The sequence below is a fragment of the Enterobacter sp. PL_is511 genome, assembly GCF_055816065.1.
Genome location: NZ_JBVPGP010000024.1, coordinates 911,995 through 1,023,473, shown reverse-complemented (window position 1 = coordinate 1,023,473; position 111,479 = coordinate 911,995). Strand labels below are relative to the sequence as shown.

The window sequence follows — 111,479 nt, the reverse complement described above, 5'->3', positions numbered from 1 at the left end:
GTTTAAGGCAGACGATCCGCATTGTTAAGCGATAATTTTTCTGCACCACATCAAAGCAAACGGGGCGCGCGCGCCCCGTTTTAATGCATCAATTGCACGATATTAGTGCACAATCAGAACTTGTAGCTCACGCCGACAGAGAAAATACCTGCCCAGGATTTGTCGACCATCGGGCTATCCTTCACTTCGTCGCTCAGACGCTCATAGCGGCCGGTACCGTACACGCTCCAGTCGCCGAGGAAGTTATAGCTCGCGGTCAGCTCCAGGTACGGATCCCAGCCGTCATCTGCGCTGTAGCTCTTCAGACCACTGCGGCGGGACTCGTTTTTAGACACGCCATAGTAGTAGTCGTTGTAGTTCTCGCTGTTGTACTGCACACCAATACCCGGCGTCAGGGTCAGACCACCGTTGGTATAGCGGTACAGCCACGCCAGATCCCAGATAAAGCCGTTGCTGTTATCCAGCGTATCGCCTGCCAGGGCCGTACGCAGGAAGCCATACTGGGTGTTATGCACGTATGAGAGGCCGGCCATCATCGAGCTTTTGCGCTTGTCGAGCTGGCGAAGCGCGTGGCTGTCGCTGTCACCCGGCTTGAAGTGCGTCGGATCATAGTAGGCCATGATGGAGAGCTTATCGGCCGTATCGTTCCAGAGATAGTAGCCGCCGCCGAGCCCGCGGAACCAGACGTTATCGCCTTCATAGGTGATAACGGGAACAGGATAAACGTCACGGTCATACTGTTTGTACGGGCTGTTAATGACGCCAACACCCGCGCCAACCGTCCACTGACTTTCCGCCTGTGCGGTGTTCACTGCGGTCGCGGCAAGGATGCCTAATGCCAGAAGTTTGAGTTTGGTCACAATCCATTCTTTCCTGTAGTCAAATAATCAGCGGATGAAGTGTAACCGCCATTCCCGTACATCCCAAAATTTTTTGCCTGCTAATCAGTCTGATTAACCCATTATTTTTAACTTATCAGATGACAGCCTGCTTTCATTTATATGACCACTGAATGAAAAACGTGCATTTGTCTTATAACGACAGTGGAAATTTTTGGATGAGTTATTGATATGTCATTGAAAGTAGATTTTCTGGGCATGCAAGTTTTGCAAATGCCATCTACGCTTTAATTTAAGAAGAGTTTTCCTGAACACCTGCGGTTCTTAGCGTCTGACCTGGCACACAGGTTGCTGCTTTGGCAGTGAGGTGCGAGAGATTCTCTTCCGGGAGCCTCCACTACTCATACGAACGGCTCTTATCCTGTGCTAAAAAACGAAAGGACGGCATGCCATGAATATATTCGATCACTATCGCCAGCGCTATGAAGCTGCCAAGGACGAAGAGTTCACACTGCAGGAGTTTCTTACCATCTGTCGGCAAGATCGCAGTGCCTATGCCAATGCGGCAGAACGGCTATTGATGGCTATTGGTGAGCCAAACATGGTTGACACTGCCCTGGAGCCTCGGCTTTCCCGTCTCTTTTCGAATCGGGTGGTCGCCCGATATCCGGCGTTTGAAGAGTTCTATGGTATGGAAGATGCCATTGAACAGATTGTCTCCTATCTGAAGCATGCCGCTCAGGGTCTGGAAGAGAAGAAACAGATCCTCTATTTACTCGGCCCCGTGGGCGGCGGTAAATCCTCGCTGGCGGAACGCCTGAAGTCGCTGATGCAGCGCGTGCCTATCTATGTGCTGAGCGCCAACGGTGAACGCAGCCCGGTGAACGACCATCCGCTGTGCCTGTTCAATCCGCAGGAAGATGCGCAGATTCTGGACAAAGAGTATGGCATCCCGCGTCGCTATCTCGGCACCATCATGTCGCCGTGGGCGGCAAAACGCCTGCACGAGTTTGGTGGCGATATCACCAAATTCCGCGTGGTGAAAGTCTGGCCGTCTATCCTTGAACAGATCGCCATCGCCAAAACGGAACCTGGCGATGAGAACAACCAGGACATATCGGCGCTGGTGGGTAAAGTCGACATCCGTAAGCTGGAAAACTTCGCGCAAAACGATCCGGATGCCTACGGTTACTCGGGCGCGCTGTGCCGCGCGAACCAGGGGATTATGGAGTTCGTCGAGATGTTTAAAGCGCCAATCAAGGTGCTGCATCCGCTGCTGACGGCGACTCAGGAAGGCAACTACAACGGGACGGAAGGTATCTCCGCCCTGCCGTTTAACGGGATTATTCTCGCCCACTCGAACGAATCTGAATGGGTGACCTTCCGTAATAACAAAAACAATGAGGCCTTCCTTGACCGCGTGTACATCGTCAAGGTCCCTTATTGCCTGCGGATCTCCGAAGAGATCAAAATTTACGAGAAACTGCTTAACCACAGTGAGCTGGTGCATGCCCCCTGCGCGCCCGGCACGCTGGAAACGCTGTCACGCTTCTCCATCCTTTCGCGTCTGAAAGAGCCGGAAAACTCCAGCATCTATTCTAAAATGCGCGTCTATGACGGTGAAAGCCTGAAAGATACCGACCCGAAAGCGAAGTCGTATCAGGAATACCGCGACTATGCCGGGGTTGATGAGGGGATGAACGGTCTGTCCACGCGCTTCGCGTTTAAGATCCTCTCCCGCGTCTTTAACTTCGACCATGCGGAAGTGGCGGCCAACCCGGTTCATCTGTTCTACGTGCTGGAACAGCAAATCGAGCGCGAGCAGTTCCCGCAGGAGCAGGCTGAACGCTACCTTGAGTTCCTCAAAGGTTACCTGATCCCGAAATACGCCGAGTTCATTGGCAAAGAGATCCAGACGGCCTACCTGGAATCCTATTCAGAGTACGGGCAGAACATTTTCGACCGTTATGTCACCTACGCTGACTTCTGGATCCAGGATCAGGAGTACCGCGACCCGGATACCGGCCAGCTGTTTGACCGTGAATCCCTGAACGCGGAGCTGGAAAAAATCGAGAAGCCTGCCGGGATCAGCAACCCGAAAGACTTCCGTAACGAGATTGTGAACTTCGTCCTGCGCGCCAGAGCGCATAACAACGGGCGCAATCCGAACTGGACCAGCTACGAGAAACTGCGCACGGTCATTGAGAAGAAAATGTTCTCCAATACCGAAGAGCTGCTGCCGGTGATCTCGTTTAACGCCAAAACCTCAACCGATGAACAGAAAAAACACGACGATTTTGTCGACCGTATGATGGAAAAAGGCTACACCCGCAAACAGGTCCGCCTGCTCTGCGAATGGTACCTGCGCGTGCGTAAATCGTCTTAAAACAAGTGCCCGGCGGCGTTTAGCGCCTGCCGGGCCTACAAAATGCAAGTTGGCAAATGCAGTACGGGGGGTATATGACCTGGTTTATTGACCGGCGTCTTAACGGCAAAAACAAGAGCACGGTGAACCGCCAGCGCTTCTTGCGTCGTTATAAAGCGCAAATTAAACAGTCTATCTCCGAGGCCATCAACAAACGCTCGGTGACCGACGTCGACAGCGGCGAGTCTGTCTCCATCCCCACCGATGACATCAGCGAACCGATGTTTCATCAGGGGCGAGGCGGCCTGCGCCATCGCGTACACCCAGGTAATGACCATTTCGTTCAGAACGACAGAATTGAGCGCCCTCAGGGCGGCGGCGGTGGTTCAGGAAGCGGTCAGGGACAAGCCAGCCAGGACGGTGAAGGCCAGGACGAATTTGTCTTCCAGATTTCGAAAGATGAATATCTCGACCTGCTGTTTGAAGACCTGGCGCTGCCGAATCTGAAAAAGAATCAGCATCGTCAGCTTAATGAATATAAAACCCATCGCGCGGGCTATACCGCCAACGGCGTGCCCGCCAACATCAGCGTCGTGCGTTCGTTGCAGAACTCGCTGGCGCGACGCACGGCCATGACGGCAGGCAAGCGTCGCGAACTGCGCGAGCTGGAGAGCAGCCTGAAGGTGGTGGAAAACACGGAACCGGCGCAACTGCTGGAAGAGGAGCGCCTGCGTAAAGAGATTGCAGAGCTGAGGGCGAAGATCGAACGGGTACCGTTTATCGACACCTTCGACCTGCGCTACAAGAACTACGAAAAACGCCCTGAGCCCTCCAGCCAGGCGGTGATGTTCTGTCTGATGGACGTGTCCGGCTCGATGGATCAGGCAACCAAGGATATGGCGAAGCGTTTTTATATTCTGCTCTATCTGTTCCTGAGCAGAACCTATAAGAACGTGGAGGTGGTCTATATCCGCCACCACACTCAGGCGAAAGAAGTGGATGAGCATGAGTTCTTCTACTCGCAGGAGACCGGCGGGACCATCGTCTCAAGCGCCCTGAAGCTGATGGATGAAGTGGTGAAAGAGCGTTACGACCCGTCGCAGTGGAATATTTATGCCGCGCAGGCGTCGGACGGCGATAACTGGGCCGACGACTCACCGCTGTGTCACGAAATCCTGGCGAAGAAAATTCTGCCGGTGGTGCGTTACTACAGCTATATCGAAATCACCCGCCGTGCACACCAGACCCTGTGGCGGGAGTATGAACATCTGCAATCGATGTTCGATAATTTTGCCATGCAGCATATCCGTGACCAGGATGATATTTATCCTGTGTTCAGGGAGCTGTTCCACAAGCAATCTTCTACCAGCAACGCATAATCAAACAGCCAGCGAAAGCGCTGGCTGTTTTCTTTCGACCCCGTTCATCCCGTGCTAATGTAGAACGCTGCATACTGGATTATCACCGGGAAATCGTATGACTGACGACGTTATTGGGGCAGGAACCCACCAGCAACTGATTACCTTACTCACCGAGCAGGGCGCGCGGTTTCGCGTCATGGAGCACGAGGCGGTCGGGAAATGTGAAGCGGTAAGTGAAATTCGCGGAACCGATCTGCGGCAAGGCGCCAAAGCCCTGGTCTGCAAGGTGAAGGGAAACGGCGTAAAAAAACACGTTCTGGCGATCCTCGCCGCCGATCTGCAGGCTGACCTGAGCCAGCTTGCCAGTCATTTTGGCGGGCTAAAGGCCTCCCTCGCCAGCCCGGCCGAGGTCGATACCCTGACCGCCTGCGTTTTCGGCGCTATCCCGCCCTTTAGCTTCCATCCTGATTTGGCGCTGGTTGCCGACCCGCTGCTGTTCGAGCGTTTTGACGAAATCGCGTTTAACGCTGGCCTGCTGGAGAAATCCGTGATTATGGATACCCAGGATTACCTGCGCATCGCCCGTCCTGAGCTGGTAACTTTCCATAAAGCGTAACTACAATGGCTGACGCCCTGTCAGCCTTTTCGTTCCAGGAACAGCACGGAGGCGACGAGAATAACGGCAATAGCGAAAAACGATGAGGAGATAATCAGCGTTTCCACAAACATGTGATCGTTCATGATGGCGACCCCTTTTGCGATATCTGCCTCCGTTTTAATCCGCGTAAATGACAAGGTTATGACAACAATAAAATCTTTTTAAAACTGTCCTGCGTCGCGTTTGCGCGTACAGTAAGCAGGTTAATTATTCTGGCAAGGATTCCCTATGTTTGACCCTACTCTGCTCATTCTTCTGGCACTCGCCGCGCTCGGCTTTGTCAGCCATAACACCACCGTCGCCATCTCGATTCTGGTGCTTATTATTGTTCGCGTGACCCCGTTAAATACCTTTTTCCCGTGGATAGAAAAACAAGGCCTCACCATCGGGATAATCATTTTAACCATCGGGGTAATGGCGCCCATCGCCAGCGGTACGCTTCCTGCATCAACCCTGCTGCACTCGTTCGTAAACTGGAAATCGCTGGTGGCGATCGCGGTGGGGATTTTTGTGTCGTGGCTGGGCGGACGCGGCGTCACGCTAATGAGCAGCCAGCCCTCGCTGGTGGCGGGTCTGCTGGTGGGCACCGTGCTGGGCGTGGCGCTCTTCCGCGGCGTGCCGGTCGGCCCGCTGATTGCGGCAGGCCTTGTCTCGCTGTTTATCGGGAAGTCGTAGTCAGGCTGGCCATATAACGCGCCGGCGTCTGGCCCAGCCCCTTCCTGAACATGGTGATAAACGCGGTGGTCGAGTCATAGCCCAGTGACTGGGCCACCTGCTGTACCGATTTCCCACTAATCAAATGCTGTAACGCCACGATCAGCTGCAGCTGGTGACGCCAGCGGCGAAAGCTTAAACCGGTCTCTTTCACCACCAGCCGCGCCAGGCTGCGTTCGCTCATGGCAAAATGGCTCGCCCACTGCGCCAGCGTCTGCCAGGCGGCGGGCTCTTCCGCCATCTTCTCGCTCATCAGTCGAATTTTAGGATGGGGCGAGACGGGCAGCTGCAGGTGCTCCTGTCGCTGGAGCGGCAGCTCGTCAAACAGCACGTCCACCAGGCGCGACGTGGTCGCAAGAGGAAGCTGCTCACGCGATTTTTCCGCCAGGGATAAAATCAGCTCCCGCACCAGAGGAGAGATTTTCAGGGTACAGCAGCGTCCGGGCAAGCTTGCCGCCCCCGGCTCAATAAATAAAAAGCAGAGCTGCGCGCCCGGCGTGGCTCTGTTGCTGTGCGGCATCTGGCCGGGGATCCAGACTGCGTACTGGGGCGGAACCATCAGCATCGCATTTTCCACTTCGCAGGTGATTGCGCCGCCAAGGGCCAGAATCAGCTGCCCCTTACGGTGATGATGCCGGGGAATATATTGTTCCTCCGCCACCACCTGAATGCGAAATGCGACGGCCGCATCGTACTGGCTATCAGGATCGTAGCCCTCCAGTCCCAGACCAATCATCAGTTTGTCCGATATTAGCGATAAACTGTCATTTTAGCCTGATTTCAACCGCTGAGAAAATCGGTATTGTGTGCCCTCGCTTGAACGTATGAGAACATAATGACTACTGCTATTCGCACCTCAGGAAAACACGGCGCGCTGTTGATTGCAGGCATCCTGATGATTGCCACTACGCTTCGCGTCACCTTTACCGGCGCAGCGCCGCTGCTCGACACTATTCGTCTTGATTATGGCTTAAGCACGGCGCAAACCGGTCTGCTGACCACCTTGCCCCTGCTGGCTTTCGCCCTCGTCTCGCCGCTCGCCGCAGGCGTTGCCCGACGTATCGGCATGGAGCGCAGCCTGTTTATCGCCCTGCTGCTGATTTGCGCCGGAATTGCGGTTCGCTCTCTGCCTTCCGCCGCGCTGCTGTTCATCGGTACGGCAGTCATTGGCTGCGGTATTGCGCTCGGGAACGTGCTGTTACCCGGATTAATTAAGCGTGACTTTCCGGGCCAGGTGGCGAAGCTCACCGGTGCTTATTCCCTGACGATGGGCGTCTCGGCGGCGTTTGGATCAGCGATGATTGTTCCCCTGGCGCAGGGGAACGCGGGCTGGCATGGCGCCCTGCTGATGCTGATGGCGTTTCCGCTGGTCGCGCTGCTGCTCTGGTTACCCCAGTGGCGTCAGAAACACGTTGCAGCGGTGACGGGCGCTGGCGCGCTGCATAATCGCGCCATCTGGCGCTCGGCGCTCGCCTGGCAGGTGACGCTCTTTTTAGGGATTAACTCGCTGATTTACTACGTCATCATCGGCTGGCTGCCGGCGATACTGCTGAGCCACGGCTACAGCGAAGCGCAGGCCGGCTCGGTGCACGGTCTGCTGCAGCTGGCCACGGCCGTGCCGGGACTCGCCGTTCCGCTGATCCTCCACCGTCTGAAAGATCAGCGGGCCATTGCAGGCGCAGTGGCGCTGCTGTGCGCGATAAGCGCGGCGGGATTATGGTTTATGCCAGGCATGGCGGTGATGTGGACGCTGGTGTTTGGCTTTGGCACAGGAGCAACGATGATCCTCGGCCTGACGTTCATCGGTCTGCGCGCCAGCTCCGCGCACCAGGCTGCGGCGCTGTCCGGCATGGCGCAGTCGATTGGCTATCTGCTCGCCGCCTGCGGCCCTCCGCTGATGGGGAAAATTCACGATAGCGCAGGAGACTGGCGGATCCCGCTTCTGGGCTGCGCCCTGGCCGCGGTGATAATGGCCCTCTGCGGCATCTTAGCCGGGCGAGACCGGGAGATCGCGCCCCGTTAAACCGTGTGGCAGACCCTCGGGTCTGCCTTTTTTAACCGCGGGCCGCGCGCAGCATCGCCTGCACCAGCACGACCGGACGTCCTTCCAGCGCACCACGCTCGTGCTGGAATAAGGTGATCACGAAGAACGGGTGCGTGACCAGCTCCGCGGCGCGAATTTCTCCCTGGTCGTCCCAGCCCGTAACATGCATATAACCGCTTTCCAGCGCCTGCGCAAACGCCGGCGACACGCCATAGTTACAGTGATATCCCTCTTCAATTTCCGGCTTGCCGTACGCTTTGGCGATCAGCGTATTTTTGCGCAGTTCAATCGCATCGGTTTTTTCCACCAGCGAGCAGGTCAGCGGCGCAATCACCATGGTGCCTTCGGTATCCGTCTCAGCGTGTGCCGCATCAGCCCAGCCCAGCACGTTTCGGGCATACTCAATCAGCGCATGCTGGAACCCGCCGCAGGTGCCCAGGAACGGGATGCTGTTTTCACGGGCATAGCGCGCGGCGATAAAAGCGGCCTCGGTGTTTTTATAGGGGCTGGCGGGTACCAGCCAGATGGCATCGTAGCCCACCAGATCTTCAGGGCTTGTCAGCTCCGTGGTGGCAAGCCAGTCGTAATCGGCGGTGAGGTCAAGCACTGCGGCGGCGTCGTCGATGGCCAGCGGGATCGCCTGATGCGCAATTACACTGGGATTGTAATCGCCAACCAGCGCAATGCGCAGCGTCGTTTTAACCGGGAGGTGTTCCATGAAAGGTTCCTTATGCCAGAGTATTATCAGATAACATAAGGAACCTCAGACTACCGATCTTTTGCAATTATCACAATACCTTAAATTGGGAGGGTGGAATCATGATTCAATGCAAACGCGTGTACGAACAGGCAGGCCCTGACGACGGCTATCGGGTACTGGTGGACAGGCTGTGGCCGCGCGGTGTTAAGAAAACGGACCTCGCGTATGACGAATGGTGTAAAGCGCTCACGCCCTCAACTGAACTACGCAAGGCCTTTCATAGCGAAACCATTGATTTCGCCGCCTTCAGTCAGGCCTATCGGGAAGAGCTGGTGCAGCATGCTGACGAGGGCGTGCGTCTGGCAACGCTGGCGCACAGGCAGACCGTCACCCTGCTCTTTGCTGCCAAAAACACGGAGCAAAATCACGCCCTGGTCTTAGCCGACTGGCTGCGCCATCTGTGATCAGCCGATCGCCAGCTCATCGTGGATTTGCGGTGCTTCATCGGGGGTGAGCGGCATCAGATGTTCGGCGCGGACAAACGCAAAACCGTGCTGATTGTCAAAGGCGTAGACATCCCCCGTCACCAGCCAGAGCGCGCGATCGGCGGTGGTCGGTAATTGCGTCATCACGCCGTTGACCGGGTTAACGAAGCGCAGGCCAGGCTGGCACAGGCCAAACAGCTCAACAGATTTACCAATATTGCGACGGCCTGACGCCGTGCGGGCACCCACGATCATCGCCATGCTGCCCGGTTTTAGCTGAAACATACTTCTCTCGCGGAAACGAACGCCAGAAACTGGCTAAGATTAATCCTAAAGAGAAGTGTATCGCAGGCGGTATCCGTCTGTCACCTGGTGGGTTGCGGATGATCGCGACGATAGAGCGTCCATTCATCGATCACTTCGCCGCCCGGTAATTTGCACTCGGTGCGAACGCCCTGCGGACTTTGAACCGGGATCTGTTCCCCGCCTTTCTCCAGGCAGTAGACGGAGGCCGGGTTCGCCATACCGATAACGTGCGGCGGTTTCGGTGCATCGGGTGGCGTGGTTTTTGCGGTGCAGGCGGCCAGGGGAAGCGCCAGCGCCAGAAGCAGAAATCTCATCTCATTGATCCTTGTGACATCATGACAGCCTAAGGGTAACGGGTCATCGCCGCGTTCTCCATGATTTCTCCATTTTAACTGCACTTTTCAGCACTATAGTGTGGCATGTTCTCGATATGACCAGAGAACATCATTCCGTAATCAAGATGTCTTTGCCCCGGTCTCAACAACGGGGCTTTTTTTCTATCCAGCTGCCCGCTCCCTGCATATATTAAATTTTCTGTATTCATGTTTTACTATGCCTGAAGCCTAAAAACTCAGCATAACATGCAGATGCAGACGTCTTCTGCCTGGGAGTCATTCTACGTCATGTCGGATCTTATCCTCGCTCGCGTTTCAGAAACCCTTGCCACCGAGCAATCCCTTGAAAGCCTCGTTCGCCAGCTGCTGGAGATGCTGGAGATTGTCACCGACATGGAGTCGACCTACCTGACGAAGGTGGATATCGAGGCGCGGCTGCAGCACATCCTCTATGCCCGCAACAGCAAACAGATGACGATCCCGGAGGGGCTGAGCGTCCCATGGGATGAGACGCTGTGCAAACGCGCGCTGGACAGTGACACGATGTTCAGCAATGACGTGCCCGAACGCTGGCCCGAGTGTGAAGCTGCAAAAGCGCTTGGCATTACCACCTACATGAGTATTCCAGTCCATCTTGCGGATGGTTCACTTTACGGAACGCTCTGCGCCACCAGCACGGCCAGAAAGCCGCTGAGCGAGCGCGGTGAACAGGTTCTGAAGCTCTTCGCCGGGCTGATTGCCCAGTCCATTCAGAAAGAGTCGCTGGTGACCCAGCTTCGCGAAGCCAATGCGGCCCTCATCGCGCACTCCTATACGGATGCCCTTACCGGTTTACCCAACCGTCGCGCCATTTTTGAAGATCTGACCACCCTCTTTTCTCTGGCCCGGCACCTGAAGCGTAACGCCATCATCGCATTTATCGATCTGGATGATTTCAAGCTGATTAACGATCGTTACGGCCACGAGGCTGGCGACCAGTTCCTGATAGAAGTGGGCAAGCGTTTGACCGAAGAGAAACAGCAGGACGATATTATCGGTCGTCTGGGGGGTGATGAATTTCTGGTCGCGTCGCTGAGCCAGCCCCACCAGGATGGGGATAACGCGCAGCTTACGTTGCTCAAAACGCGCCTCAGCGCCTGCATCGCTGGCGAATACTGGCTGGGCAGCGTTCATATTATTTATCCGGGCGCCAGCTTCGGCGTTATCGAAGTGGACCCTGCCGCAACCGATCCTGACAGCGCGTTACGCGCCGCGGATGTGGCGATGTATCAGGATAAGAAAGGAAAAAGCAAAACACGCTTTCTCACTATGGATTAACCCCGTACACTCTACGGCGTTATTGAAACCGAAACAGGTGATGGTATGAGAATAGGGATCCTTTTCCCGGTCGTTATATTTATAACGGCGGTGGTTTTTTTAGCGTGGTTTTTTGTCGGCGGCTACGCGGCTCCGGGAGCATAAATGCGGAAGACAACCGTCATTATGCTGATCGTTGCCATTGCGGCGTTTGCCGGCACGCAGCTTGGCTGGTGGTAAACCCGATACGTAAAAAGGCCGCCATCCGGCAGCCTTTTTCATCGCTTTCAGAACTTAGCTTTTGATCTTTCTGTAGATAAACAGAACAACCAGCGCACCGATCACCGCGACGGCGAAACTGCCGAAGTTAAAGCCATCGACCTTGCCAAAACCGAACAGCGTACTGATCCAGCCGCCGACTACCGCGCCGACAATACCCAGTATTACGGTGACGATAAATCCACCGCCATCTTTGCCCGGCATGATCCACTTCGCCAGAATACCCGCAATAAGCCCAAAGATAATCCAGGATAAAATTCCCATAACTTTCCTCTCTGTATGGTTTTTGTCATTAAATCAACGACACAAAAAAGAATAGCACAGGATCTGAGAAAGGAAATTTGTGATAAGCATCACTCTATGTGGTTTTTCTCCTGTCATACCCCAACAAACGCGTACCGGTTACGTCCCGCGCGTTTTGCCTGATAGAGCGCCTGGTCAGCGGCGATAATGATATTCTGCTGGCTGCCCGCGATGTCGACGGCACGTGCGGTAGAAATTCCGACGCTGACCGTTACCCGCCCAAAGGGGCTAAAGGCATGGGCGATTTGCAGCGAGAACACGTTGCGAATAATCGTCTGGGCCAGACGAAGCGCTTCCTGGATGTCCGTATCAGGTAATATCAGCGCAAACTCCTCTCCGCCGTAGCGCGCCACGATCTGATTACCACGAGTAAGACTCTCCCTGAGACTGTTTCCCAGCAGCGCCAGACAGCGGTCCCCTTCCGGATGGCCGTAGTTATCGTTGTATTTTTTGAAGAAGTCCACGTCCACAATCAGTATCGAAATCGGTGCATCATGCGCGGCACAAAGCGCGATTTCCGAGAGGATTTTTTCATCAAAAATGCGACGGTTGTAAAGCCCGGTCAGCGCATCCTCAGAGGCGATAATCTTCAGCGCCTTGTTATCTCTGGTTTTTCTGGATAAGTCGGAATACAGGAAGTATGACGCGACGATGAGTATCGCCGTGAACACGAAAATGAGCACCGCCAGTTGAATCGCCTGCTTGCGCCAGGGCGCAAGGGCCTCATCAATGCTGACGGCCACGGTGGTGACCAGCCCGTAGCGTCTGTTTTTCTCATAGGCATAAATGCGTTCGATTTTATCAAACCGCGAAATGGAACTGGCTATCCCGGTATTTTGTACCTTGAGGTATTTCCTGAAGAGCGGTGAATCGGAAACAATCGTGCCAATATAGGTATTTTTAAAAGGATAACGGACCAGCAGCACGCCTGACTCTGTTGTTAAGCCAATGACGCCCGCGTGACCAATATTAATCTGCCCGTAGAGCGCGAGAAAATTCTCGATACCCAGGGTCACCACTACGACACCGTTAAATGCCCCGGTGTGGGTTTCAAGGCGCCGACTAATGGTGATGACCCATTTACCATTGGTTCTGCTGACTACGGGCTCGCCAATAAAAATCTGCTGATTTTTATTTTCCTTGTGATAGATAAAAAATGACCTGTCCGATCCTTTGCGTGGGCCCGTAAAAGTTTCGTGTAACGCGGTAAAGATATCGCCCTGAGCATCGTAAACAACCACATTATTAATCTGGGTAAGAAGATTATCCTGATTATTTATCATCCGCTGAATATGGGTCGCCTGCTGCGGGGTCATACCATAAATTTCGATTATGTCGGAAACGGTAGTAATTAACATTTCACTCTGGCGCATGATCCCCTCGGTGTAGACATCAAGGGTATGGCTCAGGTTAGCGACGCTGGTATTAATTTGCTGGATTGACTGCTGTCTGGACGTGGCAATTTGGACGGCAAGCGACAGCGAGATGATCAACGAGACAATGATGACGGTAATGGTTGTTGTGTAAAAAGTATTTTTCACATGCACGAGCTTTTCCACCTTATCACGCCTGACATCCCTGGCTGACAACTCTTGTCACTGTAACAAAGCTCAGGATAAGAGGAAAATGAATTGCACTTAAGCATGCAACAGAAGCTCGTCGTAATTTCGTTTTACAAACTTACCGTCTCCCGGGGCTTAGATAAAATGACTTTAATAAAATCGATATAGGAGACGGGCTTACCAAAATAATAACCCTGCAACAGCGTAATCTCATTACGGTTGAGATACTCCAGCTGCGCTTTCGTTTCTACGCCTTCAGCCACAATGCGTAATGAGAGTTTTTTCGCCAGGTCAATGACGCAGTCCAGCAGGATCGTTGAGTCTTTTTCATCTGAAACCCGGTTCACAAAGCTTTTATCAATTTTAATATAATCAATGGCAAGCGCATTAAGGCATGAAAGACCTGAATAGCCGGTACCAAAATCATCCAGTGCAATGACAAAACCGGCGTTATGCAGCATGTTAAGGTTTTCCACCAGGTGAGGATTATCGATCAGCGGCTCACGCTCGGTCACCTCGAGAACCAGTTTGACTTCTTTACCCTGGAACCCCTTCCCGAAGACGCGACAGTCACCGATGAAGGATGGCGCATTGATATGTCTGGCGCTGATGTTCACCCCGATATGAAACCCGTCCGGGAGCTTAGGCAAAAGCGGCTTAAGCTGCATCACCACTTTCGCCATCAACCCTTTGGTTAGCGGAATAATCAAACCGCTACGTTCGGCAATCGGAATAAAGACATCCGGTGGAATAAAGCCTGACTTTGGATGCTTCCATCTTGCCAGGACTTCAACGCCATACAGCCCGCCGGTATCACCGTTCACGATCGGCTGGTAATACGGCACGATCTCCCCCTGCAAAATGGCCTTACGTAAGTCGTCTTCAAATGAGGTGCTTTTCCCCTTGTAACGGCGGATCAAAATGCCCACCGCCACCGATAGCACGAGAATCAGTAATATCAGGCTCCATCCCTGTTGCAGTAGCCGCGTCAGGCTAAAAAAGGCAGGCGGTTGCCAGGCCAGACTAAAGGGGAATTGTGTAGATGCCGTAAGTAACCCCGTCCACGAGGCCGCTTTCCAGCCGGTGACATCACCGTTGCGCCCAAGCATGCTATTGCCGACAACCAACCCCAGATCAACGCCGTTTGATGCGTTCGCGATGACGTCCTGCAAATGTGCATCACTGACGCTGACGGTGACACGCCCTCCCGCGATGGGCATCTGGAAGACAAGCACCGGGACGCCGTTCACCAGTCGATTGCCGGGCAGCAGCATTAATTTATGTTCAGGTAACGTCTCCGGATGCACAATCAATACGCCATTCCCGGGAAGGGAAGTACAGATGATTTTACCCTGCTGCTGGATCATGATGGCGCGCAGATGTGGTTTTAGCGCGGCTTCTGTCCCCAGCGCCAGCTGTCCGCTGCTGGTACACCCCTGCTCCGCAACGCGCTTCGCCGTGCTGGCCGCACTGACTGCTTCCGCCAGGATATTTTCTATTTTCTGGGTGCTTGCCATGGCGGTATGACTATTATTAGCCTTCGCCATCTGCCATAGCTGCCAGTTAATAATCAGAATACCGCTCAGAAAAAGAAACAAGGCACTCAGAATAGGGATCATCACGTTGCGCACGATGTTTTCCTTAATAGAAAAAACAAGCATGGATGTTCTGGAAGAAGAGCCTGTACTTACCCGGTATTGCTTATAACAATGAAAATAGCTTAGCTGAGAATTGTCTTAAAAAACTGATACTTTCGTATGAGTTCACCTGCCCGAATTTGATCACCTGACGTGATTATCAGGCTTGTGCCTTGCCCTGGCTGTGTTAAGATTTGTCAAATCAGGGAGCAGACAGGATAACTGGAAAATGAAAAAACTCGTTGCCGTTGCGATCGTTTCAACGCTCCTGGTCATCCTGTCTCTTTATGCGGTCAATGCTGTTATCGTGGGGCAGCAGAAGAGCAAACAGCGTGAGATATCCCTTACCCTATTACATTATTCGGAAGACCTGTCCCAAAGCATAGCGCTGGCCCTTAAAAGCATTACTACGCAGGGATGTGATAAAACCAGTCTTGATAGTTACAGACAAATAACGCTGAATAACTATTATTTCGACGATATTGGTTTTATCGAGAAGGGAAAAATAGTCTGTACTGCTTTTTGGGGTAAACTTGCAACGCCCGTAGCGCTTCCTGCGGAACTGCATAAAACGCCGAGAGGCTTTCTTCTGGCGCAGTTTTCCAGAAAAGATTTTTTCACGGGCAATGCGGCAATTTATAATAATATTATTATCTTCACCACTCGCTATGCTTACGATAAATTCACCCCGGTTACGGCAAGCTATTCCCTGAGTACCACCACCAAAGACTTCGGCAGAACCTTTTTTACGACCTCCCCTGAGCTAACACAGCAGAGCTGGCTGCATTCGTCGTTGTTTACCCTGACCCTGACGCAGTGCAGCGCCTTCTGGGACCTGTGCGTCATCGTGAAGCATCACGATGCAGGGCTGGCCTCGTTACCCCTGTTTATCTTTTCGTTTCTCACGGTCATACTCTTTTTTATCTGGGTCGCGATAACGTTATTTATCTTCCGTATCTATGAAGACCGTTTTTCTCTGGAACGTACGCTGATCAAGGCCGTCCTGACCAATACCATCAGCGTTAACTACCAGCCTATTATCCGCATTCACGATCAAAAAATCGTGGGTGTAGAAGTTCTGTCGCGATGGCGCGACCAAAAGCATGGGGACGTCTCTCCGGAGCTGTTTATCCCATTAATAAAAAAAATCGGTCTGTATAAAAAATATTATAATAATATTATCGAAAAATCCCTCTCAGAAATTGCCCCGCTGGCGATTAAACATCAGCTGATCGTCTCCATTAACGTTGGGCGGAAGGAAATTGAAGATGGGCAGTTCATTAACATTTTGCGTCGAGCGTGTTTAGCCAATCACTTTCCCCTTTCTCTGATGAAGGTCGAACTTTCTGAGAAAGCCGTTTCCACGGCAGATATCCTCGAGGGGTTCTGTCAGGAGCTCAAGTCGCTCGGCGTTAAAATATCAATAGATGATTTTGGCGTGCAAAATTCAAACCTCGCCCGCCTGTCGTTGCTTGAATATGATGAGATTAAAATCGATAAGTCACTGGTGGATGGCATCAGCGAACATTATAAGCAAAACATCTTTGCTATCTTCAGCGATGCCCTCGCGAAGTTGAATAAAACGCTTGTTTTCGAGGGCGTGGAAAATGAAGTTCAGTATCGCTTTATTGCGAGCAGATATCCCGATGCGCTGATTCAGGGATGGTATTTTTCAAAAGCACTCACCCGGAGCGAGCTGGCGAAACGACTCACCGGTGTTGCACCGTAACCAGAAGCCTGGCATGACCTTTTTTTAGATTTGGCGTTTCCATTTTTTACGCAAAAACATATAGTCGTCACAATCAGATGGTAGATTCCCCGGAAACACACTCTTATTTTGGTTAAAAACGTGAAATTATCCTTACTTTTTCCAGTGGTACTCTTTTTTCTGACCGTGATTTTCGTGCTGTTTATCGACAAACCTGCTTCGCATATTCTGCGGAAAAAATGCATGTGGTCCGATAGCGTGATGCTGAGCTGTATCGCAAAGCATCAGCATAACGGTTTTTAAAGCAGACTATTCATTTCCCCATTGATTAAGGAAATTCGCAATATCATCAATACGACCCGCACGGATCCCGGCCTCAGCGGCCATCTCCTGCTGAGCCTCCTCACTGATCTCCTCATTATTCGATAAACGGGTGAGCAGCAGCTGGAAATAATGTGCCAGCGCGTCGAGTTCTGACTCCGCGACTTGCTCTGCGGCTTCCGTCGCATACTCCTCGGCAATGTCATAATATTTCAGTGGGATATCGTTATTCATAACAGTCTCGTCTCTGGCCTTTAAGGGTAACGTCACGAGTATATCGGACGCGTTATCTCAACCAAAGCATTGCTTCAGATAAGTAACGCAAGCAGCGCAGCGAGTGCGGGCACGGCCTGTACATACAAAATTTTTCGACTGGCGGTGGCCGCGCCAAAAAGTCCGGCAATCAACACGCAGGCCAGGAAGAAGATAGCCACCTGAATCCCCTTTTCGCCGAGCCAGAGGCTCCAGAGCAGGCCGGCCGCCAGAAAACCGTTATACAGCCCCTGATTTGCAGCCAGCACGCGGGTGTCGCGCGCAAAGTCGGGACGCAGATTAAAGGCCTTGTGCCCTGTTTTGGTATTCCACAGGAACATTTCCAGCACAAGAATGTAGAGATGGATGAGTGCAACGACAGCGATAAGGACAGTAGCTAGCATCGTGTTGTCTCCCGCAGGCAGAGGCAAAAAAAACGGGAACCCTCAGGCCCCCGCTCTTGTTTAACCCAGAAACTGGATTACATGTTCGCGATAATCGCGTCGCCAAACTCTGAACATTTCAGCAGCTTAGCGCCTTCCATCAGACGTTCGAAATCGTAAGTTACGGTTTTCGCGTTGATCGCGCCTTCCATACCTTTAACGATCAGGTCTGCGGCTTCGAACCATTCCATGTGGCGCAGCATCATCTCTGCGGACAGGATGATAGAGCCTGGGTTCACTTTGTCCTGACCTGCGTATTTTGGCGCAGTACCGTGGGTCGCTTCGAACAGGGCGCACTCGTCACCGATGTTCGCGCCAGGGGCGATACCGATACCGCCAACCTGTGCTGCCAGAGCGTCAGAGATGTAGTCACCGTTCAGGTTCATACAGGCAATCACGTCGTATTCTGCAGGACGCAGCAGGATCTGCTGCAGGAACGCATCGGCGATCACATCTTTAATGATGATCTCTTTGCCGGTGTTCGGGTTCTTGATCTTCTGCCATGGGCCGCCGTCGATCAGCTCACCGCCGAACTCTTCTTTCGCCAACTGGTAACCCCAGTCTTTGAACGCGCCTTCGGTGAACTTCATGATGTTGCCTTTGTGAACCAGGGTCACAGAGTCACGGTCGTTGGTGATTGCATATTCGATAGCTGCACGCACCAGACGCTTGGTCCCTTCTTCGGAGCACGGCTTAATGCCGATACCGCAATGCTCAGGGAAGCGAATTTTCTTCACGCCCATCTCTTCGCGCAGGAATTTAATCACTTTTTCTGCGTCAGCAGAGTCCGCTTTCCATTCGATACCCGCGTAGATGTCTTCTGAGTTTTCGCGGAAGATAACCATATCGGTCAGTTCAGGGTGCTTAACCGGGCTAGGGGTGCCCTGATAGTAACGAACCGGACGCAGACACACGTACAGGTCCAGCTCCTGACGCAGTGCCACGTTCAGGGAACGGATACCGCCGCCAACTGGCGTCGTCAGTGGGCCTTTAATAGCAACGCGGTAGTCGCGGATCAGGTCCAGCGTTTCTGCTGGCAGCCAGACGTCCTGGCCATAAACTTGAGTAGATTTTTCACCGGTGTAAATTTCCATCCAGGAAATTTTACGCTCGCCTTTGTAGGCTTTCTCAACAGCGGCATCAACCACTTTCAGCATTGCCGGGGTAACGTCTACACCGATACCGTCACCTTCGATGAACGGGATAATCGGATTGTGAGGAACGTTAATCTTGCCGTTTTGCAGGGTGATCTTTTTACCTTCCGCCGGAACAACTACTTTGCTTTCCATTAACCTCTCCTTCGAGCGCTTCTGGTTGTTACTGATCTTATGTTAATAAATTGTAATGAGCCCTTCGATAGTACCTGATTGTCCTGCGCCATGAAAGGTCTTCGTTATTAGGCTATAATGCGGCAATTGATAACGCCTGAAAATACCATGAAGAAAACTTCTTTTACAAAACACCGGGTTGAGCGATTCAGCTCGCGACAAGCCGCCAGAAGACCGCAGGAAACCCAGCCGAAGCGGGTTATTTTGTTCAATAAACCCTACGATGTTTTGCCGCAGTTTACCGATGAGGCCGGGCGCAGCACGCTGAAGGACTATATACCTGTTCAGGGCGTCTACGCCGCGGGCCGTCTGGACCGCGACAGCGAAGGCCTGCTGGTCTTAACCAACGACGGCGCCTTGCAGGCGAAGCTCACGCAGCCCGGGAAACGCACCGGTAAAATTTACTTCGTACAGGTCGAAGGCGAGCCGGACGAAGAAACGCTGGAAAAATTACGCAGCGGCGTGACGCTGAACGACGGCCTCACCCTGCCTGCAGGTATTGAACGCGTGAATGAACCAGAGTGGCTGTGGCCGCGCAACCCGCCGATTCGCGAACGCAAATCCATTCCGACAAGCTGGCTCAAAATTACCCTTTATGAAGGCCGCAACCGCCAGGTTCGCCGCATGACCGCGCACGTCGGCTTCCCTACCCTGCGTCTGATTCGCTACGCCATGGGCAGCTACACGCTGGAAACGCTGGCAAACGGCGAATGGCGAGACGTCACCCCTTAAGGAGTCACTATGTTTAAACCTCATGTCACGGTTGCCTGCGTGGTCCACGCTAAGGGTAAATTCCTTGTTGTCGAAGAGAGCATTAACGGCAAAGCGCTCTGGAACCAGCCTGCCGGGCATCTTGAAGCCAATGAGACCCTGCTGCAGGCCGCGAAACGCGAGCTGTGGGAAGAGACCGGCATTCACGCTGAACCCCAGCACTTCATCCGTATGCACCAGTGGATCGCGCCCGATCACACTCCGTTCCTGCGCTTTTTATTTGCCATTGAGCTTAGCGAAACGTGCGCCACAGAGCCGCAGGATGACGATATCGACCGCTGTCTGTGGGTCACTGCCGACGAGATCCTGAACGCGCCAAACCTGCGCTCGCCGCTGGTTGCGGAAAGCATTCGCTGCTGGCAGTCTGCTGGCCGCTTACCGCTGGATGTCATCGGCGCATTTAACTGGCCGTTTACAGAGGGTGCCAATGGTGGGGGGGCGTGATAGAATACGCCGCCTTGAAGTTCAATGTCGTGAGTATTCCATGTCAGATAATAGCCAGAAAAAAGTGATCGTCGGCATGTCCGGCGGTGTCGATTCCTCCGTTTCCGCCTACCTGTTACAGCAACAGGGCTATAAGGTGGAGGGCCTGTTCATGAAGAACTGGGAGGAAGATGATGGCGAGGAATACTGCACTGCCGCTGCGGATCTCGCCGACGCGCAGGCCGTATGCGATAAGCTCGGCATTGAACTGCACACCGTTAACTTTGCCGCAGAATACTGGGACAACGTTTTTGAACTGTTCCTCGAAGAGTACAAAGCGGGCCGCACGCCGAACCCGGATATTCTGTGCAACAAAGAGATCAAATTTAAGGCCTTCCTCGAATTCGCTGCAGAAGATCTGGGCGCAGACTACATCGCGACCGGTCACTACGTGCGTCGTGCAGACATGAATGGCAAAAGCCAGCTGCTGCGCGGTCTGGACGGCAATAAAGATCAAAGCTATTTCCTCTATACGCTGAGCCACGAGCAAATCACCCAGAGCCTGTTCCCGGTCGGCGAGCTGGAAAAGCCGCAGGTGCGTAAAATCGCCGAAGAGCTGGACCTGATCACCGCGAAGAAAAAAGACTCTACCGGCATCTGCTTCATCGGCGAGCGCAAATTCCGCGATTTCCTGGGACGTTACCTGCCCGCACAGCCGGGTAAAATTGTCACCGTCGACGGTGAAGAGATTGGCCAGCATCAGGGGCTGATGTACCACACGCTCGGCCAGCGTAAAGGCCTGGGTATCGGCGGGACCAAAGAAGGTAGCGAAGATCCGTGGTATGTTGTCGACAAAGACGTCGAAAACAATATTCTGGTTGTTGCCCAGGGTCACGATCATCCGCGTCTGATGTCCGTTGGCCTTATCGCCCAGCAGCTGCACTGGGTCGATCGTGAGCCGCTGAAAGGCACGCTGCGCTGCACGGTGAAAACCCGCTACCGCCAGACCGATATTCCTTGCACCATTACCGCGCTTGATGACGATCGCATTGACGTGCGCTTCGACGAGCCGGTCGCCGCCGTCACCCCGGGTCAGTCTGCTGTCTTCTACAGCGGTGAGATCTGCCTGGGCGGCGGGATCATTGAACAGCGCCTGCCGCTGCCTGCTGTTTAATACGATTGCACACATAAAGGAGACCGTGTGGCGAAGAACTACTATGACATCACCCTGGCACTGGCGGGAATTTGCCAGTCAGCCCGTCTGGTGCAACAGCTGGCGCATCAGGGTCATTGCGATGCTGACGCCCTGCACGTTTCACTCAACAGCGTTATCGATCTCAACCCCGGCTCGACCCTGGGTGTGTTCGGCGGCAGTGAAACCAATCTTCGTCTCGGTCTTGAAACCCTGCTTGGCGTGCTTAACGCCAGCAGCCGTCAGGGATTAAACGCGGAGCTGACCCGCTACACGTTGAGCCTGATGGTGCTGGAGCGTAAGCTGAGTGCAGCAAAAGGCGCGCTCAACACCCTGGGCGATCGTATTGCCGGGCTACAGCGTCAGCTCGACCATTTTGATCTGCAGTCCGACACGCTGCTCAGCGCCATGGCCGGCATTTATGTTGACGTCATCAGCCCGCTGGGCCCGCGTATTCAGGTCACCGGATCCCCTGCCGTGCTGCAAAGTCCGCAGGTACAGGCAAAAGTGCGTGCGTCCCTGCTGGCTGGGATCCGCGCCGCTGTGCTGTGGCACCAGGTTGGCGGTGGCCGCCTGCAGTTAATGTTTTCTCGTAATCGCCTGACCACTCAGGCAAAACAAATTCTTGCTCATTGTTAACCTCCCGGAGTTGCGAATTATGGAATTATCCTCACTGACCGCCGTATCCCCTGTCGATGGACGCTACGGCGATAAAGTCAGCGCGCTGCGCGGGATCTTCAGCGAATATGGTTTGCTGAAGTTCCGTGTTCAGGTTGAAGTACGCTGGCTGCAAAAGCTGGCCGCCCAGGCAGCAATCAAGGAAGTTCCTGCTTTTGACGAAAAGGCAAACGATTACCTTGATAAAATCGTTGCTGAGTTTAGCGAACAAGACGCCGCGCGCATTAAAACCATTGAACGCACTACCAACCACGACGTGAAAGCGGTTGAGTACTTCCTGAAAGAGAAAGTGGAAAGCGTCCCTGCGCTGCACGCCGTGTCTGAGTTCATTCACTTCGCCTGTACCTCTGAAGACATCAACAACCTGTCTCATGCGCTGATGCTCTCCACCGCGCGCAAAGAGGTGGTGCTGCCTTACTGGCGTAAAATCATCGACGCGGTAAAAGCGCTGTCCGTGGAATACCGCGACATTCCGCTGCTCTCCCGTACCCACGGCCAGCCAGCCACCCCATCCACGATGGGTAAAGAGATGGCGAACGTCGCCTACCGTATGGAACGCCAGTACCGTCAGCTGGAGCAGGTTGAGATCCTCGGCAAAATCAACGGGGCGGTCGGTAACTATAACGCCCACATCGCCGCTTACCCGGAAGTGGACTGGCACCAGTTCAGCGAAGAGTTCGTGACCTCTCTGGGCATTCAGTGGAACCCGTACACCACCCAGATTGAGCCGCACGACTATATCGCCGAGCTGTTTGACTGCATCGCGCGCTTCAACACCATCCTGATCGACTTCGATCGTGACGTGTGGGGCTACATCGCCCTGAACCACTTCAAGCAGAAAACCATCGCCGGTGAAATCGGCTCTTCCACCATGCCGCACAAAGTAAACCCAATCGACTTCGAAAACTCCGAAGGCAACCTGGGCCTGGCGAACGCCGTGCTGCAGCATATGGCGAGCAAACTGCCGGTATCCCGCTGGCAGCGCGACCTGACCGACTCCACCGTACTGCGTAACCTGGGCGTAGGCATTGGCTACGCGCTGATCGCGTATCAGTCCACCCTGAAAGGCGTGAGCAAGCTGGAAGTGAACCGTGACCGTCTGCTGGACGAGCTGGATCACAACTGGGAAGTGCTGGCGGAGCCGATTCAGACCGTGATGCGTCGTTATGGCATCGAAAAACCGTACGAAAAACTGAAAGAGCTGACCCGCGGCAAACGCGTTGACGCCGAAGGCATGAAGCAGTTTATCGACGGTCTGGCGCTGCCGGAAGAAGAGAAAACGCGCCTGAAGGCGATGACTCCGGCGAACTACATTGGCCGCGCCATCACCATGGTCGACGAGCTGAAGTAACGCCCCTCTCCCCCTTTTCGCCCGAAAAGGGGGATGCTTTTCCCCGGTTTACTCAATGTTTATCCCCACAACAACATAATCAGCGTTAAACTGCTTACCGAAAAGCACAACCATCACTAAAACAATAACTTATCTATTAATCAATAACTTATAATACTTTCATGGCAGACATTATCGGACAATAATGGGCATTTTATCGCCCCAAATCATGCCCCCCGGCACGATTTTGCCCCCAAATTTGCCCCCAAAATTCACGCTTTTACGTAGCTCCTTCCCGTTTCTTAACACACCGCTTTACACCCTCTCTACCTGATCAGCATAACCGCCACGAATCCGTTTGTAAGACTTAACCAGCGCGCTGATTTTTCTCCCTGCCCTATACTTTCAGTCTGACATCCGACTGGAGGTTTCTATGTGTGGACGTTTTGCACAAGCCCAAACCCGTGAAGAATATCTGGCATACCTGCCCGATAAAGCCGATCGTGACATTGCGTATGATCCGGAACCTATTGGCCGGTACAACGTGGCGCCTGGTACCAAAGTGCTGCTGCTGAGCGAACGCGACGAGCAGTTACATCTTGATCCTGTATTCTGGGGTTATGCCCCGGTATGGTGGGATAAAGCGCCCCTGATTAATACGCGCGTCGAAACGGCGGCCACCAGCAGAATGTTTAAACCTCTATGGCAGCATGGCCGGGCAATCTGCTTTGCTGATGGCTGGTTCGAATGGAAAAAGGAAGGAGACAAGAATCAGCCTTACTTCATTCATCGGGTCGACGGCCAGCCCATCTTCATGGCGGCGATTGGAAGCACGCCGTTCGAACGTGGTGACGAAGCAGAGGGTTTTCTCATCGTGACGTCTGCAGCTGATAAAGGTTTAGTCGACATTCACGACCGCCGGCCACTGGTCTTGTCACCTGAAGCGGCCCGTGAATGGATGCGCCAGAACATAGGCGGAAAAGAAGCTGAAGAGATTGCATCTAACGGCACTGTGCCAGCTGAGATGTTTATCTGGCATGCAGTGGCCCGTGATGTTGGAAATGTAAAAAATCAGGGGAGAAAATTGATAGAACAAACAGATATATAATCTACAGTACTTTTGATGCGCACTTTATTTTGGTTCAATATTATCATATTTTAAGAAAGAAATATATTTGCAGCCATCGGACCACTAAGTCCATTTATCCGATAGAATTCAACACGAACACCTGGTTTTAACGTTTGGCTTTCACTATTACTTAATGCCGAAACATGTAAAAAAACATCTTTTCTACCATCAGATGGGATAATCAATCCCTTTCCGCTCTTGAAGTCAAAACTTTTGACAATTCCTGTCATTTTACGAGACAAATATTTTCCTAATGGTAATCCAGATTTGACTATACAGGATTAGTTCATAATAGCTAACCCTATTTTAACGGCCCTCTGGAAGGCTAAAATAAAATTTGCTTTATCATTCAACCCGTGCCTTAATGGTATGGCTGATTCGTTGCGATGATGAATCTAACTTTTCCAAAAGCCGTTCTCATAACCAGGTGTTATCTCTGATACCTCCTCCTCTTGAGTCCATACATATACCAGCATACGTTTCTTATCATGAGCTTGCTTGTCAGTTTGAAATGTTCAAATGGAGTTTGTATGTCATCCAAAATCATTGGTCTTGTTAAGTGGTTTAACGAAGATAAGGGGTTTGGCTTTATCTCCCCACTCGATGGAAGTAAAGATGTTCTTGTTCACACTTCTTCCCTGCTGGGAGAAACATTTAATACTCTGTTTGAAGGACAAAAAGTCAAATTCGCTATCATAGCTGGAACTAAAGGTCCAATCGCTGCCAATGTAACACTTTGCGATAGATGATTTTTAGATGGTTTACTTAAGCCAGAATGACTTTATCAGTGCAAAGTAATTGTTCGGTTACGCACATCATTACAACAGGCCAGCATATTTACTTACCATCAAGTTTGCTGACCGATGTGATGAAATGCAGGACTGCTGCATGAACAGTCTCAAAGCAGAAGCTAACTGCTTATAAAATATTAAAGTGCGTAAGAGGTTAGGCAGCCTCTAAAAGCATCACTCTTATTTTTTATTAATTTTTTTAAAAGCGCTGGGAAGATTTGAATAAAGCACAGCAGTACGGGCACACCAATTGAGCACCCTTTTGTACACGATTGTAACTATGTTCGGAATCTTTTGAGCAGTTTGGACAAGGACATTTTACTAAATAATTTCGGCGGAATTGAGTGTTTTTACGTGCAGACATAGACTTCTCCAGTTCAAATGGACCGTTACAGTACACGTTAAGGCAGTATAATGCTTGTTTTAATTTCGAAAGAGGCAAAAAAATGGACAAACAGAACCCTTTCGAACACCTGCAGGGGCTAAAAACCCTCAAAATACATGGTGATATATGAAAAAAGTAATCATTTTTTTTAATGGTAAGCCAAGTAAAGTTATCACTGTGCTTAAAGGTGTGACATCAATACGAGAAGAATATCCTAATGGAGAAGTGATAAACCTTCAGATAATGTCAGCAGGCTTTCCCTCTTTAACAGGTGACCATGAAGTGGTCTATGTGGCTTCAGATCGAGAGCTTACCTCTCAGGAAATATTAGATGCGGCGCAGAAGTATCTTTGACGCTAGGGATTCAACGCCAACATTCATGAAATCATTATTATAACTACGTTTAATTATTATAGCCTGCTTAACGCAGGATTTTTTTACCACCACACAAACATTTATAATTAAGACGTGTACATCCAACACCATGGCAATATGATTTTATTGCTGAAGCAACCATAAGGCTTCCATGAAAATCCTACATTACACAGTATTAATAATTTTTGAAGCCCCATTCTCAGACAATAATATCAACCCTCTTATCTTGGGTCTCTTGCATGACCGAAACTATTCAAGTAAGTCAAACCGAGGCGTTAAACTTCCATCCCATGCATTCATTGGTTCAGAGGGTCAGGCAGTTTTAGAGTGGGAGTCTGAAAAAGATGGAGCAGAAAAACTAAAAAAAAGACTCTACCAGATGCTGCATGGAATTACACGTTTAGAAGAATCTCCCACAGCAATTTTTCTAATGATTTGCCCAGAAGATAAAACCTTAACCTTTGTTTCAAGACTTAAAGTAAAAAAGTGAACATCGATATTTTAACCTTCACCATCTGAAAATACCGTGTTCGTGAAAACTGCGAAAGAAAATCATGAGGCACATCATTAAATTTTGTATCATTTGCTAAGCATTGCTGTTACATTCGGTTTAATGATGAATCCTCCTCAGCGGCAGGGCTAACTAACCTGATGATTTGTATTTCAAGCGGCTCATCGTGAATTTCTGAAGCAGCGAGTCACGAGTGGTTAGCTCAATGACTCACCGGGAGGCACCCGGCATCATATCCATAAGCCCCTGTATAATTGCAGGGGCTTATTACATTACAAAAGCATAGTAGTAGACATATTACTCTTAATACTCATAGCCGATAATTAGGTTCGAATGAATATACCGTTTAAAGAATCATCTAACTTTTATTAGGTCTGAATACCTCGTAGTATATCGTGGAGATAACATATCCCGTTTCATCTGCCACTGCTGCTGTATGCCCTGCCCGGCAAAATAAAGCGTTCCCTTTCCATCTTTCGAGTTCAGATAATCCAAAACTTCCATCAACCTCTCGCTACCAGCACGCGGCGCGTTCTCGTCGAACAAGTTGAGCTGCGCCACACCATAGCTAAAGAAGTCACCCAGCATAATGCCGGCTTTCTGGTAACGGTGTCCGTCTTTCCAGATTTTGTCGAGGCACTTTACCGCGGCGTTAATGATGTCGCGTGAATCCTGAGTGGGAGTAAGAAGCTTCATTGATGCACTATTACCGTAGTATGGCTCGTTAAGTGCAAAGGGAGAGGTTTTCACGAATGCAGAAATAAAACGGCAATACTGATGCTCGCCGCGAAGTTTTTCGGCGCCACGCGCCGCATAGCTGCAAATAGCCTGTCGCATCTGCTCGTAGTCCGTGACGCGTTCGCCGAATGAACGGCTGCAGACAATTTCTTGCTTTGTCGGTGCAAATTCCTCCAGATCGAGGCATGGCTCGCCGCGCAGCTCCCGGACGGTTCGCTCGAGTACAACGTTAAAGTGCTTCCTGATTATCCATGTGCTCTGCTCCGATAGGTCGAGGGCAGTTTTAATGCCCATTGCGTTAAGCTTCTTACTGATGCGCCTGCCGACGCCCCAGACATCCTCTACAGGTACCAGGGCAAGGAGTCGTCGCTGGCGATCGATATTGGACAGGTCCACTACCCCGCCCGTCTGCCTCTGCCATTTCTTTGCGGCGTGGTTGGCGAGTTTAGCGAGTGTTTTTGTCTGGGCAATGCCAACGCCAACGGTGAGGTGCGTACGCTTCAGAACCGTAGCGCGGATCTCCTTGCCGAACCCAGTCAGGTCACGGCAGTTTCGCACTCCGGTAAGATCACAAAAAGCTTCATCGATACTGTAAATTTCGACGCGAGGGCTCATTTCCTCCAGCGTCGTCATTACCCGATTCGACATGTCAGCGTAGAGCTCGTAGTTACTGCTGAAGCAAACAACGCCAGCGCGCCGGAATAAATCCTTTTGCTTGAAAAATGGCTCCCCCATGGTAATTCCTGCCGCTTTGGCCTCTGCGCTACGGGCTATCACACAGCCATCGTTGTTCGACAGAACGACCACCGGCCGCCCATTAAGATCAGGTCTGAAGACTGTCTCGCATGATGCGTAGAACGAATTTACATCACACAGCGCAAACATGATCAGCTCGCAGATTTCACGATGAAAGTGACGACGCCGAAGACGTCCAGAGTATCCTCCCCTCCAACGATGATCGGCGAATACGCGCTATTCATCGGAATGAGCTGGACAGTGGGGCGTAGCTGCAGGCGCTTAACTGTAAACTCCCCTTCTACCGCGGCGATTACGATATCTCCATGTTCAGCAGTTCGTGAACTATCCACCACCAGCAAATCTCCGTCGCTGATCCCTGCTTCGATCATTGAATCACCCGCGGCTTTAACAAAATAGGTTGAGCTGGGATGAGCGACAAGTAACTCATTGAGATCGATGCGCTGCTCGACATAGTCGGCAGCCGGACTTGGGAATCCGCATTGCACAATGTCGCTGAAAAGCGGGAGAGCGATAATTTCGCGTAACTCTGCAGGTCTGAAGAACTCCATGGTGCTTACTCCAAGTACTGTTTTTATATACAGTAGTTTCATTTTGAAGCGTTCGCAAGACAGAGGATCTATCAGTATTGTTCAAAGCTTCGCCGTTTCGTTTCTAAGTTTCTATCCCGTTTAGAGTTGTGGTTTTTGTAAATTTTTCTACTATCGATCATCGTGCTCATAATTCACTCAGCCTGTTACAGAGTTGCGATTCACATACCTGAGTGAGTCATGCGGATGGCATTTCAGGCCATTCGATATCCGGTGCTGTTGATGTGTCTACACGATTAAGCTGTACCCGATACTTTTTCCATATAAGCAATTGCTCTTTTTCTGTATCAGTGGCTATCTCCAGATCAGCAGCATCCTGTAAGGGTGCAATGGCAGCATTAGCAATCTGCATCAGAGCGGCCTTTTTACTCTCCGCCGCTGCGATTAACTCACCTGGTGAATACCCTGGCTGCTCAATTAGAACCGGGCCATCAGGAGTATGGTTGATATATTTCCCCTGCTCCTGCCCCAGAAACAGTGCGGCGTGCTCTTCCTCGCTAAGTGGCTTCAGGTCAGGGGGAATATCATTTCCGTTTAACTCATTTTCGCCCAGCCAAAAAAAACCTTTTGCGGAATAGCTGTAATAATATTGCTCATTCATCATTAATACCCCAGTGCAAACCAAGAAATACCACACGCCGTGTCCTCTCCGCTGTTCGCTTTGCTGGCGAGACGAAATTGCGTTGTACTCACTGGATAACCATAGGCATTGTCAATAGCTCCAAGCTGGCCGTCTTTGTTAGTCGCGAAAACAGCAAAGCAGGTGTCGATAAATGCCCGCGGAAATGAGTATGTTCCGTTAGCTTTATCAACGTTGCCCCATTGCATAATCAGTCCCGTTGATTCGTCTCGACTCCAGCCTGAAAATCCCATTGTGGCCGTATTCTTTTTGTTAAAACTATTATTTACCCAGTCTGTCGTTGCGCGAGCTTTAATATTTTCATCGCGGGAGGCAAACTGACTGTTCAGCCAGTTTGTTAACTCTCCGCCCCAGACAGAGCCGGTAATATCTCCGTTTGTATGTAACGAGGCTCCCCCGGCTTTAATCGTTGCCGGGCTCCTGAACTCTCCGGTAGCAACATCAAGCACCCACAGCCGGTCATTTACGTCAAAATCTGTTTTCGCATGAATCACGACTTGGGGGAAATTAGGCTCTCCCGTGGTCATTAGCCCCACAGAGAATGCAACAGGATAGCCTGACGCTAAAGAAACTACCTGTTTGACGAGAGGGAAATAATTATTGTCATTATTCGGCCTGACGATTGCGGGGCTTAAAAAAGGTGCGCCGCTGGTAAGCTGCGCTCCAAGACCTCCCGCCCCCGCCGTCCCGTTATTATCTTCAATAATCTGGAAGATTTTTGTCAGTATTCTGGCACTATGCTGAAGCTCATCTTCATTAAAATACCCGGCTAAAACACTGTTGGCCATCAGTCCAATAATGCCGTCGCCATTGGACTTAAAGCCCGAGTCGTTATCCCCGATTGCAATGGAGCTGCCACCAATTGTGTTTTTGGTGCCCACACCGAATGAAGAGGTCTGGGTTAAACCAAGAGGCCCCTCCATACTGTCGCCGGATTTTAATATATATTCATCTTTGCTCTTTGTGGCGATACTACCGAGGCCGAGATGTACTTTGGCGGCATCAGCGTCGGTTAAATCAGAAAGGTTCTTTTCTTTCTGCAATGCATTAACGATGCGGCTGTCGTCACCGGCTGCGACAGTGTTCTGCGTTGTTCCGACATCCAGTATTGCCGCACCTTTCAGTCCAATATTTTTGCGCGATTCGACAACATCCTTCACATCACCCAGATTCGCATCCTGGCGAAGGAACAACCCGTCTCCGGTTGCAATCTTCAGCTCGATATCTGCCGTTTCTGACACGGCAAGCCGAAACTGGAGTTTGACGCTGATGCCACTTACCGGTTTCTCAATCGCGGCGCAGTTTGCCACAGCATAGAGTTCACCGGCATCGGTCAGTAACCCGACCTCGCGAACCACAAATCCGCCAACGTCAGCAGGCAGCACAATTTGCGCAAAAAACTGATTCGCCTGATCCGGTGAGACCTGTAATGCAGAAATTCCGGATCGATAAACCTCATGAACCAGGGTGGTTAACGCCGGGTCAGGTATGACGGACTGACCATTGCCATCACCCACCACAAAATCTTTAATAATGACGGGCTTCCCTGTGGCAGAGGACTGCGCCTCCAGCTCCTTGCCCCTGTTTGTCAGAATACTGTAATACTTCTCAGCCATGGTTATTCTCCGGCTTTAATATCAATATCAATCCAGGCGGTAACAGCGCCGCCGGTATAATAGGTTCCCTTAGCGCCTAGGTCGGCGATCACATCGATGGTGGTCAGCAGGCTGCGCAGGTTTTTGGCTTTATCCACCTGCCGCCGTATGCGCTGATATAACGCATCATCAACTTCCTGAAGGCTGTAAACCTCAACCCGAAACGTGTAGGGTGCCTGGCGGGGTTCATCCTCCCACCATTCCACAACGGTCGTCGGGAGACTGACGGCGCTCAGCGAGCGTCGGACGGCACCGGCAGTACCGCGATGCTGATGAACATAGGCGGCATCCTTAATCACCTGGCGCTTTTCCGCCTCAGTCCAGGCGTCCTCCCAGGAATCCACCGCATATTCCCAGGCAAGCCAGGGCAGCAGATGCGCCGGACAGGTATCAGCGTTTTTCACGTTACGCACCATGTCCGTATCCAGCGCGGTGATTTGCTCAGAGCTGGCCTGCTCCAGTGCCCGCTCAGGCTGAATGGCGGAGGGCGGCAGCAGGGAGCGGAATTTATCCACCGGAACCTCCTTTGCGGGTGACGTTTATCGCACTGCACCAGGGTGCCTGCCCTGCGGCCGCTTCAAGATCTGCGATCGGGTTTGTCAGTCTTACTCTGGAGACACCGGGCTGCTGGAGTGCAGCGTAAATTGCGGAAAGGGGCACAAGGGCGTTAATTCGGTGTGCAAGCAGGGTGTAGCTGGTCAGCGTGCTGATCGCATTTTCGAGTACCGTCTGTGCATCCGGCCCGTCGGGTATATCCAGTTCTGCGGTCACTTCATAGCTGGCGATGGTGGCACTTTTGACACTGACATAATCAGTCAGCGGCCTGACTTCATCTGCACTGAGCTTATTAACCACAGTGTCAATCAGGACAGCACTGGCCTCACCATTACCGGTTCGTGACAGAACATACACGTCCACCTCACCGGGGCGGTTATGGGTTTCAGGTCCATAAGCATCTGCATCCAGCACATCGTTATCTGCTGATTTGGCATGGAAACGGTACGCGTTGCGCGCTCCTGCCGTATTCAGCTGTGCCCACGATAGCTGTATTCGCTCACGGAAAGCGTCATCATCTTCATAGACAGGATCGACAGGCGGCACGGTATCCGGATCGCCGGGATTTATCACTAGGCGGGAAACGTTAAAGCCCGCGCCAATCTGGTCGAGATCGGCTTCTCTGGCGCTGGCAAGGAAAACTGCGCGTACCGCGTCATTGACGCGCTGAAACGCCAGGGTGAGCTGGTAGGCGTTGATTTCACCCTGTTTAAACGCCGGATCAGATTCCACCAGCGCATCAAATGCCGGATCCAGTTCGCGCAGGCGCGCCAGCCAGCGGGTAAAAATATCTGCAGCATCCGGTACCACGATGGCATCCGGCACCGCCAGGGCGGACAGGTTAATTATGTCGTAACTACTTGCCATAAATCTGTATGCCTCCGGTGCTGACGGGAAGATTGTTCTCTTTGTTGATCCCCTCGATATCCACGACGCAGCCCGTTCCATCTGCCGGGAAAGAGACGATCACACGTCTTACCTGCAGTCGTGGCTCCCAGCGCGCCAAGGCTGAGGCCGTGGCCGCGATAATCCGCAACCGGGTAAGATCGTCGCGAGGGTTGTCCACCAGCGAAAACAGGTCACTGCCGTAATCACGCACCAGAATGCGGCTGCCGAGCGGCGTGGAGAGGATATCGCTGACGGACTGGCGCAAATGATCGCTGCCGGACAGGCGTTTACCGGTCCGGCTGTTTACACCGTTCATAATGTTTTTCCGTATGAGGATCGCCAGGTGGCGGAGAGTTAACCGAAATAATCCGGGCCGGTTTTATCCTTGCTGCCGGATTTTTTAGAGGATTTCGCAGGCTTGCGGATATCAACTACCAGGTTATACGTGTAGCTGAAACCGGCAGGCGTGAGGGAATAGACCAGAGATTCCACCACCCAAGTACGATCTTCCCGCTCGCCAAAGCCGGACGTGGAGACGCCGGATTCTGCCGTAAGCGGGACATGTTTCGGGCGGCACGGTCCCGTCACCGTCATTTTCTGCTCATTGCGCCGGGCCTGCGTTTTTTTCGATTTGGCCTGCTGGTCAGCAGTGGTCTTTGCGGGCTGGGTATAGGGATTCGCCATCGAGGGGCCGTCATGGTCAACCGTGGTGGTTTTGGTCTTTCCGTCCGCTTCATCGTAATAGCGCACACCAATTTTGCCTGATGACTTACCGCTGCTGCCGGTTGCTTTCCCCGTGGAGCTCCCCCGCTCGCCCTCACTGTATGACCAGTTTGAAACTTCCTCCGGAGTGATAACCAGTTCCCCGGTCTGCTCACCTGAAGCCTTAGCCGTTGCGCCCTGCCGGAGAAAAAGCCAGTATCCGCCGGAGGGTTTGCTGACGGCGTTCCAGGTACGGGCCAGCCGGGTCAGCAGGTTGGCGTCAGACTCTGCCACCTGATCAACATGGTCAATATGGATATTCGCAAGCTCTGTGGCCACTTTCGGTACCAGACCGTTTTCGGTGGCCACGGTTTTAACCAGGTCGGCCAGCCGCAGATTATCCCAGCTTCGAGTTTTCTGGCTCAGCACATCGCCGGGCTGTTTCTGCGCGTTCATGGGGGCGGCCGTGGCATAAATATCCACGCGCCGTGGCGGACCACTGCTGCCGACGCCGGACACCACGAACCAGCCCTTATCCACCAGCTGGTCGTTGAAGCCCAGAGCCACGCGTAACCGCGCGCCTTTTGTCGGTAAAGGGAGGGTTTCTGAGAGTAACGTGATTTTCAGCTCGTCCGCTTTTGCCGTGGCGCCGCCGTAATCGGTCAGTGTCATCTCTGCCAAGCTCTGCTGCAGCCCGCGGGTGATATCCTTTCCTTCCGCGCTGACGCTGAACGCCGGCGCGTATTCCGGTTTAACAATCTGTTCAGTCATATTAATCCCACAGGCTGAAGGCGGAATCCTGAACCGGCGATGCCAGATCCGGCAGGGTGATAAAGAGGCCTGACGGGTAAACCGCGCCGGCATCAGCCAGCCCCGGATTCGCTTCAAGCACCTGTGTCACGATAAAAGACAGGTTTTCCGTGCCGTAATGCAACGCGCAGACAGCATCCAGTACATCACCGTCACGGGTTTGATATATCGTCGGCATAATGTTTCAGCGTCATCGTCCAGTTTTTATTTCGGTGGCCGCCACCGGGCAGGAAACGGTTTGTCGTGTCGGAAAAGTCGATCACTACCCACCAGCCCAGCACATCCCCTTCACCGCTAACCAGCTGCTGTGGCTTGTTCTGGTCGGCCAGATCGTAGAGATCGTTAACGGCATCCACCCCCTTACGGAAGAAGGCATGCGATTCCCCTTCAAGTCGGACGGTTCGCCCTGGCTTGCCGGTGTACTGCAGCAGGTCCTGTTTGCCGATACGCTCCTGCTCGCTCCATCGCCAGCTGGCCTCACGGGTCAGCTGGTTATACGCCGTGGTATCGATGGAAAAGGCGAAATCGCCCAGCATCATCATCACCCGGGCGGCCTGTGCACCACGCGCTGCGCTGGCACCTGCCTGCCCGAAATCTTCAAAGACAGGAATGATTTCACTCACCAGATTTGCCCTCCGTCCAGCATGCTGCTATTACCCGTAAAAGCCGGGCTGCTTTTCGTCACAGCCTCCACCTCATCAGCAATGCCCCGTTCGTCCTGCCCCGGTGCGCCGTGAATTTCAAACCGGTATTCGAACCGGCGGTTGTCTGTCAGTTGCCGTGGCGCGGGTGCGGCGTCCGCTGCATCGAGTTTCTGCAACAACATATCCCAGCGACCTTCCGCATCCGTACCGGCATTCCCCCGGCCGTCGTCAGCAGTACCGGAAAGCGGGACGGTACGCGGTACGGCAGTCTGCCGGGGTGTATCCTTCTCCGTTATACCCGGTACCACCTGCAGAGATGTTTCTGGCGGTAATGGCGCCAGCAGGGTCCGGGGGTAATTATCCCATACCGTCGGGCTGGTACCGGGCATGACAGGCTGCTGTACCGGCTTCATTAACCCATCCGGCCCGAACAATCCGCCGCTGTTCTCAGGGGGCAGATACTTATCGAGGGTGGTGTTGAATGTCTCCTCGTCATCACGGAAAAAGCCCCGCGTATCCCGGTAAGATTTTTTCACATCGTCAGGCAGGTCCGGCTTTTCCTTCAGCTGCTGTTCAAACCATTCTCCCTGGCCGTTTCGCTGCGCCGTCATCCGGGCAATATCGACCGAGCCGGTCATGGCCAGAGATTTAAGGACATCCCGCTGATCGCTTCGCTCATCCGGCAGCAGCCAGGACAGTTTTTTTGCCAGCGCGTACGCCACCTTCCCGACAAAGACAATTCCCTGCCCGAACGTCAGCACGCCCGGATAGAGATCATTGCGCAGGAAACTGACAATGCGCTTGATCCCACCGCCTTTAAACCACTCCGCCAGATCATCAGTAAGGCGGCGCACATCCGGTGCCAGTTCGTTACCCAGCTGGCCGGAGATTTCCGCCACCGCAGAGGAGAAGACGGTCTGCAGGTTGGTAATGGCGCGATTGCCTTCCATTGCACCTTCAGCGCCCTCTTTCGTGACCAGGTTATACCGGCGCTGCTCGTCTATCAGATCGCGGTAACTCTTCCCAGACTGCTTCAGCAGCATCAGCAGTTTGCTGGCCTCACCGCCAAACAGGGAATCCAGCGCAAAAGAGGCTTTCGATTCATCCTGCAGGCTGAGCGCACGCTCGACGATTTTCTCAAACTGCGCCATATCGCTGAGCCCGGCAAAATCACCCGCCTTAAAGCCCAGCGTTTCAAACGCGTCCTGCAGCGATCCCTGCTTGCCGTTCTGCTTGTACTCCCCCGCCTTGTGCAGATACTCCTCGAACAGATCGCCGATGTTCTCCCCGTTCATGTCGTACTGTTTTGCGAGCGTGTCCCAGGCATCAAACGTCGGAATATCCACGCCATAGCTTTTCGCCACGCCGGCACGCCGGGCCGTCTCCGCATTGGTGGCCGCCGGGGCAATCAGGGTGCCCAGTGCGGAAGCCACCACCCCGCCGCCGCCGATCGCCAGCCCCGGCGCCACCATGCCACCCAGCTGACCGGCGATACCCAATCCGCGGCGAAACAGCCCCTTACCGGCCCCCTTGAAGGCCGCCAGCCGCTGTGCCTTCTGCATCTGCTGGTTAAGTTTCTGCTGCTCGGCTTCGGTTTTGCGAATTTCACGGGATACGTCGCTGTAACGCCGTTTAAGCTCGCCAAGACTCTGCCCGGCGAGCTTTGCCCGCTTGATTTCCGCTGCCAGCTTCGCCTGGTCTTTCGTCAGCTTTTCTGACTGCTTCCCGACGTCCTTCAGGCTCTTTTGCAGGCCGTTCGCTGAACGGCTCCATGAACTGTCGATATTGCCGCCAAAGGTAATGACGGCCTTAAGGTTCTGGCTTAATCCGGCCACGATTTACCGCCTCCACTTCGTCGGTGAGAAAATCAGAAAACAAGCTGAACGGCATATCCAGGTATTCCGTCATTGAAAAATGCAGACGCCGCCCGAGAAAGCGTATCGCCCGGATCAGGCCTTTTTCGGTCGCTCCGCGGGCGGGAGCATAAAAACATTAAACGCGTCCAGCAGCTGCGCATAATCCGCCGCCGTCAGTTGCCAGATATCCTGCTCGCTGAGGTTGCACAGCAGCGCAATCATGCGCGCTTCTTTTTCTTCTTCACTGCCGCGGTCCTTGGAAAAGGTGATGCGGTCACGCACAAGCGGCTCACGCAGCGTCACCTGGTTGAGCGCACTGCCATTTTCAAGCGTGACGGGGGAATACAGTTTAATAACGCGGGTTTCACCTGGAAAAGACATGTTTATCTCCATAAAAAAACGGCCCGCAGGCCGTTGTCAGTTTTTTTAATTAAAGGCGGACTTTGGCCGCCAGGCCGGACAGAACATCCACGCCATTAACCCGCCGCGCGAATCGCTCAGTATCAATGGCAAAGAGTTCTCGGCCATCTTTCGTCTGGCGGTAATAGCTCACGGCGATATCCACCGTGACAGCGTTTTCCGAGAGGCTGTCCTTGCCCCGTGCATCCGGGGTGACGGTATGAACAAAGCCCTCGATCTCCTCGATGGTGCCCAGCGCGGTACCATTCGCCAGATACCCCTGATACGCCGTAAAGCGCGGACGGCTGCCACTGACAAAACCGAAGGCGGTCAGCATATCCACGTCCACCCCGTAAAATTTCAGCTGGCAGGTCAGTGCCTCCATACCATCATCCACGGGAGAAGGTGCATCCTGCGCGCCGGTGCGCAGATCTGTTTTGACAATAGACAGTGCCGGCGGCGTAAATTCATGCGCGCCCTGAATACGGATCCCCTCCCGGAAGAAGGTCCAGACGCGTAACGTGTTTTTCTCGCTCATGCTGCCAGCATCTCCTCAAGCGCATAGTTGTTATTCACCCGGACGCGCAGGCTGATAAGCTCAGTCGGCGATTTCGGACCGAAGTCATAGTTGATATACAGCACGCCCGCCGCCATGCTCTCAGCGGTGTTAAGCTCCTCATCGAGCCAGGCACGACCGCCGAAGATGGCACCGAGCCCGACCAGCTGGCGCATATAGGCGTTGATGGTGCCGATAATGTCGTCGGCATTTTCACGGTCAAGCGGACGGTCAACGTATTCCAGCATCGTTTCCTGAATGCTGTCCTCGATGACGTCAGCGGTACGGCGAACCGATTCGAAGCGCCACTGTGGGTTGGTGCCACACAGACGGTTGCCCCAGTGCTTAAACCCGGCCCGGCGGATGATGGTGGAGACGTTCTGCATGTTAAGCAGGTTGGCATCACAGTTTTCATCGCCGAGAATGAACTCGTCGATCTGCTCCACGCCGAGGATATTGTTAATGTCCTGGTTGGATTTGCTCCACCACCATCCCTTTTCGAAGTCGATACGGGCGCGCAGCCCTGCCGCAAACGCTGAATACGGGCGGTAGACCAGTTGGCCGTCGGCATTGCTGACCTGAACGCGCGGGCGCAGCAGCTCAGTGCGCATGCCATAGGACTGACGCCGCTGGACCACTTCCTGCAGCGTGGCGCCGGACTCACAGTCTACATACGACACTGCCCGCAGTTTGCCAGCAACGGTTTCCAGCGCCTTGCCCACGGCATCATCTTCACTGAAGCCCGGCGCGATGATGATACGGGGCTGGTACGTTGTGACCGATTTCGCCGATGACAGCGCGCCAATACCTGCCAGCACCGCAGCCCGCTGTTTCACGGCGTCAGCGTCTTCAGCAACACGCACCACTACCGTCAGGGCATTACGCTGATCGTTAATTTCGGTCAGCGCCGGCTTCAGCGAGCCCTTCTCACCCAGGCGGGAGAGCATCGTGGTACCGACAATTGCCACCGGCGTATTCAGCGGGAACGGCTCATCTTCACCACCAGACAACTGCAGGCTGAACGGCGTGACAATACCGCTGCCGGTACCCTTCGCGGTCACTTTCACATCCGCCACCGCACCCACGGCCGTAACTACCTCTGCTGGCGTTGCCGTCATCTTGCCGGACTCATCACAGCCCAGCGTGATGGTCAGCGTTAATGCTGTCGCATCCCAGGCGGCAGAAGTGTCAATCGCCACGGGATTTTCTTCATCAGGAATACCGGCTACCGCCTCAACCAGCAGAACATTGCCCGCCCTGCCGGCAATCGTTGCAGCAAACTCCACTACGTTATCCAGAATAGGCGTCCCGACGGTACCCGCTGCCGGCGTCCCGGCAGAGGCATCGGGCGCGGTACCCACCAGACCGATAATGGCCGTCTGGATTGTCGTGACCGCGACCGTACCGGATGACAGTTCGATCGTTTCCACACCATGTAAATTCGCCATTCATTTTCTCCAGGCATAAAAAAACCTGCCGCGGCAGGTCACATTTTTTGATTGGGGGGATTTGTGGTACCACCGCCGTCACCATTTTCTTTGTGGTCATGGCGGTTATAGGTTTCGCGGATCCCGCTCATTTTCCCGGTACCGTCTGAAATCTCCTGGGTTGCACCGATATTTCCGGCCACGTTCGTGTTGGCATTAATTTGCGTAACGCCCTGCACGGTAAGGGTATCGGTAATCTCCACCGGACCGTCCAGCGTGCCTTTTCCGATAATTTTGTAGCTCCCGCCCTCCGCCAGGGTGATGGTCAGGGCATGCGCGGCACGATCATAGCGGATCTCGGTACCGTCGCCGTAGCGGGTGATATGCTCGCTGTCGCTGCCCTCCGGCACCGGCAGACTGCCGGTATTCCAGCCGGGAAACACCCGGCCATTATTCAGCTCGCCCGCCTCCGACAGTACCGTGACCGCATCCCCGACCGCATACGGATTGGAGTCAGCCCGGTTAGTCCCCGAAAAGCCCTGGCAGAGCGGCAGCCAGGTGGTGGTGATGTCGCCCAGATCCACCCGGCACTTCGGTATGCCGTCATGCTTAACGGAATGAATAACCCCGCGCCGGACAATGTTTGCCAGGCGGCGCTGTAAATCGCCCTCGATATCACTCATCGGGTTTCGCCTCGTAAATCAGCTGATAATCATCCACGTGTGCCCGACCGATATCCGGTGCCTTACCAAGCCAGACCGCGCTCAGCGGGGCATTGTTCTGCGCAAACGGATCCGCGCCAAAGGCCGCTGACTGCGTATATGAAATGCGCCAGACCAGATAATCATCCATGCGCGGATCAAATTCATCGCGTGCCGCATCGATAAACACGGCCGGCTCCAGACTCGTCAGCCCGAACAGCTGGCCATCAATCCACTGGGTGATATCCGCGGCCGCCGTGCGCAGAAAAATCTCCGGCCGGCTGACGCCCGCGCCGGCCGCATCCACCACGACATACAAATCGCAGGACAGGGTGACGTTGAGCTGCCCCTCGTTGCCCCCGCCCTGCTCCCAGCCGTTAATGGAGAAATACACCGCCGGGGTTGTCAGCCCGGTAAAGCGGGGGACATTTTTTTCCGGATAGGCATCGGCGTCGCGCACCCAGGCAATATTTTTCAGCGCGCCGGTGACAGCATCGTGATACTGCCCCAGCAGCAATGGCTCAGCCATGGTTTACCTCAGACAGAAATACGGGCTTTCACACGCCCGCGCAGATCGGTTTCAAAGTGATGCATGAAAATCTCCATCGCCTCGGCAAAGGCGTTATCTTCGATGTAGTTCAGCATCGGCTCATAAATATCAATTTCCGCTTCGCGGGTCCGCCGGGTGTCAGGATCGCGAATGACCACCGTTCTCCTGTTTTCCCGACGGGATCGTGCCACCTCCCCGTTTTCATACGTGCGCGGTGAAAGCAGACTCCCTTTTGGCGTAAAGCCCGCGTTTTCTGCCTGGCGCCGCGCCTTAATAAACCGTCCGGTGGATTTATCCCGCCGGGTATGGTGAGGCCTTACCCGCCCGTTAATCCTGCCTTTCAGGTCTTTTACCTTGATGGCGTTCAGGCCGAACCAGAGCCGAAAGTTATCCAGTTTTGACAGAGAGGCGCGATCAAGACGAAAAGAAAGCAGACGCCGGCGGACCAAATTCAGACTGCGGGGTGCCAGCCCGTCTTTAAGGTCCGCCATGGCTTTTTTACGTAATGTGGCGGCGGTGCGTTTCAGCGCGCGGGAATACGCCGCCCGAAACTGCTTATGAGTGGCACCGATGTGCTCCGCAATCCGCCAGATGGCATCCACATCAATATCGACGGGCAAATCCCGTCGCAGTCTGGATTCACGCGCCATATCAGCTCCACTTATTGATTTCCGGCTGCGGTTTACCCGGTGCGCCATAAGCCAGGGTGACGCGGGTCCGCCCTTCTTCATCAGCACCAACGTGCGTTACGCGGTAAGCGGTACCGTTAATTTCCACCTCATGGTGCTTCTCAAGCCCCGCTATATCGGCGGTCATCGCGCTGAATGCCGGGGCCCGATCCTGAATCTGTCCCCCGCCGGGCACGTCAACCGGCGCATCCGGCGTTTCAAAAATCACGGTAACAGGACGCAGCTCACTGCCGATGGAGAGGACAGCAGGCACCTCTTCGGCAAATGCCCGGGAGATCCGGGCATCCGCTTTTAACAGGCGTTGACGAAAGCGGTTCATCAGAACCCCAGGCGCACGCGGGTTTCGGTTTCACCCGGGTTGTTGGTGATCCACGCGGTGCCCGCCACCACCAGTTCATCGTCGGCAGGCTTCACCGCCGTCAGCAGCCCGGTGTCGTTAAGGTACAGTTTTGTACCACGCTGCCAGGTTTCGGCCTCGACTTTAGGCAGCACAAAAACCCCCATGGTATGCAGAACGCCCTGACCGCCGTCCGGGATATCCCCGTGCGCCACGCCCATAAACTGCCCGACCGCCACCGGATCGCCGGATTTCACGTCCTTACCCGTGCTGTTGCTCCAGTCCATGGTGGTGCCATCCTGATAATAATTTTTCGCCATTGTTCATCTCCGCAAAGTTACGGGACGACACAGGCCGCCCCCGGATATAAAAAAACCGTCAGAAGACGGTTGTTATTTTTTGGTCACTTTCACCATGCCGCGGTGATCAAGCGCGGCCACCCCGGCATCGATGCGCACCTTGAAGGCGGCACCGTCAACGGTGAAGCCCTGCTGCTGCTCCAGATACGGGGTGTCGATGCCGTCGAGATAGGCCACCTCAATGGTGTCGCGCCCCTTCGCGGCTGCCAGGTAATAATCGGTCGGGCTGCTGTCATCCAGTCGCGCCTCAGACAGTACCGTGGCGAAGTTCTGGATCGGGTTGGAAATGCCGCTGTTGGCATCCGCACCTGGCACGCTGGCCGATTTGATCAACTGATTCGCGCGTGACTCAATCGCCACCGGCGTCAGCATAAAGGCCGGGCGAATGTTCAGGCGGCGATCGCCGGATTTCTGCAGCAGCATCGCCTGACGTGCGGAATCCAGCCCTTCGATACTCAGGTCAGCTGCCACCAGGTTTCCGTGATCGGCATGGAACAGCGGCTTGCCGTCCGACATTTTCGGGTTGCTGGTCAGCACCGCCCATACCAGATCACCGATGGTGGCGCGCGCCGCGCCGCCCATCGCCATCGGAATGCGGGTCAGCATGTCCAGGTCATCGTTGATGATGGTCTGTCGGTCAAGGCTGAACAGTTCGCCATAAGTTGCCAGGGCAATAGGTTCCCCGCGATCCTTCAGCGTGACATACTTATATTCCGCCCCGGCGCGCACCTTACGCAGGGTCGGGAAGGCTTCCAGGCCGACGCGGTGCGCGGTTTTGAAATCGGTCAGCGTGCCCTTGCGGGTCCACTGGTCAAAGGTTTCGCTGGCCTCATCCCAGCCCATCAGCGCGGCTTTATGCGCCACATCCATCAGGATATTGCCGAAATCGCTGCTGCTGTGGGTGAACGCCAGTCCGACCATCGCCAGCGGCGCCGCATGACCAGAAATGCCAATTCCACGATCCACCAGGGAGGCACGCGCCAGCTCACGCAGGGTATAGCCGTTGTAGGCGTTATCTTTTTCGGCCTGCGCATAACCCGCACGGGTCATGATAGCCGCACGGATGGAGTCACCGACCAGATTACCGTTGCCGGCGTGGAGGTGAATGGCCCCCGGACCGGCGCTCGGGGTGGTACCCGCCGCCAGCGCCTGCAGCAGTTTGTCACGGGCCTTTTCGGCGTTGCAGGTGAAGTCGGCAAGACATTCCGCCTTCAGCGTCGCGAAGGCCGGGAACGCCTCAAACACGGCTGAGACGGTATTCACGCGCTCCGCGTTCGCCGTCTGCATCTGCTGCTGCAGCTGCTGGGCCAGCGCGGTGATATCGATGTTTGTCATCTGCGGCGCGGGCTGTTGTGGCGCTGGCGGGTTCAGGTTTGCCTGTACCTGCGCGGGCTGCTGTACAGGGGCAGGCTGCTGTGGCTGATTCACCGGAGCTTCGGCGCGCGGCGCAAAAAGGGATTTAATCTGTTCTGGCATGTTCTGGTAATCCTTCAGTTTATTTTCATTCACACAGGCCGCGGCCTGCAGTTCAGGTTCAAGCGTGTCGGCGAAACCTTTTTCCACCGCTTCGGCACCGTTAAGCCAGGTCTCTGCTTTTAGCATCGCTTCCAGCTCCTCCTGTCCCAGTCCGGTTTTGTTCATGTAGGCGCTGAGCATCAGGGCTTCATTCCGGTCAAGCCAGGCGGCATAGTCGCGCATGTCGTCAGAGTCACCGGCAATGCCGCCCCACGGTTTATGCACCATAATCCAGGCGTTCTCCGGCATGTGCACCGTGGCGCCGGGCAGGCAGACAATCATCGAGGCCATACTGGCCGCCACGCCATCCACCCAGATATCCATCTTTGCTTTCAGCCGCGACAGGGTGTTGTAGATGGCAAATCCCTGCATGACATCGCCACCCGGGCTGTGGATATGCAAATCCACCGCGCTGGCCTCAAACACCCCCGCCTCCTTACAGTCAGAGACGAACTGCTGGGCAGTGATGCCCCAGCCGCCGATCACGTCATAAAGGAAGATTTCGACCCGTCCGGCAGCCAGCGCGCGGATTTCATACCAGCACTGGCCGTTTGCCGCATCGACACCCGCCAGGCTGGCGCGGGGGTTAATCATCATCGTCCGGCTCACGCCGGGTATCGTCTGGTTTTGCCGTTGCATCTGGCATCGCTCCTTTGTCATTGGCGGCGTCGGAATCAAACACCAGCCCGTGTTTACGGTTAAATTCAGTTTCACGCAGTCGCTGGCGCTTAACCTCCTGAGGGTTTTTTCCCCTGGCCCTCGCCCATTCCGCTTCAGTACCCGCGCCACCACGCACAATCGCTTTCCACGCGTTGGCCTCTTTACCCGGATCAATCCAGGGCATCACCGGCCCGAGATAAAGCGCGTTATAGAGAGAATTCGGATCCACATCCGTCGGGACTTTGATGCCGCTCAGTAACGCCATCGCCAGCCATGCGCGGTAAACGGGCCGACTGTGCTGACCCACAAACCACTGCTGCAGGACGTTGTAACCTTCGAAGCTTTCCACCAGCTCCTGACGCTGGGAGCTGTAGGTGCCGTTATAGTCCCGGGCAATGCTGGAATAACTGCCGCGTGTACCCGCGGCCACGGCCCGCATCTGCCCGTTTCTGAACTCGTAGAGGTGAACGTTCGGGCGGTTTGACTCCACCATGCCAAGGTCTTCGCCGGGGCGGAGTTCGTCGTAAATCATACCCGGCGCGATATCGTAGTGACGCTGACCCCCGGGCGTTGAAAACTCACCGTCATCGCCAAGAGACTGCGCATCGCCGCGCTTGATATAGAACCCCAGCGCGGCGGCAATACGGGCGGCCACGCGCTCGCTCTCTTCATAATCCTTGATGTCCGAAAGGCGGGTGATCACACCGTGGATCAGGCTGATACCGCGCAGCTGGTGCAGGCGCTTGCGCTGCGCCAGGTGAAGCATGTTGTCAGCGGAGACGGTTTTGAGTTCGGCGCTGAACCGCGTCATGTTTGCCGGGTGGTATTTATAAACCCGGTACCCGACAGGGCGCCCCCAGTCGTTCACAATAATGCCCTGGCGAACCTGCTTACCTGAGGTGCTGTTCAGGTTGAACGGCACAAAATCCGCCTCCAGCATTTCCAGCGAGAACGGTACGGAGGTGGCGTGCTGCAGGCCGGGTACGTTTCCCCTGACCAGTTGCGTGAACACTTCACCGTCGCGCAGTGCAGACCGTAAAAGCAGACGTTCAGCCTCCGGGCGGGTAAACATGCCGGTCACCTCAGGACGCACGGACCACTCCGCCCAGAGCGCCGAGAGCTGCCCGGCGAAATCTGAATGGAGGTTTCCCTCCAGATCGAGAGGCTGAGGCTCAACATGGATGCCGTGGGCACCAATCACCCGGTCTTCCATTTTGTCGAACAGCCCGATCACCAGGTCGTGGTTTTCGTCGAGCCACCGGGCCTGCTCCCGCAGGGACTGACCCGCCGCAAATACCGAGGTATCCGCTGACTGGCTTTGCTTTTTGGCCTTATGCAGCCTTGACGGGTTTGCCGCTTCATACGCATTAAGCCGGAGTCTGTCCCTCGCGCGCGCCGCAGCCCACCCGGGGGAAATCGCTCCCAGTGTTCTTTCAAGAATGCCCATAGAACGCCTTACAGAAAGTTAGCGAGTTTGTACGAACCGCCGCGGCAGTTGACCGCCCGCCAGCGCCGCTCCCAGTAATCAAGCTCTTCGCGCAACGCTTTCGGATCGTGGTTGGTAATGGCGCGACCGTTTACGCCTGTAAAGGAGATACTCTTGCCATCCAGCGAATCCTGGTAGGCCTGACGCACCATCAGCAGCGTTCTCCAGATATCGTCTTTCGTCACAGCCAGCCTCCCTTGCCGGAAGATCCCAGCCAGTTGCCGGACAGTTCGGTACCCTTTTCAGGCTCAGCCTTAACAGGCGTCTGAACGGGCTTTGTTTTTTTCACGGTTATCTCCCGGGGGCGTTCCCCTTCATGAATATTTGGATTCAGATCCTGCGGCTCAGCCCATGCCGGCGGCTTTTCCCAGTCACGGATTTTTTCGTAGCCGCGCAGGACCGCCACGGCGTGGGCATAGCAGAACAGGTCAAAGGCTTCGTTGGCGCCCTTACCGGGTTTTCGCCATTTGCCGTCCACGCCGCGCTCTTCATAGGTCAGTTCCTCGTAGAACCACTCCCCCAGCCAGTCGGGGAAATGGATATATCCCGCACCTGGCGTTTCGCGATCGAGGTTGTTGCTGAGCTGGTCCTTGAGCAGGTCGGTCTGCAGCAGATACACCGGCACCTCACCGCGCGCGTCGGCGCGACGGTCGCTGCGTTCGGTATTGTTCGGGTGGGTTTTGGTGATGATTTTCTGGCGCTTTATGCTGTCGCCCTTAACCAGGTAAACACGTTTACCCAGGCCATCGCGCCGGCACTGGCGCCAGAATTTATAGGCGTTGTCCGTCACGCCGTCTTCACCGCCGCTGTCGACGGCCATCGCCAGCACCGGCATACGCTGCGCCGGGTCAGACTGTAGCGTGTAGGTTTTTTCCAGCACATCGGAGACCAGCAGCTGCCAGTCCTCCGGATACGCGCCGGGGTGAACAGGCTCCGCTTCGCCATGCTCATTACAGCGCAGCGACTGGCGGATGTTGTAACGGTCCACCAGCCAGCGTTCACCGTTTTCGCCATAACCGATAATCTGCACGACGAAACGCCGCTTTTTGCCGCCCTGGACGTCCACGGCCGCCAGCAGGAAACGCACCTTAGGCGGGACCAGGCGTTTACCGTAATCCTCCGCCCGCTGCATCAGCACATCGGCGCGCCGCTGTTCGCTGGCTGCGCGCGGCAGGTACGGCAGACCCCAGTCGGTATTGATCACCGCCTTGAGGGTTTCTTCACTACCAGTGGCCTCATACTCCTGCTCAGCTGTCAGCAGCTTGTACACCAGCTGCGCCCAGGTCTGATACGCGGCTGCGGGTCCTTCCATCCAGAACGACGCAATGCGCGAACGGCGTGGCTCACCGGAAATATTGCCGTCACGGTCAATACGCTGACCTTCACGCAGCCAGACACCCACTCCGTTAAGCTCGCGCTTTTTATCTGCGGAGATAACGTTGTTACAGTGCGGACAAAGCAGATGAGCCGACTCACTGGCTTTTACCGGATCCGGTTCATCGCGGTAGCCAGTCATCGCTTCCATCGCCGGCTGGAAATATTCACCGCAATGCGGGCACGGCCAGTACCAGCGACGGCGATCGCCACGGTTGTACAGAGAAAGCGCGCCTGTTGTTGGTGGCGCTTCATGAGGAGACTTGCGGCGCCATTTGCTGTCGCGAATGTCCCGGCCTGGCGAACATTCCACCAGGGTCATCCCGGCGGACATAAACGTCGTGGTACGTTTGGAGGCCAGGGTAAAACCGTCACCCTCACCATCGATGTCCTCAGGGAAGCGGTCATAATCCGTCAGCGCTACACATTTGAAATCTGACGAGGACATAATGTTGATGGAAGGCCAGCCAATCTTGAGGTAGTTCCCCGCCAGAAAAGTACGATCATGCACGTTGTTATCGTTTCGCAACGGGCTCAGGCGTTTCGCCACTTCGGGACTGACACGGAAGGTTCGGGCCAGTCGCTTTTTTGAATGCTCGCGGGCTTTCTCTTCGGTCATCTGAACGACGAGCATATCGGACGGATCGCAGACAATGTTGTATACAACCCAGCCATCCACCAGACCGATCGTTTTCCCCGTTCGTGCCGGACCAACAAACACCACCGCATCGTATTCACGCATCGCGAGGCAGTTCATCGGCTCGATCACATAGGGAGCGACAGCAGGGTCCCAGGGTACCGAGTTACCGGCTCCCATAGGTACGCGCATAAATTTTTGAACCGCCTCAGCCACAGGCATACGGCGCGGGGCTTTGAGAATGACGGAAGCGTTACGCCTGACTTCCGCTGCCGTGGCCTGTCGCATGATTTACTCCTCTTCTGGCATATCCTCCTGTTCCGGTGAGTCGGCCTGCTCAACTTTGAGGGCTATCTGGTCGCGCAGATCGTCAATAACCTGCTGCACCCTGACAACTGCAGAAGGGGTCATGGCGCAGTCTCGTTCAAGAATGTCGGGTAACGTCTCCAGCACCTGAACCATCGCTTTTGCCATGGAGGAAAATTCTCTGGTCACTTCTGACGCGGGGATAAGTTCCCCTGTTTCCTGCTGAAACTTGAGCCGTTCACGCTCCGACTGAAACCAGGCTTTACGATCCGGGGGAAGCATTTTGTCGACGTCCACCAGCTCGGACGGTGTGGTGCTTGTCAGCAGCTCTCGCAAAATATCGGTGACGGCATAAAGCTTGAGTTTCGGATTGCTGCCGGGTGCGGGTTGCACATTTGACAGCTTGCCTGCGACCGTCTGGCGGTGCAGATCGGTAATGGCTGCCAGCTGAGTGATATTCAGCCGTAAATTTTTCAGTTCGTTATCCATGATGGTGAACAAAAAATAGTCATTTCGACATCCTGCAAATGCTCAGGACTGAAATATCAAGAGGTTAAACGGATGATGATGAAACCCATAAAATGCAAAAAACTAGCCGTTTTCCGCGTGTCGTCGCCCCCTCGGTGTTCAGGATCGCCAGGAGTACCTTTTTAAATGAGAGTAATTTTCAATTACTGCAGTACGTCCGCATGGTCAGGCTACCGTTCTTCGAAGCAGCTGCACGCCGTCAGGTCCTACCGCGGCCGGTTTCGAGCCATCATCTACAACCACCACCAGCGTACCGGCTGGTAGGTGCGTCATGTGCTGTTCGAGCGTTCGTTTCAGAACGTCGGCGCGCTGGTGTGTCGTTATTGCAATGCCAATCCGCGATGAAATGGTGCAGGCAGGTGCATACTGGACACCATCAATAGTGACATGCATTATTAACCTCTGATGAATGCATTGGTTTTTATAGACTTGTTTATATATTTTCCCGAAATGGTATTCCTAAAAAAACAAAACCCCACCAAGGTGGTGAGGCTAACATAAATCATTTTTCCCTTTTGGGGGACTGAATAAATTCCTTAATGAATGGTAGCGTAATAAGCACTTGATAGTTTTCTTTACAAAAATCCACTCTACCTTCTTTACTTGCTCTTATATGGCCCACTAAATAACCTAACTGGGCATGGAACTCACTAATTTCCATAGCTATTCTTTCAAGAGTTCCAAGTTCATATACGAATAATTTTTCTTTGAATTTAACACCATCAATACCAGCGGCATGCGCTATTGAAAAATTAAGAAAATCTGACTGTGATACCCAAACAATATGTTCAGGAATACTTACAGATACCCCAAAGCATCCATGCGCCAAGTCATTTCTTTCCTTCTCCAATGCAGCTTTTCTCTTGAGGAAAGCGTTAAATAGCTCTAAATCTTTTTGACTTAATGAAATTTCAGCTACAGCAATTAAAGCATCAGATTGTGAGCGACTGTTCCTTAATGATCCAAACACTGCAGCAGATTCTGGTATAGCAGTATTCATTAATACAGAAAGTAACCTTGCGCATTGAACTTCAATATCTGCCCAAGAAGTAATTATTTTCCCTACGAGTGCAGCCGCTTTAGGCCGGTCTTCAATATAACCAACACCCATCGTTACCTTCGCATAAGGATAGCTTCTGATGAGTGGTTTTCTTGAAGATTTCGAAATTGTAGCCCTAGATGGATAAGTTGAAGCTAGGTCTTCAGTAGAAGGAATACTTTTTATTTCTGTAAGTTCATATATGTCGTCATGGCTACATCTATTACATGGAATTGATAGTTTACCATCACCTACAAAAGGATTATCTGCCTTTCCTTTACTAGGATCGTCCAAAACGTAAATATATTGGCCGCATCCATGACATAAAACAGAGAAGTAATACTCTCCAGTTTTAATTGCGTCACGCCTATAGAATCGATATATCATTAAACATCTCCTTAAGAATTAAGGAGATGTTAGGGCAATTTATTATAAGATGCAAGATTATAATATAACCTTTAAAAGAACATCAAACTGATAATAGGGGTTTTATCTTAACTCCATAATTAAAATTTCAAAACTTTTATTGTTTTTTCTCTTCTACAGTTCGTCTGCCACGCTTTGTTATGCGCCAGGATGTCTTTCTTCGTCTGGCGGTCCTGAACATCGATATCGTGAACAGATAGATAACCTAGCACCTAACACCAATCTATCTACCTAAGTTAAATCTTAATCCTTTCCGCTTACGCTTGTTGATCTCTGGGTCCATGCCAGGATATCCAAGACTCTGATGCGGAGAATGCCAACTCCAGGGAAACATCGATAAAAAGAGCATGTGAAACTGAGACTCCGGTAGCCCTCCTCGTGGGGGCTTTTTTTCGGATTGATGCGCTTCGCTTGTTAAATATTAAGTCTTTTCTAGAATTTAAAGGTGCTTTGCTATGTCAGGTAAAGCCGTCGTTCAGAAATACCCGTGTGCTCAAGGACGAGCCATCCCTAGTTTTTCCTTTCCAGCTCTATCTGCCTTATACCTGCGAAGTTATTATTGCCCTTCTCAATCACGGCCAGTAGAGGCTTAATCCATAAGACTGCCTGGCAGTACGTCATTGAGCTGGCGGCAGCGGAACGATCATCGGCTGCGTCAGGTCTGCTGGTATCGGTGTGCATGGCGCTGGCACGTAAACGGTGCGCGTATTTGAGCAGCCCACCAGCGACATCAGCAGGAACAGGCAGATCACAGGTTTTTTCACGGCGGAGAATCTCCCGGTATTCGATTACGGTTTCTTCGGTGCTGGTGTCGATCAGGGAGTTAAGCTTATTGGCATGTTCTGCAACCTGATTGAACCGATTGAAGTTGAATGCCTGGGTGGCGATCACCTGCCCCTGCAAAGAGTTGTCACTTCGCAGAACGTCGTTATCGCTCTGAAGGTTACTGGCGTCCGAGCAACTCTTAACGAGGGCGACCGAAAGGACAGCAATAACGACAACGCCGATAAGACCTGGATTAATTTTCATTGGTCCAGCCCCCAGCATGCCAGCGCACTTTCTTGATCGCGCCGCTCGACCTGCCCATAGCAGCCATTCTTCTGGCCTTTGGTTAATCGGCAATCACGGCCACCGTCTTTAATCCACCAGCGAATAGCTTCACAGGCCCCTTTCCGGTCACCAGCATTGATGCGCTTATAGAACGTGGACGGGAAGCATTTACCCGGCCCTATGTTGTACGGGCAGAAAGATGCGATACCGGCTTTCTGCGGTTCGGTAAGCGGTACCGTAATATTGCGGTTAACCCACGCCAGAGCCTTATTGCGTTCGATGGCGTTCACCTGATTGCATTTGGCCTGTGTCAATTTCATGCCCTGCACAACCGGTTTACCATCAACCGTCGTGGCGCCGCGGCAAATAGTCCAGATACCACCGCCATCTTTGTACGCCGTGAGGCTGTTACCCTCTTTTTCATTCAGAAACTGATCGAGAATGACGGATGCTGGCGCACCAGCGAGTACCAGCCCCAAGACAGCAGCACTCAATTTTGCTCTGGTTCCCATCAGTCACCTTCCTTTTGTAATGCCTCAACGACCACGCTTGCAGTTGCGGGACGTTCGTGAAGGGGTTTGTCACCAACGCCTTTCAGATAGTCATTGACCATTTTTGTTCGCTTCTCATCCTCTTTACGCCTGCGGTGTGCATCTACACGCCCGTTGATGTAGGAGGCAAGCGAGATAAGCAAACCAGCAGCGCCAAAGAACATGAACACCAGATCCTGAGTGGTAAATCCAATGGCAGAAGCCAGAGCTGCTACCCACGCGAAGAACTGCGTGAAGATGTTCCCTGAATCATTCATTTTCATGGTCTCTCACCTCGCTGTGTGCGGGTGCTGTTACTAGAAATAAAAAAGACCGCCAAACGGCGGCCTTGTAGTGTTTGATACTTTCCGGAGCTTCTTTCCCCTAAGGAGTGCAATAAATTAAACAATCCTTAAGAAAAGCCAACTGATGCAAAAAATAATTAACTTTTCAAATAGTTTTTAGATGTTACCATTTCCCTAAGTCATGGCTTTACCTCTTTGTGGATAAAAGAAAGACAAACGGGCATGAGATGGAGTCGTTATTGCGGAGAGGAGTGATGTCGTTCTCCGCACTTTTTTGTGCTCAAATGAGCGAATAAAAGACTACCTGTCGCTTCAATAGTCGGGATCGGACTTTTAGCTCCCTCTTACTGCCGCGAGTCCTCTCAGAATGAGGGGGAACAAAAAAAGGCCACCTAATGGCAGCCTTGTAAAAATTATTATCGTCACTTACATCTGAACGCTTCAGGAATAGATGGGTTTTCTCCAGAACGACAAGAAGGACACCATGATTGAACGATATGCCTACCATCGCCCATATCCCTGTACCCAAAGTCTTCAGTTTTATAAAACACATGAACTCCAGCATCTGCTGAGCATTTTGGGCAAGACTTACAATCTACACCTTTATACACAGCTTCTTGTGAATCGTTCAAAGAACATTCACAGGCAGCACAAATACCCATACAGCTCCTCCTTGCGTTAGCTGAAGAACAGCAATAGCAAAGTACTGAGGATATATCTTTGATAGAGATCGCTTTTTGGGAGTAGAAAGAGGTGTTTAAGCCGATTTCGAAGAGACTACTCTTAACAGCTTACGATAGTTTTTGCGTACGCGTTAGTATTTTGTGTAGACTCAGTAACTAGAGGGTTTTAGCCATATTTTAATATGATTAAGGTGTAATTAATGCTTGAGCAAACTGTCAGAAACATCAATTCAAGGTTTGGCTGGAGAAACACAAGGAAATTGCTCGGCTCTTCCTTAGGCATTACAGCGGCTGGTTTAGCGCCATTCATTGAACGTATGAATCATGCGGTCCAACAGGATGCTGCACTGAAATTAGTGATTGATGAATTTTGGAAGGGCCTGATCTTCAGCGGCACAAGATTGCTTACTATGTACCGTCTTGAGGATAACGATGTCGCAAAGATTCAGTCAGCTTTTACCTTGTTAAAAAAAGACGAAAGTAGCTTTCTTAAAGCCTATCCGGCTCCTCTTTCAAAAGAAGAGCTTTTGGCCGCGGATACCGACATACATTTTGCTGAGTTAAAACTCGATATCATCAATGAAAAGCAAATTGAAACTGCAGTTCTGGTTTCCAAAGCATACTACACTGAGGTTATTGAGCTTGATCAGACCCATCTTAGCGATGCAGGAATGGAGTTGCGCGCCAACGGAGGGGAGATAAAATGCAAAACTCGACAAGTAACACAGTGTTTTAACAGCGTAATGCTCCTTCCATCCGAAAAGTTACTCATACAGACGGTTGATTTGTCAGTTTTGCCTCGCTCAGAATCCCAATATCAACAGCATTTAGTACATAAATTCGTGAAGGAGCATGCCGGAATAAATTTGAACAAACCCATAGAACTTTTTGGCTCCATACAGGATTTATACGAAAAGATTGATGGTCGTGTTTCTCACGTTTCGTTCATCACAGCCGATGGCAACACAAGCTCATTAAAGCTAAAGCCTAGCCAACAGTGTTTGCGACGTGACAGTTATCACCATGGAGGTGAAGCTGCCAGTCCGATTCTCACAAAGTTTAAGCTGGGTAAGATTTGGGATCTTAAGCAAAGCGCTTCACAAATCTTGTCTGTCGAACTAACATTACCCGGCAAGCGTACAATGCTTGACAACCCAAAACAGCGGTTGTATGAAGCTATTGCCAGCAATTGCAACAATATTGACTCCATTGTTTTTATTGTTGAAAGAATTCTGGAATCGGTTAAATCTTGTGAAGCTAAAAAGGCAAAGCAAGCAGGAGTAAAATGAAAAAGATAGAGATGTGCGACATTTTTAGGCAGATCGAACAGGATTTTAAAGATCCTGCTCGTTATGTTTGTCGCACGCTTTTTCTCTTTTTAACAAGTGAGGATGCTCGCAAGGTAAAACATTTTACTTATAAAACCCTAATTAATGGTACTGGGCTTGATATAACCACACCGGAAGAATATGTGCTTATAATTAAGGCTGCCGATTATTTTTCGAGTTATAAAGCTCATCTTTTGAATATGCACTTTCAGTATATTGATGATACATTGGAAGAGCCAATGGCTGTAGATGATGACTTAATTTCACATGCTTTAGATACGGGTAAATTTTACCACCCTGAAACGGGTGAGTTGGTCGATGATTTCAACCAATATCTTTACCCCTATTTCACTCCGTCCAATTTTTTGGAATCCCTCCATGGTTGAACATGATTTCAGCCTAGCTGATATTGAATCATTAATGAAATTCGATTCAGATTTTCGTGGAATGATTCAAAGAAAACTTGCAGCCACAAAAGAAATTTTTGTTAATCAGTTATATATTGATTTAGATGATGCCATTCAGGATTTAGAAAACAACAAACATTTTTACCAAGATAAAAAATGGGGGGAAGATGAACTAACCTCCTGTATTATAACATTTTTAAAAGGTCGCCTATACGATGCTGAGCATGATACACAACATGGTGGGCACGTTGATATTTTAGTGAAACATCAACGTGGTAAATTCGAATGGATCGGTGAAGCTAAACTATGGGATGGCCCAAAATATATCCATGATGGGTGGATACAGCTTACTGAGCGATATGGTACAGGTACATACCGAGATGACCATGGAGGAATGCTGATTTATATTAAAGCAGATAAATCTTCTGTTAAATTTAACGACTGGAAAAACTATCTCTCTGCGAATGTTCATGATGTTTCTCTGGAGGCAGAGACTACTCCACTTCGTTTTAAGTCAGTATCTAAACACCCCGCAACAGATCTACCATACTATGTCAGACATATGGGGGTGTCCTTGTATCATTATACTGGTAAAAAATTAGAAAAGTAGCATTGCAAGACACCCATCAATAAATCCAAGAGCTGTCTGTAATTCTTTCCTTATTGTCCCATCTGAACATTTCCTCTTCTTCGCTATAGCACGTAGCGAGATACCAATAACAAAGTGAGCAATAATCAGTTCATATTCTTCTGGCTTATACTTCCTGAGACGTGCGACACAGCCATCAATTAAAATTCCCTCATCATCGTCACATTGCAGGCGTGACTTCTTACCGTGCGTCAGTAGACCTTTAAAACCAGCAGCTATTGGTTGCCAGTCGACTCCACTACTATCAGCTGCAGCCCAGGCTCCCCAGCGGTCCATTACCTCGTACATGTCACGCATTTTTTTCTCCAATGTTTTCGATAATTATCATTCCGGTTTCGCCCCATATTTTTGATGTCCGGGCGTCCCAAATGTGGGAATCATCCTCAAACAAGGCGTCCAACAGTGATTTCGTTAAGTTGTCCAGATCGGGCTTTTGCTGGTGGGGCTGGCCGTCCATAGCCGCGCGCTTTTTCTTGCTCCAGCTCTGCGGCATCGGCAAAACGAAGGTGATATGGGCGCCGTTCTCCGGAACCCGGATTCCATGCAGGCGGGCTTCATCGCAAAACATTCGATAGCGCATCACCGGCGGACGCTGTTTCCACTTATCAGAGCGGGTCATGCGGGGTTTTCCGACAGGAGTGATGAGGTATTTAGGCATAGAACACCCCCAGCTCTAACTGGACCTGCTCCAGCAGCTGCAACTCGGTACCGAAGTTTTTCTCCCATTGCTTACGGCCAGCATGAATCGCCATACCATAACCGCCGTTGCGATGATGCATATGGCACAGGGGAATTGATTTTCGGTGGTCAGCGCGCTGGCTTGTGCCCTGTCCGGTTCGGATGTGGTGGATTTCCGCAGGCGTTTCGCCCAGGTTCTGGTTTCTGCACACGATGCAGCCCAGTGTGGCCACACGCGAAAGATGGAGGCTATCTGCTTTCTTCATGCTGGACCACCAGCACAAGCAGAAACACCGCGCGTAATCGTGCGGTGATGGTTATTTGGGGTAATGCTCTGCGCCATTTTGATTCCTCAGGTTGGCGCAGTAATCAGTGGGTGTTCAGCCCGTTTGATTATTATAAATCAACACCTACTGCTTGAGAACCTTAAGTGCTTCTGGCAGGGAGTTCAAATTGATAATCCGATCTTCATCGTCCAGAATCTGGGCTGAAAGCCCGCTTCCTTCCCGGCGAATCAGTGTGCGTAATGTCTTGCTGGTAACCAGGTAGTCTGTTATTTCACCATCAGTAAGACATAAAACAAGCATTCCGTCTTTGGTGAGACCGGCAGCAAATTCATTCAATTTCATGGGCAATTCCCTAAAAATGGATTTCCCCTTGCGGGGGCGGTCCTTTTCTCCCTGTGAACTGATTTCATTTAGGTTTCCGCTAACCAGATTTCTAATAGGTTAGAAAGATCAATTAACCATAATTGACCTGTCTAACCGATCTGCTTTCAAAACACAGTACTCAGGTCCGGCTTTTTAAATCACAGGCCGATCATCGGTATCTGTCACTCGATTCAGAAAGTACGTCACAACTCCCATTATGGTCGCGTCATCAAGTGAATCACCCTCTATAGCCTCGCCATCCTGAGTTATTAATGCCCTCCCCTGAACTTTTGCGAAGTCCAGACTACCGCAGTACGCAATTAAGATGGTGTCACCTATCTTCGGCTCTCTGGCAATGTTTATTATCACGTATCCAGCTGATGTTTCGATGGTTCGGCAGTTGTCGTCATTACCGTAAAGGTTGGTAATAGTGAGAATCTGCTCAGCGAGGTCTAATGCTGGTGATTGAAATCCCATGATAACCCCCTTAGCACTTAACTGTATATTTATACAGTATCACTAAAAAAATGAGGGTCAAGAATTTGGGTCAAAAAAACCCGCACACGCGGGTAAGTGGTTAATAAAAAAGCACTAAACACCATTCTCTAACTTAAGAGGAACAATACAAAATCATCTCTAACTAAAACTTTGCGTTAATGAACTACAACCAGGTGTGTTCGTGAATGTAATGTAGAAACTGGTACCGAAATGTTCTGTTATTGCTACTCACATCCTTCCTTCACAGCCATCAATGTAAGCTTCAGAGATAGCCTCACTCATGGCGTTTGAGGTGCGCAAGTGACGTGCATCGGCAACTTCGTTAACAAGGAAAACACAAACGCTAGTGAGGATTTTATATAAGTCATCTATTTTTATAAACTGCTTCCCTATCAGTAGCATAGCAGAATATTTTCCTTCCAGTTACACCCAAAAATCTGCCATTGACACTTGAAAAACTGCGGCGTAGTATTCACGAACTGTATATATTTACATGTTTATATATACAGTTATTTTTTAAATTTTACCGTCAAAGAGGAATCAAATTATGCCTGGATTTAATTATGGTGGTTATGGTGATGGAACCAGTTGGAGCAAAGAAAGGGGGAGCACACCGCCTGGAGGGGGTTCAACCGGAAACTCGGGGAACCATGATAACGGAGGCAGCAACAGCACCGTTAACCAAGGGACGGCTGAGCAACGGCAGATTAATACAATAAGAAACAACCCCGCCATCCGTCAGAAGCTGGCAGATATGATCCTCGCCGCTCGCCGGATTAATCCCTATGCGAAACTCACGATCCAGAGCATTTCAAAATCCGGGGTCATGTCGATATCAGTCACTGAGTTAAATGCAGATCAAGCCGTAGCGATTGGTCTGAGCGGGCTGGTAATGGGCGTTGATGCTTCGGGCACTACACTGTCGATCGGGGATTTTCCAACTGGAGTCTATCGTGCTGACCAGAACCAGTTCTCTGGCCACCGGACTGCTCCTGCTCCGCTGGAAATTGCGACGACAGGCATCACCGATTTATTTACGTATGATCCTAAATCGGGTGCATACCGCTCCGGTTACGTTGAAAGCCTTAAAATTACAGGGCCTTATACTTACCGGTTGTATCTTGATGTGTACCCTAGCAAGCCCTTCGATATTACAGTAAATAATGGCGATCCCAATAATATCGACGTCCAGTTTAACAACTGGAAGGGGCCGAAGGATACCACCCGTAACCAAGTCAAAAAATTAATAAAAGATTTTATTAATTTTAAGCTTGACCAGGAAAGCAACTTACTGGCCCAGGCCAGCGATGTTATTGTGGCTGCAGGAAAGGATCTCAGTGAAGCTCTGGGTAATAAATACCAGAGCCTGGCAAATGAAATCGCGGCGGACATTAAAAACTTCCAGGGGAAACGCATCAGGAATATTGACGCGGCAATGGCTACCTTAAACCGGGTTCTATCCAATCCGAAAATGAAGGTCAGTGCTGGTGACAAAACTGCTCTGGAGAATGCCTGGCGTTACCTGAATGCTCAGGATATGGCTTACAAATACGGTTTCCTCGGTAAAGCTTTTTCCTCTGCTGATATCATCATGAAGATCGAGAAACTCAGACAAAAATCTCTGGTAGCAGTTGATACCGGTGACTGGAAACCGGTACTGCTTGAAGTTGAGTCCTGGGTGCTGAGTGGCTTTGCCACCGGTTTTGCCCTGAGCATACTTGCGTCGCTGTCCATGCTCCTTGCCTCGGTACCAGGCTTGCCAGTCACCGCGATCACTGTGCTGGGGATCATCGGGATTTCGCTGGCGGCATCACTGATTGATGACCAGTTTGCTGACAAGATCAATAACTGGCTGATTAGCCCGGCACATTAATGTAAAAAAAGCAGGCGTATTCCGCCTGCTTTTTTAATTCCGGAATTCGGAGTTTCTTTAACTATTACAATGAAGCTTTCCGTCCCTGACGGAATGACTTAAAGGTTGCCGCAAGGACAACTAAATAATAAGCGGTATAGGTATAGCAGACAGAGTATATTGCTATAAATAACGTCACCAGGAAGTAATCATTTTGCGACATGATCCTGTACAACTTCCCGGATTCTGTCATTTCTGCAGAGTGGAGAAGTAACATGTACATGATGGGCAGATACAGGGCTGAAAACAGCACAACTATCCTGAGCATCACACCAATGGTCTGTTCCCTGTTAATCTTGATATGTTTATAAGTAATGATAAACGCAACAACACCCCAGAACGGTGCTGTTTTACACCAGGCATTCATAACCGAACTCAGAAGTGGATTATTTGCAGAGTGCAGCACGGGTAAGCCACGGGTTACTTCAGACAGGTAAATCAGTAAGGATGAATCCGGGTTCCCAGAGTACACGACAAAAAGAATGATAAAGGGGATTATGGTGATTATCCATAATGTAATCACTATCTTTGTCATGATGCTATTGTCGGGCTTTTCACGGTTTCCAATCCTGCGCATAGTCTTATCCTTAATCAGAGGGTGCTCCTGCTTTCAGGATACATCATCCCTGCATGATAGTACGTATTTTTGAAGGTTGAGTGCTTCAATTTATATGTTCAATGGCCAAGAACATTAATCCATACCAAGAATATAGCGTGTTGGGTATCTACCAGCTGTAGATTTTCTCCCCCTGTCCGCAACTACTTTCTGGTTGCGCATTTCAGCCTCAACCACATGGAGCACATCTTTATCCACTTCAAGGCTTACCGCTGCTAACTCACGCGCAAAACTGTTCGGCTTTTTTGTTGCCCATATTTAACTCCAGGTTTCTAAGTTCCTTATTCCATGCTCTAACCATTAGGCCCATCATTGATTTAGACATCAGTGGGTTTAAGATATGCACTCATGCCACCACCTTACTATGCGAAAATCGCTTCAGGTCAAAATCGATGATCGCCCGCCCGTCACGGAATATACCGCAGCGACCGTAACGGATAAGCTCTCCACGCTGAACTGCGATCCGAATGTACTTCTCCGCCGTGGTTCGATGCAGGTCAAACATCGCGACGACGTCATTTGTTGTGATGCGCCCATGTTCTTTCACCAGTTCGATAATCCGGTTAATCATCACCGTTCGCTCTTCATGAGTTTTTGGTCGTGGCATCGTTGATTCCTCCCACAAGCTCTTTCCATTTTTCTTGAAGCAACAACCGGGCCGCTGCCTCACCATCAGGCGGGAACGAAAATCCCGCGCGGACGCCAGGGCAACCGTTCGAACAGCGGACCTCTGCCGAACCCCAGTTCATTCCCCGACTACGAACCCTCAGTGAAGGAGCCATGCCGCATTGAGGGCATTTCGGTAAATCAGTCATTCCCCAGCCCCTCCAGCAGATGCTTATGGCGGCGCAGCTCGCGAACAGCCCCCTGCAGACGCTGCAGGTTTGACAGCTTCGCTTTTGTCCGACGGATTTCACCGGCGATATAACGGGATGACGGAATAATCAGATCATCTGGGCGGGAAGTGAATGCCGGGATGGTCTCAATAATTTCTGCTGTTGTTTTTTCTGGCTGCGCAGCTTGTGCTGTAACGCCTGCGGCCTCGTCGGTTACAGGCAGAGACCATGTCACGCCCTTCCCCTTCCCATTTTTGATAACCACGCCCTGGCGCTCAAAAGACAGCATTACTGAGACCATGCCGCGGGCATTACGATTTACAGCTGCAGCCAGCGCCGCAGTGGTCATAGCGCCGCTCTTTCCAAGCAACTTGCGGATAGCCACAGCATCAACCGGTGCTGGTTCATCACCTTTCAGGCGCGGAGCCTGATGTGCTGGCACCGCTGCCTGCGGTTTGGTCGGCTGCCTGGCCTGCTCTTTCACGGTACCGAGAGACCATGCCCCATCGTAAAAATCACATAAACCCTGTTCTTTCTGCTCGCGCAGCATGTTCAGCGCTTCAACGGGCTCGATTTCCAGACGGGCAGCAACCTCGCGATATGTCGCTTTTTTCATGGCTTTCAGTGCATCAAGTACGGTTTCCATAAATATTCTCCTGATAAAATTCAGTTAGATCAGACCCTGAAGCCCGCTTTTGCCGCGGCCTCAATGTCGTTTTTGTAATATTCATCGTCAAAGGAACTGCGCATCACTCCACTGGGAGCGACAGGTGCCAGTTTCAGTACCAGGTCATCCCATTTTTCACGCAACTTCGCCGGGCTTAGCACGTTTCGGCACCAGAACGGGTCGCTCTGGACTCGCTTGAACATGTCGCAAATCTGGCGGTGTGTGCGCCCGTCGATAGTGCGCATCAGCCGGATCTCGTTTGCCCATGCGTTCCAGTTTGGTTCTCTGGGGCGAGCAACTTCACCATCGGTTTCGGCTGCCTGTTCATACAGAGTTCGGATCCTGGAAAATATCCAGCTTGCGCATTGATGATCTTCTGGTGTGCCCCATTTTTTCGTGGCCGGTATTTTTTTGGCTGAATCTTCGCCGTCTGGAGATTCGCCAGAATTTCCAGACGAAGAGATCTGTTTTAATGATGGATCTGTAGTTACTGACGGATCGTGTCCAGATTCTGAACCCTGAGAACCCTGTTTATTCGCGTTTTCTGAACGTTCGGGATTTGAACGTTCAGAACCTGAATGTTCAGAATCTGAATCATCAGGGTTGGCTAACCCCTTGTTTAATGGGTGTCCAGATTTTGAACGTTCAGAATCTGAACTCTGAAAATATGCTGCCGCCGTGCGTAATTTTTCAGCATTCAGCGTGTATAAATTAGTGCCGCTGCGCTGGCCGTTTCGACGTTCGGTACGGGTTAACCATCCGTCTGCCTCAAGCTGGGTTATCGCAGTTATCACGGTGCTGCGCCCGGCCCCAAGCTGGCGGGCAATGGTGGCAACAGACGGCCAGCACACCCCCTCATCCGAGCTAAAATCGGCCAGGCGAGCCATAACCAGCAGTTTTATGCCCTTGACACCCTGTGCGGCACAACCGTCCCACACCCAGGAAGATAATTTCACGCTCACGACTTCACCTCAGTGAACTTAATTTCAAACTCTCGGCGCCCTGTTTCACTGACGCCGGTGTGCCCCTCCCGGCGATATGACACGCGGAGCTGGGATGCACGTAAAACAGTCACCATGCGCCCGCGTTCGTCGCGGTACCGCTTCCCTGGAATGATTTCACCGCGGCGATCCACTGGCTCCTGAGCGGGTCGGTTATTCATCGCATTTTTCATGCGCTCTGCCAGTGCGCTCGCTAATTCCTGAGAAGTACGCATAGTTGCCTCCAGAATGTTATGCAGCCCGATGGCTGTTCATGATTTGAACCTTTACGCCCACCAGCTGCGCCAGCGCGTCTATCGCTTCCAGAGTCTCGCGGCGGATTACCGGTTGCGGTTTCCCAGTGAATACCGCGTTGGTGGCTTCGATACACTCTTTGTTAACCCTGGCAGCCCGGTAGAGCATGCAGTCTTTCTGCTCCAGTTCGTTATCAATGGCGGTGCGGATGGCATAGCTCAGGGCTTCGGCCTGTTTCAGGTAGTTAGGCGTATCGTTGCGGAATGCACGCTGGATAATCTGCTTGTTGTTGTGCAGTCGGCGCGCGTACTCGTCTGAGTCCGTCACGTTATCCAGTGGCTGAAGCAGATCGCCAAAGTGATGCGGGGTTATCAGCTGTGTAACCGTCTTCCAGCCCTTTTCCTGAGCCCAGGACTCCAGCTCACATGCTAGTTTTTTGATTTCCATCAGTCAGACTCCTTTGAATCTTTTGGGTTATCTTTGTGCTCATACAAAACTGAGTCGTACTTCAATGCACCACCCGTTATCTTTTCCAGTCGCGCGGCTCGTCGTTCAGGGACCAACTCCCCCCATTCACTGACAGAGGATCGAGCAATGTTGAGAGCTCTCGCCACATTGGCTTTTTTCCCAAAGTGTTTTATTACATCTTCGGTTTTCATTGGGTTCTCCTTGGTAAGTTTTCCTAACTTTATATGTTAAGGAAACAAGAGTCAATGCGCGTTAGGATTTCCGAACTATGAAAACGATCGGTCAGCGTATAAAAGAGCGACGCTCTGCCTTGAAATATACCCAGCGCAGCCTAGGTAAACAGGCTGGGGTTGCCCATGTCACAATCTCTCAGTGGGAACGTGATGAAACCTCACCGAGAGGCGATAACCTATTCAAACTAGCTGCAGCACTGAACGTAGAGCCGGGCTGGATTATTAAGGGTGATGAGGGGTATGAACCACCACCAGCCGAATCCTACAGATTGTTATCCCCACAGCAGCATCAGCTTCTAGAGCTCTTCGACAAGCTTCCTAATGCAGAGAAAGAACAACACATCATCAATTTGCGGGATAAGGTCAAGGACTATGATGAAACGTTCAATGACCTCATAAAAACCAAAAGCAAAGAAGAAATCCTGCAGATCCTCAAAAACCTCGACATCAAATAATTTTCACACTCATAGGCCGCTCCAACAGCGGCCTTTTTGCGTTTTCCGCACCCCTCCTGTTAGGTTTTGCTAAATTTATACTTGACGATTTGTTAGGTCTAAATAACAATCAGCGTTATCAAAACTTAACAGCAGTAATCAGTAAACGTTCCGCCTACCCGGCGATAAGGGTGATTAGCCAAGCAAAGCAGCAAACAGGGGTTCGAGATGGAAAAAGCATACGAAGAGTATTTCAACAGTCTGGCGGAGGGTGAAGAAGCACTGAGCTATTCCGAGTTCGTACAGGCAGTTTCTTGAATGTGGCGTAAGCCAAAGGCTTGAAGGCGGTTTTCTCAGGTTGCGCGCTAAAGCATAGCGGGGAGAACCTGGGGCGGAGAGCAAACCCCGCGATGCAGGACTTGAAATAACTGCACAGACCAATAAGCCGCATAGCAGCGTAACTGCCCTTTACATCTGCTCTGGCGAGGTGGCGCCGCTGAACCAGGGCAGATGAATCGTCCACAACATGTAAGCGCATTCCTCTTTTCACTGATGGGGATCGGTTTGTTAACTGGCGGAATGCGCTTCCAGTTGTGGGCAATCGAAATTGTAGATGGCTGTTAATAACCTTATAGGGGATTCATTATGACAGACTTTAATCGTCAACCATCGCGGCAACAGGCAGTCCGACTTAACTGGTTTGAAATAAAACTTCGAAAACTTTGTTATTTGCTTGCTCAAAAAGGCAACCCTGAACTCTGAAGGTTAATAGCGTCGATAAAACGCAATAACCTGACTGTCATTTAATTATACACGATTAAAAACCATGCCTTAAACGGCAGGGATTCTCTCAACCTAAAACAAGGTGTCTGAAATGAAATTAGAAGTAACAACCATTGAAATGGGTCTGGCAATAGTAAACAAAGAAATTGCGACATTTAATATTAACGGGATTATTTCAGGCGTGGTTCATTTGCCATCCTCTGGCCCTGTTACCGTTGTGCTTGATGGTGGCTATGTGTTGGGCGAGTTTCATTGTCCAGTATGCGCTGTTAAGCACATTAGCTTGCTGTCTGTGAAGTTCGCCGAAGCACAGAACGCCTGCGGTATGTCCTATTACGATCACAAACGCCAACTACTTAACTGATATGGATGACATCATTTGTCATTGCGCTGTTTGCTGCCGCGAATATAAAAAATCGGAAATGCACGAAAGGAAAACAGACATATATCCATTTAAGCGCACGATTTACTTATGTGAGCAATGCAATGAAAAAAGAGAGAGGCGTGACGCGTTAAAAACTGTAAAACGCGTTATTCGTAAACCATACCGCTAAACATCACCCCCCAAAAGATTTAAGAGGTAATTATGTCTATTGAATTAAAAACTTTCGGCGGTGCTTATTTCCCGAAGGATAAAGCATTAAAAAAACATTCGGATTTAAAACCGCTTGCCACAGCTGTTAATGCGGCCACAAAAACCATTGCTGAAGCCGTTATTTTCGGCAAGCTGGCAGCAGAACATCCAGAACACATTGATGATTTCTTCAAAGTAAAGATCTGGGAACACCGCGAAGGTTTACCGTGCCCTGAGCTTGATGTGTTCTCACCTGATTTTTTCGACACAGTGGCTATCTGGAATGTGAATGCAGGCGAACCAGCTGCGGCACCACAGCCTGAATCTGAAGAAAGGACGGAGTGGGAGAACAATAAGGTACAGGAAGAAATTAAAATCGTTGCGCAGCTCGACCAGGCATCCCGGGCAGCTTGTCTGGCATTGTTCGGCCCGGTCCCTGGAATCACTTCAGCGCAGTACGGCCAGATCGTCGATCTGAAGAATGATGATGAACCCAGCTTTGCCCGCGAGCTGGCCGAAGCACTATCCAAAGAAACACGATCGCTGGCCCTGGCACCGGAACGGCAGGAGCAATTACTCGCCTGGGTACGTGAGAACACAAAAGAATCTGCACAGTGGCCGGACATTAAAAAGCAGATCACTAAATGGATCGATACGCCGATTGATAAGCGACCTCAGCCTGCTAGCACTAACACCGAAGAAAACCGCACGGACACTGACTCCACTCTGGGCGGAGGAAACAAGACAGACCGTAGCCCGGTTCTGGCACACAACCTGTCTACGCTGAAGATCGAGGTTGCTGTTGCGATTCTGGGCATGTACGACGAGATCGATATTTACGGGATCCCGAATAGATTATTTATTCCGGCGAAAGCCATGGCCGAAGCAGAACAGGACCCCCGCTTTACTGCATGGTGGAAAAAACTGCGCGGCACCCCCGGTATTCTGGATTATTCCCGGGCAGCCATCATCGCCTTGATTAAATCGGCTCCGGAAGAACTCTGGATAGATCCTGTCGCGCTGCGCGAGTACATCAATCGCGAGTTGGTTGAATTTGACCACGCGCACCCAGATCAGAAAACGGTTGATGCGGCTTGCCGCCCAAAATCCCGCGCCACCTCTGAGGTAAACGAAAATGATAAAGCCAAACCGCCTGTACTTGGCGAAACTCAGCCACCAGCAGTTTGCCCTGCCAAAGCTGCGCAGCTCGACAAAGAACTCAATGAGGCATTCGCTCAGAGCTCAGCGCCAGTGCAGGAGCCCACGGACCAGCCGAAAGTTGAGAACCTGGGCGGAGGCGTCTTTTCTGTCGATGCACTGATAAATACCGCCCCCTCAAATGAAGTCGAAAAACAGGAAGTGCCACCAGCGCTAAGTGTTCGCGAGATTGAAATCGCCCATGCATTACACGAGCTGATGTCCGGGCGCACAAACATCGGTGACCAGGATGATATCGAAAATCTCATCACCACCACAGGTAAAGACATCAAGCATATTTTCCCGTTGCTGATTGCAGATATCACCACGACTGAACTCTGTCTGTCGCCTGATTTCAGTGATGAAGAAGTACAGGACGTTGCTACTACGATTCTTGAGCAGTGGTCTGACGATATCAGCGTTCGTCAGAAAATAGCGCTTGATGCGATCGTGGAATACCGCCGCCCGGCACCACCAAAATCTGTCGTGCTCGATCCGCCGGCAGTTACTGCAAAGCCGGATGCCGAGCCCGAACCGGTGGCTGAAACAAACGCGCCGCTTTCATTGATTACCTACCAGCAACAGCTGACCATTGCAGCGTTGCAGGGGTTATGTTCCAACCCGGCATATTGCAATCAGTATGAGGAATTACCGGCTATGGCCGCCGGGCTTGCCCGCAGCGTGATCAACCATCAGGAAGGTCTCAGTGCGTCTGATTAACCGTAGCAAGGGAGACAGCATCGGCGGGCCAGCATGCGCCGCCGCGCTCAAATGCCATTTTGAGAAATATGGCGAGCATGGTCGCAGCGACAAACAGACGTTTTACACCATCAGGATCCAGGGGAGAAAAATTACGGTTGAGGTTGTAAACCGCCCACGTAGTTACGTGGCCACGGCAATGACCCGGGCCCGACATCTGCAATGTCTCCCAGGGCTTGGCCGGTGATTTTTGGCAATCAATATACTATCTGCCGCTACGGTATCGTGGCGGTGTCATGGAGTTAAGCATGGCGCAAATCATTTTTGATGAAGAGTGGATGGTGGCGGGAAGGCTGACTGAGAAAACGGGGCTGGATGACAGGCAAATAAAAGCTTATCGCCTCGGAAGCTGGATTGAAGGGGTTCATTTTAAGCGAGTACCCGCGGTACCCGGTGGAGAAAGCAAACGCGCTTTGGTCTGGTACAACTTTCCGCTGATTAATAGATTTATTCAGGAAGCATGATGAACTTTCCAACCGGCGTTGAACTTCATAACGGAAAAATCAGAATCACGTTTACCTATCGCGGCATTCGCTGCCGCGAAGTTCTCCGTGGCTGGGTGGTTAACAGCAGCAACATCAAGAAGGCGGGAAACCTTCGCGCCGTCATCGTGAGTGAGATCCAGTTCGGCCAGTTCGACTACGCGGCGCGGTTCCCTGAATCAAAGGCTCTTAAAAAATTCTCATCAATAAAGCGGATCACGACATTTAAAGAGCTGAGCGATTTTTTCATTGATACAAAGGCACTGGAGGTCTCGGGGGCTACGCTGCATTCACTCACATCTGCCGTTAACACACTGAAACGTGTTGTGGGAGAAAATACTCCCCTGGCTGATATTCAGCACGCCGATATTCTGAATTACCGCAAAGAGCTGCTGACCGGCAGCGTATTAAACCCTTCAATGCCTAACCTGGTTAAAAAGGGACGCGCGCCCTCAACAGTCAATAAACAGATGGCGGTTTTATCAGAAATGCTGAAGCTTGCGAATCGAAGTCAGTTTATATTACACGCTCCTTATGAGGGCGTATCCCGGCTCAAGCTATCTAAGGCAGACCCCGATCCGCTTCTACTTCATGAGTACCAGGCACTGATTGCCGCCCTTCCCCGTAAACTGGCTTTGATCATCATTGTAGCCGTCCACACGGGAATGAGGCCCGGCGAGATCTGTGCCCTGGCGTGGGAGGATATCGATCTGAGAAAAGGTGAAATTCACGTATCAAGAAGCCTGACGAACAAGCGGGTGTTTGTGCCCCCTAAAACAGATGCTGGTATACGAACGATCACCCTGCTTAAGCCTGCACATGATGCGCTGCTGGAGCAGTTCGAAATCACAGGCAATAACCCAAGGCAGCAGATCATTTTCCATCACCGGGAAATCGGCAAAACAGAGCCACAAAATCTGCGGTTTGTGTTTTCCCCTGAAAAGAAATCTTCAGTGAATGAGAGCTTTTTTTCCAAAAACTCGATTTCGTATGGATGGAAACGGGGCACTAAACTTTCGGGAATACGTGAGAGAAATCCTTATCAGTCCCGACACACATACGCCTGCTGGACGCTTATGGCCGGTGCTAACCCTTCCTTTATCGCCAGCCAGATGGGCCATGAGGATGCGCGCATGGTGTATGAGGTTTATTCGAAGTGGATCGGCGATATGAACCAGGACCAGGTCAACATGCTGAACAACCAGATGCCGACAGCTTTGCCCCCAGGACGCCCCCAAGGTATTGGGAGTATTAAAAAAGTCATTTAATTTCATGACGCTGGTTTCAAACTCCATAATCAGCGTTAAACTATTCATACCAATTATTTAGGGAGAAGAGATGATGCGCGTACTGGTTGTTGAGGATAACGCATTGCTACGTCATCACCTGAAGGTTCAGCTTCAGGAGATGGGACATCAGGTGGACGATGCTGAAGATGCAAAAGAAGCCGATTATTATCTCAATGAACACCTGCCGGATATCGCCATTGTCGATTTAGGGTTGCCTGACGAAGACGGTCTGTCGTTAATTCGCCGCTGGCGCAGCCACGATGTCTCCCTGCCGGTTCTGGTTCTGACCGCCCGTGAAGGCTGGCAGGATAAGGTTGAAGTGCTCAGCGCGGGTGCGGATGATTACGTCACCAAGCCGTTCCATATTGAAGAGGTGGCGGCCCGCATGCAGGCGCTGTTACGTCGCAACAGCGGGCTGGCGTCTCAGGTTATTTCCATCCCGCCTTTCCAGGTCGATCTCTCCCGCCGGGAATTATCCATCAATGATGAAGTGATCAAGCTCACCGCCTTCGAATACACCATTATGGAAACGCTGATCCGTAACAATGGCAAAGTGGTGAGCAAAGATTCCTTAATGCTCCAGCTCTATCCTGATGCTGAGCTGCGCGAGAGCCATACTATTGACGTGTTGATGGGACGTTTACGTAAGAAAATTCAGGCGCAATATCCGCAGGATGTGATTACTACCGTCCGTGGCCAGGGCTACCTGTTCGAATTACGCTAAATGAGACGGATCTTGCGCCATATTTTGCCCCTCTCGCTGCGGGTGCGCTTTTTACTGGCAACGGCAGCCGTCGTGCTGGTGCTGTCGCTCTCCTACGGCATGGTGGCCCTGGTGGGCTACAGCGTCAGCTTTGATAAAACCACCTTTCGCCTGCTGCGTGGCGAAAGCAACCTGTTTTATACCCTGGCGAAGTGGGAAAACAATAAAATCATCGTCGAAATGCCGGAAAACCTCAATCAGCAGAGTCCCACGCTGGCCCTGATTTATAACGAAAAGGGGAAGCTACTGTGGGCGCAGCGGGACATCCCGTGGCTGGTCAAAAGCATTCGTCCGGACTGGCTCAAAACCAACGGTTTTCATGAAATTGAAGCCGATCTCAACATCACCAGCTCGCTGATCCGTGAAGATCGCTCCCTGCAGCAAAAGCTGAACGAGATCCGCGCCGACAACGCCGAAACGGAGATGACGCACTCCGTCGCGATTAACCTCTACCCGGCGACGCTGAACATGCCGCAGCTGACCATCGTGGTGATCGACACCATCCCGGTCGAGCTGAAGCGCTCTTATATGGTCTGGAGCTGGTTCATCTACGTTCTGGCTGCGAATCTCCTCCTGGTGATCCCGCTGCTGTGGGTAGCGGCGTGGTGGAGCTTGCGCCCCATTGAATCACTGGCGAAAGAGGTTCGCGAGCTGGAAGAACATCATCGCGAGAAGCTGAACCCGGAAACCACGCGTGAGCTCACCAGCCTGGTGCGTAACCTCAACCGCCTGCTGAAAAGTGAACGCGAACGCTACGATAAATACCGTACCACCCTTACCGACCTGACCCACAGCCTGAAAACCCCGCTGGCCGTGATGCAAAGTACCCTGCGTTCAATGCGCAGTTCGAAGCTGAGCGTTGATGATGCCGAGCCGGTGATGCTGGAACAAATCAGCCGTATTTCCCAGCAAATTGGCTATTATCTGCATCGCGCCAGCATGCGTTCCGGCAGCGCGCTGCTGAGCCGCGAGCTGCATCCGGTAGCGCCGCTTCTGGATAACCTCACGTCCGCCCTCAACAAGGTGTATCAGCGTAAAGGGGTGAACATCAGCCTCGATATCTCGCCAGAGATAAGCTTTGTGGGTGAAAAAAATGACTTCATGGAAGTCATGGGTAACCTGCTGGATAACGCCTGCAAATACTGTCTGGAGTTCGTGGAAGTGTCTGCACGTCAGACGGAAACCGAGCTGCATATCATCGTTGAGGATGATGGCCCGGGGATCCCGCGCAATAAACGTGACGTGGTGTTCGATCGCGGTCAGCGCGCCGATACGCTACGTCCAGGCCAGGGCGTAGGATTAGCCGTCGCGCGCGAGATTGTCGATCAGTACGACGGAAAAATCGAAACCAGCGAAAGCCTGCTGGGCGGCGCCAGAATGGAGGTCATTTTTGGTCGCCAGCAGCCCACATCGAACGATAGTTAACCCGTTATGTGAAAAATGCGAGGATCTCGCAGCCGGGGGGCTGAGCTTCCGTTATAATCCGAGTCAGTAAGAGCCTGCGGAATAAAAAAATTATGGATTATCACTTAACACTTAACTGGCCCGAGTTTATTGAACGTTACTGGCAGAAACGCCCGGTGGTTCTGAAGCGCGGGTTCAGCAACTTTGTCGACCCCATCTCGCCTGACGAACTGGCCGGCCTGGCCATGGAAAACGAAGTCGACAGCCGTCTGGTCAGCCACCAGGACGGGAAATGGCAGGTTAGCCACGGTCCTTTCGAAAGCTACGATCACCTCGGTGAAAACAACTGGTCTCTGCTGGTGCAGGCGGTCAACCACTGGCACGAACCGACGGCAGCCTTAATGCGCCCCTTCCGCGCCCTGCCCGACTGGCGCATGGACGATCTGATGATCTCCTTCTCCGTTCCTGGCGGTGGCGTCGGTCCGCATCTGGACCAGTACGACGTGTTTATTATTCAGGGTACGGGCCGCCGCCGCTGGCGCGTGGGCGAAAAAGTGCCAATGAAGCAGCACTGCCCGCATCCGGACCTGCTTCAGGTTGACCCGTTTGAAGGGATTATCGACGAAGAGCTGGAGCCGGGTGACATTCTCTACATTCCGCCGGGATTCCCTCACGAGGGCTACTCGCTGGAAAACTCACTCAACTACTCCGTAGGATTCCGCGCGCCAAGCGGCCGCGAGATGATCAGCGGATTTGCCGACTACGTTCTGCAACGCGAGCTGGGCAGCTATCGTTACAGCGACCCTGATGTGCCTGCGCGCGAGCATCCGGCCGATATCCTGCCCGCAGAGCTGGATAAGCTGCGCGGCATGATGCTGGATCTGATTAACGAGCCGGAGCACTTCAAACAGTGGTTTGGCGAGTTTATCAGCCAGTCGCGTCACGAGCTGGACGTTGCGCCACCGGAGCCGCCGTATCAGGCTGACGAGATTTATGATGCGCTCCAGCAGGGCGATAAGCTGGTACGTCTGGGCGGATTACGCGTGCTGCGCATTGGTGAGGACGTGTTCGTCAACGGCGAGAAGCTGGACTCACCGCACCGTCCGGCGCTGGAAGCCATTGCCAGCCATCTGGTGCTGACTGCCGACACCTTTGGTGATGCGCTGGAAGACCCATCCTTCCTCGCGATGCTTGCCGCGCTGGTCAACAGCGGGTACTGGTTCTTTGAGGACTGAGTCGCTGTAATGCCCGGTGGCGCTTCGCCACCGGGCTTTTTCTTACCGCTTCGCGGTCAACTCCGCGATCCGCACAATCACCTTCACCGCCTTTTCCATCCCTTCGAGCGTCACAAACTCATGCTTGCCGTGGTAGTTATAGCCACCGGTAAACAGGTTCGGGCACGGCAGCCCCATAAACGACAGCTGAGAACCGTCGGTGCCGCCGCGAATCGGCTTCAGCTGCGGTTCAATATCGCAGTCGCGCATCGCCTGCTGGGCGATATCGAGAATATGCGGATGCGCCATCACCTTCTCGCGCATGTTGTAATAGCTGTCTTCGATGATGAGTTCAATGTAGCAATCAGGGTGTAATCCTTTACCCACCTTCTTGGCGATCTCCATCATCTTACGCTTGCGCGCCTCAAAGGCTTTGCGTTCGAAATCGCGAATGATGTAGTGCATCTGCGCGCTGTCCACGGTGCCTTTGATGCTGGTCAGGTGATAGAAACCTTCATACCCTTCGGTCTGTTCAGGGCTCTCTTCCGCCGGGACTTCCGCATGAATTCTGGATGCCAGCGACAGCGCGTTCACCATGACGCCTTTCGCCGAACGGGGGTGAACGTTATTGCCGACAATTTTGATCGTGACGGACGCGGCATTGAAGTTTTCATACTCCAGTTCACCGACGCCGCCGCCGTCAACGGTATAGGCCCACTGCGCGTTAAAGGCCTCCACGTCGAAGTGCTTCGCCCCCTTGCCGACCTCTTCGTCCGGCGTAAAGGCCACGCGGATATCCCCGTGCGGAATGTTTTTATCCTTCAGCACCGCCAGCGCGGTCATGATTTCGGCAATGCCCGCTTTATCATCCGCCCCCAGCAGCGTTTTGCCGTCGGTGGTGATCAGCGTCTGGCCCAGCAGCTGGTGCAGCACCGGGAACATGACGGGCGAGAGCACTTCGTCGCCAATGCCCAGCGCAATGTCGCCGCCGCGGTAGTTTTCCACAATCTGCGGGTTCACATGTTTACCGCTAAAATCCGGAGAGGTGTCGACATGAGAGATAAAGCCAATCGCCGGAATGTCACCCGGGACATTCGCCGGCAGCGTTCCCATCACAGTGCCTTTCTCGCTTAACGTGACGTTGACCAGCCCCATGGCGTCAAGCTGCTCTTTGAGCAGATTTAATAACTTCCACTGGCCTTCGGTGCTCGGCACCTGGCGAACACCCGGCTTAGATTGGGTATCCAGCGAAACGTACTGTAAAAAACGCTCAAGTAATTTATCCATGCAGTCACCCTCACTTTTTGTGACAACATTATCAATAAGCATCAAAACGCAAATATTGCGTCAGGTCACTTTTATCCCGCAAACGAGAATATTTTCCGTTTATATCGTTATGCGTTAGTAAATGTAGCTTATGAATCAGTGACAAGGATTGGCGATTGCAGAGGATTGCCGTAGAATGTCCGCCCTCATTACGAGTCACCAAGGTGGTTACACACAAACCCCGCTTCAGTCTGCTGCCTGAGGCGTCTATATGGGACAGCGCAAAAATTGAATACACAAACCCGTTCACCGCTGGTGAAACTGGAACGAATTCGTAAAAGTTTTGATGGCAAAGACGTCATTTCCGACCTCACTCTCACCATCAATGACGGTGAGTTTCTGACGCTGCTTGGCCCCTCCGGCTGCGGCAAAACAACCGTACTGCGCCTTATCGCCGGGCTGGAAAGCGTCGATAACGGCCATATCCATCTTGAGAACCAGGACATCACCCGGGTTCCCGCCGAAGACCGCCACGTCAACACTGTCTTTCAGAGCTATGCCCTCTTCCCGCACATGACCGTGTTTGAAAACGTGGCGTTTGGCCTGCGGATGCAAAAAACCCCGGCGAATGATATCGAACCGCGCGTTACCGACGCCCTGCGCATGGTGCAGCTTGAGACGTTTGCTCAGCGTAAACCCCATCAGCTTTCCGGCGGCCAGCAGCAGCGCGTGGCCATCGCCCGCGCCGTGGTCAACAAGCCGCGTCTGCTCCTGCTGGATGAATCCCTCTCGGCGCTGGATTACAAGCTGCGCAAGCAGATGCAGAATGAGCTCAAAGCCCTGCAGCGCAAGCTCGGCATTACCTTTGTCTTCGTCACCCACGATCAGGAAGAGGCCCTGACCATGTCCGACCGCATCGTGGTGATGCGCGACGGCAAAATCGAGCAGGACGGCACGCCGCGTGAAATCTACGAAGAGCCGAAGAATCTGTTTGTCGCCAGCTTTATTGGCGAGATCAATATCTTCGACGCCACGGTGATTGAGCGTCTGGACGACCAGCGCGTGCGCGCCAGCGTCGAAGGACGCGAGTGCAATATCACGGTAAATTTCCCCGTCGAAAAGGGACAAAAGCTCAACGTTCTGCTGCGCCCGGAAGATCTGCGCGTCGATGAAATTCACGGCAATACCGAGGCCGAAGGGTTAATCGGCTATATACGCGAGCGCAACTACAAAGGGATGACGCTGGAGTCTGTCGTCGAGCTGGAGAACGGCAAAATGGTGATGGTTAGCGAGTTCTTTAACGAGGACGACCCTGACTTCGACCACTCTCTCGACCAGAAAATGGTTATCAACTGGGTAGAAAGCTGGGAGGTTGTGCTGGCTGATGAAGAACACAAGTAAATTCCAGAATGTGGTGATTGCCACGATCGTCGGTTGGCTTGTGTTGTTTGTCTTTTTACCCAACCTGATGATCATTGCCACCAGCTTCCTGACCCGCGACGACGCAAGCTTCGTTTCGCTGGTCTTTACGCTGGACAACTACGCGCGCCTGCTCGATCCGCTCTATTTTGACGTGCTGCTGCACTCGCTCAATATGGCGCTGATTGCCACTATTGCCTGCCTGGTACTGGGATATCCCTTCGCGTGGTTCCTCGCGGGCCTGCCGCAAAAGGTGCGCCCCCTGCTGCTGTTTTTACTGATTGTTCCCTTCTGGACGAACTCGCTCATCCGTATTTATGGTCTGAAGATTTTCCTCAGCACAAAGGGTTACCTGAATGAGTTTCTGCTGTGGCTGGGGGTGATTGATACGCCGATACGCATCATGTTTACCCCGAGCGCGGTGATTGTCGGCCTGGTCTATATCCTGCTGCCGTTTATGGTGATGCCGCTCTACTCCAGCATTGAGAAGCTGGATAAACCGCTGCTGGAAGCGGCAAAAGATCTGGGTGCCAGTAAGCTGCAGACCTTTATCCGTATCATTATTCCGCTGACGATGCCCGGTATTATTGCGGGCTGTTTGCTGGTGATGCTCCCGGCTATGGGCTTGTTCTACGTTTCTGACCTGATGGGCGGGGCGAAAAATCTGCTGATCGGTAACGTGATCAAGAGCCAGTTCCTGAACATTCGCGACTGGCCGTTCGGGTCCGCCACCAGCATCACGCTGACGGTGGTGATGGGTCTGATGCTGCTGGTCTACTGGCGCGCCTCACGGCTGCTGAATAAAAAGGTGGAACTCGAATGATCGGTCGACTGCTTCGCGGCGGTTTTATGACCGCCATTTACGCTTACCTGTATATCCCGATCATTATTTTGATCGTGAACTCGTTTAACAGCTCGCGCTTTGGGATTAACTGGCAGGGCTTTACCACCGACTGGTACAGCCTGCTGATGAACAATGACAGCCTGCTGCAGGCCGCTCAGCACTCTCTGACGATGGCGATCTTCTCCGCCACCTTCGCCACGCTGATTGGCTCGCTCACCGCCGTAGCGCTCTATCGCTATCGCTTTCGCGGTAAGCCGTTCGTCAGCGGCATGCTGTTTGTGGTGATGATGTCACCGGACATCGTGATGGCCATTTCGCTGCTGGTGCTGTTTATGCTGCTGGGCGTTCAGCTTGGCTTCTGGTCGCTGCTGTTTTCCCATATCACCTTCTGCCTGCCGTTTGTGGTGGTGACCGTCTTCGCGCGCCTGAAAGGGTTCGACGTACGCATGCTGGAGGCGGCGAAAGATCTTGGCGCCAGCGAGATGACCATCCTGCGCAAAATCATCCTGCCGCTGGCGATGCCCGCCGTGGCGGCCGGATGGCTGCTTAGCTTCACCCTGTCGATGGATGACGTGGTCGTGTCCTCCTTCGTGACCGGGCCGAGCTATGAAATTCTGCCGTTGAAGATCTATTCGATGGTGAAAGTCGGCGTCTCACCGGAGGTGAACGCGCTGGCGACCATTCTGCTGGTGTTTTCGCTGGTTCTGGTGATCGCCAGCCAGGTTATTGCTCGTGATAAAACAAAATCTCAGGGGACAATGAAATGAAAAAAATGCTCGCCGCTGCGGCGCTGGTGCTTGGCATGGGTGCCGCGCACGCTGATGACAGCAAAACGCTCTACTTCTACAACTGGACCGAGTATGTGCCGCCGGGCCTGCTGGAGCAGTTCACCAAAGAGACGGGCATCAAGGTGATCTACTCGACCTACGAGTCGAATGAAACCATGTATGCCAAGCTCAAAACCTACAAAGACGGCGCGTACGATCTGGTGGTTCCTTCCACCTACTTTGTCGACAAAATGCGCAAAGAGGGCATGATCCAGAAGATCGATAAAACAAAGCTAACTCATTTTTCAAACCTCGATCCGGAGATGCTCAACAAGCCGTTCGACCCGAATAACGACTACTCCATTCCGTATATCTGGGGGGCAACCGCGATTGGCGTTAACAGCGAGGCCGTCGATCCGAAAACGGTGACGAGCTGGGCCGACCTGTGGAAACCGGAGTACAAAGGCAGCCTGTTGTTAACCGACGACGCGCGTGAAGTGTTCCAGGTGGCGCTGCGCAAGCTGGGCTACTCGGGCAACACGACGGATCCAAAAGAGATTGAAGCGGCGTATACCGAGCTGAAAAAGCTGATGCCTAACGTGGCGGCGTTCAACTCTGATAACCCGGCTAACCCGTATATGGAAGGCGAAGTGAATCTGGGGATGGTGTGGAACGGCTCCGCGTATGTGGCCCGCCAGGCCGGTACGCCGCTTGAGGTGGTCTGGCCGAAAGAGGGCGGGATCTTCTGGATGGATAGTCTGTCGATTCCGGCCAACGCGAAAAACGTTGAAGGGGCGCTGAAGCTGATTAACTTCCTGCTGCGCCCGGACGTAGCGAAACAGGTTGCCGAGACGATTGGCTACCCGACGCCAAACCTCGCGGCACGCAAGCTGCTGAAGCCGGAAGTGGCTAACGATAAATCGCTCTACCCGGATGCTGAAACCATCAGCAAAGGTGAATGGCAGAACGATGTCGGTGACGCCAGCCGCCTCTACGAAGAGTATTATCAGAAATTAAAAGCGGGCCGATAAACGGTATCGCGTTCTTCCTCGCGCCGTCTGTACGACGTGAGGAAGGATTAACTGACCGCATTCTCTCCTGCCCAGATCGTCGCCTTTCTCATCGCCTCCACCACCTCCTCATCCGACAGACCCAGCGCCTGACGAACCCGGGTCGCCTCGTCCCACTGCTGCTGTTCATAGTAACGGCAAAGGCTCACCATATCGGCTAGCCGTCCCTCCTGGTCGCACAGCGCATTGCTCACGCTCTGCGGCACCGCAATTTGCTTCATTAACTCTGCCATCGGCAGCTCAAGGAGGGTATCGAGCAGAGAAAACAGGCCGCACATGAACGCATTTTCAGCCAGCGCCGGTTCTTTCATCGTCTCAGCTATCAGTTCACAGAACTTACCGCGCATCATACTCAACGGGTAAAGCTCGCTGACGGTATCATTGCCCGCACTGGCGAGGACCACGACGGCAACAAACCGCCTCAGCTGGTTTTCCCCGAGGTATCTGAGCACCTCGCTCAGGGTTAACTTGCTGAAATTACAGGCGCCCACATGCTTAAACGCCGTATGCTTCATGTAGCGCATGATTTTATAAGAGAGCGTGAGATCGGTTTTTATCAACGACTCGACGATCCGAAAATCAGGCTTATTGCGTCCGACCTCCATTTGCAGCCTAAAAATCGCCAGCTGATTTTGCGACAGCCGTTTATATTTAATGACCTCCGGACGGCAGAAAAAATAACCCTGAAACAGCGAGAATCCCTCCTCCTTGTATTGGTTGAATTCCTCTTTAGTCTCAATTTTTTCAGCAAGATATTTAATATGTCCGGTCAGGTGTTTACGCGCTTTCAGATACGCTTTAATTTGCGCTAAGGTGTAATTTCTGACGTCGAATTTCAGGATTGAAATATAGGGTAAAAATGCATCCCATTCTGGTGCAAGGGTAAAATCATCAAGCGCAAACTGATAGCCATGCGCATTCATCTCCCTGACGGCCTGCAGCAGCTCGGCCCCTGGCACAGCATCTTCAAGGATCTCAATGACCACGCTCTCTTTATCCAGCGCTTCACCACTGCGGTCAATGACCATTCGCGACGGGAAATTAATAAACGACGTATGCGCCCCGGCGATGCGCTGGGACGGCACGCATAAAAACTGATCGGATATCATTCTGGACGTGGCATATTCCGCCGACACATCCGGAAAACGATTTGTCATCCCGTCTCTGAAGAGCAGCTCATAGGCCACCGTCTTCATCTCAGGGTTAAAAATGGGTTGTCGCGCGATAAATCCGTACATATCCCATCCTCCTCTACCACTTTATATTTATTAGCATCCTCTTTCTACACCACGATAACGAGCATTATCGAGCGCTATTTTGATTGAATGCACAAAATAAAAGCATCCACACTAATTAACGGGATTTACTATTCTGGAATTTAAATTAAATATACCCGGCCCTCTACAGAAAGAAGGAAATATATCCGATAAGGAATATGTGCCTGCCCGACACGCACAACATTACGGGAGATGAGAATGAAAGACGCCATGGTCCGAAGATCTAAAATAAGAGTCAAGACGTTGATGCTATTGTCCATTTTCCTCACCGTGACGGTGGGCTTTACGGCAACGATCGGGTTTATGATGTGGCAGTGGATGGCGCAGCAGGAGGTGCTGGCCAAAAAACATATCCGCCAGATTGCCGAGGTGCAAGCTTTACAGGTCAGCAAACAGCTGGATTCTGCCCTGACTGCCGCCCGGGACATGGGCAACAGCGCGCTGGCGCTGCGCGAGGCGGGGGTATTCGATCGCCAGAGCCTGAACCAGCTACTCATCCACTATCTGTCGGCTCACCCGTCGTTTCTCTCCATGTCGATGGCCTTTGAGCCCAACGCGTTTGACGATAAAGATGCCGCCTTTGCCGGTCAGAGCGGTGAAGATCCTGCCGGGCGCTACGCCCGCTACGTCGACCGCGATGCCACCGGCAAACCGGCGTTGCACCTGCTGACGGACATCGAAACGCCCGGCAGCGGTGATTATTATCTGCTGCCGAAACAGCGGCATAAAGATGTGATCATCGAACCCTATATTTACCCCTACAACGGCGTGGACGTGATGCTCACCTCGATTGCCGCACCCATCATGCGTGACGGCCAGTTTCTGGGCTCGGTCACCTCTGACTTCTCGCTCGCCACGCTGCAGTCCACGATAGGCGCAATTAAACCGTGGAACGGTACAGGCTACGGCCTCCTCCTGTCTGCGGGCAATAACGTGGTGTCCAGCCCGGACAAACGGGCTGCAGGCAAGCCTTACGCGGGTCAGATTGCCGGTCATGACGTCACCCGGGTAAACGATCCGCTGCTGAAGGAAGAGGTGTTTATCACCTGGCAGGACATCGCCGTCGGCAACAGCCAGACGCCGTGGAAACTGGCTATTATCACCCCGGTCAGCGAAGTGATGGCCGAAGCGCGCGCATTTTTACTGAAAGCCATCGTCCTGATGGTGTTAAGCATCGTTGCGGTCAGCCTGGTGATGGCCCAGATCTTTACCCGCAAGGTTGACCGTCCGGTGGGGGGAGAACCTTCCGAGGCCGCCGGTATTGCCCTTGCCGTCGCCCGGGGGGAGCTGAACAACACCATCCCGGTGCGTTCCGGGGATACCCACAGCATTTTTTATGCCCTGCACACCATGCAGACGCAGCTCAAGCGCATCGTCGGCAACATCAGCGAAGCCAGCCATTCGGTGCACGGCGGGACCAGCGAAATTTCGGCGGGCAACCTTGATCTCGCCTCGCGAACCGAAGAACAGGCGGCGGCGATTGTTGAAACAGCTGCCAGCATGGAAGAGATTTCGGTTACGGTGAAGAATAACGCCGACAACGCCCACAAGGCCACCACGCTGACCGATCGCGCCGCGAGCCTCGCCGGGCATGGCGAAACGCTGGTGAACGACGTAGTCGTGGTGATTGGGGAGATTGACGAGAGCGCGCGTAAGATCGGTGAGATTAACAGCATCGTCGATGGCATCGCCTTCCAGACCAATATCCTGGCGCTAAATGCGGCCGTTGAAGCGGCGCGTGCAGGCGAACAGGGACGCGGTTTCGCGGTAGTCGCAGGTGAAGTGCGCAACCTTGCCCAGCGAAGCGCTAACGCGGCCAAAGAAATTTCCCAGCTGATTGCCGAGTCCTCAGGCCGCGTCAGCAAAGGCGTTGAGCTGGTCAATGAGACCGGCGTAATGATGAAACAGGTGATTGAGGCGGTGTCGCACGTGCATCTGGTCATCAACGACATTGTTCAGGCGCTGGACGAGCAGAACCGCGGGATTAGCCAGGTCAGCACTGCCGTTAACCAGATGGACAGCACCACCCAGCAGAACGCCTCTCTGGTTCAGCAGATCTCAGCGGCGGCGCTCTCGCTGGACGAGCAGGCTAAATCGCTGGAGAAGACGCTGGCGTTCTTTCATTCTTAAATAAAAAGGCACCCGTCCAGCGGGTGCCTTTTCACGCGATTCGCGTTACAGACCTTTCAGCAGCTTGTCGACAAATTCCGGAACAACCGTGCTGGCCAGACCGTAGTGTTTCTCTTCAAACTCGCTGCCCACCTGGCTTGGCTCAAGGTTGAGTTCAACCGTATGCGCACCGTGCAGTCGCGCTTCGTGGACAAACCCCGCCGCCGGATAAACGTGGCCGGATGTGCCGATGGCGATAAACACGTCGGCCATCGCCAGCGCGCTGTAGATCTCATCCATTCCCAGCGGCATTTCGCCGAACCAGACCACGTGCGGTCGCAGGCGCGACGGGAACTGGCAGCAGTGGCACTTATCCTCCGGCAGCACGTCTTCTTTCCAGTCAAGCACCTGACCGCTCCAGGCGCAGCGAACCTTGAGCAGCTCACCGTGCATATGGATGATGTTCTTGTTGCCGGCCCGCTCGTGCAGGTTGTCGATATTCTGCGTTACCAGCAGAAAACGATCGCCCAGCGCCTCTTCCAGCTTCGCCAGCGCCAGATGCGCCGCATTAGGCGCAACGTCAGGCTGCTGAAGCTGACGACGGCGGGCGTTGTAAAACGCCTGCACGAGATCCGGGTCGCGGGCAAAACCTTCCGGCGTGGCGACATCCTCCACGCGGTGCTCTTCCCACAGCCCGTCCGCCGCGCGGAAGGTTCGAATTCCTGACTCGGCGGAGATCCCCGCCCCGGTCAGCACCACCACTCTGGGTTTATCCATCGCTTCTGGCATTATTCTGTCTCTGAAAAAGATCCGCTGGCGCAAGCGCTCACGTAAGCGGCGTTTGTTTTTGCGAAAACGGCTGAGTCGACCCTGGCGACGCGACAGCATAGAAACCTCGTAAACTAATCGGTGAGATGAAGGAATGCGGCTCCGCGCATCCCTCCTGCGTCCCCGTGTCGCGCGCGTTCAATACGCGGCACGCGGGCAACCGGCAATAAATGTCTGGGCAAACGCCCGGACAACCGTTCCGTAATCGCGGTAAAGTTTGAGAGCCCTCCCCCGATCACCAGCAGATCCGGGTCGACGATGGTGAGAATATTTCCCAGACACACCGCCAGCAGATCCAGATAGCGCTCGACGTGCTCACGCGCCTGCGCATCCCCTTGCTCCCACAGGGTAATGATTTGAGGGGCCTCAAGTTTCTGATGATAGAAGTGTTCGTAAAGCCATGCAAACCCGCGGCCGGAAAGGTAGTTCTCAATACAGCCGTGCTGGCCACAGCCGCAGCGGGTCAGCGGGAAATCACGCCCCACCACCTCAAGAGCATCCACCGGCAGGCGGATATGGCCAAACTCGCCGGTAATGTAGCTGCGGCCGGTAATGGGCTTACCGTTGACGACGATTCCCCCGCCGACGCCGGTACCGAGGATCAGCCCCATCACCAGCGGGTAGCGACGGAATTCATCATCCCAGGCTTCAGAGAGCGCGAAGCAGTTGGCATCGTTATCTAAACGCACGTCGCGTTCAAGGAGGGCAGAGAGATCGGCGCGCAGCGGTTTACCGCTGGCGGCAGGCACGTTGGCCGCGTAAAGCGTACCGTCGTCGGTTTCGGGCATGCCCGGAATACCGATGCCGACGCTGCCTTTCACGCCGAAACGTTCATCCGCCTGCGCCACCAGCGCGGCAATGGCGGTTAAAAATTCGTCGTAGCTGTCGCGCGGCGTGGGAACGCGGGTTTCCCACTGCAGTTTGAGGTCTTTATCAAACGCGCCGAGCGCAATCTTGGTGCCGCCAATATCAAATCCATAATACATAACGCATTCCTCTTTCGATCTGGCGACCCGAAAGCCGCTAGATCATGACGTAATTACTGGCCACTTAATACCCTCGCCGGATCAATTCGGCTTGCGCGACGCGCCGGATACCAGCTTGCCAGCAGACTCAGTAAAAGTGCCGTAAGCAGCACATAAAAAACATCCAGCCAGTGCAGCTCAGACGGCAGGAAGTCAATAAAATAGATATCACCCGACAGGAACTGGTGACCAATAAGCTTTTCAATGCCGTTGATAATCGGCGTCAGCTGCAGGGAAACCACCACGCCAATCACCACGCCGCACAGGCTGCCGAACAGACCCGCCAGCAAACCGTACCAGACGAAGATGGCGCGAATAAGACCGTCTTTCGCCCCCAGCGTACGCAGCACGGCGATGTCGCCGCTCTTGTCCTTGACCGCCATCACCAGCGTCGAGACGATATTAAAGCACGCCACACCAATCACCAGCACCATCGCCAGATACATAATGGCGCGGATCATCTGGATGTCACGGTACATATACCCGTAAGTGCCGATCCAGCTTTTGATGTAGACATAGTTATTGGTCACGCTGCCCGCATCGCGTACCAGCTTGTTGGCGTTAAAGACGTCGTTCACCTTAATGGCAATGCCCGTCACGCTGTCGCCCATGTCGAGATACTGGCGCGCATCTTCCATCGGCACCATCGCAAAGCTGTGGTCAAGCTGGCCGCTCAGCTGAAGAATACCGGTAACGTGCAGGCGCACGCGCTTAGGCTGCTGCAGTTTATGATCGGCGCTGGCGTTGGGGATCATGATTGACACCCAGTCGCCCTGCTTCACCTTCAGGGCATCGGCCACGCCTTTACCCATGATGATCTGCTGCTCGCCCGCCCTGAAGTTGGCCCACGCGCCATTCTGCACATAGTTTGGCAGCGCGCTGAGGCGCGCTTCCTGGACGGGGTTGACCCCTTTAACCTGAATGGCGCGCAGGTTTACCCCACTCTCCACCAGCCCGGTAAAGTTAATATAGGGCGCGGCCGCGGCGATGCCCGGCACTTTTTCAACTTTGGCGAGCGCATCGCTCCAGTTCGTCCATGGCTGGTTAACCGGCTCGATCTCCCCGTGCGGCACGACCGCCAGAATGCGGTTATTCAGCTCGCGCTCGAAACCGTTCATCGCGCTTAAGCCGACAATCAGCACCGCCACGCCCAGCGCAATACCGATGGTCGAGATGACGGAGATCAGCGACACCATGCCGCCGCGACGGCGGCCGCGGCTAAAACGTAAACCGATGAGTAACGATAACGGTGACGCCATTACTCTGCTCCCATCAGGGTCAGTTCCGCGTTCAGATGGCCGTCGCGCATCTCAAGCTGACGCCCCATGCGTTTTGCCAGCTGCAGATCGTGGGTCACCACCAGAAACGCGGTGCCCTGCGAGGCGTTCAGCTCGCCCAGAAGCTGGAAAATACTGTCCGCATTGCGGGCATCCAGGTTACCGGTAGGCTCATCCGCCAGCACCAGACGCGGGTTGTTGACCAGCGCACGGGCAATCGCCACGCGCTGGCGCTCGCCGCCGGAAAGCTCAGAGGGACGATGGTTGCCGCGATGGCCCAGCCCTACCGCTTTCAGCATGTCGCTGGCGCGCGCGTTAATTTCTGCCGGTTTCTTTTTGCCAATCAGCAGCGGCATCGCCACGTTTTCCAGCGCCGTGAAATCCGGCAGCAGGTGGTGGAACTGGTAGATAAAGCCCAGCTCGCGGTTGCGCAGCTCGGCCTTCGCCGCTGAGGACATTTTGCTCATCGGCTGGCCGGAGAAAATCACGTCGCCGTTGGTTGGCGTATCCAGCCCGCCCAGCAGATGCAGCAGCGTACTTTTGCCCGAGCCGGAGCTGCCGACAATCGCCATCATCTCGCCTTCACCCACGCTAAAGCTCACATTGTGCAGCACGTCGGTTTGCACAGTGCCTTCCTGATAGCGTTTGGACAGGTTGTCGCATTGCAACAGGATCTTATTCATAACGTAAAGCCTCAGCGGGTTGAGTGGCGGCGGCGCGCCAGGAAGGATAAAGCGTAGAAAGCAGCGCAATGGCCATCGCGGCCAGCGCAATACCGACCACCTGCAGCGGCTCGATAGCCACCGGCAGCGCCGCGCCGTCAAGCAGCGCGCCGATAATCGGCATTAAGTTGTTGAGCTGGCTGGCAAGCAATGCCCCCAGCACGGCGCCGAGCAGCGCACCGATGATACCGGCGCTGGCCCCCTGCACCATAAACACCGCCATGATCTGGCGCGGCGTGAGCCCCTGGGTTTGCAGGATGGCGACTTCGCCCTGCTTCTCCATCACCATCAGGCCCAGCGAGGTAATGATGTTAAATGCGGCCACGGCCACGATCAGGCTCAGCAGCAGCCCCATCATGTTTTTTTCCATCCGCACGGCCTGGAACAATTCGCCTTTGCGCTCGCGCCAGTCCTGCCATTTGGTACCGTCCGGCAGTTTTTGCTGGCTGAGGGTATCGACCTTCAGCGGTGCGTCGAGCCACAGGCGCCAGCCGGTGATATTCCCCGCCGGGTAGCGCATCAGGCGTGACGCGTCCTGAATGTTCACCAGCATCTGGTAGCCATCGACTTCGCTGTTAGCGGCAAAGGTACCAATCACGTTGAACAGGCGCTGGCTTGGCAGGCGCCCCATCGGCGTAAACTGGCTGGCAGAAGGTACCATCACCCGCAGCTGGTCACCACGGTTGACGCCAAGCTGGCCGGCAAGCTGTTCACCCAGAATCACGTTGTATTTTCCGGCTTCCAGATCGGTCTGCTTCACGTTAACCAGATACGGCGTCAGCGGATCGTTTTGCGCCGGGTCGATACCCAGCATCACGCCGACCGCCACGCTGCGGGCGCTTTGCAGCACCACGTCACCGGTGGTCAACGGCGCAACGCGCGTGACGCCCTGTAACTTCGCCGCGCTTTCCGGCAGTTGCTGTGGGTTAACCGAACCGTTAGTCGATGAGAGAACGGCCTGCGGCATCAGCCCCAGGATGTTGTTTTGCAGCTCGCGCTCAAAGCCATTCATGACGGAAAGCACCGTCACCAGTGCCATCACGCCAAGCGTAATGCCAATAGTCGAAAGCCAGGAGACAAAGCGACCGAAGCGGTCCGCGGCGCGCCCACGCATGTAGCGTAAGCCTATGAAGAGTGCGACAGGTTGATACATGAAATCCGTCTGTTTGCTGATAGCAGACCCACGAGTATATAAGCGAATCCGTTAAGCGTAAATGACTGAAACAGTAAGCTTTGGTAATCATTTTTCCGAAAAATTCAGATAAATCAGGGTGCTATTGTCTGAATACTCACCTCGCAACCTCCACCTTTTCCGAAAAACCTCCTGATACAGACTGTTACCCATTACATCCTGGTGTCGTTTTACAACAATTGCTCGTTCGTTAATGGTAATAAGGTAGTGGCGAACAATGAAGCAAAAAGCATTATGGATTAACCAGATAAAAGGGCTTTGTATCTGCCTGGTGGTTATCTATCATTCGGTTATCACGTTTTATCCCCATCTGATAGGGCTGCAACACCCGCTCTCCGGCCTTCTCGCCAAATGCTGGGTCTATTTTAACCTCTATCTCGCACCGTTTCGTATGCCGGTCTTCTTCTTTATCTCCGGCTACCTGATCCGTCGTTATATCGACGAGGTGGACTGGCGAACCAGTCTCGACAAACGGATCTGGAGCATTGTCTGGGTGCTGGCGCTGTGGGGCGTCCTGCAATGGCAGGCGTTGACCCACCTGAACGCCTGGCTGGCGCCCGAGCGTGAGCTTGCCACCTCGTCGAACGCGGCCTACGCCGACTCGCTCTCAGGATTTGTGCAAGGCATGCTCACCGCCAGCACCAGCCTGTGGTATCTGTATGCTCTGGTAGTCTACTTCACGCTGTGTAAACTGCTGAGCCGCTGGAAGCTGCCGGTACTGGGGCTGCTGGCGCTGGCAAGCATCGCGATCAACTTCCTGCCGCTGCCGTGGTGGGGAATGAACAGCGTGGTACGCAACATGATCTACTACAGCCTCGGGGCGTGGTATGGCGCAGCGCTGATGGCGTGGATGAAAAGCGTCAACCTGCGCCGCATCTGGCTGGCAACCGGCGCTTTCGCCGCCGTCTCCGTGGTGCTGTGGTTTGCTAACGTTCCGCTGCTGCTCTCATTGCTGTCGATTGTGTTGATCATGAAGCTGTTCTATAGCCTTGAGCAGCACTATGCCGTTCACCCGAACAATCTGCTGAACGTGATTGGCTCAAACACCATTGCGATTTATACCACCCACCGCATCCTGATTGAGGCCTTTAGCCTGTTCCTGATCGGCGAGATGAATGCCGCTTACTGGCCGGTCTGGGCCGAGCTATCCCTAATTCTTGTCTATCCGTTTGCCAGCCTGCTGATCTGTACCCTGGCCGGACTCGGGGTGCGTAAGATCTCCACCGCGCTGTTTGGCGACGTTTTCTTCTCTCCTCCCTCTACGCTGACCCTGTCACCTTCAACGCGTTAATACCCTCTCCGCCCCCGTTTCGGGGGCGTTTAGCCCTGCCGTGCGGTTACGATTTGCTTATGTAAAACGATCGAGGATAATAAAGACATTGCGTATCAGTGATATGCCCCAATACTGTTGGTATATCCATAAGAGACTCTGACATAGCCATGCCTGAACACTATCGTTATTCCTTACCTGTCAAAGCGGGCGACCAGCGCCAGCTGGGTGAACTCACGGGCGCGGCGTGCGCCACGCTGGTGGCGGAAATCGCCGAGCGTCATCCAGGCCCGGTGATTCTGGTTGCCCCGGATATGCAAAACGCCCTGCGCCTGCACGACGAAATTCGCCAGTTCACCGATAATCTGGTGTTCAGCCTGGCCGACTGGGAAACGCTGCCGTATGACAGCTTCTCTCCGCATCAGGAGATTATCTCCTCGCGCCTGTCGACGCTCTATCAACTCCCGACCATGCAGCGCGGCGTGCTGATTGTGCCGGTGAACACCCTGATGCAGCGCGTCTGTCCGCACAGCTATCTTCACGGTCACGCGCTGGTGATGAAAAAAGGCCAGCGACTGTCCCGTGATGCCCTGCGCGCGCAGCTTGACGGGGCCGGCTATCGCCACGTCGACCAGGTGATGGAGCACGGGGAATACGCGACCCGCGGCGCGCTGCTCGACCTTTACCCGATGGGCAGCGATCAGCCGTATCGTCTGGACTTTTTCGATGATGAAATCGACAGCCTGCGCGTCTTCGACGCCGACACTCAGCGCACACTGGAAGAAGTGGAGTCCATCAATTTACTGCCCGCGCATGAGTTCCCCACGGACAAAACCGCTATCGAACTGTTTCGCAGCCAGTGGCGCGATAAGTTCGAGGTGAAGCGCGACGCGGAACATATTTATCAGCAGGTCAGTAAAGGCACGCTGCCTGCCGGGATCGAATACTGGCAGCCGCTGTTCTTCAACGAGCCGCTCCCTGCCCTGTTCAGCTACTTCCCGGCGAATACGCTGATTGTTAATACCGGTGATATCGACGCCAGCGCCAGCCGCTTTGAAAGCGAAACCCGCGCGCGCTTCGAAAACCGGGGCGTTGACCCGATGCGCCCGCTACTGCCGCCGGAAACGCTGTGGCTGCGTACCGACGAGCTCAACGCCGAGCTGAAGCGCTGGCCGCGCATGCAGCTGAAAACCGATTCGCTTGCCGACAAGGCCGCCAACACCAACCTCGCCTTCCGAACGCTGCCGGACCTGGCCGTTCAGGCGCAGCAGAAATCCCCGCTGGATAATCTACGCAAGTTTCTGGAGTCCTTTACCGGCCCGGTGGTGTTCTCCGTTGAGAGTGAAGGCCGCCGCGAAGCGTTAGGTGAGCTGCTGGGACGCATTAAGGTGGCGCCGAAGCGCATCCTGCGCCTGAGCGAAGCGACCGGAAACGGTCGTTACCTGATGATTGGCGCCGCCGAGCACGGTTTTATCGACACGCTCAACAACCTGGCGCTGATTTGCGAAAGCGACCTGCTGGGCGAGCGCGTCGCACGCCGCCGTCAGGACAGCCGTCGGACCATCAACCCGGACACGCTGATCCGTAACCTGGCCGAGCTGCACCCGGGCCAGCCGATCGTTCACCTGGAGCATGGCGTTGGACGCTATCAGGGGATGACCACGCTGGAAGCGGGCGGCATCAAAGGTGAATACCTGATGCTCACCTACGCCAACGACGCCAAACTGTATGTTCCGGTGTCGTCCCTGCATCTGATCAGCCGCTACGCCGGCGGTGCCGAAGAGAACGCGCCGCTGCACAAGCTGGGCGGCGATGCCTGGGCGCGCGCGCGCCAGAAGGCCGCGGAAAAAGTGCGCGACGTGGCCGCCGAACTGCTGGATATTTACGCCCAGCGCGCGGCCAAAGAGGGCTTCGCCTTTAAGCATGATAAAGAACAGTACCAGCTGTTCTGTGACAGCTTCCCGTTTGAAACCACGCCGGATCAGGCTCAGGCTATTAACGCCGTGCTGAGCGACATGTGCCAGCCGCTGGCAATGGACCGCTTAGTCTGCGGCGACGTTGGCTTCGGCAAAACCGAAGTGGCGATGCGGGCCGCCTTCCTTGCGGTGGAAAACAACAAGCAGGTGGCGGTACTGGTGCCGACCACCCTGCTCGCTCAGCAGCACTTCGACAACTTCCGCGACCGCTTCGCCAACTGGCCGGTTCGCATCGAGATGCTGTCGCGTTTTCGCAGCACCAAAGAACAGACCCAAATTCTGGAACAGGCCAGCGAAGGCAAGATCGATATTCTGATCGGCACCCACAAGCTGCTGCAAAGCGACGTGAAGTGGAAAGATCTGGGGCTGCTGATCGTCGACGAAGAGCACCGCTTCGGGGTGCGTCATAAAGAACGCATCAAAGCGATGCGCGCCGACGTCGACATCCTGACCCTGACCGCAACGCCAATCCCGCGAACCCTGAACATGGCGATGAGCGGCATGCGCGATCTGTCGATTATCGCCACGCCGCCGGCGCGCCGTCTGGCGGTAAAAACCTTCGTCCGCGAGTACGATAATCTGGTGGTGCGTGAGGCCATTCTGCGTGAAGTGCTTCGTGGGGGGCAGGTCTATTACCTCTACAACGACGTGGAAAATATCCAGAAAGCGGCGGACAGGCTGGCGGAACTGGTACCGGAAGCGCGTATCGCTATCGGTCACGGGCAGATGCGCGAGCGCGAGCTGGAACGGGTGATGAACGACTTCCACCACCAGCGCTTTAACGTGCTGGTGTGCACCACCATCATCGAAACCGGGATCGACATTCCGACGGCAAACACCATCATCATTGAACGCGCGGATCATTTTGGTCTGGCGCAGCTTCACCAGCTGCGCGGTCGCGTCGGACGTTCACACCATCAGGCCTACGCCTGGCTGCTGACGCCGCATCCGAAAGCGATGACCACCGACGCGCAAAAGCGTCTGGAAGCCATCGCCTCGCTGGAAGACCTCGGCGCAGGCTTTGCGCTGGCCACGCACGATCTCGAGATCCGCGGTGCCGGCGAACTGCTGGGTGAAGATCAAAGCGGCTCGATGGAAACCATCGGCTTCTCGCTCTATATGGAGCTGCTGGAGAACGCGGTTGATGCCCTGAAGGCCGGACGCGAGCCGTCGCTGGAAGACCTTACCAGCCAGCAGAACGAGGTCGAGCTGCGTATGCCTTCCCTGCTGCCTGATGATTTCATTCCGGACGTGAATACCCGTCTCTCATTCTACAAACGCATCGCCAGCGCGAAGAAGGAGAACGAGCTGGAAGAGATCAAGGTTGAGCTGATCGACCGCTTTGGTCTGCTGCCCGATGCGGCGAGAAATCTGCTGGATATCGCGAGACTGCGCCAGCAGGCGCAGAAGCTGGGGATTCGCAAGCTCGAAGGCAATGAAAAAGGCGGCGTGATCGAATTCGCCGAGAAGAACCACGTCAACCCGATGTGGCTCATCGGTCTGCTGCAAAAACAGCCGCAGCATTTCCGTCTGGATGGCCCAACCCGTCTGAAATTTACCCAAGAGCTGACGGAGCGCAAAACCCGTATGGACTGGGTGCGTAACTTTATGCGTCAGCTGGAAGAGAACGCGATCGCATAACCTCCTTTCCCCTCTTAACTGAGGAATTTCATGTAGTTTATTAACCGGAAGCGATGAAAGTTGCTTCCGGAAAATGAATAGCTTACAGCGACACCCTGGTCCGGCTGTAAATCGCTGAGGCGTTTGCCTTCCGGCCGGGGCGAGGCGCATGGATGCGCCGAGAGGGCGGGCTTTACAGGGATGTTACCTCCGCCCGTCCCCGAAAAGCCGGAAGGAATAAGCGGAAGGTACCGCGTAGCGGCGATTTACCGCCGGGAGCCCGGGTCGCCAGGGTGGTGGCGACTGAGCCACCCTGGCACGTTCACAGGTCATGTCGTTACAGAGTACTAAGGAACATAAAGTGAACGGAATGACCACCAGAGTCGTATGTTCCCCCTCACCCCAGCCCTCTCCCTCAAGGGAGAGGGGGTCGTCCGTGCAGGCATTATTTTATGGGGATCCCTTCCCCTGTTAGCCCAGCGCTAAGGGGGGACAATTTACAAACTCTTTGCACTTCACCCGATCTTCCCGACATACCCATTCGCCATAATTATGTTTAACGCCTTATAAAACAATAACCTTATCATTTGCATGGATTATGGTGATGATGACCTCTTCGCGTTTTACTCGCTGGATGACCCTGTTTGCGCTGGCAGCCACCGTCGCGGTTGCGCTTCCTGCTCGCGCAAACACCTGGCCCCTTCCCCCTCCCGGCAGCAAGGTGGTGGGTGAAAACCGCTTTCATGTGGTTGAAAATAATGGTGGTTCGCTGGAAGCGATTGCCAAAAAATATAACGTCGGTTTTCTGGCCCTGCTGCAGGCGAATCCCGGCGTCGACCCTTACGTCCCACGCGCGGGCAGCGTGTTGACTATCCCGCTACAGACGATCCTGCCGGACGCTCCGCGCGAGGGGATGGTGATAAACCTGGCCGAGCTGCGTCTGTACTATTACCCGCCGGGTAAAAACGAAGTGACGGTCTACCCGATTGGTATTGGTCAGCTGGGCGGTGACACGCTGACGCCGACGATGGTCACCACCGTCTCGGATAAACGCGCGAATCCAACCTGGACCCCGACGGCCAATATTCGTGCCCGCTATAAAGCTCAGGGCATTGATCTTCCAGCCGTGGTGCCGGCAGGCCCGGATAACCCAATGGGACACCACGCGATCCGCCTGGCAGCCTACGGTGGTGTTTACCTGCTGCACGGCACGAATGCGGACTTTGGCATCGGCATGCGCGTCAGCTCCGGCTGTATTCGACTGCGCGATGACGATATCAAAACGCTGTTTAACGTCGTTACGCCGGGTACCAAAGTGAATATTATCAATACGCCGATTAAGGTTTCTGAGGAACCGGGCGGCGTGCGGCTGGTCGAAATTCACCAGCCGCTATCGAAAAACATTGGCGACGATCCGCAGACGCTGCCCATTAACCTGAACGCCGCGATGGTAAGCTTCAAAACGAATGCGAATACCAGCAGCGTGGTGATGGAGCGCGCGATGGAGGCTCGGTCAGGCATGCCGACCGATGTCACCCGGCATCATGATGTCGCCCAGCAGTCGATGTAATTCAGAAAGAAAAACGCCCTGCACATGTGCAGTAATGCCGTTCACTTAAGGCTCGCGTGACTTAAAGCTGAACGGATATTCAGGAGGCACATAAAGCACTGAACGATCGTATCGTCGGTGCTTTCTTTTTTCTGGCAGGATAAAGGCTTTAACATTTTTCCTAATTCCTTTCAAATGCTTAGGGATGTTTCCCGTCGCACCTTTGCCACAGCCCCGTACCTGGGACACCAGGATATCCCGGGTTCACAGTAGGTGGCAACGAGCTGCTGCTTAAACTCAGGAGAATAATCAGGGCAGCCTTTACGCCTGCCGCGAATCACATTTTTCTGCATATCTGACATTTTGATTCCCACCACTTATTTGGTGCACACCACGTTGTCGGATGCATCAGATTATGACCAGAAGCGAGATCCCAAACAGGCAGAAGCCGCACTAACGCTGATTCAAAAAATATCAAAGAACTGAAAGTTATTCACTCTACTATTTCAGACATGTAAAGACAGCGGGCATAAAGCCCGCTACATCTATCAATGATATATAGCATAAGACATGGTTAAGACTGTACTCCCCAGATACATAGCCAATATCATTAAAAATGTCTTAAAGTCTGTAAAAAATTTCAGCGGCACACTAACAAAGTAATTCCGTCGAGAAGGGTTACGTATCGACATATATAACTGGTAGATTTCCGGAGAATCTTTCAATGACTGTAATTTATTGTGCGTACACCAGTGCTTTTTGTTTCTGTAATCAAAAGACAAATCAATATACACTGCCATTAACGCAAGCATCACACCTAAAGCCAAGCCATCATAATAAAATACAGCTTTGTGAGGTAAAATCAGAGCAATTAGTTCATTCATCATTACATTCCCATATGCTCACGAGCTTTATCACCATAAAACCAGGTAAAAAATGCCCCCACCACCAAAAACATAACTATACATAGAACAGCCATTATAATTAAAAACCAGCCGGATATAGATTTACCACCATCACCAAAACTGCCAATGGTTATCATAATTCCAAAAAAGAACATCAACCCGGCGATCCCACAAACTTCCCACGGTGTCGTGTATCTTTTCTCCTGGGGATAATCAGGTTGGCGAGTTAACCGGGACGACAAAGCCGTCATTGAAAACCTGTTCTTTTCGGAAGCAGCCACCAGCTGATCGCCCTGCGCATACGTTACCGCATCGGCCGCCAGAGCCAGCATCAGCCAAGGATACCCGGCAGAATGCTCACCGAGCGACATTTCAAGCTCCAGCCGGTCCGGCACAGCTTTTTTCTCATCCAGCATTTCCAGCAGCGGGTACTTTTCTGTACGTGAAAGCCCGGTATACCAGATCTGTTTGGGTTTACTGACCGCTTCCGCACGCAGATAAACAGGTACTGTTCTTTCAACGTCCGTGACACCCGTCATCGGCTGATAAAGGTAAACCGGTTTTTCTCCTTCCGTTTTAACGTAGTAATTCGTGAGGAAAAGCGCGGTGACATTTTCCATCTGCTTCGACTCTTCTTCGTCAGAATGCAGATCGACACAGATAAGCAGGCGTTCAACGACGTATCCGTTCGTCTGCTTTATCCACTCCGTGATTTTCGTATAGTCCGGGCATTCAGACAGAAATGTTATTTTCTTGGTAGCGATCGCTAAACGTTCAAGCACGCGCCTGAGCTCATCGCTACAGGATTCGTCCCCGTCTCGTACCCACACCAGCGCTTCAATCTGCCGGTACTGAGAAAGTTTTCCGACCATCGGCTCCAGGACGCGGATAATAGCCTGCCCGGCTCTCGTGAAATCGAAGGATTCTTCCAGTTCGATTTTCAACGGCATTTTAGCGGCCAGCGGAAACTCCCCCTCAAGTTTCAGCATACTCAGCGCCAGTTCCTTCGTTGCCTTTGGAGGCGTCAGTACAGACCAGCCAGCAAGGGTAATATTTCCCCTGGCGTAGCTGACAACCTTGTATTCCTGCTGGGCCGCAATCAGCAATCGCGTTTCCATGTAGTGCCTGAGCCCGTGATACACGGTAGAGAACACTTGTACGAACCCCGTCAGAAAAACAACCGGAATAACCACAGACTGGGCAAGAAAATCGAGATCGACATGCTTATTACCCGGCCATGTGACAGCCCGGACGCTCAGGCAGATAACCACGACGACCACATATAAGAGACATATCCACAGATAGGGGAAACGCTCTTCAAATTCATCCTGTTTGGAGAATAACCACCAGTTCATTAAACACCCCCCGCAGTGGGAAGCGTGGTGCGAATGGTACAGCCGCACGCCGCTTTACAACCATCCACGACCACACCCCGGCCGTTCATCGTCCAGGTTGGGTGACAATCGTTAATAGGGAACGTTCCTTTATGCTCAGGGCACGTCACCAGATCGTCTTTCAGGGCTACAGGCTTTCCCATAAAGTCTGCGCCGGACGCTTTAATCACTTTTCCGCCGCTCACCAGCGGGTCATTCAGTCGAATTACGCCATTCATCAGTTTCCCTTCCTTCCTGCGTCCATATCGCAGCGCATGTGATCCCAGCCGGTGTATCCCTTCACTTCCGGAACCTTATCGGGTTGATTCTGCCAATTGGTTTTAAGTTGCTCAGTAGAGCCTTCTAAACCTTGTTTGGTCATATACACCATTCCCCAAGGCCAGCCAGGTGAACGAGGTTCCACTTTCCCGCTTACCTTTTGCCCAGTTCCGTCGTCAACGGTATATTCAATCCCACGACCACCAGCGGCAAGGCGCGGGTCGTCAAACGGTTTGGACGACATATACAGTCGATGTTTGGTCTGCAAAAAACCCTGATCGTTGACGACAGTGAAAGAAAGAACGTCCTCATAAGGCGCGTAATCATCGCCGTTAGGTTCATTTTCCCCTGGTGCAAATTGTGCAAGTTTCCATGTTCGACCATAATCCTTCGAAACCCTAAATCCATCAGCCCCCCAAATAGGGATAGACATATATTTTTCTGAAGGATGAATAAATTTACGGGTGAAGATCCTATAAAACTGTAAATAAACTTGAGAATGGATAGCCCTTTGCGTATCGGTGTACCAAAGCTCTCCTTCGCAGTCCCAGCCTTTCAGTTCCAGATAGCGGTGATCATCAAAACGATAAACTACTTGCGTAGGCGGTTCTGAAGCCTTACACGCTGCCGCAAATAAAACGGAAATAGTAATAACTCCTACACATAGTCCTTTCATGTCTTATCCTTTAGCCAACTGGCTGTCGCTTTTAGGTTTCGGCATTTCCCATTGCAGCAGCTTTATTTCCTGGAAATATCCAGGCCTGACAGTTCCCGTCTCAATATCCATCAGGTTACGCGAGCGAGGCCGAACACCGGCATAATCATTTTCCACACCAAAATCGCCCTTCGGCAGCACATCCTCCGGTTTATTCATAAAATCCTTTGTTGGTGCTATTGGTAACTGGCCTGATTGGTAATATTTTTTTGCGGCCGGGAAGCCATTCTGCGGATCACGCCAGTCAGCACGATGTAACAAGCTTTCCCAGAATTTACCGGCTTTGTAGTCAAACGACTTACACTGACCAATTGCAAGGTCGAATGCCATCGCGTGCGATGGCGCGAACTCACTCATGACAATTGACGAATGCTGGCTGTAGCTTACCGGGTCAGTTTTTTTCCATTCTTTTTCAAGTTCTTCACGGGTTTTCAGCCAGGTAATGGACAACACAGGATATTCTTTAGAACCAGTAACTTCCCCGTGAATAACGGTATGCCCCCGGTCATGGCTTTCTACATTCAGTTCATCTGGTGTTAAAACATGCCCAGGCTTCCAGCTAATACGCTGATAACTGTTAAGCATATACATCGCAGAATCCGTGCGCTTGATGGCACTGGCTTTAGCCGAATAGGATATGTAGGCATCCGGGCTATCCGGATCGATATAATACGTATACGGCTTGTCACTCGTTTTAGGGTCATTATCCGGATGGTTATCCTGACCCTGTAGTTTGAAAATAAAGGGTTCCGGCAATTCTTCACCGTTCACCACTACGTCATGGGTGCGGTAACTGGCATTCGGGAGAAATGAATATTTTGCATCCCTCTCTTTTCGTTGTGGCAACTCAAAGGGTTTAGTGTCAGGTGCTTTTCCTACTTCGCCGTGCTGATAAAAAACTCGCTGGAACAGGTTAGGAATGCCATCTGCAATTTTCTGAGGGATCCCACGCCAGCCAAATCCCTGTACATTTTCCAGCGATACAACGCCATCATTTGGACAGAAGTAGTTATACACTTTACCGTTATTGTTACGTCCATAGCGATCATCAGCCCGCAACGGATTATCAGAGGGTTTGCGCAGCGTACAGGAGGCTTCAAGGGCCAGTAATTCAGCCTCGCCTAATATCCCTCCCCCTTTCCACTGCGTATGCATCAGGCTACAGAAATTTTTGAATGTCTTCTGCCTGGCAGAATCAGTCTGTTGGTATCCTGGCTGAATATTTTCAGCCATGCGGGACTCCAGTGAATAAGGGGAATGATTCAGAATAACGCAGTTAACTGGATCATACCCCGCCTGCTTTACCAGCATATTTGCCAGCATGGTGATAATGGTGCCCTGGCTGTGAGCCACCACATTAATCACATCTTTCGTTGTAGTAGGTTCACTTCGAATCTGAATAATCAAATCTGCAAGACGCTGGGCAGCAAAAAACTGGTAAATACGGTGCGGGTTTTCATAAATGGGATGAGTGTAATCCCCGTCGTTCATATGCAGTGATGCAAATCCCGCCGCTGCCACGCCAATACCTCCAGCTCCAGGCCCCAGCATATCGGGAATGTTGGTGGTCGCATTCGCGAACGTTCCGCCACCTTTTGCAAAATTTGAATCAAGACCATTCTTGAGATTGTCATTCTGGTACTTAAATGAACCCTTACCGTCATTACCCAGCGCGGCCTTGTTTGTCTCATTATCTTCCTGATAGGCGTCATACGGCAGATGGGCACCGGAAGACAGTATTCCGACTTCATCCTTATACCGCTTCTGGTCTGCAACGTAATCAGCATGAGTGACCGGCTTGTACCCCCAGTAAAACGGGATAACAGGCGAACGGCCAGGATGCGCAATTCTGTACTCCCCCCACTCATGCGCGTAAAAATCCTGACGATTAAGACGCTTACTGAGGCCCGCAAGAATGCCTTTCTCCTGATTCTGGTATGCCTCACCCACGTCGTTTACGCCATGGACCAGAATCACAATTCCCGGCATCGGACGCGGCACGCCAACGCGACGGGTCTGGGCCACCTCACCCAAATCTTTGTGTACAGGAATATCCCCTTCTGATATGACCCTTGGAGCATACGGGCTTTGTCTGGCTTCCGTCATTCCATTAACTCCATTTTGTAGGTGTCCAGGTCATCAGCATCGAGTAACGATGAATGACCGTTGCTGTCCGTTATGCCTTCCACCACTTTTCCGGCCGAGCTGGTCAGCCGGAATTTTTTGTTTGCGAGAATTTGCTCCGGATCGTCTCCGGCATGCAGCTGGTAGCGGAGTTTAAATGCGCCCTGATTAAACGGCGGGACCGTGACCTGTGCGCTTTCCGGGCCGTCATACTTCAGACTGGGTCCTTTCAGTTCGATTCCCGTCGGCGAGAAGATGGTGACCAGTCCGTTCGGACTGACGCGTATCCCGCCTCCCCCACAGATCAGCTGTATGCCCTGTCTGGCGCTGCCGTTCAGCTGCCCGTCGGTACTCGCCATCGTGAAATCATTCTGCGAGAGCATATGCATGGCACCGCGCTGGGCCTGCGTCGTGATATCCCCGGCCCCAGCAATCATCTGAATGCCAAGCTTGCGGGCAAACAGAGAAAGTTTTTCCCCCACGGCCAGCGAGAATTTTTTCACCACGTTTACGCTGGTATCCTGGCCCGCCGTAACAATCACATCTTCCCCGGCAGACAGTTGCAGACTGTCCGGCGTGACGTGCGCCTGACCTTTGTCGGCATAGGTCAGCAGGCCCGCGCCGATAAGGTTAGTTAGTGTCTGGCGCAGTTGACTTTGCTGATCGGTTTCCACATTACTGGCCCCGGCTGTCAGTGCGCTTTGTTGCAGCGTCATTGCCAGCGACAACGCTTTATCCAGCTGCGCAATGGCGGCTGTCATATCCAGTTGCTTACCCGCAGCACGCGGTTGCGCCTCCGTGGTGATCATCACCCCTTTCGCAGCACGGAGCGCCATGTGATTGTCAGTGCGCGCTTCCACACCTTCGCCGCGCTGCTTTCCCTCTGCGTCAACGAGGTGGCCAGCGCTGACCTGACTCTTGCCGTATTCCGTGGAAATCTTGATGTGTTCCTGACCGCGGCGGTCCTCCAGGCGGATTTTGTTCGAAGCAGCAGTGCGGATCACGTTGCGGGTGTCGTTGCGATTTGTAACCAGATCAGGGTGCTTGCCGTCATGCATGACATGCGCAATAAAGGGCCGGTCCGGATCGCCGCCTTCAAAGGCTACAGCCACTTCTGTACCGTCCAGCAGCGGGAAATGAAAACCAAACACATCCCCGCCGTACGGTCTGCCCAGACGCATCAGCGCACTTTCAAAACCGTCACGTTTCTCGTCGAGGTCAAAATCAAACTTCACGCGGTATCGGCCCCGGGCATCGACTCCGGCATAAGTGTGATCCCGATTGATGGCCGCCACGCGACCGGGTACCGTACCGGCAATCACCGGTCGCGGCAGATATTCCGGACGATAGCTGTAGCCGTTCAGATAAGGGATCCCCTTCAGGATGGCGCGGTAGTGCTGTGCGCGACTGCCGGATAGCGTCATTGTGGTGACAAGAAAACCGTGTTTAAACCCTTCAGGAATATCCCCTGTTGGGTGGAACATCACACCCGGCAACAGTGCCGGGTCACTGGTTGTCCCTCCCAGCACACTCTGTTTGTTCAGCAGGCGCTCATAGCGCAGGCGTGCGCAGAACGTGGCTGTTTCCGCCTCTTCACCGTAAAAATCGCCGTCCTCCAGATAATGATCGGCATAGTGATACTGTTTTCCGCTGGTTATCCCGTCGGGAATATCATTATCGAAAATGGTTTTATCCGCCTGTGGCGAAAATGGATTGCGGTAGTTATACGTACGCACCAGTACGCTTTCGGGAATGAGTTCGTATTGTTCTTCAAGCTCGGTAATGTATTCTTTATGGCTGGTCATGCCGGAATGGCGAACGTACGGCAGCTTCTTATCGCTGAAGACATAGCGGCGGCCACCGTCACCAAAGACAACCACCGTATCGCCCTATACCTTGTCATGGTTTTCAAAGCGGAACCAGATCCCCACCTCGGCCAGCAGACGGCGGATAAACTGGAGATCGGTTTCCTTCCACTGAATAATCATTTCACGGCTGGGGTAGCTGTGGCTCAACTGATCAAAATCGATGTTGTAACCCTGAAAATGCCTGCTCTCCTTCATCAGCCTCGTGACGAGCTCCGGCACTGTCACATTCATGTATACGGCCGAACGGTAATTCCGGTCCAGCAGCGCCAGATCATGCTCCAGCACACACTCGTAAAGGGCTTCATCGGCAGATGACTTCAGACGGGCAAACGACGTGATCACCCCGTTAATCTGGCGCACCGGCAGCCAGGGCTCCTGATTGTGCCAGCCAGCTTTCGGATTCGGGGCACGAAGAATAAATTCCGCCCTCTGATTGAGGACATCGTTGACGGCAATGTTTGATGCCGGGCTGGTAAAGCGGATGGTGTAGCGATAGGGCTTACTGAGTTCTTCTTCCCCGGTAAAAGAGTGAACATCCGGTAAAACAGATTTGCCTCGTGGAATATACAGTAAATAACGGTTTAACGTATCCTGTTGCTGAACAATGCCTGACGGTCCTTTCATCGCAAAATATCCATAATAAAGAATGACTGTTTATTAAAAAACAATACCCTCACAGACCATTGAATAAAATGTCATTCCGTAACACATCACAGAATGTTACAAAATACATATCATTCAGCTTAAAGATAAATAAAACAAAAATATTCACACCATAAATAAAAGCCTAGGAATGATACCCGGCCCGTATATAACAATTCAGTCGATAAAACCAATATGAACGACGTGTTTTTCCTGTGAACGCATCATCAGACATTCAGAAACCGCCGCAGAAAGGTTACTCAGCCCTTTTTTCTGATATAAATCGTTCTTCCTTGGCGAACAGCAATAAATATTAAACCGGTTCGCCGCCTGATAAGAATTTACAGCAGTTTCCGTAAGCGGGGTTTTATCTGCCACCAGTATATGAGGATAAACTCCGTTCCGGTATCCCGGGTTCGCAGGAGGCGGCAAAGAGCCGCTGCTTAAACTCAGGAGAATAATCAGGACAGCCTTTTCGCCTGCCGCGAGTCACATTTTTCCTCATATCTGACACTTTGATACCCACCACTTATTTGGAGGACACTACGTTGTCGGAAGCATCAGATTATGACCTGACGGCTCTCGCCGGACGCATCCAGAGAACGGGAAAAAGTATTCAGTTCGAATGGGAAAACATCCGCAACGAAGTCCATATCGTGTCAGACGTAAAAAAATCCGGGTTCAGTGGGGCTGAACCCGGATTGTCTCTTACTGGCAGGATCGTTCAACTGTTCTTAAACGATCGGCATTACTTCACATGTGCAGGGCGTTTTTTATTGCAGTGGCATAAATGAGGGTTTATGCCCGGCTTATTTGTAGATGACAGCCGTGCCGTGCAGGGTGTTAGGACCGGTCACAGAGGTGATGCGGTAAGATTTTGCACCCATCTCTTGCGCTTTTTGCGCCAGCTGATCTTCCAGGGACCCCAGGTTAGTACCGGCAGACGCAGAGATCGTCCCGACTTTATGCTGATCGACCGGAGTGGACTGTACCTGTACAGCAGCAAAGCTTGCGAAAGAGAGTGAACTCAGGACAGCAGCAGCGATGAGGGTTTTTACGTTTTTCATGATGTTTACCTTTAGCAGATGAATTTGGAGGTCGTTATCTATTTAGTTAACGATCGATAGGTAAATCATAAATGTGATCCAGCTCACGCGTCAACATAATTTTATAACGACCATTAACTTAATTTTAAAGTCGTTATTTTTCATATAGATATGATTAATATATTTTTAAGCATTCAGCACTGGTGGTGGGTTGCGTTTATTTTTATAATGGTTATTCACCAAACCAACAGAGGACCAACGGCACATGACAACCGACGTCACGAGTTGTGCGAAGAAAAGCCGTGGCCGACCAAAAGTGTTTGACAGGGATGCAGCGCTTGATAAGGCCATGACTCTCTTCTGGCAACATGGGTATGAAGCAACCTCGCTTTCCGATCTAGTAGAAGCTACCGGAGCCAAAGCGCCGACGCTGTATGCCGAATTTACCAATAAAGAGGGGCTGTTCAGGGCGGTGCTGGACAGATACATTTCGCGCTTTGCGGCGAAACATGAAGCCCAGCTATTTTGTGAAGAGAAAAGCGTCGAACAGGCGCTTCGCGACTATTTCACCGCCGTCGCGACCTGCTTCACCAGTAAAGAGACGCCTGCAGGCTGCTTTATGATTAACACCTCTGCCACCCTCGCGGCGTCCTCGAAAGAGATTGCCAATACGGTGAAATCGCGGCATGCCATGCAGGAGGAGACGCTCAGCGCCTTTCTGGCTCAGCGCCAGCAGCGCGGTGAAATCCCTGCGCAATGCAACCCTCAGCTGCTGGCGCAATACCTGAGCTGTATTTTGCAGGGGATGTCGATCAGCGCCCGTGAAGGGGCTACGCTGGAAAAACTGCAGAATATTAGCGAAACCACGCTGCGACTGTGGCCTGAGCTACTGAAAATCTGAAGCAAAAAAAAGCTCCTCAGCCTGAGCGCATGAGGAGCTAAATTCAGAGAACATCTTTTTTACACTTTGTTATTCAGAACCAGCTGACCATTTCCATCCAGTGGAATTTGCGTGCCAGGGTCTTTGTCCATGCGGATTTTGCCCTGCTGATCGCCAATTTTGTACGTCACGTCATAGCCCAGCATTTTTTCCGACTTGTCATAGACGGTTTTGCAGCGTTGCTGAGTCGTGGTGTAGGTATCGTTATCCTGCATCGCGCCCTGTACCTGGTTACCGGCATAGCCGCCACCCAGCGCGCCGACCACGGTCGCCACATCTTTACCCCGGCCGCCGCCGAACTGGTGACCAATCACGCCACCCGCTACCGCGCCCAGAACAGAACCGGCAATGCGGTTTTCATCCTGCACCGGACGACGGTGCGTCACGGAGACGTTACGGCACTCCTGACGAGGCGTTTTTACCGTTTCTTTAATCGGTGTAGCAGAAACCACCTGCGCATACTGCGGGCCGCGATCTAATACGTTGAGACTGGCAACGGCAGCCACACCTAACGCAGCCGCGACGCCAATCCCTATACCCGCCAACATTGATTTATTCACGGGACTTCCTCCTTTGTTGCTATTGGTAACAATTTTGCAATGGAGGCACGGCTTCGCCAATAAGATAAAGGATCAAAAAAGGGGCGTTGAGAGGAGATATATTGTATTTAGGAGAACTCTTAAGCACTCAAACTGTGATCTACAGCATGAAATGCTAAAAACTCCCTCCGGAGGACCCGGAGGGAGTGAAAGATTAGTGCAGCTTCAGACGCGGACGGATCACGCGGTTGATTCTGCCCACCAGCATCATCAGCCCGGTTTTGAAGTAGCCGTGCAGCGCAATCTGGTGCATGCGGTACAGGGAGATATACACGAAGCGGGCAATGCGCCCTTCTACCATCATTGAGCCGCGCATCAGGTTGCCCATCAGGCTGCCGACGGTAGAGAAGTTTGACAGAGACACCAGAGAACCATGGTCTTTGTAGACATAGGCCTTCATTGGCTTGCCTTTGTACTGCGCCAGAATGTTGTGCAGCACCAGGCTTGCCATCTGGTGAGCGGCCTGCGCGCGCGGCGGCACGAATCCACCTTCAGGACGCGCGCAGGAGGCACAGTCACCGATAGCAAAGATTTCAGGGTCACGCGTGGTTTGCAGCGTTGGCTCGGTGACCAGCTGGTTAATGCGGTTCGTTTCCAGACCGCCGATCTCTTTCATAAAGTCAGGCGCTTTGATACCTGCCGCCCAGACCATCAGATCCGCTTTGATATACTCGCCGTCTTTGGTGTGCAGGCCGCCTTCGTCGGCGCTGGTCACCATGGTCTGCGTCAGCACCCGCACGCCCAGTTTGGTGAGCTCATTGTGCGCCGCACCGGAAATACGCGGAGGCAGCGCAGGCAGAATGCGTTCACCCGCTTCGACCAGCGTGACGTTCAGCGCTTCGTTAGTTAACCCTTTGTAACCGTAGCTGTGCAGCTGTTTCACTGCATTGTGCAGCTCCGCAGACAGCTCAACGCCCGTCGCACCACCGCCGACAATGGCGATATTCACCTTACCGTTCGCACCCATATTGCTGGTGTACTTCAGGAACAGGTTCAGCATTTCCTGATGGAAACGACGCGCCTGGTGCGGGTTATCGAGGAAGATACAGTGCTCTTTCACGCCCGGCGTGTTGAAGTCGTTGGAGGTACTGCCCAGCGCCATGACCAGCGTGTCGTACGGCAGCTTGCGCTCAGGAACCAGCAGCTCCCCTTTTTCATCGCGCAACTCTGCCAGGGTGATGGTTTTGCTTTCACGGTTGATGTCCACCACCGAGCCCAGCTGGAACTGGAAATGGTGGTTGCGCGCGTGCGCCAGGTAGCTGAGCGCGTCCACGCCCTCGTCCAGAGAACCGGTCGCCACTTCGTGCAGCAGCGGTTTCCACAGGTGGCTGTGGTTACGATCCACCAGCGTAATTTTGGCTTTTTTACCGCGACCCAGCTTCTTGCCCAGCTGTGTAGCCAGCTCCAGCCCGCCAGCACCACCGCCTACAATCACTATCTTTTTCAATGGCGTAGTCAACGTGACCCCCTCAAATTATTAACCAATTGTTAATTAAAAGTTATAAAAATAACCCTTAATTAACAACAGGTTACAGCACTGAAACCATTCAGGTGCATTGAGAATACCACGTCAGGCGCATTGGTCATACCAAAATTGATATGCATCAAGTTTTGATGGCTTAAAAGTAGACAATTCTGGTCAAAAAGAAAGCCCGGTACGCTTTCGCGGCCGGGCTTTGATGCCTGCGGATAAGGGATTAACCCAGCGTTTTAAACGCTTTGATACGCTGCAGATGCGGGGAGATGTTCTTGAACTTGTGGGTCTGTTCTTCGTCCCAGACGATCTCATAGTAATGATGCAGCAGTTCTGCTGCCCGATGGCTGTTGAGCGCTTCATCATTACGTGAAAGGATCACCAGGCAGCGGTCGCGGTTTTTCTCACGAAAATTGCTGACGCACTTGGTCGCAATATCGACATACTCTTCCGGGCGGTCAATTTTGCCTTCCATGTTCTCGTTCGGGAACAGGTTAGGATTGAACACCACCTGGCGAATGTCGCACAGGAAGCCAATCCGCTCCGCCCAGTAGCCACCCAGCCCCACGCCGCAAATCAGCGGGCGATCGTCGACGTTGAGCTGCAACATCTTGTCCACCTCTTTGAGCAGATGCTGCATATCATGCTTCGGATGGCGCGTGCTGTAGCTGATCAACCGTACATCCGGATCGATAAACTGCAGCTGCAGCACCTTCTCATGATTACCAGGACTGTTTGAGTCAAAACCGTGTAAATAGATGATCATCGTCTTCTCACCACGCTACGCCTTCCGGGAGGGTTTACAGGCTGGCTTTATGTGCCTGCCAGCGCTCATTCAGGTCTTCAAGCCGGGCGTTGACCGTCTTCCAGCGCGCCGAATCCATCAGCTCCTGACGGCTAAATGAACCTTTATGATACAATTGTGTAACACGCTCTGCATTGATCGGCGACAGGTTATCCAGCACGCTCACGGCACCTTTACGATTATTGCAGACCAGGATCATATCGCAACCTGCATCCAGCGACGCCTGACCGCGTTCAGCGTAGCTGCCCATAATCGCCGCCCCTTCCATCGATAAGTCGTCAGAGAAGATCACGCCATTGAACCCCAGCTCCTGACGCAGAACGGTTTTCAGCCAGTGCGGAGAGCCGCTGGCAGGGCGCGGGTCAACTTCGCTGTAAATCACGTGCGCAGGCATAATGGCATCAAGCTTGTTGTCGGTGATCAGCGACCTGAACACCGACATATCTTTGGCGCGAATTTCCGCTTCCGGGCGCGGATCGCGCGGGGTCTCTTTGTGTGAGTCCGCCGTCACCGCGCCGTGGCCCGGGAAGTGTTTCCCGGTGGTTTTCATTCCGGCATCGTGCATACCGTCGATAAACCGGGTCGCCATGGCCAGCGCAATACGCGGATCTTCATGGTATGAACGCTCGCCAATGGCGGCGCTGATATGCCCCACGTCCAGAACCGGGGCAAAACTGATGTCGATATCCATGGCGATCATTTCGCTGGCCATCAGCCAGCCGGCCTCCTGCGCCAGTTTTCCACCCTCTTCCGTGCCGAGCAGCGCGGCGAATGACTGGGCTGCCGGGAGACGGGTAAAACCGTCGCGAAAACGCTGCACGCGCCCGCCTTCCTGATCGACGGCGACCACCAGATGATTGCGCGACGCGGCGCGGATCTGACGCACCAGCTCACGCAGCTGCGCCGGATCGTGATAGTTGCGGGTAAACAGGATCAGACCACCCACCAGCGGATGCGCCAGAATTTCACGCTCCTCCGCATCCAGTTCAAACCCTTCTACATCCAACATGACTGGACCCACATCCACCTCTCTTATCCTTTCGTTTGTAACTGACGCCAGGCATCGTCTGCCAGCGCAATAAAGTGTTTGTCTCTGGACTGCTGATAGCGCATTTCAAACCAGCCAGCCATTAACATGACGACCCAGGGCCGCCAGCGTTTAACCTGACGCCTCAGCGCGTCGGCGTTGATATGTGCCGCCTCGGCGTAGTCCCTAATCAGCGTCTGCCGTGCGGCGTCACTCTCCGTCCAGACTGCCGCCAGCTCCAGCGCTACATCGCCATCTCCGGCATATTCCCAGTCGATAAGCCTGATGCCCGCTGGCGTATGCACAATATTTCCGGCATGAACATCCATGTGCAGCGGCGAGAGCCGAATCGGCTGCGGCTCGCCCGTTTTACGCAACCGCTTGAGATGCGCCAGCCACACTGGGGTGCGTCTGTCAGGCGCGGCCTGCTGCCAGTAGCGTTCCAGCAGCGGGTATAACGTGATTCGCCATCCCAGACGTGGCTGCCGGTGCAGATGATACAGCATCGCCGCGAGCGCCGGCGTGTCCGGCAGCGCGCTTTTCACGTCACCGTCCAGATAGTCGACGGCCATCCAGCTCTCTCTGAAAAAACGGGGGGCAGGCACGAGATCTGACGGAAGACGCCTCAGGGTGCGAAACTGACGACGGAAATGGGAGGCAGGCGCATAGGGGTCGTGATGTTGCCGCAAGACCAGACGTCGTTCGCCCTGCGCTATAATGCAACTCGCGCCGCCAAGCCCGGAGTGGGCCTGCGGCGCGATAAGGCGGTGCTGAGGAAAATAGCGCGTCAGAATCTCTTCACGCGTGCTGTCATTGTTGCGTAACCGCACCTTTACCTGACCAGATAATTTCGCCTGTCTGAACCAGCATCAGCTGCATCTGCAGGGCTGGGGTATTCACATTACCGGTGGCGTTAGAGTAAAGCACATACTGTGCGCCAACGTTACGGGCAATGCCGATCGCCTTGCTGCGTGTGCCGAGACTATCCTGCGGCGACAGGCCCAGCTGCTGTTTAGCTACCGCGAGCTGCTGAGCCGAGACCAGCGTAAACTTGCCGTTGTTAGCCAGAGCATTGCGCAGGGTTTCTGTCGCTTCGCCCGCGTTCAGTGAACCGTTGGTACGGTTGTTGACGCTGTCGACCAGCAATACGCTGCCCGCCGTCACGCCCTGCGCCTGCAGCATTTTACCGACCATCGGCTGCATTGCCCCGTTCCAGTCGTAGTGGCGCACGCGCGGTGCAGGCTGCGACGTCTGGTCCGGATGCTCAATCGGGCCAGGCTGCGCCGGTATAGACGGTACGGACGGCACGGTTGGCTGCGGCTGCGTTGGCTGCGTCGGCTGTTCTGTGCCCGGTTTCGCCTCTTCCACAGGCGCAGGCTGTTCAGTTCGGGTCACACACCCTGCCAGGAACAGCGCGAAAGCTGTCACGAGCGCATAGCGGCTCAAGTTTTTAATCAAGGTTCACTCCTCAGAGATAAAGATAAAGTCTCACCTTATGCGCACCCAGATAGTTGGCGCTGCCATAGAGCGTTACCGACGACCTGGCCGGAATGGTGACGCTGCGCGGCGCCTCCAGCGGATGCATTTCGAGACCTCTTACGTCATACCAGAAAAAACGGTAGTGGACCGTCACGGGTTCGTGTCTTTCATTAAAGAGCGTAGAGGAGGCAGATGAGTTGATTTCACTGATGGTCAGCGCGGGCTGTTGCGCCGTGATGCCCGCGGCAAGCACGGAGGATTCCATGACCAGCGTCTGTTCATCGTTCACGGGGATCGCCGGGCGCGTGCTGCACCCCACAATCATCATCGTCACTACCAGCGCTGCAATACGCCCCTTACGCATGTCAAAGACCTTTATGTGCCAGCATCGGCCCCAGAGGACGTCCACCCAGCAGATGCATGTGAATATGATACACTTCCTGGCCACCATGACGGTTGCAGTTCATGATCAGACGGTAACCGTCTTCTGCAATCCCTTCCTGTTCAGCGATTTTCGCGGCCACCGTCAGCATACGACCTAACGCCACTTCATGCTCGGTTTTTACGTCGTTTACAGTCGGAATCAGAATATTGGGAATGATAAGGATGTGCGTCGGGGCCTGAGGGGAAATGTCCCGGAAAGCCGTCACCAGTTCATCCTGATAGACGATATCCGACGGAATTTCGCGGCGGATAATTTTACTGAAAATCGTTTCTTCAGCCATGACCTTTTCCTTTTTTGTTTAATCTGGCGCAATGCGTCCGCTGTAAACACACTCCCGGGATCGGTGTGTGACACAATTCAAGAGTATGAGCGAGTTTCTCCTGTCCTTTCAACCTCCTCCCTCGATTTCTTTCCTGAATGTTCATCAGCTGAGTGAAGAGTGACCGCTTGCGCGTCTCAGTGGCGTTTTTTACGACACAAATAAAAAAGGCAGCCATTCGGCTGCCTTAGTCTCCCCAGGTCACAACTTAGTTGCTGCGGATGTACTCATCCATTTCGGTTTTCAGGTTATCGGATTTGGTACCGAAGATTGCCTGTACACCAGAACCTGCAACAACTACGCCCGCTGCGCCCAGTTTTTTCAGACCCGGCTGGTCTACTTTCGCGACGTCGGCAACGCTCACACGCAGACGAGTGATGCACGCGTCCAGGTTAGTGATGTTCTCTTTACCACCGAACGCGGCAACCAGTGCAGGAGCCATTTCGCTGGTCGCGCCAGCTTTGCTGTCTTCTGTCGCATCTTCACGGCCTGGGGTTTTCAGGTCCAGTGCTTTAATCAGCACGCGGAAGATGGTGTAGTACACAACCGCATAGCACGCACCGACGATTGGGAACAGCCACAGTTTGCTGCTGTTACCGGACAGAACGATGAAGTCGATCAGGCCGTGAGAGAAGGACGTACCGTCACGCATACCCAGCAGAATACAGATTGGGAACGCCAGGCCGGCCAGAATCGCGTGGATAACGTACAGGATCGGCGCAACGAACATGAAGGAGAACTCGATCGGCTCGGTGATACCGGTCAGGAACGAGGTCAGCGCTGCGGAGATCATGATACCGCCCACTTTTGCACGGTTCTCTGGCTTCGCAGAGTGCCAGATAGCAATCGCCGCTGCAGGCAGACCGTACATTTTGAACAGGAAGCCACCAGACAGTTTACCTGCAGTTGGGTCACCCGCCATGTAACGTGGGATATCGCCGTGGAATACCTGGCCTGCTGCGTTGGTGAATTCACCAATCTGCATCTGGAATGGAACGTTCCAGATGTGGTGCAGACCGAATGGCACCAGGCAACGCTCGATGAAGCCGTAGATACCAAACGCCACAACCGGGTTCTGGTAAGCAGCCCACTGAGAGAAGGTCTGGATAGCGGAGCCGATTGGTGGCCAGATGAAGGACAGGATCACGCCAGTGAAAATCGCTGCCAGACCAGAGATGATCGGAACGAAACGCTTGCCCGCGAAGAAGCCCAGATACTCAGGCAGCTTGATGCGATAGAAGCGGTTGAACATATACGCTGCAATCGCACCGGAGATGATACCGCCCAGAACACCGGTGTCCGCCAGGTGTTTCGCGGCAATCTCTTCTGCCGGTAAATGCAGAACCAGCGGCGCAACCACAGCCATGGTTTTCACCATGATGCCGTAGGCAACCACTGCAGCCAGCGCAGAAACGCCGTCGTTATTGGTGAAGCCCAGAGCCACACCGATCGCGAAGATCAGCGGCATGTTAGCAAAGACAGAACCGCCTGCTTCGGCCATCACGTGGGACACTACGGCTGGCAGCCAGCTGAAGTTAGCAGAACCGACACCCAGCAGGATACCTGCAATAGGCAGTACGGATACTGGCAGCATCAGCGATTTACCGACCTTTTGCAGGTTAGCAAATGCATTCTTAAACATAATTGAGAGTGCTCCTGAGTATTTGTGCTTTTTTTACGCTTTCACGCATTGGCCCGGGGGGAGTACCGTGCCGTGGACAGGACATCTAAGCGCCCTTTATTTATTACACAGAGTAAAATAATTCCCTCTGAGTTTGTTTGACGGCTATCACGTTTCAGCTTAAGGCGGTCGAAAAACTTTCAGTTATTTACAAAAAGCATGTCCGGATGTGTCTAAAAACACCCTCACCGCCCCAAATGAGGCGGTGAACTTTACTCGCTTTACTTATTAATTACGAGCCTAAAAAAAACAGGTGTATCAGACAGATTGCAGGCGGGCGGGGTCGATATGGAACAACGTGGAGAAGTTTTCCGTCGTCACGCGGGCCAGCTCATCAATGCTGACGCCCTTCAGTACGGCCATGTACTCAGCCACATCTCTCGTCATAGCGGGCTGGTTCTCTTTACCGCGATGCGGTACCGGTGCGAGATACGGAGAATCGGTCTCCACCAGAATACGATCGAGCGGAACATAACGTGCAGCATCACGCAACTGCTCAGCGTTACGGAACGTCACGATCCCCGAAAACGAGATATAAAACCCCAAATCAAGCAGCTTACCCGCCGTTTCTCTGTCTTCTGTGAAACAGTGTAGTACGCCACCGCAATCCGTCACGTTTTCTTCCCGGAGGATCGCCAGGGTATCCGCACGCGCGTCGCGGGTGTGGACGATAACCGGCTTGTTCAGCTCCCGGCCAATGCGAATATGGTTGCGGAAGGACTCCTGCTGACGCGGTTTGGTTTCCGGCGTGTAAAAATAGTCCAGCCCGGTTTCCCCCATCGCCACCACGCCCTCTTCTGCTGCCAGTTGGCGCAGATCCTCAACGTCGTACGCCTCGTCCTGATTCAGCGGATGCACGCCGCAGGAGAACATCACGTTATCGCGAACGCCCACCAGCTCACGCATGGAGCGGTAGCCCGGCAGCGTGGTTGCCACCGCAAGACAGAATTTCACATCGCGGGCAGCGGCTTTTGCCAGCACGTCATCCACGTTTTTATGCAGGGATTGATAATCCAGGCCATCAAGATGGCAGTGTGAGTCGACTAAAAACATAATGTCTCTCTCAGAGATGGGAAACAGGCGGTGTGACGCCGGGTTGCAGGTAATGTTCGATACGCAGTAACTGGTCGGTCAGTAAAAGCTCGCGATTAAGACCCGTCACGGTTAAAAGCTGTTCTCGGCTCTGGCAAATTTCATGAAGCATCGCATGAAGAATCGTCCCTGAGAGGCGGTTCGCCAGCGTATTCACCAGTGGCCACGCGTCCGGGTTGGTCAGCAGCGTTGCCCCTTGCTGAATTTTGAGTGCATCCAGCAGCAACGAGGCCAGCCAGTGCAGACGCTCAACGACCCGATCGCTGTTAAGCGCAGGCAATACGCTTAGCCAGTCGTGATTATTCAGTGCTGTTTCAACAGCCCGGCAGAGCGTTTCTCGCTCTGACCAGACGTCAGGCTGCAGTAATGCCAGCGCCGCCGCGGGCGCGCCGCTGCTCAGGCGCAAGGCGGTCAGCGCGCTCTCAGGTGACGTTGTCACCTCTCGTTCAAGCCAGCTCAGCGCCCACGATTCCTGGGGCACCGCAAGGTGATAAAGACGACAGCGGCTGCGCAGCGTCGCCAGTAATCGTCCCGGGTCACGACACGAGAGGAAAAACCACGTTTTAACCGGCGGCTCTTCCAGGGTTTTCAGCAGGGCGTTAGCCGCCGCCTCGGTAAGCTGTGTGGCGTCTTTGAGCCAGACCACTTTAGCGCCGCCCAGTCGCGCGTGCTCGTACAATTTTTCGCTGACTTCCCGCACAGCATCAATACCGAGCGCGCTTTTGCCCTTCTCAGGCTCGAGGGTGTAGTAGTCAGGATGCGTGCCCGCCTGCATCAGCTGACAGCCACGGCATTTACCACAGCTCTTGTGCCCTTCCGGCTGCTGACACATCAGAAAACGGGTGATGGCATAAATCAACGCATCATCACCCATCCCTGGCAATGCCTGAATCAGTAACGCATGATGCCCCCGACCCGCCTGATAGCTGCCGATCAGCTGTTCAAAGTGTGGGCGCAACCATGGATACCATTTCATGCCTGCTGCTCCTGCACCCACTGCGTAATGGTATGCTGAATGTCACGCGTGACGTCGTCCAGGGACTGCGTCGCATCGATGGTACAAATTGAGCTGTCCTGTGCGGCAAGTTCAAGATAGCGCGCACGGGTGCGGTTAAAGAAATCAAACGACTCTTGTTCAATGCGGTCCAGCTCGCCGCGAGCGCGGGCACGCTTGAGGCCCACTTCCGGGGTCACATCCAGATAGAGCGTCAGGTCGGGGCGAAAATCCCCCAGTACGGCATTACGCAGCGTGGCCAGCATGGTCTGGTCGATACCACGTCCTCCGCCCTGATACGCCTGAGTCGACAGATCGTGACGGTCACCGATCACCCACTTGCCGTCGGCCAAGGCAGGTTTGATAACCGTCTCAACCAGCTGAACGCGCGCCGCGTAGAACATCAGCACTTCGGCTTTGTCAGTGATAACTTCGTCACCGACGGATTTAATATCCAGCACCAGGCTGCGCAG

Annotated in this window: 122 protein-coding genes and 2 pseudogenes (2 of these 124 only partly in view); 42 read left to right on the top strand and 82 right to left on the bottom strand. The window is 53.1% G+C overall.

Going from position 1 to position 111,479, the window contains the following annotated elements; genetic code table 11:
* A protein-coding gene (locus tag AC0TN7_RS20410) for a D-hexose-6-phosphate mutarotase (protein ID WP_473702375.1) crosses the window boundary here: on the top strand, window positions 1–35 show its 3' portion. It extends 850 nt beyond the left edge of the window; the window shows 35 of its 885 coding nt (coding positions 851–885); the start codon falls outside the window, past its left edge; its stop codon occupies window positions 33–35.
* Between the two features lie 78 nt (window positions 36–113).
* On the opposite strand, the gene AC0TN7_RS20405 is transcribed toward AC0TN7_RS20410, so the two are convergent.
* Window positions 114–860, bottom strand: a complete 747-nt coding sequence (locus tag AC0TN7_RS20405) for a MipA/OmpV family protein (RefSeq protein ID WP_024908575.1) — start codon at window positions 858–860, stop codon at window positions 114–116.
* Window positions 861–1,290: 430 nt separating this feature from the next.
* On the opposite strand from AC0TN7_RS20405, the gene yeaG reads away from it, so the two are divergent.
* The 3 genes from yeaG (at window position 1,291) to AC0TN7_RS20390 (ending at window position 5,181) form a co-directional block, all read left to right on the top strand.
* On the top strand, window positions 1,291–3,225 hold the full coding sequence (gene yeaG / locus AC0TN7_RS20400) for a protein kinase YeaG (RefSeq protein ID WP_008500713.1): 1,935 nt from the start codon (window positions 1,291–1,293) through the stop codon (window positions 3,223–3,225).
* Between the two features lie 74 nt (window positions 3,226–3,299).
* Window positions 3,300–4,583 (top strand): YeaH/YhbH family protein, encoded by a 1,284-nt coding sequence (locus AC0TN7_RS20395; RefSeq protein WP_024908577.1) that lies wholly within the window; start codon window positions 3,300–3,302, stop codon window positions 4,581–4,583.
* 97 nt (window positions 4,584–4,680) lie between these two features.
* Window positions 4,681–5,181 (top strand): YbaK/prolyl-tRNA synthetase associated domain-containing protein, encoded by a 501-nt coding sequence (locus AC0TN7_RS20390; RefSeq protein WP_047651996.1) that lies wholly within the window; start codon window positions 4,681–4,683, stop codon window positions 5,179–5,181.
* Between the two features lie 20 nt (window positions 5,182–5,201).
* Here the strand turns inward: AC0TN7_RS20390 and yoaI are convergent, their stop codons facing one another.
* Window positions 5,202–5,306 (bottom strand): small membrane protein YoaI, encoded by a 105-nt coding sequence (gene yoaI / locus AC0TN7_RS20385; protein ID WP_010430055.1) that lies wholly within the window; start codon window positions 5,304–5,306, stop codon window positions 5,202–5,204.
* 145 nt (window positions 5,307–5,451) lie between these two features.
* Here yoaI and AC0TN7_RS20380 point away from each other — a divergent pair, with 145 nt between their 5' ends.
* On the top strand, window positions 5,452–5,898 hold the full coding sequence (locus AC0TN7_RS20380) for a DUF441 domain-containing protein (protein ID WP_024908579.1): 447 nt from the start codon (window positions 5,452–5,454) through the stop codon (window positions 5,896–5,898).
* On the opposite strand, the gene AC0TN7_RS20375 is transcribed toward AC0TN7_RS20380, so the two are convergent.
* Window positions 5,882–6,673: an AraC family transcriptional regulator gene (locus AC0TN7_RS20375; RefSeq protein WP_473702374.1), complete on the bottom strand. Its 792-nt coding sequence runs from the start codon at window positions 6,671–6,673 to the stop codon at window positions 5,882–5,884. The two genes, AC0TN7_RS20380 and AC0TN7_RS20375, sit on opposite strands and share 17 nt — an antisense overlap.
* 99 nt (window positions 6,674–6,772) lie before the next feature.
* Here AC0TN7_RS20375 and AC0TN7_RS20370 point away from each other — a divergent pair, with 99 nt between their 5' ends.
* Window positions 6,773–7,960, top strand: coding sequence for a CynX/NimT family MFS transporter (locus AC0TN7_RS20370; RefSeq protein WP_024908581.1), 1,188 nt, complete (start codon window positions 6,773–6,775; stop codon window positions 7,958–7,960).
* Between the two features lie 31 nt (window positions 7,961–7,991).
* On the opposite strand, the gene AC0TN7_RS20365 is transcribed toward AC0TN7_RS20370, so the two are convergent.
* The gene (locus tag AC0TN7_RS20365; protein WP_248164094.1) at window positions 7,992–8,699 is read right to left on the bottom strand and encodes a CTP synthase C-terminal region-related (seleno)protein; all 708 of its coding nucleotides are present in this window, start codon (window positions 8,697–8,699) and stop codon (window positions 7,992–7,994) included.
* A gap of 101 nt (window positions 8,700–8,800) precedes the next feature.
* On the opposite strand from AC0TN7_RS20365, the gene AC0TN7_RS20360 reads away from it, so the two are divergent.
* Complete coding sequence (locus AC0TN7_RS20360) at window positions 8,801–9,145, top strand: DUF488 domain-containing protein (RefSeq protein ID WP_248164093.1); 345 nt, start codon at window positions 8,801–8,803, stop codon at window positions 9,143–9,145.
* On the opposite strand, the gene AC0TN7_RS20355 is transcribed toward AC0TN7_RS20360, so the two are convergent.
* Window positions 9,146–9,451, bottom strand: coding sequence for a nuclear transport factor 2 family protein (locus tag AC0TN7_RS20355; protein ID WP_024908584.1), 306 nt, complete (start codon window positions 9,449–9,451; stop codon window positions 9,146–9,148).
* 80 nt (window positions 9,452–9,531) lie between these two features.
* Complete coding sequence (locus AC0TN7_RS20350) at window positions 9,532–9,786, bottom strand: putative hemolysin (RefSeq protein ID WP_024908585.1); 255 nt, start codon at window positions 9,784–9,786, stop codon at window positions 9,532–9,534.
* Between the two features lie 309 nt (window positions 9,787–10,095).
* Here AC0TN7_RS20350 and AC0TN7_RS20345 point away from each other — a divergent pair, with 309 nt between their 5' ends.
* Together AC0TN7_RS20345 and AC0TN7_RS20340 are read left to right on the top strand one after the other, a co-directional pair.
* Window positions 10,096–11,124: a sensor domain-containing diguanylate cyclase gene (locus AC0TN7_RS20345; protein WP_048990801.1), complete on the top strand. Its 1,029-nt coding sequence runs from the start codon at window positions 10,096–10,098 to the stop codon at window positions 11,122–11,124.
* A gap of 45 nt (window positions 11,125–11,169) precedes the next feature.
* A complete protein-coding gene (locus tag AC0TN7_RS20340) occupies window positions 11,170–11,268 on the top strand; it encodes a YoaK family small membrane protein (protein ID WP_014883431.1) in 99 nt (32 codons plus the stop codon).
* Window positions 11,269–11,397: 129 nt separating this feature from the next.
* Here the strand turns inward: AC0TN7_RS20340 and AC0TN7_RS20335 are convergent, their stop codons facing one another.
* From AC0TN7_RS20335 to AC0TN7_RS20325, 3 genes are all read right to left on the bottom strand, one after another.
* Window positions 11,398–11,646 carry a GlsB/YeaQ/YmgE family stress response membrane protein gene (locus tag AC0TN7_RS20335; RefSeq protein ID WP_008500746.1) on the bottom strand — a complete coding sequence of 83 codons (249 nt, stop codon included), beginning with the start codon at window positions 11,644–11,646 and terminating at the stop codon, window positions 11,398–11,400.
* A gap of 113 nt (window positions 11,647–11,759) precedes the next feature.
* Complete coding sequence (locus AC0TN7_RS20330; protein WP_370883857.1) at window positions 11,760–13,244, bottom strand: sensor domain-containing diguanylate cyclase; 1,485 nt, start codon at window positions 13,242–13,244, stop codon at window positions 11,760–11,762.
* Window positions 13,245–13,357: 113 nt separating this feature from the next.
* The gene (locus tag AC0TN7_RS20325) at window positions 13,358–14,878 is read right to left on the bottom strand and encodes an EAL domain-containing protein (protein ID WP_417927228.1); all 1,521 of its coding nucleotides are present in this window, start codon (window positions 14,876–14,878) and stop codon (window positions 13,358–13,360) included.
* A 235-nt stretch (window positions 14,879–15,113) separates the two neighbouring features.
* On the opposite strand from AC0TN7_RS20325, the gene AC0TN7_RS20320 reads away from it, so the two are divergent.
* A complete protein-coding gene (locus tag AC0TN7_RS20320; RefSeq protein WP_024908589.1) occupies window positions 15,114–16,613 on the top strand; it encodes an EAL domain-containing protein in 1,500 nt (499 codons plus the stop codon).
* A 288-nt stretch (window positions 16,614–16,901) separates the two neighbouring features.
* On the opposite strand, the gene AC0TN7_RS20315 is transcribed toward AC0TN7_RS20320, so the two are convergent.
* The 3 genes from AC0TN7_RS20315 to icd all read right to left on the bottom strand — a co-directional run bounded on the left by AC0TN7_RS20315 (window position 16,902) and on the right by icd (window position 18,897).
* Window positions 16,902–17,147: a DUF2543 family protein gene (locus tag AC0TN7_RS20315; RefSeq protein WP_024908590.1), complete on the bottom strand. Its 246-nt coding sequence runs from the start codon at window positions 17,145–17,147 to the stop codon at window positions 16,902–16,904.
* 74 nt (window positions 17,148–17,221) lie between these two features.
* Complete coding sequence (locus tag AC0TN7_RS20310; RefSeq protein ID WP_032650890.1) at window positions 17,222–17,569, bottom strand: DUF1304 domain-containing protein; 348 nt, start codon at window positions 17,567–17,569, stop codon at window positions 17,222–17,224.
* Window positions 17,570–17,646: 77 nt separating this feature from the next.
* Complete coding sequence (icd, locus tag AC0TN7_RS20305) at window positions 17,647–18,897, bottom strand: NADP-dependent isocitrate dehydrogenase (RefSeq protein WP_008500752.1); 1,251 nt, start codon at window positions 18,895–18,897, stop codon at window positions 17,647–17,649.
* A 117-nt stretch (window positions 18,898–19,014) separates the two neighbouring features.
* On the opposite strand from icd, the gene rluE reads away from it, so the two are divergent.
* The 6 genes from rluE (at window position 19,015) to AC0TN7_RS20275 (ending at window position 24,438) form a co-directional block, all read left to right on the top strand.
* The gene (rluE, locus tag AC0TN7_RS20300; protein WP_024908592.1) at window positions 19,015–19,668 is read left to right on the top strand and encodes a 23S rRNA pseudouridine(2457) synthase RluE; all 654 of its coding nucleotides are present in this window, start codon (window positions 19,015–19,017) and stop codon (window positions 19,666–19,668) included.
* A 9-nt stretch (window positions 19,669–19,677) separates the two neighbouring features.
* Window positions 19,678–20,151 carry an NUDIX hydrolase gene (locus AC0TN7_RS20295; protein ID WP_473702373.1) on the top strand — a complete coding sequence of 158 codons (474 nt, stop codon included), beginning with the start codon at window positions 19,678–19,680 and terminating at the stop codon, window positions 20,149–20,151.
* A 40-nt stretch (window positions 20,152–20,191) separates the two neighbouring features.
* Window positions 20,192–21,304, top strand: a complete 1,113-nt coding sequence (mnmA, locus tag AC0TN7_RS20290; RefSeq protein ID WP_473702372.1) for a tRNA 2-thiouridine(34) synthase MnmA — start codon at window positions 20,192–20,194, stop codon at window positions 21,302–21,304.
* Window positions 21,305–21,331: 27 nt separating this feature from the next.
* Window positions 21,332–21,961: a high frequency lysogenization protein HflD gene (gene hflD / locus AC0TN7_RS20285; protein ID WP_008500756.1), complete on the top strand. Its 630-nt coding sequence runs from the start codon at window positions 21,332–21,334 to the stop codon at window positions 21,959–21,961.
* 19 nt (window positions 21,962–21,980) lie between these two features.
* Window positions 21,981–23,351, top strand: a complete 1,371-nt coding sequence (gene purB, locus AC0TN7_RS20280; RefSeq protein ID WP_008500757.1) for an adenylosuccinate lyase — start codon at window positions 21,981–21,983, stop codon at window positions 23,349–23,351.
* 412 nt (window positions 23,352–23,763) lie between these two features.
* The gene (locus AC0TN7_RS20275; RefSeq protein WP_267216665.1) at window positions 23,764–24,438 is read left to right on the top strand and encodes an SOS response-associated peptidase; all 675 of its coding nucleotides are present in this window, start codon (window positions 23,764–23,766) and stop codon (window positions 24,436–24,438) included.
* Between the two features lie 50 nt (window positions 24,439–24,488).
* Here AC0TN7_RS20275 and cspF read toward each other — a convergent pair whose 3' ends face one another.
* Window positions 24,489–24,701, bottom strand: a complete 213-nt coding sequence (gene cspF / locus AC0TN7_RS20270; RefSeq protein WP_072058474.1) for a cold shock-like protein CspF — start codon at window positions 24,699–24,701, stop codon at window positions 24,489–24,491.
* Window positions 24,702–24,989: 288 nt separating this feature from the next.
* Here cspF and AC0TN7_RS20265 point away from each other — a divergent pair, with 288 nt between their 5' ends.
* Window positions 24,990–25,208, top strand: coding sequence for a cold shock domain-containing protein (locus AC0TN7_RS20265; RefSeq protein WP_042719078.1), 219 nt, complete (start codon window positions 24,990–24,992; stop codon window positions 25,206–25,208).
* A 241-nt stretch (window positions 25,209–25,449) separates the two neighbouring features.
* Here AC0TN7_RS20265 and AC0TN7_RS20260 read toward each other — a convergent pair whose 3' ends face one another.
* Window positions 25,450–25,614, bottom strand: coding sequence for a YnfU family zinc-binding protein (locus AC0TN7_RS20260; RefSeq protein ID WP_213729873.1), 165 nt, complete (start codon window positions 25,612–25,614; stop codon window positions 25,450–25,452).
* Between the two features lie 147 nt (window positions 25,615–25,761).
* On the opposite strand from AC0TN7_RS20260, the gene AC0TN7_RS20255 reads away from it, so the two are divergent.
* Window positions 25,762–25,989, top strand: coding sequence for a hypothetical protein (locus AC0TN7_RS20255; RefSeq protein ID WP_025910815.1), 228 nt, complete (start codon window positions 25,762–25,764; stop codon window positions 25,987–25,989).
* Window positions 25,990–26,161: 172 nt separating this feature from the next.
* Window positions 26,162–26,500: a hypothetical protein gene (locus AC0TN7_RS20250; protein ID WP_202783567.1), complete on the top strand. Its 339-nt coding sequence runs from the start codon at window positions 26,162–26,164 to the stop codon at window positions 26,498–26,500.
* A 375-nt stretch (window positions 26,501–26,875) separates the two neighbouring features.
* Here the strand turns inward: AC0TN7_RS20250 and AC0TN7_RS20245 are convergent, their stop codons facing one another.
* From AC0TN7_RS20245 to AC0TN7_RS20105, 29 genes and pseudogenes are all read right to left on the bottom strand, one after another.
* A complete protein-coding gene (locus AC0TN7_RS20245) occupies window positions 26,876–28,144 on the bottom strand; it encodes a Y-family DNA polymerase (protein ID WP_267216666.1) in 1,269 nt (422 codons plus the stop codon).
* 2 nt (window positions 28,145–28,146) lie between these two features.
* The gene (locus AC0TN7_RS20240) at window positions 28,147–28,566 is read right to left on the bottom strand and encodes a translesion error-prone DNA polymerase V autoproteolytic subunit (protein ID WP_267216850.1); all 420 of its coding nucleotides are present in this window, start codon (window positions 28,564–28,566) and stop codon (window positions 28,147–28,149) included.
* Window positions 28,567–28,783: 217 nt separating this feature from the next.
* Window positions 28,784–29,242, bottom strand: coding sequence for a tail fiber assembly protein (locus AC0TN7_RS20235; RefSeq protein WP_410374667.1), 459 nt, complete (start codon window positions 29,240–29,242; stop codon window positions 28,784–28,786).
* Entirely contained in the window at window positions 29,209–30,861 is a 1,653-nt protein-coding gene (locus tag AC0TN7_RS20230; protein ID WP_267216667.1) for a phage tail protein, read from the bottom strand. Before AC0TN7_RS20230 ends, AC0TN7_RS20235 begins: the two co-directional genes overlap by 34 nt.
* Window positions 30,862–30,863: 2 nt before the next feature.
* The gene (locus AC0TN7_RS20225; protein WP_267216668.1) at window positions 30,864–31,415 is read right to left on the bottom strand and encodes a phage tail protein I; all 552 of its coding nucleotides are present in this window, start codon (window positions 31,413–31,415) and stop codon (window positions 30,864–30,866) included.
* The gene (locus tag AC0TN7_RS20220) at window positions 31,408–32,322 is read right to left on the bottom strand and encodes a baseplate assembly protein (protein ID WP_267216669.1); all 915 of its coding nucleotides are present in this window, start codon (window positions 32,320–32,322) and stop codon (window positions 31,408–31,410) included. The genes AC0TN7_RS20225 and AC0TN7_RS20220 overlap by 8 nt, the downstream gene beginning before the upstream one ends.
* The gene (locus AC0TN7_RS20215; RefSeq protein WP_267216670.1) at window positions 32,312–32,659 is read right to left on the bottom strand and encodes a GPW/gp25 family protein; all 348 of its coding nucleotides are present in this window, start codon (window positions 32,657–32,659) and stop codon (window positions 32,312–32,314) included. Before AC0TN7_RS20215 ends, AC0TN7_RS20220 begins: the two co-directional genes overlap by 11 nt.
* A gap of 38 nt (window positions 32,660–32,697) precedes the next feature.
* Window positions 32,698–33,816, bottom strand: coding sequence for a contractile injection system protein, VgrG/Pvc8 family (locus tag AC0TN7_RS20210; protein ID WP_267216671.1), 1,119 nt, complete (start codon window positions 33,814–33,816; stop codon window positions 32,698–32,700).
* A 1-nt stretch (window position 33,817) separates the two neighbouring features.
* Complete coding sequence (locus AC0TN7_RS20205) at window positions 33,818–34,033, bottom strand: tail protein X (protein ID WP_267216672.1); 216 nt, start codon at window positions 34,031–34,033, stop codon at window positions 33,818–33,820.
* A complete protein-coding gene (locus AC0TN7_RS20200) occupies window positions 34,008–34,469 on the bottom strand; it encodes a phage tail protein (protein WP_369700818.1) in 462 nt (153 codons plus the stop codon). Before AC0TN7_RS20200 ends, AC0TN7_RS20205 begins: the two co-directional genes overlap by 26 nt.
* Window positions 34,470–34,474: 5 nt before the next feature.
* Entirely contained in the window at window positions 34,475–36,334 is a 1,860-nt protein-coding gene (locus AC0TN7_RS20195) for an AAA family ATPase (RefSeq protein ID WP_267216673.1), read from the bottom strand.
* A 114-nt stretch (window positions 36,335–36,448) separates the two neighbouring features.
* A complete protein-coding gene (locus tag AC0TN7_RS20190; protein WP_267216674.1) occupies window positions 36,449–36,736 on the bottom strand; it encodes a phage tail assembly protein in 288 nt (95 codons plus the stop codon).
* Between the two features lie 49 nt (window positions 36,737–36,785).
* Window positions 36,786–37,292 (bottom strand): phage major tail tube protein, encoded by a 507-nt coding sequence (locus tag AC0TN7_RS20185; RefSeq protein WP_267216675.1) that lies wholly within the window; start codon window positions 37,290–37,292, stop codon window positions 36,786–36,788.
* Window positions 37,289–38,758 (bottom strand): phage tail sheath family protein, encoded by a 1,470-nt coding sequence (locus AC0TN7_RS20180; RefSeq protein ID WP_267216676.1) that lies wholly within the window; start codon window positions 38,756–38,758, stop codon window positions 37,289–37,291. The genes AC0TN7_RS20185 and AC0TN7_RS20180 overlap by 4 nt, the downstream gene beginning before the upstream one ends.
* A gap of 38 nt (window positions 38,759–38,796) precedes the next feature.
* Complete coding sequence (locus AC0TN7_RS20175) at window positions 38,797–39,420, bottom strand: phage baseplate assembly protein V (protein WP_267216677.1); 624 nt, start codon at window positions 39,418–39,420, stop codon at window positions 38,797–38,799.
* Window positions 39,413–39,967 carry a hypothetical protein gene (locus AC0TN7_RS20170; protein WP_267216678.1) on the bottom strand — a complete coding sequence of 185 codons (555 nt, stop codon included), beginning with the start codon at window positions 39,965–39,967 and terminating at the stop codon, window positions 39,413–39,415. The genes AC0TN7_RS20175 and AC0TN7_RS20170 overlap by 8 nt, the downstream gene beginning before the upstream one ends.
* Window positions 39,968–39,975: 8 nt before the next feature.
* Complete coding sequence (locus AC0TN7_RS20165; protein ID WP_267216679.1) at window positions 39,976–40,638, bottom strand: hypothetical protein; 663 nt, start codon at window positions 40,636–40,638, stop codon at window positions 39,976–39,978.
* A 1-nt stretch (window position 40,639) separates the two neighbouring features.
* Window positions 40,640–40,996, bottom strand: a complete 357-nt coding sequence (locus tag AC0TN7_RS20160; protein ID WP_267216680.1) for a head-tail joining protein — start codon at window positions 40,994–40,996, stop codon at window positions 40,640–40,642.
* Window positions 40,996–41,334, bottom strand: a complete 339-nt coding sequence (locus tag AC0TN7_RS20155; RefSeq protein WP_267216681.1) for a DUF2190 family protein — start codon at window positions 41,332–41,334, stop codon at window positions 40,996–40,998. Before AC0TN7_RS20155 ends, AC0TN7_RS20160 begins: the two co-directional genes overlap by 1 nt.
* A 72-nt stretch (window positions 41,335–41,406) precedes the next feature.
* Entirely contained in the window at window positions 41,407–43,527 is a 2,121-nt protein-coding gene (locus tag AC0TN7_RS20150; protein WP_410374668.1) for a ClpP-like prohead protease/major capsid protein fusion protein, read from the bottom strand.
* Entirely contained in the window at window positions 43,475–44,995 is a 1,521-nt protein-coding gene (locus AC0TN7_RS20145; protein ID WP_267216682.1) for a phage portal protein, read from the bottom strand. The genes AC0TN7_RS20150 and AC0TN7_RS20145 overlap by 53 nt, the downstream gene beginning before the upstream one ends.
* 8 nt (window positions 44,996–45,003) lie before the next feature.
* Entirely contained in the window at window positions 45,004–45,219 is a 216-nt protein-coding gene (locus AC0TN7_RS20140) for a hypothetical protein (RefSeq protein ID WP_267216683.1), read from the bottom strand.
* On the bottom strand, window positions 45,216–47,333 hold the full coding sequence (locus tag AC0TN7_RS20135; protein ID WP_267216684.1) for a phage terminase large subunit family protein: 2,118 nt from the start codon (window positions 47,331–47,333) through the stop codon (window positions 45,216–45,218). The genes AC0TN7_RS20140 and AC0TN7_RS20135 overlap by 4 nt, the downstream gene beginning before the upstream one ends.
* Window positions 47,334–47,336: 3 nt before the next feature.
* Window positions 47,337–47,840: a DUF1441 family protein gene (locus AC0TN7_RS20130; protein ID WP_267216853.1), complete on the bottom strand. Its 504-nt coding sequence runs from the start codon at window positions 47,838–47,840 to the stop codon at window positions 47,337–47,339.
* Window positions 47,841–48,059: 219 nt separating this feature from the next.
* Window positions 48,060–48,272, bottom strand: a pseudogene (locus tag AC0TN7_RS20125) (glycosyltransferase family 2 protein); the annotation flags it as partial.
* 109 nt (window positions 48,273–48,381) lie between these two features.
* Complete coding sequence (locus AC0TN7_RS20120; RefSeq protein WP_267216685.1) at window positions 48,382–49,305, bottom strand: hypothetical protein; 924 nt, start codon at window positions 49,303–49,305, stop codon at window positions 48,382–48,384.
* A 549-nt stretch (window positions 49,306–49,854) separates the two neighbouring features.
* Window positions 49,855–50,373, bottom strand: a complete 519-nt coding sequence (locus AC0TN7_RS20115) for a hypothetical protein (protein WP_267216686.1) — start codon at window positions 50,371–50,373, stop codon at window positions 49,855–49,857.
* Window positions 50,370–50,906: a lysozyme gene (locus AC0TN7_RS20110; RefSeq protein ID WP_267216687.1), complete on the bottom strand. Its 537-nt coding sequence runs from the start codon at window positions 50,904–50,906 to the stop codon at window positions 50,370–50,372. Before AC0TN7_RS20110 ends, AC0TN7_RS20115 begins: the two co-directional genes overlap by 4 nt.
* The gene (locus AC0TN7_RS20105; protein ID WP_267216688.1) at window positions 50,906–51,208 is read right to left on the bottom strand and encodes a hypothetical protein; all 303 of its coding nucleotides are present in this window, start codon (window positions 51,206–51,208) and stop codon (window positions 50,906–50,908) included. Before AC0TN7_RS20105 ends, AC0TN7_RS20110 begins: the two co-directional genes overlap by 1 nt.
* A 904-nt stretch (window positions 51,209–52,112) precedes the next feature.
* Here AC0TN7_RS20105 and AC0TN7_RS20100 point away from each other — a divergent pair.
* Genes AC0TN7_RS20100 through AC0TN7_RS20090 form a run of 3 tightly spaced genes read left to right on the top strand, consistent with a single transcriptional unit; the run spans window position 52,113 to window position 54,257 of the window.
* Window positions 52,113–53,201: a hypothetical protein gene (locus AC0TN7_RS20100; RefSeq protein WP_267216689.1), complete on the top strand. Its 1,089-nt coding sequence runs from the start codon at window positions 52,113–52,115 to the stop codon at window positions 53,199–53,201.
* Window positions 53,198–53,626, top strand: coding sequence for a hypothetical protein (locus tag AC0TN7_RS20095; protein ID WP_090392379.1), 429 nt, complete (start codon window positions 53,198–53,200; stop codon window positions 53,624–53,626). Before AC0TN7_RS20100 ends, AC0TN7_RS20095 begins: the two co-directional genes overlap by 4 nt.
* Window positions 53,619–54,257, top strand: coding sequence for a hypothetical protein (locus AC0TN7_RS20090; protein ID WP_267216690.1), 639 nt, complete (start codon window positions 53,619–53,621; stop codon window positions 54,255–54,257). The genes AC0TN7_RS20095 and AC0TN7_RS20090 overlap by 8 nt, the downstream gene beginning before the upstream one ends.
* Here AC0TN7_RS20090 and AC0TN7_RS20085 read toward each other — a convergent pair.
* The 5 genes from AC0TN7_RS20085 to AC0TN7_RS20065 all read right to left on the bottom strand — a co-directional run bounded on the left by AC0TN7_RS20085 (window position 54,246) and on the right by AC0TN7_RS20065 (window position 56,101).
* A complete protein-coding gene (locus tag AC0TN7_RS20085; RefSeq protein WP_267216691.1) occupies window positions 54,246–54,593 on the bottom strand; it encodes an antiterminator Q family protein in 348 nt (115 codons plus the stop codon). The two genes, AC0TN7_RS20090 and AC0TN7_RS20085, sit on opposite strands and share 12 nt — an antisense overlap.
* Window positions 54,586–54,954, bottom strand: coding sequence for a RusA family crossover junction endodeoxyribonuclease (locus tag AC0TN7_RS20080; protein WP_267216692.1), 369 nt, complete (start codon window positions 54,952–54,954; stop codon window positions 54,586–54,588). The genes AC0TN7_RS20085 and AC0TN7_RS20080 overlap by 8 nt, the downstream gene beginning before the upstream one ends.
* Complete coding sequence (locus tag AC0TN7_RS20075; RefSeq protein ID WP_063955863.1) at window positions 54,947–55,240, bottom strand: Ref family recombination enhancement nuclease; 294 nt, start codon at window positions 55,238–55,240, stop codon at window positions 54,947–54,949. Before AC0TN7_RS20075 ends, AC0TN7_RS20080 begins: the two co-directional genes overlap by 8 nt.
* A gap of 144 nt (window positions 55,241–55,384) precedes the next feature.
* Window positions 55,385–55,603 carry a hypothetical protein gene (locus AC0TN7_RS20070; protein WP_267216693.1) on the bottom strand — a complete coding sequence of 73 codons (219 nt, stop codon included), beginning with the start codon at window positions 55,601–55,603 and terminating at the stop codon, window positions 55,385–55,387.
* Between the two features lie 174 nt (window positions 55,604–55,777).
* Window positions 55,778–56,101 carry a hypothetical protein gene (locus AC0TN7_RS20065; protein WP_267216694.1) on the bottom strand — a complete coding sequence of 108 codons (324 nt, stop codon included), beginning with the start codon at window positions 56,099–56,101 and terminating at the stop codon, window positions 55,778–55,780.
* A gap of 568 nt (window positions 56,102–56,669) precedes the next feature.
* On the opposite strand from AC0TN7_RS20065, the gene AC0TN7_RS20060 reads away from it, so the two are divergent.
* On the top strand, window positions 56,670–57,995 hold the full coding sequence (locus AC0TN7_RS20060) for a colicin-like pore-forming protein (protein ID WP_267216695.1): 1,326 nt from the start codon (window positions 56,670–56,672) through the stop codon (window positions 57,993–57,995).
* 64 nt (window positions 57,996–58,059) lie between these two features.
* Here AC0TN7_RS20060 and cui read toward each other — a convergent pair whose 3' ends face one another.
* The 7 genes from cui to AC0TN7_RS20025 form a co-directional block, all read right to left on the bottom strand.
* Entirely contained in the window at window positions 58,060–58,611 is a 552-nt protein-coding gene (cui, locus tag AC0TN7_RS20055) for a colicin immunity protein Cui (protein WP_267216696.1), read from the bottom strand.
* Between the two features lie 385 nt (window positions 58,612–58,996).
* On the bottom strand, window positions 58,997–59,257 hold the full coding sequence (locus AC0TN7_RS20050; RefSeq protein ID WP_257246975.1) for a DUF977 family protein: 261 nt from the start codon (window positions 59,255–59,257) through the stop codon (window positions 58,997–58,999).
* 200 nt (window positions 59,258–59,457) lie between these two features.
* A complete protein-coding gene (locus AC0TN7_RS20045) occupies window positions 59,458–60,132 on the bottom strand; it encodes a DUF1627 domain-containing protein (RefSeq protein ID WP_267216697.1) in 675 nt (224 codons plus the stop codon).
* A gap of 29 nt (window positions 60,133–60,161) precedes the next feature.
* A complete protein-coding gene (locus AC0TN7_RS20040; RefSeq protein ID WP_267216698.1) occupies window positions 60,162–61,115 on the bottom strand; it encodes a helix-turn-helix domain-containing protein in 954 nt (317 codons plus the stop codon).
* Entirely contained in the window at window positions 61,112–61,369 is a 258-nt protein-coding gene (locus AC0TN7_RS20035) for a DUF4222 domain-containing protein (protein ID WP_020884636.1), read from the bottom strand. The genes AC0TN7_RS20040 and AC0TN7_RS20035 overlap by 4 nt, the downstream gene beginning before the upstream one ends.
* A gap of 16 nt (window positions 61,370–61,385) precedes the next feature.
* Entirely contained in the window at window positions 61,386–61,835 is a 450-nt protein-coding gene (locus tag AC0TN7_RS20030) for a hypothetical protein (RefSeq protein ID WP_251109331.1), read from the bottom strand.
* Complete coding sequence (locus AC0TN7_RS20025) at window positions 61,835–62,047, bottom strand: Cro/CI family transcriptional regulator (RefSeq protein WP_047749228.1); 213 nt, start codon at window positions 62,045–62,047, stop codon at window positions 61,835–61,837. Before AC0TN7_RS20025 ends, AC0TN7_RS20030 begins: the two co-directional genes overlap by 1 nt.
* Before the next feature lie 77 nt (window positions 62,048–62,124).
* Between AC0TN7_RS20025 and AC0TN7_RS20020 the strand changes: the two genes are divergently transcribed.
* From AC0TN7_RS20020 to AC0TN7_RS19980, 9 genes are all read left to right on the top strand, one after another.
* Window positions 62,125–62,544, top strand: a complete 420-nt coding sequence (locus tag AC0TN7_RS20020) for a helix-turn-helix domain-containing protein (protein WP_047749229.1) — start codon at window positions 62,125–62,127, stop codon at window positions 62,542–62,544.
* Between the two features lie 853 nt (window positions 62,545–63,397).
* A complete protein-coding gene (locus AC0TN7_RS20015) occupies window positions 63,398–63,670 on the top strand; it encodes a hypothetical protein (protein ID WP_063430333.1) in 273 nt (90 codons plus the stop codon).
* Window positions 63,671–63,892: 222 nt separating this feature from the next.
* Window positions 63,893–65,797 carry an exodeoxyribonuclease VIII gene (locus tag AC0TN7_RS20010; protein ID WP_473702371.1) on the top strand — a complete coding sequence of 635 codons (1,905 nt, stop codon included), beginning with the start codon at window positions 63,893–63,895 and terminating at the stop codon, window positions 65,795–65,797.
* Complete coding sequence (locus AC0TN7_RS20005) at window positions 65,784–66,023, top strand: DUF4060 family protein (protein WP_059364144.1); 240 nt, start codon at window positions 65,784–65,786, stop codon at window positions 66,021–66,023. The genes AC0TN7_RS20010 and AC0TN7_RS20005 overlap by 14 nt, the downstream gene beginning before the upstream one ends.
* A gap of 61 nt (window positions 66,024–66,084) precedes the next feature.
* A complete protein-coding gene (xisR, locus tag AC0TN7_RS20000) occupies window positions 66,085–66,300 on the top strand; it encodes an excisionase family protein (RefSeq protein WP_023343778.1) in 216 nt (71 codons plus the stop codon).
* Complete coding sequence (locus tag AC0TN7_RS19995; protein WP_248164009.1) at window positions 66,300–67,586, top strand: site-specific integrase; 1,287 nt, start codon at window positions 66,300–66,302, stop codon at window positions 67,584–67,586. The genes xisR and AC0TN7_RS19995 overlap by 1 nt, the downstream gene beginning before the upstream one ends.
* A gap of 73 nt (window positions 67,587–67,659) precedes the next feature.
* The gene (phoP, locus tag AC0TN7_RS19990; protein ID WP_024908594.1) at window positions 67,660–68,331 is read left to right on the top strand and encodes a two-component system response regulator PhoP; all 672 of its coding nucleotides are present in this window, start codon (window positions 67,660–67,662) and stop codon (window positions 68,329–68,331) included.
* A complete protein-coding gene (gene phoQ / locus AC0TN7_RS19985) occupies window positions 68,332–69,795 on the top strand; it encodes a two-component system sensor histidine kinase PhoQ (RefSeq protein ID WP_473702370.1) in 1,464 nt (487 codons plus the stop codon).
* Between the two features lie 92 nt (window positions 69,796–69,887).
* Complete coding sequence (locus AC0TN7_RS19980; RefSeq protein ID WP_024908596.1) at window positions 69,888–71,009, top strand: ribosomal protein uL16 3-hydroxylase; 1,122 nt, start codon at window positions 69,888–69,890, stop codon at window positions 71,007–71,009.
* A gap of 42 nt (window positions 71,010–71,051) precedes the next feature.
* On the opposite strand, the gene pepT is transcribed toward AC0TN7_RS19980, so the two are convergent.
* Window positions 71,052–72,275 carry a peptidase T gene (pepT, locus tag AC0TN7_RS19975; RefSeq protein WP_473702369.1) on the bottom strand — a complete coding sequence of 408 codons (1,224 nt, stop codon included), beginning with the start codon at window positions 72,273–72,275 and terminating at the stop codon, window positions 71,052–71,054.
* Window positions 72,276–72,512: 237 nt separating this feature from the next.
* Here pepT and potA point away from each other — a divergent pair, with 237 nt between their 5' ends.
* The 4 genes from potA to potD are packed head-to-tail and all read left to right on the top strand — an operon-like array spanning window position 72,513 to window position 76,315.
* Window positions 72,513–73,655 carry a spermidine/putrescine ABC transporter ATP-binding protein PotA gene (potA, locus tag AC0TN7_RS19970; RefSeq protein WP_417927696.1) on the top strand — a complete coding sequence of 381 codons (1,143 nt, stop codon included), beginning with the start codon at window positions 72,513–72,515 and terminating at the stop codon, window positions 73,653–73,655.
* Window positions 73,639–74,496: a spermidine/putrescine ABC transporter permease PotB gene (potB, locus tag AC0TN7_RS19965; protein ID WP_417927222.1), complete on the top strand. Its 858-nt coding sequence runs from the start codon at window positions 73,639–73,641 to the stop codon at window positions 74,494–74,496. Before potA ends, potB begins: the two co-directional genes overlap by 17 nt.
* Window positions 74,493–75,284: a spermidine/putrescine ABC transporter permease PotC gene (gene potC / locus AC0TN7_RS19960; protein ID WP_008500765.1), complete on the top strand. Its 792-nt coding sequence runs from the start codon at window positions 74,493–74,495 to the stop codon at window positions 75,282–75,284. The genes potB and potC overlap by 4 nt, the downstream gene beginning before the upstream one ends.
* Window positions 75,281–76,315, top strand: a complete 1,035-nt coding sequence (potD, locus tag AC0TN7_RS19955; RefSeq protein ID WP_024908601.1) for a spermidine/putrescine ABC transporter substrate-binding protein PotD — start codon at window positions 75,281–75,283, stop codon at window positions 76,313–76,315. Before potC ends, potD begins: the two co-directional genes overlap by 4 nt.
* Window positions 76,316–76,362: 47 nt before the next feature.
* Here the strand turns inward: potD and AC0TN7_RS19950 are convergent, their stop codons facing one another.
* On the bottom strand, window positions 76,363–77,592 hold the full coding sequence (locus AC0TN7_RS19950) for an EAL and HDOD domain-containing protein (protein WP_024908602.1): 1,230 nt from the start codon (window positions 77,590–77,592) through the stop codon (window positions 76,363–76,365).
* A 237-nt stretch (window positions 77,593–77,829) separates the two neighbouring features.
* Between AC0TN7_RS19950 and AC0TN7_RS19945 the strand changes: the two genes are divergently transcribed.
* Complete coding sequence (locus AC0TN7_RS19945; protein WP_473702368.1) at window positions 77,830–79,761, top strand: methyl-accepting chemotaxis protein; 1,932 nt, start codon at window positions 77,830–77,832, stop codon at window positions 79,759–79,761.
* A gap of 45 nt (window positions 79,762–79,806) precedes the next feature.
* On the opposite strand, the gene cobB is transcribed toward AC0TN7_RS19945, so the two are convergent.
* Genes cobB through lolC form a run of 5 tightly spaced genes read right to left on the bottom strand, consistent with a single transcriptional unit; the run spans window position 79,807 to window position 84,745 of the window.
* Complete coding sequence (gene cobB / locus AC0TN7_RS19940) at window positions 79,807–80,628, bottom strand: Sir2 family NAD+-dependent deacetylase (protein ID WP_032650873.1); 822 nt, start codon at window positions 80,626–80,628, stop codon at window positions 79,807–79,809.
* A 14-nt stretch (window positions 80,629–80,642) separates the two neighbouring features.
* The gene (gene nagK, locus AC0TN7_RS19935; RefSeq protein WP_090417344.1) at window positions 80,643–81,554 is read right to left on the bottom strand and encodes an N-acetylglucosamine kinase; all 912 of its coding nucleotides are present in this window, start codon (window positions 81,552–81,554) and stop codon (window positions 80,643–80,645) included.
* Window positions 81,555–81,607: 53 nt separating this feature from the next.
* Complete coding sequence (lolE, locus tag AC0TN7_RS19930) at window positions 81,608–82,852, bottom strand: lipoprotein-releasing ABC transporter permease subunit LolE (RefSeq protein ID WP_473702367.1); 1,245 nt, start codon at window positions 82,850–82,852, stop codon at window positions 81,608–81,610.
* A complete protein-coding gene (gene lolD, locus AC0TN7_RS19925; protein ID WP_008500772.1) occupies window positions 82,852–83,553 on the bottom strand; it encodes a lipoprotein-releasing ABC transporter ATP-binding protein LolD in 702 nt (233 codons plus the stop codon). The genes lolE and lolD overlap by 1 nt, the downstream gene beginning before the upstream one ends.
* Entirely contained in the window at window positions 83,546–84,745 is a 1,200-nt protein-coding gene (gene lolC / locus AC0TN7_RS19920) for a lipoprotein-releasing ABC transporter permease subunit LolC (RefSeq protein WP_024908607.1), read from the bottom strand. The genes lolD and lolC overlap by 8 nt, the downstream gene beginning before the upstream one ends.
* Window positions 84,746–85,001: 256 nt before the next feature.
* On the opposite strand from lolC, the gene AC0TN7_RS19915 reads away from it, so the two are divergent.
* The 3 genes from AC0TN7_RS19915 (at window position 85,002) to ldtC (ending at window position 91,220) form a co-directional block, all read left to right on the top strand.
* On the top strand, window positions 85,002–86,075 hold the full coding sequence (locus AC0TN7_RS19915; protein ID WP_248163993.1) for an acyltransferase family protein: 1,074 nt from the start codon (window positions 85,002–85,004) through the stop codon (window positions 86,073–86,075).
* A 149-nt stretch (window positions 86,076–86,224) separates the two neighbouring features.
* On the top strand, window positions 86,225–89,671 hold the full coding sequence (gene mfd / locus AC0TN7_RS19910) for a transcription-repair coupling factor (RefSeq protein ID WP_473702366.1): 3,447 nt from the start codon (window positions 86,225–86,227) through the stop codon (window positions 89,669–89,671).
* A 583-nt stretch (window positions 89,672–90,254) separates the two neighbouring features.
* On the top strand, window positions 90,255–91,220 hold the full coding sequence (ldtC, locus tag AC0TN7_RS19905) for a L,D-transpeptidase LdtC (RefSeq protein WP_024909047.1): 966 nt from the start codon (window positions 90,255–90,257) through the stop codon (window positions 91,218–91,220).
* 527 nt (window positions 91,221–91,747) lie between these two features.
* Here the strand turns inward: ldtC and AC0TN7_RS19900 are convergent.
* The 7 genes and pseudogenes from AC0TN7_RS19900 to AC0TN7_RS19870 all read right to left on the bottom strand — a co-directional run.
* Complete coding sequence (locus AC0TN7_RS19900) at window positions 91,748–92,086, bottom strand: hypothetical protein (RefSeq protein WP_024909046.1); 339 nt, start codon at window positions 92,084–92,086, stop codon at window positions 91,748–91,750.
* On the bottom strand, window positions 92,086–93,459 hold the full coding sequence (locus AC0TN7_RS19895; RefSeq protein WP_024909045.1) for a hypothetical protein: 1,374 nt from the start codon (window positions 93,457–93,459) through the stop codon (window positions 92,086–92,088). The genes AC0TN7_RS19900 and AC0TN7_RS19895 overlap by 1 nt, the downstream gene beginning before the upstream one ends.
* Window positions 93,459–93,716 (bottom strand): PAAR domain-containing protein, encoded by a 258-nt coding sequence (locus AC0TN7_RS19890; RefSeq protein WP_024909044.1) that lies wholly within the window; start codon window positions 93,714–93,716, stop codon window positions 93,459–93,461. Before AC0TN7_RS19890 ends, AC0TN7_RS19895 begins: the two co-directional genes overlap by 1 nt.
* A complete protein-coding gene (locus AC0TN7_RS19885) occupies window positions 93,716–94,432 on the bottom strand; it encodes a T6SS immunity protein Tli3 family protein (RefSeq protein WP_024909043.1) in 717 nt (238 codons plus the stop codon). The genes AC0TN7_RS19890 and AC0TN7_RS19885 overlap by 1 nt, the downstream gene beginning before the upstream one ends.
* Before the next feature lie 3 nt (window positions 94,433–94,435).
* Entirely contained in the window at window positions 94,436–96,577 is a 2,142-nt protein-coding gene (locus AC0TN7_RS19880) for a T6SS effector phospholipase Tle3 domain-containing protein (RefSeq protein WP_061715535.1), read from the bottom strand.
* Window positions 96,574–97,311: a DUF2345 domain-containing protein gene (locus AC0TN7_RS19875; RefSeq protein WP_473702525.1), complete on the bottom strand. Its 738-nt coding sequence runs from the start codon at window positions 97,309–97,311 to the stop codon at window positions 96,574–96,576. Before AC0TN7_RS19875 ends, AC0TN7_RS19880 begins: the two co-directional genes overlap by 4 nt.
* Window positions 97,303–99,087 (bottom strand): annotated as a pseudogene (locus tag AC0TN7_RS19870) (type VI secretion system Vgr family protein); the annotation flags it as partial. The pseudogene AC0TN7_RS19870 and the gene AC0TN7_RS19875, both read right to left, overlap by 9 nt.
* A gap of 566 nt (window positions 99,088–99,653) precedes the next feature.
* Here AC0TN7_RS19870 and AC0TN7_RS19865 point away from each other — a divergent pair.
* Entirely contained in the window at window positions 99,654–99,899 is a 246-nt protein-coding gene (locus AC0TN7_RS19865) for a hypothetical protein (RefSeq protein WP_155267945.1), read from the top strand.
* 15 nt (window positions 99,900–99,914) lie between these two features.
* On the opposite strand, the gene bhsA is transcribed toward AC0TN7_RS19865, so the two are convergent.
* The gene (gene bhsA, locus AC0TN7_RS19860; RefSeq protein ID WP_008500777.1) at window positions 99,915–100,172 is read right to left on the bottom strand and encodes a multiple stress resistance protein BhsA; all 258 of its coding nucleotides are present in this window, start codon (window positions 100,170–100,172) and stop codon (window positions 99,915–99,917) included.
* A 244-nt stretch (window positions 100,173–100,416) separates the two neighbouring features.
* Here bhsA and AC0TN7_RS19855 point away from each other — a divergent pair, with 244 nt between their 5' ends.
* Entirely contained in the window at window positions 100,417–101,052 is a 636-nt protein-coding gene (locus AC0TN7_RS19855; RefSeq protein WP_024909039.1) for a TetR/AcrR family transcriptional regulator, read from the top strand.
* A gap of 59 nt (window positions 101,053–101,111) precedes the next feature.
* Here the strand turns inward: AC0TN7_RS19855 and AC0TN7_RS19850 are convergent, their stop codons facing one another.
* From AC0TN7_RS19850 to tmk, 12 genes are all read right to left on the bottom strand, one after another.
* Window positions 101,112–101,651, bottom strand: a complete 540-nt coding sequence (locus AC0TN7_RS19850) for a glycine zipper 2TM domain-containing protein (RefSeq protein WP_008500779.1) — start codon at window positions 101,649–101,651, stop codon at window positions 101,112–101,114.
* Between the two features lie 193 nt (window positions 101,652–101,844).
* Complete coding sequence (locus tag AC0TN7_RS19845) at window positions 101,845–103,149, bottom strand: NAD(P)/FAD-dependent oxidoreductase (RefSeq protein ID WP_024909038.1); 1,305 nt, start codon at window positions 103,147–103,149, stop codon at window positions 101,845–101,847.
* Between the two features lie 238 nt (window positions 103,150–103,387).
* Window positions 103,388–103,930, bottom strand: a complete 543-nt coding sequence (gene ycfP, locus AC0TN7_RS19840; protein WP_008500781.1) for an alpha/beta hydrolase YcfP — start codon at window positions 103,928–103,930, stop codon at window positions 103,388–103,390.
* A 34-nt stretch (window positions 103,931–103,964) separates the two neighbouring features.
* Entirely contained in the window at window positions 103,965–104,990 is a 1,026-nt protein-coding gene (gene nagZ, locus AC0TN7_RS19835; protein WP_267216854.1) for a beta-N-acetylhexosaminidase, read from the bottom strand.
* 11 nt (window positions 104,991–105,001) lie between these two features.
* Window positions 105,002–105,826: a thiamine kinase gene (thiK, locus tag AC0TN7_RS19830; RefSeq protein ID WP_024909036.1), complete on the bottom strand. Its 825-nt coding sequence runs from the start codon at window positions 105,824–105,826 to the stop codon at window positions 105,002–105,004.
* Window positions 105,807–106,454, bottom strand: a complete 648-nt coding sequence (gene lpoB, locus AC0TN7_RS19825) for a penicillin-binding protein activator LpoB (protein ID WP_024909035.1) — start codon at window positions 106,452–106,454, stop codon at window positions 105,807–105,809. The genes thiK and lpoB overlap by 20 nt, the downstream gene beginning before the upstream one ends.
* 10 nt (window positions 106,455–106,464) lie before the next feature.
* Window positions 106,465–106,839 (bottom strand): YcfL family putative periplasmic lipoprotein, encoded by a 375-nt coding sequence (locus tag AC0TN7_RS19820; protein WP_024909034.1) that lies wholly within the window; start codon window positions 106,837–106,839, stop codon window positions 106,465–106,467.
* 1 nt (window position 106,840) lies between these two features.
* Entirely contained in the window at window positions 106,841–107,200 is a 360-nt protein-coding gene (gene hinT / locus AC0TN7_RS19815) for a purine nucleoside phosphoramidase (RefSeq protein WP_006809243.1), read from the bottom strand.
* Window positions 107,201–107,447: 247 nt separating this feature from the next.
* The gene (ptsG, locus tag AC0TN7_RS19810; protein ID WP_023311158.1) at window positions 107,448–108,881 is read right to left on the bottom strand and encodes a PTS glucose transporter subunit IIBC; all 1,434 of its coding nucleotides are present in this window, start codon (window positions 108,879–108,881) and stop codon (window positions 107,448–107,450) included.
* Window positions 108,882–109,178: 297 nt separating this feature from the next.
* On the bottom strand, window positions 109,179–109,973 hold the full coding sequence (locus AC0TN7_RS19805) for a metal-dependent hydrolase (protein WP_024909033.1): 795 nt from the start codon (window positions 109,971–109,973) through the stop codon (window positions 109,179–109,181).
* Between the two features lie 10 nt (window positions 109,974–109,983).
* Complete coding sequence (gene holB / locus AC0TN7_RS19800) at window positions 109,984–110,988, bottom strand: DNA polymerase III subunit delta' (RefSeq protein WP_248163989.1); 1,005 nt, start codon at window positions 110,986–110,988, stop codon at window positions 109,984–109,986.
* On the bottom strand, window positions 110,985–111,479 hold the 3' portion of the coding sequence (tmk, locus tag AC0TN7_RS19795; protein ID WP_063144628.1) for a dTMP kinase. Its footprint extends 147 nt past the window's final position; 495 of the gene's 642 nt are visible here — the last part of the coding sequence; its start codon lies off the right edge, out of view; the stop codon is at window positions 110,985–110,987. The genes holB and tmk overlap by 4 nt, the downstream gene beginning before the upstream one ends.

What these genes read in the sequence shown, in the direction of transcription:
- AC0TN7_RS20175 (WP_267216677.1), bottom strand. Translation starts at nt 39,420, where the DNA reads ATGAGTGATATCGAGGGCGATTTACAGCGCCGCCTGGCAAACATTGTC.
- AC0TN7_RS20355 (WP_024908584.1), bottom strand. Translation starts at nt 9,451, where the DNA reads ATGTTTCAGCTAAAACCGGGCAGCATGGCGATGATCGTGGGTGCCCGC.
- AC0TN7_RS20315 (WP_024908590.1), bottom strand. Translation starts at nt 17,147, where the DNA reads ATGAATAACGATATCCCACTGAAATATTATGACATTGCCGAGGAGTAT.
- AC0TN7_RS20085 (WP_267216691.1), bottom strand. Translation starts at nt 54,593, where the DNA reads ATGCGTGACATGTACGAGGTAATGGACCGCTGGGGAGCCTGGGCTGCA.
- AC0TN7_RS20275 (WP_267216665.1), top strand. Translation starts at nt 23,764, where the DNA reads ATGTGTGGACGTTTTGCACAAGCCCAAACCCGTGAAGAATATCTGGCA.
- AC0TN7_RS19890 (WP_024909044.1), bottom strand. Translation starts at nt 93,716, where the DNA reads ATGAATGGCGTAATTCGACTGAATGACCCGCTGGTGAGCGGCGGAAAA.
- AC0TN7_RS20395 (WP_024908577.1), top strand. Translation starts at nt 3,300, where the DNA reads ATGACCTGGTTTATTGACCGGCGTCTTAACGGCAAAAACAAGAGCACG.
- AC0TN7_RS19945 (WP_473702368.1), top strand. Translation starts at nt 77,830, where the DNA reads ATGAAAGACGCCATGGTCCGAAGATCTAAAATAAGAGTCAAGACGTTG.
- holB (WP_248163989.1), bottom strand. Translation starts at nt 110,988, where the DNA reads ATGAAATGGTATCCATGGTTGCGCCCACACTTTGAACAGCTGATCGGC.
- AC0TN7_RS20170 (WP_267216678.1), bottom strand. Translation starts at nt 39,967, where the DNA reads ATGGCTGAGCCATTGCTGCTGGGGCAGTATCACGATGCTGTCACCGGC.
- AC0TN7_RS20100 (WP_267216689.1), top strand. Translation starts at nt 52,113, where the DNA reads ATGCTTGAGCAAACTGTCAGAAACATCAATTCAAGGTTTGGCTGGAGA.
- AC0TN7_RS20260 (WP_213729873.1), bottom strand. Translation starts at nt 25,614, where the DNA reads ATGTCTGCACGTAAAAACACTCAATTCCGCCGAAATTATTTAGTAAAA.
- AC0TN7_RS20035 (WP_020884636.1), bottom strand. Translation starts at nt 61,369, where the DNA reads ATGCGTACTTCTCAGGAATTAGCGAGCGCACTGGCAGAGCGCATGAAA.
- AC0TN7_RS19895 (WP_024909045.1), bottom strand. Translation starts at nt 93,459, where the DNA reads ATGAACTGGTGGTTATTCTCCAAACAGGATGAATTTGAAGAGCGTTTC.
- ldtC (WP_024909047.1), top strand. Translation starts at nt 90,255, where the DNA reads ATGATGACCTCTTCGCGTTTTACTCGCTGGATGACCCTGTTTGCGCTG.
- AC0TN7_RS20105 (WP_267216688.1), bottom strand. Translation starts at nt 51,208, where the DNA reads ATGAAAATGAATGATTCAGGGAACATCTTCACGCAGTTCTTCGCGTGG.
- potC (WP_008500765.1), top strand. Translation starts at nt 74,493, where the DNA reads ATGATCGGTCGACTGCTTCGCGGCGGTTTTATGACCGCCATTTACGCT.
- AC0TN7_RS19805 (WP_024909033.1), bottom strand. Translation starts at nt 109,973, where the DNA reads ATGTTTTTAGTCGACTCACACTGCCATCTTGATGGCCTGGATTATCAA.
- phoQ (WP_473702370.1), top strand. Translation starts at nt 68,332, where the DNA reads ATGAGACGGATCTTGCGCCATATTTTGCCCCTCTCGCTGCGGGTGCGC.
- AC0TN7_RS20345 (WP_048990801.1), top strand. Translation starts at nt 10,096, where the DNA reads ATGTCGGATCTTATCCTCGCTCGCGTTTCAGAAACCCTTGCCACCGAG.
- AC0TN7_RS20380 (WP_024908579.1), top strand. Translation starts at nt 5,452, where the DNA reads ATGTTTGACCCTACTCTGCTCATTCTTCTGGCACTCGCCGCGCTCGGC.
- AC0TN7_RS20205 (WP_267216672.1), bottom strand. Translation starts at nt 34,033, where the DNA reads ATGCCGACGATATATCAAACCCGTGACGGTGATGTACTGGATGCTGTC.
- cobB (WP_032650873.1), bottom strand. Translation starts at nt 80,628, where the DNA reads ATGCTGTCGCGTCGCCAGGGTCGACTCAGCCGTTTTCGCAAAAACAAA.
- AC0TN7_RS20250 (WP_202783567.1), top strand. Translation starts at nt 26,162, where the DNA reads ATGAAAATCCTACATTACACAGTATTAATAATTTTTGAAGCCCCATTC.
- hinT (WP_006809243.1), bottom strand. Translation starts at nt 107,200, where the DNA reads ATGGCTGAAGAAACGATTTTCAGTAAAATTATCCGCCGCGAAATTCCG.
- AC0TN7_RS20080 (WP_267216692.1), bottom strand. Translation starts at nt 54,954, where the DNA reads ATGCCTAAATACCTCATCACTCCTGTCGGAAAACCCCGCATGACCCGC.
- AC0TN7_RS19950 (WP_024908602.1), bottom strand. Translation starts at nt 77,592, where the DNA reads ATGTACGGATTTATCGCGCGACAACCCATTTTTAACCCTGAGATGAAG.
- AC0TN7_RS20135 (WP_267216684.1), bottom strand. Translation starts at nt 47,333, where the DNA reads ATGCGACAGGCCACGGCAGCGGAAGTCAGGCGTAACGCTTCCGTCATT.
- AC0TN7_RS20265 (WP_042719078.1), top strand. Translation starts at nt 24,990, where the DNA reads ATGTCATCCAAAATCATTGGTCTTGTTAAGTGGTTTAACGAAGATAAG.
- AC0TN7_RS20150 (WP_410374668.1), bottom strand. Translation starts at nt 43,527, where the DNA reads ATGCAACGGCAAAACCAGACGATACCCGGCGTGAGCCGGACGATGATG.
- mfd (WP_473702366.1), top strand. Translation starts at nt 86,225, where the DNA reads ATGCCTGAACACTATCGTTATTCCTTACCTGTCAAAGCGGGCGACCAG.
- AC0TN7_RS19885 (WP_024909043.1), bottom strand. Translation starts at nt 94,432, where the DNA reads ATGAAAGGACTATGTGTAGGAGTTATTACTATTTCCGTTTTATTTGCG.
- AC0TN7_RS20115 (WP_267216686.1), bottom strand. Translation starts at nt 50,373, where the DNA reads ATGAAAATTAATCCAGGTCTTATCGGCGTTGTCGTTATTGCTGTCCTT.
- AC0TN7_RS19995 (WP_248164009.1), top strand. Translation starts at nt 66,300, where the DNA reads ATGAACTTTCCAACCGGCGTTGAACTTCATAACGGAAAAATCAGAATC.
- cui (WP_267216696.1), bottom strand. Translation starts at nt 58,611, where the DNA reads ATGCGCAGGATTGGAAACCGTGAAAAGCCCGACAATAGCATCATGACA.
- AC0TN7_RS20335 (WP_008500746.1), bottom strand. Translation starts at nt 11,646, where the DNA reads ATGGGAATTTTATCCTGGATTATCTTTGGGCTTATTGCGGGTATTCTG.
- AC0TN7_RS20370 (WP_024908581.1), top strand. Translation starts at nt 6,773, where the DNA reads ATGACTACTGCTATTCGCACCTCAGGAAAACACGGCGCGCTGTTGATT.
- ptsG (WP_023311158.1), bottom strand. Translation starts at nt 108,881, where the DNA reads ATGTTTAAGAATGCATTTGCTAACCTGCAAAAGGTCGGTAAATCGCTG.
- AC0TN7_RS20120 (WP_267216685.1), bottom strand. Translation starts at nt 49,305, where the DNA reads ATGATATATCGATTCTATAGGCGTGACGCAATTAAAACTGGAGAGTAT.
- pepT (WP_473702369.1), bottom strand. Translation starts at nt 72,275, where the DNA reads ATGGATAAATTACTTGAGCGTTTTTTACAGTACGTTTCGCTGGATACC.
- AC0TN7_RS20310 (WP_032650890.1), bottom strand. Translation starts at nt 17,569, where the DNA reads ATGCTAGCTACTGTCCTTATCGCTGTCGTTGCACTCATCCATCTCTAC.
- yoaI (WP_010430055.1), bottom strand. Translation starts at nt 5,306, where the DNA reads ATGAACGATCACATGTTTGTGGAAACGCTGATTATCTCCTCATCGTTT.
- AC0TN7_RS20090 (WP_267216690.1), top strand. Translation starts at nt 53,619, where the DNA reads ATGGTTGAACATGATTTCAGCCTAGCTGATATTGAATCATTAATGAAA.
- icd (WP_008500752.1), bottom strand. Translation starts at nt 18,897, where the DNA reads ATGGAAAGCAAAGTAGTTGTTCCGGCGGAAGGTAAAAAGATCACCCTG.
- phoP (WP_024908594.1), top strand. Translation starts at nt 67,660, where the DNA reads ATGCGCGTACTGGTTGTTGAGGATAACGCATTGCTACGTCATCACCTG.
- AC0TN7_RS20185 (WP_267216675.1), bottom strand. Translation starts at nt 37,292, where the DNA reads ATGAGCGAGAAAAACACGTTACGCGTCTGGACCTTCTTCCGGGAGGGG.
- AC0TN7_RS20010 (WP_473702371.1), top strand. Translation starts at nt 63,893, where the DNA reads ATGTCTATTGAATTAAAAACTTTCGGCGGTGCTTATTTCCCGAAGGAT.
- AC0TN7_RS20045 (WP_267216697.1), bottom strand. Translation starts at nt 60,132, where the DNA reads ATGGAAACCGTACTTGATGCACTGAAAGCCATGAAAAAAGCGACATAT.
- mnmA (WP_473702372.1), top strand. Translation starts at nt 20,192, where the DNA reads ATGTCAGATAATAGCCAGAAAAAAGTGATCGTCGGCATGTCCGGCGGT.
- AC0TN7_RS20050 (WP_257246975.1), bottom strand. Translation starts at nt 59,257, where the DNA reads ATGCCACGACCAAAAACTCATGAAGAGCGAACGGTGATGATTAACCGG.
- AC0TN7_RS19820 (WP_024909034.1), bottom strand. Translation starts at nt 106,839, where the DNA reads ATGCGTAAGGGGCGTATTGCAGCGCTGGTAGTGACGATGATGATTGTG.
- ycfP (WP_008500781.1), bottom strand. Translation starts at nt 103,930, where the DNA reads ATGATCATCTATTTACACGGTTTTGACTCAAACAGTCCTGGTAATCAT.
- AC0TN7_RS20095 (WP_090392379.1), top strand. Translation starts at nt 53,198, where the DNA reads ATGAAAAAGATAGAGATGTGCGACATTTTTAGGCAGATCGAACAGGAT.
- AC0TN7_RS20320 (WP_024908589.1), top strand. Translation starts at nt 15,114, where the DNA reads ATGAAAAAACTCGTTGCCGTTGCGATCGTTTCAACGCTCCTGGTCATC.
- AC0TN7_RS19915 (WP_248163993.1), top strand. Translation starts at nt 85,002, where the DNA reads ATGAAGCAAAAAGCATTATGGATTAACCAGATAAAAGGGCTTTGTATC.
- AC0TN7_RS19880 (WP_061715535.1), bottom strand. Translation starts at nt 96,577, where the DNA reads ATGACGGAAGCCAGACAAAGCCCGTATGCTCCAAGGGTCATATCAGAA.
- AC0TN7_RS20110 (WP_267216687.1), bottom strand. Translation starts at nt 50,906, where the DNA reads ATGGGAACCAGAGCAAAATTGAGTGCTGCTGTCTTGGGGCTGGTACTC.
- lolC (WP_024908607.1), bottom strand. Translation starts at nt 84,745, where the DNA reads ATGTATCAACCTGTCGCACTCTTCATAGGCTTACGCTACATGCGTGGG.
- AC0TN7_RS19900 (WP_024909046.1), bottom strand. Translation starts at nt 92,086, where the DNA reads ATGATGAATGAACTAATTGCTCTGATTTTACCTCACAAAGCTGTATTT.
- yeaG (WP_008500713.1), top strand. Translation starts at nt 1,291, where the DNA reads ATGAATATATTCGATCACTATCGCCAGCGCTATGAAGCTGCCAAGGAC.
- AC0TN7_RS19875 (WP_473702525.1), bottom strand. Translation starts at nt 97,311, where the DNA reads ATGACGCTGCAACAAAGCGCACTGACAGCCGGGGCCAGTAATGTGGAA.
- AC0TN7_RS20245 (WP_267216666.1), bottom strand. Translation starts at nt 28,144, where the DNA reads ATGTTTGCGCTGTGTGATGTAAATTCGTTCTACGCATCATGCGAGACA.
- AC0TN7_RS20130 (WP_267216853.1), bottom strand. Translation starts at nt 47,840, where the DNA reads ATGGATAACGAACTGAAAAATTTACGGCTGAATATCACTCAGCTGGCA.
- xisR (WP_023343778.1), top strand. Translation starts at nt 66,085, where the DNA reads ATGGCGCAAATCATTTTTGATGAAGAGTGGATGGTGGCGGGAAGGCTG.
- AC0TN7_RS20230 (WP_267216667.1), bottom strand. Translation starts at nt 30,861, where the DNA reads ATGGCTGAGAAGTATTACAGTATTCTGACAAACAGGGGCAAGGAGCTG.
- rluE (WP_024908592.1), top strand. Translation starts at nt 19,015, where the DNA reads ATGCGGCAATTGATAACGCCTGAAAATACCATGAAGAAAACTTCTTTT.
- lolE (WP_473702367.1), bottom strand. Translation starts at nt 82,852, where the DNA reads ATGGCGTCACCGTTATCGTTACTCATCGGTTTACGTTTTAGCCGCGGC.
- AC0TN7_RS20215 (WP_267216670.1), bottom strand. Translation starts at nt 32,659, where the DNA reads ATGAACGGTGTAAACAGCCGGACCGGTAAACGCCTGTCCGGCAGCGAT.
- AC0TN7_RS20340 (WP_014883431.1), top strand. Translation starts at nt 11,170, where the DNA reads ATGAGAATAGGGATCCTTTTCCCGGTCGTTATATTTATAACGGCGGTG.
- potB (WP_417927222.1), top strand. Translation starts at nt 73,639, where the DNA reads ATGAAGAACACAAGTAAATTCCAGAATGTGGTGATTGCCACGATCGTC.
- AC0TN7_RS20220 (WP_267216669.1), bottom strand. Translation starts at nt 32,322, where the DNA reads ATGGCAAGTAGTTACGACATAATTAACCTGTCCGCCCTGGCGGTGCCG.
- AC0TN7_RS20060 (WP_267216695.1), top strand. Translation starts at nt 56,670, where the DNA reads ATGCCTGGATTTAATTATGGTGGTTATGGTGATGGAACCAGTTGGAGC.
- AC0TN7_RS20015 (WP_063430333.1), top strand. Translation starts at nt 63,398, where the DNA reads ATGAAATTAGAAGTAACAACCATTGAAATGGGTCTGGCAATAGTAAAC.
- AC0TN7_RS20160 (WP_267216680.1), bottom strand. Translation starts at nt 40,996, where the DNA reads ATGAACCGCTTTCGTCAACGCCTGTTAAAAGCGGATGCCCGGATCTCC.
- AC0TN7_RS20070 (WP_267216693.1), bottom strand. Translation starts at nt 55,603, where the DNA reads ATGAAATTGAATGAATTTGCTGCCGGTCTCACCAAAGACGGAATGCTT.
- AC0TN7_RS20365 (WP_248164094.1), bottom strand. Translation starts at nt 8,699, where the DNA reads ATGGAACACCTCCCGGTTAAAACGACGCTGCGCATTGCGCTGGTTGGC.
- AC0TN7_RS20165 (WP_267216679.1), bottom strand. Translation starts at nt 40,638, where the DNA reads ATGGCGCGTGAATCCAGACTGCGACGGGATTTGCCCGTCGATATTGAT.
- AC0TN7_RS20145 (WP_267216682.1), bottom strand. Translation starts at nt 44,995, where the DNA reads ATGGGCATTCTTGAAAGAACACTGGGAGCGATTTCCCCCGGGTGGGCT.
- AC0TN7_RS20075 (WP_063955863.1), bottom strand. Translation starts at nt 55,240, where the DNA reads ATGAAGAAAGCAGATAGCCTCCATCTTTCGCGTGTGGCCACACTGGGC.
- lolD (WP_008500772.1), bottom strand. Translation starts at nt 83,553, where the DNA reads ATGAATAAGATCCTGTTGCAATGCGACAACCTGTCCAAACGCTATCAG.
- bhsA (WP_008500777.1), bottom strand. Translation starts at nt 100,172, where the DNA reads ATGAAAAACGTAAAAACCCTCATCGCTGCTGCTGTCCTGAGTTCACTC.
- AC0TN7_RS20020 (WP_047749229.1), top strand. Translation starts at nt 62,125, where the DNA reads ATGAAAACGATCGGTCAGCGTATAAAAGAGCGACGCTCTGCCTTGAAA.
- AC0TN7_RS20030 (WP_251109331.1), bottom strand. Translation starts at nt 61,835, where the DNA reads ATGGAAATCAAAAAACTAGCATGTGAGCTGGAGTCCTGGGCTCAGGAA.
- AC0TN7_RS20390 (WP_047651996.1), top strand. Translation starts at nt 4,681, where the DNA reads ATGACTGACGACGTTATTGGGGCAGGAACCCACCAGCAACTGATTACC.
- purB (WP_008500757.1), top strand. Translation starts at nt 21,981, where the DNA reads ATGGAATTATCCTCACTGACCGCCGTATCCCCTGTCGATGGACGCTAC.
- AC0TN7_RS20360 (WP_248164093.1), top strand. Translation starts at nt 8,801, where the DNA reads ATGATTCAATGCAAACGCGTGTACGAACAGGCAGGCCCTGACGACGGC.
- AC0TN7_RS20065 (WP_267216694.1), bottom strand. Translation starts at nt 56,101, where the DNA reads ATGGGATTTCAATCACCAGCATTAGACCTCGCTGAGCAGATTCTCACT.
- nagK (WP_090417344.1), bottom strand. Translation starts at nt 81,554, where the DNA reads ATGTATTATGGATTTGATATTGGCGGCACCAAGATTGCGCTCGGCGCG.
- AC0TN7_RS20210 (WP_267216671.1), bottom strand. Translation starts at nt 33,816, where the DNA reads ATGACTGAACAGATTGTTAAACCGGAATACGCGCCGGCGTTCAGCGTC.
- AC0TN7_RS20375 (WP_473702374.1), bottom strand. Translation starts at nt 6,673, where the DNA reads ATGATTGGTCTGGGACTGGAGGGCTACGATCCTGATAGCCAGTACGAT.
- AC0TN7_RS20155 (WP_267216681.1), bottom strand. Translation starts at nt 41,334, where the DNA reads ATGGCGAAAAATTATTATCAGGATGGCACCACCATGGACTGGAGCAAC.
- AC0TN7_RS20180 (WP_267216676.1), bottom strand. Translation starts at nt 38,758, where the DNA reads ATGGCGAATTTACATGGTGTGGAAACGATCGAACTGTCATCCGGTACG.
- AC0TN7_RS19980 (WP_024908596.1), top strand. Translation starts at nt 69,888, where the DNA reads ATGGATTATCACTTAACACTTAACTGGCCCGAGTTTATTGAACGTTAC.
- AC0TN7_RS20025 (WP_047749228.1), bottom strand. Translation starts at nt 62,047, where the DNA reads ATGAAAACCGAAGATGTAATAAAACACTTTGGGAAAAAAGCCAATGTG.
- AC0TN7_RS20255 (WP_025910815.1), top strand. Translation starts at nt 25,762, where the DNA reads ATGAAAAAAGTAATCATTTTTTTTAATGGTAAGCCAAGTAAAGTTATC.
- AC0TN7_RS20190 (WP_267216674.1), bottom strand. Translation starts at nt 36,736, where the DNA reads ATGTCTTTTCCAGGTGAAACCCGCGTTATTAAACTGTATTCCCCCGTC.
- AC0TN7_RS20295 (WP_473702373.1), top strand. Translation starts at nt 19,678, where the DNA reads ATGTTTAAACCTCATGTCACGGTTGCCTGCGTGGTCCACGCTAAGGGT.
- AC0TN7_RS20350 (WP_024908585.1), bottom strand. Translation starts at nt 9,786, where the DNA reads ATGAGATTTCTGCTTCTGGCGCTGGCGCTTCCCCTGGCCGCCTGCACC.
- AC0TN7_RS20240 (WP_267216850.1), bottom strand. Translation starts at nt 28,566, where the DNA reads ATGGAGTTCTTCAGACCTGCAGAGTTACGCGAAATTATCGCTCTCCCG.
- AC0TN7_RS19855 (WP_024909039.1), top strand. Translation starts at nt 100,417, where the DNA reads ATGACAACCGACGTCACGAGTTGTGCGAAGAAAAGCCGTGGCCGACCA.
- potD (WP_024908601.1), top strand. Translation starts at nt 75,281, where the DNA reads ATGAAAAAAATGCTCGCCGCTGCGGCGCTGGTGCTTGGCATGGGTGCC.